Origin of the sequence: Geodermatophilus sp. Leaf369 (assembly GCF_001424455.1) — a bacterium.
GTDB lineage: Bacteria > Actinomycetota > Actinomycetes > Mycobacteriales > Geodermatophilaceae > Klenkia.
In genome coordinates, this window is record NZ_LMQA01000003.1 from 338,960 (window position 1) to 421,069 (window position 82,110).

Consider the following 82,110-nt stretch of genomic DNA (forward strand, 5'->3'; position numbering starts at 1 on the left):
TGCCCGCCGGGTTGCCCGGCGCGGGCGCGGACGGGTTGTGGTCGGGGTCGGACCGGTTGGACCCGGCCACCCCGCTGACCGACCCGGCACTCCACCACGGGGCCCGGTTGGGCCTGGGCCGCCCCGGTCCCCGGCCCGCGGCCGGCGGCTCCGCGGTGGAGCTGCACGTGGTGGGCGGTCCGGACGCCGGCCGCACCCTGCCCCTGGGCCGAGAACCCGTGACCGTGGGTCGCAGCCGGTCCTGCGGACTGGCCCTGGCCGACCCCGACGTCTCCCGCGCCCACGTCCGCGTCAGCGCCGGGACGACGGCTGTGCTGGTCGGCGACCTCGGCTCGGCGAACGGCACCGCGCTGGCCGCCGGCAGCACCACGGTCGACGGCGACACCCCGTGGCCACTGGGCGCCCGGCTGCGGATCGGCTCCAGCACGCTGTGCCTGAGTGCCGCGACCGGCTCTCCCGTCGACCTCCGGCCCGCGCCGGGTGGACGGTGGGCGGTGCACCCGGCCGGCCGGGTGCCACCCCCGCTCCCCGGTGAGGTGACCGTCGCCGAACCCGCCGAGCCGCCCGAGCGCTCCCGCCGGGCACTGGCCTGGGTGGCCATCGCGTTGCCCGCGGTCGGTGGGGTGGTGATGGCCTGGGCCCTCTCGGCGCCACACTTCCTCTTCTTCGCGCTCCTCAGCCCGGTCGTCGCGCTCGGCAGCTGGCTGTCCGACCGGGTGTCCGGTCGCCGGGGTCACCGGCGGGCGGTCGCCGAGCACGCCGTCGCCCTGGTCGAGGTCGAGCGTGCGCTCGCGGCGGCGGTGGAGCTCGAGGTCACGGCCCGGGAGGCGACCGTCCCCGACCCGGCCACCGCGACGACCGCCGCCCGCCGCCGGTGCGCGCCGTTGTGGAGCCGCTCGGCCACCGACCCGTGTCTGCTCGTCGTCCGGCTCGGGGTGGGGCCGGGGCCCACCCGGGTGCTCCGGCAGCCCGCCGGCTCTCCGGGCGTGCCGGTGACCGCCGAGGCCCTGCCGGTCACCGTCGACCTGCGGACCGGCGGACTCACCGTGCGCGGGCCCCGGGACCCGGTGCTGGGCGTGGCCCGGTCGGTGGTAGGTCAGGTGGTCGCCCTGCACCCGCCCCGCACCGTGACGCTGGCGCTGGTCACCTCCCCCGACCGGGCCCACGACTGGCGCTGGACCCGGTGGCTGCCGCACCTCGTGGGTCCCACGAGCGGGACCGTCGGCCACCGGCAGCTGCTCGTCGTGGACGCCCCGCTCGACGAGGCCCTCACCGCCCGGGTGCGCGCCGCCCGGGCCGCCGGGGTCAGCTGCCTGGTCCTCGCGGCAGGTCCCACACCCCTGGACGGTGACGGCACCGCCCTGCTGCAGGTGACCGGGGAGACCGGCAGCGGTGGCCGCCTGACCCGTCCTGCCGCCCCCGACCAGCCCCTGCTGCTGGACGCGACCTCGGCGGACGTCGCGGCGGCCCTGGCCCGCGACCTGGCGCCGCTGGACTGCCCACCGGAGTCAGGAGGCCTCCCCGCCGACGTCCGGTGGCGCGACCTCACCGACGCCGGCGCACCGTGGTCGGGCGACCGGACCTCCCTGACCGCCACCCTGGGCACCGGGGTGGACGGACCGGTGACCGTGGACCTGTGCGCCCAGGGCCCGCACGCCCTGGTGGCCGGCACCACCGGGTCGGGGAAGTCCGAGCTGCTGCGCACCCTGGTGCTGGGTCTGGCCACCGCCCACCCGCCGGACCGGTGCAGCTTCCTGCTCGTGGACTACAAGGGCGGGGCCGCCTTCGCCGAGGCCGCCCTGCTGCCGCACACCGTGGGCGTGCTCACCGACCTCGACGGCCCGTCCACCGCCCGCGCCCTGCGCTCACTGGGGGCCGAGCTCACCCGGCGCGAACGGGTGCTCGCCGAGCACGGGGTCCGCGACCTGGCCCAGCTGCCCCCCGGCGTCGCGCTGGCCCGTCTCGTCATCGTCGTCGACGAGTTCGCCACCCTCACCGAGGACCTGCCCGGCTTCGTCACGGGCCTGGTCGGCATCGCCCAACGCGGCCGCTCGCTCGGACTGCACCTGGTGCTGGCCACCCAGCGGCCGGCCGGGGTGGTCAGCCCGGAGATCCGGGCCAACTGCACGCTGCGGCTGTGCCTGCGCACCACCGACGAGGCCGGCTCCCGGGACGTGCTCGGCGTGCCGGACGCCGCACTGCTCCCGGTCGACCGACCGGGGCGCGCCCTGCTGCGGACGGGCTCGGAGGACGTCGTGCCCGTGCAGGTGGCCCGGGTGGCGACCCCCGCGGCGGACCTCGGAGACCGCGTGCGGGTCACCCCGTGGTCGTGGCCCCCCGGTCCCCGGCCCGACCCGACCGCGCGCGACGAGGGCGGGGAGACCGACCTCGCCCGGTGCGTCGCCGAGCTCGTCGCCCGGGCCGAGGCGGCCGGGGTCACGCGCCCGGACCGGCCCTGGCTGCCACCGCTGCCCGACCGGGTGGCGGCCGCCGACCTCACCGCCGCCGGGCCCCGCCACGTGGCCTGGGGGCTCGTCGACCGGCCCGACCTGCAGCGCCAGGAGCCGTTGACCGTGGACCTGGCGGGCGGCGGCTGGCTGGTCGTCGGGGGCCCGGGCAGCGGCCGCACCACCGCGCTGCGCACCCTGCTGGGCGAGGCCGTGACCTCCCTGGGGCCGGACCAGCTGCACGTGCACGTGGTCGACCACGGCGGCGGGGCCCTGACGGCTCTGGCCGGGTCCGTGCCGCACACCGGGACGGCACTGGGTCGAGAGCACGGGCACCGGCTGCTCCGCCTGGTCACCCGCCTGCAGGAGGAGGTCGACCGCCGGCGTACGACGGCCGGCGAGCCCCCCGCGGTCCTGCTGCTGGTGGACGGCCTGGACTCCGTCGTGGCGGCGCTGGAGGAGGTCGAGCCAGGCAGCGGGGGCACCCTGCTCCTGCGGCTGGTCCGGGACGGCGCGGCCGTCGGGCTGACCTGCGTGCTGACCACCGACCGGGTCGTGCCCGGCAGCAGGTGGGCCGGTGCGGTCGGGGCCCGGCTGGTGCTGCCCCTGGGCGACCGGTCCGACTACGCGGCGGTGGGTGTCCCGGTCCGTCTGGTCCCCGGGCACCGGCCCCCGGGGCGGGCGCTGCTGGGCGAGGACGCCACCGAGGTGCAGCTGGCCGCGCCCCGCCCGCTGCCCACCTCCTGGCCGCCGCCGGTCACCGACCGGGGCCGGGCACCCGTCCGGGTCGTGGAGCTGCCCGCCGACCCCGTGCTGACCCTGCAGCGGGGACGACGTCCGGCCACGGCGGTGGCGCTGGGCCCCGGAGGCGACGAGGGCGACCCAGTGGTCCTCGACCTCGCGGCCACGGGCGGACTCCTGGTCGCCGGGCCACCGGGCAGCGGCCGGACGACGACGCTGCTCGCGCTCGCCACCCGGCTGGCCGGCGCGGGGAGCGACGTCGCGTGGTGTTCCCCGCGTGGCGGCCGGACCCCCGGGGGCTGCACCGGGCTCCGGCCCGACGACGTGGACTGCCTGCGGGACTGGGCGGACGGACTCGGTGGACGCCCGGGGGTGGTCGTGGTCGACGACCTGCCGGTGCTCCCGGACGCCACCGCCGACCTGCTGGGGACGCTCGGCCGACCCGGCGGGTCGGTGCTGCCCGTGGTGTCCGGGGGCACCGCGGACCTGGCCACGGCCTTCCGGGGGCCCGCCGTGGCCCTGCGCCGCTCGCGGACGGTCCTGCTGCTGCGCCCGGCCCGCGGGGACGCCGAGCTGCTGGGCCTGCGCCTGCCCCGGGCGCCCCTGCCACCGCGGCCCGGCTCGGGGTGGGCCGTGCTGGGAGGGGGGCCCGTGCGGGTGCAGGTCGCCCGGCAGACCACGCCCTCCGAGCCCCCCGAGCCCCCGGGACCCGAGGGCCGGCACCGTGCCCCGTGACGGGTCAGAGCAGGTCGAGCACCGGCCCGATCTCCTGGGTGGCGTACCAGGCGAGCTCGTGGCCCTCGGCCTGGTCGACCACGAACTGCGCGTCCTCGCTGCCCAGGTCGGCCTCCAGCACCACGCCCACGGCCCGCCGGACGTCGTCCTCGGCCTCGGCCACGTCGATGTGCGCGCTGGCGATCTCGGCGAGGGTGAGCTCGACCTCGGCCCGAGCGGCACCCCGGTCGGTGTCGGGGTCGTCCAGGGGCGTAACCGCTGCGTCGGGCACGTCGGCGGCCAGCACCACGCGGCGCCGGTGCGACCCCGGGTCGACGTCGACCAGGCGGAGGCTGGCCCGTGCCGCGCCGAGCAGGGCGGCGTACTCCAGCTCCTCGTCGTCGGCGTCCAGGTCGTAGAAGCCGCGCAGCTCGGGAGTGACCGCGAAGACGGTGTGCGGCCCGGCCAGCCGGCCCTCGTCGAGCAGCTGGCGCAGGAGGTTCGTGGTCGCCGGCAGGTAGACGCGCATGGGCCCAGTCTCCCGCACCCGGGAGACGCGACCTCAGCGGACCGCCTCGACGAGGGCGGCGACCTCCTGCTCGATCAGGTCGGCGAGCACGTCGACGTCGCTCACGCCGTCCCGGTCGGCGTTGAGCCCGACGTAGACGGTGCCGTCGTAGCTGGTCAGCCCGATCGACAGACCCTGTCCGCGCGCCAGCGGGACGACCGGGAAGACCTCCAGCATCCGGGCGCCGGCGGCGTAGAGCGGCACCTGAGGACCGGGCACGTTCGTGATGAGCAGGTTGAACAGCCGCCGGGACAGCCCGCTGGCCGCCCGGGCGCCCAGGGCGTGCAGCGTCGGGGGCGCGAAGCCCGACAGCGCGACCAGCGCAGAGGCGCCCACCGACTGGCCCTGCTGGGAGGCACCGCGCATGGCGTAGCCGATCCGGGCCAGCCGGACACGGGGGTTGGGCTCCCCCACCGGGAGGTCCAGGAGGAAGGAGGACACGCGGGTGCCGGCCTCGAACTCCCCGTCCCCGGACTCCGGGCGCACCGACACAGGCACCAGCGCCCGGATGGAGGTGGAGCCGATGACCGGCTCTCCCCGGGACAGCAGCCACTCGCGCAGCGCGCCGGTGATCGTGGCCAGGAGCACGTCGTTGACCGTGCCGCCGAGGGCCTTGCGGACGGTCTTGAGGTCGTCGAGATCGGCCCGGGCGACGGCAACGCGCCGCTGGCGACCCACCGCGCCGTTGAGCGGGCTGGTGGGGGCCGGGCGCACCGTGGTGCGGGCCAGGGCCGACAGCACCGAGCCGGCCGTGCCGAGCAGCCGACCGGCCGTGGTCCGCACGTCACCGGTGGCCGTCCGGAGGGTGTCCAGGACCGCGGTGGGGCGCTGCACGTACTCCTCGACGGCCTCCCACACCAGCTCCACCGACCCCGGGGGGCGCCGCGGGCGCCAGTCGTCGACCGGGGCCGGCCGGTCGGCGAGCACCGGGACGTCGTCCAGGATCACCTGCCCGATGTCGATGGCGCCCAGGCCGTCGACCAGGGCGGGGTGGGTCTTGGTGACCACCGCGATCCGGTCGTCGGCCAGCCCCTCGACCAGGTACATCTCCCACAGCGGCCGGCTGTGGTCCAGCGGTCGGGCGGTGAGCCGGGCGACGAGGTCCAGGAGCTGCTCCTCCGAGCCCGGGCGGGGCAGTGCGGAGCGGCGCACGTGGTAGGTCACGTCGAAGTCCGGGTCGTCCACCCAGGCCGGGTTGGCCAGGTGCCCGGGCACCTCGACGACCCGCTGCCGGAACCGGGGCACCAGCGGCAGGCGGGAACGCACCAGGTCCACGAGGTCCTCGTGGTCGAGCCCACCGCGGGGGGACTCGAGCACCAGGACGCCCGCGACGTGCATGGGCGTGTCGGGTTCCTCGAGGTACAGGAACGACGCGTCAAGCGAGGTGAGGCGATCGACCACGGTGCTCCTCCCGGTGAGGTGGCCCACGCTACGGCCGCGGGCGCGAGGGGGACACCCGACCGGGGACCACCGGGTTCAGCGACGTCGCCGCAGTCCCCGACGGGTCGGCGCGGGCACCTCGGCCAGCTCGGCGGCCAGGGTGCGCAGGGCAACCCGCAGCGGGGAGCGCTCGGCGACCTCGGCGAGGGTGCGGCCGGCGGCGAGGGCCGCGTCGGCCGCCCGCCTGTCGGCGGGCAGGAAGGCCCCCACGCGGATGCCGGCGAACCGGCTGAGCGCGGTGGCGATCTCCTGCTCGGGGTCTCCGGGCACCGGCCCCCGGCGGACCTGGTTGACGACGACCACCGGGGTGACGTCGGGCAGCACCTCGCGCAGCTGCCCCAGGGCGCGGACGGTGCGCTGCAGCGCGACCGGGTCGGCACCGCTCACGCACAGCACGGTGTCGGCCCGCTCCAGGACCGCCACCGTCGCGCCGTTGCGGCGCGGGGCGGCCGTGTCGAAGGACAGCTCCTCGTCCTCCTCCACGCAGAACGCGCAGTCGACGACGGTCAGCGCCGACAGCCGCCGGGCCTGCTCGAGGAGCGTCTCCACCGACTGCGGCCGGACCTCGGGCCAGCGGTCGGCCCGGGACAACCCCGTCAGCACCCGCAGCTGCGGCGCCACCGCCCACGCCGTCCGGGCCAGCCCGGGGACGTCGAGGGTGCCGGCCGAGGCCAGCCGGGCCGCCGCGGCGATGCCGGGGGACTCGTCGAGCAGCCCGAGCACCTGCGCGACCACCCCGCCGTAGACGTCGGCGTCCACCAGCAGGGTGGACACCCCGAGCCGGGCGGTCTCGTCGGCCACGCTCACCGCGACCGTCGTCCGGCCCGGCGCCCCGGTCGGCCCCCACACCGCGACGACCCGCCCGCGCCCGGTGGGCCGGTCCGCCGGGTCCTCCGGCAGGCCCAGGACGGGCAGCGCGGCGCGCGGGTCACCGACGTCGTGGCCGGTGGCAGGCACCCCGCTGACCGCCTCGCGCAGGGCGCGGGCGATCTGGGCGGCGTCGGCGTCGGCAGGGAGCACCCGGGAGACGCCGAGCTGGCGGAGCCGGTCGGCCCCGGTGCGGTCACCGGGTTCGACCAGCCCGACCACCGCGACCCCGGCGGCGAGCAGCCGGGCCACCGCGTCGCCGTCGAGGCGACGGAGTTCGGCCGACAGCAGCGCGGCCTGCCCGGTCCCGGTGGCGGCGGCCGCGAGCAGGTCACCGATGTCGACGCACCGCCGGACGACCGTGACCCCGTGGTCGGCCCGGTCGAGCTCACCGACCAGCTCGGACTCCCAGGCCGCGCCGGTGACCGCGGTGAAGACCTGCAGCGCCATCAGCCGGTCGGCCCGGCCGTGGCCGGTGCCGTGGTCGGGGCCGTCGACCCCGGGGTCGCGGTCACCGGGCCCTCGGCGGACTCGCGGACCACGACGACCAGCGCCCGGCCGCCGATGGCGGACAGCACGTCCTGGGCGTCGTCGGCCCGGACCGCGACGACCACCTGGACCGTCGTGGTCGCGGTGGACAGCACGCCCTCCCCCCGACCGGACACCGCCTGCACGGGCGCGCCGCCGACCACGAGGTCGACGTCGCCGCTGACGACGCCCGCCCCGGCAGCGGGGTCGGCGACGGCGTAGACGTCGACCAGCTGCCCGCGGGCCAGGCTGGGCGGCACGTAGCCGGCCTGGACGGGGAGGGCGAGCTGCACGAGGTCCGAGCCGGGTTCCAGGGCGGCCCGCGGGAGCAGCTCCCCCGCCGAGACCGCCCGGCCGAGCACCTGACCGGAGGGGCGCGTCGTGGTCGAGAGGTAGGCCGCGGCAGCGTCGTCGAGCCGGACGGAGGTGGCCACCAGGTCCTCCTCGGTCAGGACGGTCCCCGCCGCCAGGTCACCCGAGGCGGCCCAGACCGGCACCGTGGCGTCGGCGGCGGTGACCACCCGGGCACCGACCACGACAGAACCCAGCACGAGCAGCACGCCCAGGACCAGCCGCAGGTCCAGCCAGCGGGGTGGCCGCACCCGGCGTGGGACGGGGCCGTCCGGTGGCGCGGCCGCGGACACGCCGTCCCTGCTCGTGCCTGTCCCCGTGGCCATGCCGCTCCCCGTCGTCCCACGCGCCCCACTGGGCCCGGTCGGACGCAGATGATGACGTAGGAGACCGGACGAGCGCTCTGCTTGTCCACAGCTGCGGGTGTGGACTGCCCCGACGGGGTCACCGCCCGGGGTGCCAGACTGGGGCCACCTCACGAGGGAGACGACCGACACCGTGGCCACCCAGCGCTTCCTGACCCTCGACGACGTCGCGGAGATCCTCAACGTGTCGTGGTCGCAGGCCTACGCGTTGGTCCGCCGCAAGGACCTCATCGCCATCCAGATCGGCGGCCGGGGCCAGTGGCGGGTGGAGAACGAGGAGCTCGAGCGGTTCATCGCCCAGAAGTACGCCGAGGCCCGCGGGAGCACTCCTCCCCCGGTGTCGGCGGACGACGAGGACGCCCGCACCTCGTGACGGACGGGGCGCTCAGCCCCGGGACGACACCGCCGGTGACACGACGGCCAGAGCGGTGAGCACGACCGTCCGCACCTGACGGACGGCGGCCCGACGTCGCGGCTCGTCGGCGGGGTGCTCGGCGAGCTCGAAGTAGTCCGCGCCGACCCGGTCGACGGTCCCGGTGAGCACGCTGCCGTCGACCAGCACGCACTGCAGCGGCGCCCGGTCCCGGGCCAGTGCGCGCACCGCCCGGCGCAGGTCCCAGGCCCGGGCCACGGGACCGTCGTCCGCCGGGGCGGCGGTCGCCGCTCCCAGCCCGACCAGGGCGCAGACGCCGGCGGTCGCCACCAGGTGCTCGCGGCTGCGCTCGTCGACCAGCAGCACCCAGTCCGGTCCGAGGTCGGCCACCCGACCCGACACCTCCCCGGCGCCGGTACAGGTCAGTCCGACCTCGTGCCCGCGGGCGCCACCGAACCGGTCGAGCCACCGGAGCCGCCCCACCGCGGCCCGGGCGCGTGAGGCGTCCTCGGCCCGCTCCGCGGCGGACTCCTCGGCGTCGAACTGCGCCTGCAGGTCCGCGAACAGCTGCTCCCACCGCACACCGGCGAGGGTAGCTGTCCACAGGTTCATGCATTTGGTTGCGTTTGCTGTCGTTGAGCGTGTTCAGTGTCGACGACCGAGGAGGACGACGTGACGGTGCGACGCTGGGCGACGACGACGCTGGCCATGGCCGGCACGGGGGTGCTGCTCGCCCTGCTGGCCCCCGACCGAGCGCTGGTGGACGCCGTGCTGGCCGGTCCCCAGCAGCTGGTCGACACCCGGGGGTCCGACGTCCTCGTCGTCGTCCTCGCCTGGGTGCTCGCCGCGGCGTGCTGGGCCTGGGGTCTGCTCGGCCTGGTCCTCACCGGTCTCACCGCGGTGCCCGGGGTCGCCGGCCGGGTGGCCGCCGTCGCGCTGCTGGTGCTGCTCCCCGCCGGTGCCCGGCGGGCGGCGGCCGTCGCCGTCGGCCTCTCGCTGGCGACCGGTGCCGTGCTCCTACCGGCGGGGGTCGCATCGGCGACCCCGGTCGCGACGGCCATCGCCGACGCCGTCCCCGACTGGTCGACGGCCGATCCACCCGCCCCGGTGCCCGACTGGCCCACCGCCCCGTCGGCGGAGGACCACGTGGTGCTGCGGGGCGACTGCCTCTGGGACGTGGCGGAGGCCTGGCTGACCGCCCGGTCCGGAGGCACCCCACCGACGACCGGCTCCGTGGCTGCGGCGGTGGCGGCGTGGCACCAGGCCAACGCCGACGTGATCGGCCCCGATCCCGACGTGCTGCTCCCGGGTCAGGTGCTCACCGCACCGCCCGCCCCCTGACCCGTTGCCCACCCGAGAGGACCGACGATGACCGTCGCACCCACGACCGCACCCGACCCCGCGCTGTCCGACCCCGGGGTGACCGATCCCGGGCTGACCGGCCGGGACGTGTTCGGCCGCCCGCGCCCGCACGGGGTGCACCTGCGCCTGGTGCGCACGCCCGGCCCGGCGATCGACCCGCACCCGGTCACGTCGCTGGTGCAGCTCGGCGTCCGCCCACCCCGCCCGGTGTGGACCCCGGGCCCCCGCCCCCGGGTGGACGTGGTCGACGAGGACGGCGACTTCGGCCCCAGTCCCACGCGTCGCCTGGACCTGCCCGACCCCACGACCGCCGGACGGCGACTGGTGACCCTGACCCTGGAGGCCTTCACCGGCCGGCGGCCGTTCACCCAGCTCCGGTCCTCGTTCACCCTGCCGGTGTTCACCGCCGTCAGCCGGGGTCGGCGCCCCCGCTGGTGCGCCGAGGGGACCGGGCCGCTGCTGGTCACTTCGGTGCGCGTGTCCGAGCCGGTGGACGGGGTCGCCGAGGTCAGTGCGGTGGCCCGCCGCAACGGACGCGCCCACGCCGTGGCCGCCCGGCTCGAGGGCATCGACGGCGCCTGGCGGTGCACCGCCCTGCAGGTCGGCTGACGAAGGACCCCCTCGCCCCCCGGCCCACGCTCCGCGCGGCCCGGGCCCCTGCGAGGGGGCCGTTCCCTCAGGTGGCGGCCACTCCGTGGCACTGCTTGTACTTCTTGCCCGACCCGCAGGGGCACGGGGCGTTGCGGGCCGGGGTCTTCGTGCCAGTGACCGTCGCGGACTTCGCGGCCTTGGCCCGCCCGGACTCGGTGGTGGAGCTGTCCAGGCTCGGTGCGGAGTAGCTCAGCCGCTGGTCGGCCCGGGGCTCCTCGAGGCCCTTGACCGACAGCGCCGGGCCGGTGCCGGTCTCCACCGGTGCGGGCTCGGCGGCAGGAGCCGGGGCCTGGGCCTTCGGGGTGCGCCGGGCCGTCGGCGTCGGGGCCGCACCGTCGGTCACCGCAGCCGCTGCGGGGGTCGCAGCCGGCGCGGCGGCGGCCGCAGCCGCCTGACGGGCGAGGACCCGCTCGTTGCCGGCCTGGGCCCGGGCGAGCGCCTCGGCCTCGGCGGTGTCCTGCTTGGCCTTGGCCTCCGCCTCCTGCTGCTCCTTGGTCTTCACCTCGAGGTTGAACAGGAAGCCGACGGACTCCTCCTTGATCCCGTCGAGCATCGCGTTGAACATGTCGTAGCCCTCGCGCTGGTACTCCACGACCGGGTCGCGGTTGGCCATCGCCCGCAGGTGGATGCCCGCACGCAGGTAGTCCATCTCGTAGAGGTGCTCGCGCCACTTGCGGTCCAGCACGCTGAGCAGCACGCGGCGCTCGAGCTCGCGGGTCACCTCGGCTCCCAGCGTCGCCTCGCGCTCCTCGTACTGGGCCTGCACGTCGGCGAGCAGCTCGCGCTTGAGCACGTCCGCGGTGAGCGCGGACTGGTCACCGTCGGCGTGCTCGTCGAGCAGGTCCTGCTGGTCCAGGCCCACCGGGTACAGCGCCTTGAGGCCGGTCCACAGCTGGTCGAGGTCCCAGTCCTCGGCGTACCCGGCCTCGGTGGCGCCGTCGACGTAGGCGCTCACGACGTCGTCGAGCATGGACTCGATCTGCTCGTGCAGGTCCTCGCCGTCGAGCACCTTGCGCCGCTCGTCGTAGATGACGGTGCGCTGGCGGTTGAGGACCTCGTCGTACTTGAGGACGTCCTTGCGGGTCTCGTAGTTCTGCTGCTCCACCTGGGTCTGGGCCGACCGGATCGCCCGGCTGACCATCTTGGACTCGATCGGCTGGTCCTCGGGCACCCGCAGGGTGTTCATCATCGACTCGAGCATCGGGCCGTTGAACCGGCGCATCAGGTCGTCGCCCAGGGACAGGTAGAACCGCGACTCCCCCGGGTCGCCCTGGCGACCCGAGCGGCCGCGCAGCTGGTTGTCGATGCGCCGGCTCTCGTGCCGCTCGGTGCCCAGCACGTACAGACCACCGGCGTCGACGACGTCCTCGTGCTCCTTGGCGACCTGGGCCTTGGCCTCGGCGAGCGCGTCGTCCCAGGCGGCCTCGTACTCCTCCGGGGTGTCCGTGGGGTGCAGGCCGCGGGCGCGGAGGGCGTCGTCGGCGATCACCTCGGCGTTGCCGCCGAGCTGGATGTCGGTGCCACGGCCGGCCATGTTGGTGGCGACGGTGACCGAGGCCAGCCGCCCCGCCTGGGCCACGATCGAGGCCTCCCGGGCGTGGTTCTTGGCGTTGAGCACCTCGTGCGGGATGCCCCGCTTGAGGAGCACCTTGGAGACCATCTCGGACTTCTCCACGCTCGCGGTGCCCACCAGCACGGGCTGGCCGGCCTCCACGCGCTCGGCGATGTCGTCGACCACGGCGTCGAACTTGGCCTTCTCGGTCTTGTAGATGACGTCGGAGCGGTCCTCGCGGACCATCGGGCGGTTCGTCGGGATGGGCACGACGCCGACGCCGTAGGTCTGGTTGAGCTCGGCGGCCTCGGTCTGGGCCGTACCGGTCATCCCGGAGAGCTTCTCGTAGAGCCGGAAGTAGTTCTGCAGCGTGATCGTGGCGAGGGTCTGGTTCTCGTCCTTGATCGCCACCTTCTCCTTGGCCTCGATGGCCTGGTGCATGCCCTCGTTGTAGCGCCGCCCGGCGAGCACACGGCCGGTGAACTCGTCGACGATGAGCACCTCGCCGTTGGTGACGATGTACTCGTGGTCCTTGTGGAAGAGCTCCTTGGCCTTCAACGCGTTGTTGAGGTAGCCGATGAGCGGGGTGTTGACGGCCTCGTAGAGGTTGTCGATGCCGAGCTGGTCCTCGACGAACTCGACGCCCTCCTCGGTGACGGCGACGGTCCGCTTGGACTCCTCGACCTCGTAGTGCCGGTCCTTCTTCATCAGCGGGACCATGCGGGCGAACTCGCCGTACCACTTGGCGGACTGCTCGGCCGGGCCGCTGATGATCAGCGGCGTGCGGGCCTCGTCGATGAGGATCGAGTCGACCTCGTCGACGATCGCGAAGTGGTGGCCGCGCTGGACCAGGTCGCCCTTGGTCCAGGCCATGTTGTCGCGCAGGTAGTCGAAGCCGAACTCGTTGTTCGTGCCGTGGGTGATGTCGTGGGCGTACTGCTCACGCCGCTGGGCCGGCTTCTCCCCGGAGAGGATCGTGCCGACCGAGAGGCCGAGGAAGCGGTGCACCCGGCCCATCCACTCCGCGTCGCGCCGGGCCAGGTAGTCGTTGGTGGTGACCACGTGCACGCCGTCGCCGGTCAGGGCGTTCAGGTAGGCCGGCAGGACACCGGTCAGTGTCTTGCCCTCACCGGTGCGCATCTCGGCGATGTTGCCCAGGTGCAGGGCGGCACCGCCCATGAGCTGGACGCGGTAGTGCCGCTGGCCCAACGTGCGCCCGGCGCCCTCGCGGACCACGGCGAACGCCTCGGGGAGCATCGAGTCCAGCGACTCGCCGTCGGCGTAGCGCTCCTTGAACTCGTCGGTCTTGCCCCGCAGCTCGGCGTCGGTGAGGTCGACGACGTCGTCCTCGAGGGACTCGACCGCGTCGGCGATCTTGGACAACCGCCGGACGAGCTTGCCTTCACCAGCGCGCAGGATCTTCGAGAACACCACGGAGCCCAATGTAGTGCGGCCCTGCCACCGTCCCGGCTCAGCGCAGGACGAGCCGCTTCTCCTTCGGGTCCAGCACGACCTCGCGACTGCCCTGCCGCATCCCCTCGAGCACCGTGTCCACCACGGCCTGCTGGTCGAACCCGGCGGGCAGCTTCGGCGGCGAGCCGGCCAGCGCGCGGTCGACCAGGCCGGTGTCCACGTGCGGGGGCTTGACGTCCAGGACGGTCAGCGAGCGGGCTCGCACCTCCCGCCGCAGCACCGACGCCCACGCCGACAGCGCGGCCTTGGAGGCGGAGTACTCGGCCATCTGCAGGGTCGGCGCGTCGGCCACGATCGCGGAGAGCAGGACGACCGCGCCGCCGTCGGTCAACCGGGGCAGCGCGGCCCGGACCAGGCTCATCGGGGCCAGCGTGTTCACCGCGAACAGCTCCTCGGTGACGGCGTCGTCGGCGTCGGCCGCCGGCCCGAACGCCACCACCCCGGTCGCGACCACGACCGCGTCCAGCCCGCCCAGGGCGTCGGCGGCAGCGGCCACGGTGGCCCGCACGGCGTCGACGTCGACGGCGTCCACGGTCCAGGAGGGCACCCCGCCGAGGTCGGTGGCCAGTGCCTGCACGCGGTCGGGGTCGCGGCCGGTCACCGCCAGCCGGGCGCCGGCGCCGGCCAGACCCCGGGCCAGGGCACCGCCCAGCACGCCCGTCGCCCCGGCCACCAACACGCGCGCTCCCTGGAGTTCCACGGGTCGGTCCTGCCCCCGCCGCACGTGCGCCAACCGCGCTTCCGCAGGCGTACGGCACACCGTGGGCCTCGCCGTACCCTGCGCCGGTGGCCCGCGACGAGCTCTCCGACGACCTGCGCACCTTCTTCACCGAACGGCACCTGGCGACCCTGACGACGCTGCGGGCCAACGGCACACCGCACGTGGTCCCGGTCGGGGTGACGTTCGACCTCGAGACCCGCACCGCCCGGGTGATCACCTCGGGCAGCTCGGTGAAGGCCCGGCACGTGCGGGACGGCGCCGGGACGGCACGGGTGGCGGTCTGCCAGGTGGACGGGCGGCGCTGGACCACGCTGGAGGGCGTGGCCACCCTGCGGGACGACGCGGCGTCGGTGGCCGACGCGGTGACGCGGTACACCGCGCGCTACCGCCAGCCGCGGGAGAACCCGGCCCGGGTCGTCCTGGAGATCGCCGTCGACCGGGTCCTGGGCAACCAGTAGGACCCCTCGGGACGCGCACGCCCGCCACGAGCCCCCGGACGGGGCCGGGGACTCGTGGCGGGCGCGCGGGTGTCGCTCCCTAGACGCCGGCGGTCTCCCGCGCGACGTCGGCCGCGATGGCATCGGCGTCGCCACCGGCGGAGTCACCGGTGAGCCGGATGAGGCCGTAGTCGTAGGCGTGCCGGCGGTAGACGACCGTCGGGATGCCGGTCTCCGCGCAGGCGAAGAGGAAGAAGTCGTGCCCGACGAGCTCCATCTCGTGCAGGGCCTGGTCCACCGTCATCGGGGTCGCGGGGTGCTGCTTCTCCCGGACCACGCGGCCGGGGAGGTGTTCCTCGGGCTCGAGCGGGTCGGCCCCGACGGGGGCCGGCTCACGGTCGACCGCGGGGGTGGCGTCGGCGAACGCCGCGCCGTCCAGGCGGACGCTGGCCGGGGTGCGGCGGCCGTGGTGCACCCGTCGCCGGTCGGCAGCACGGCGCAGCCGGTTCTCCAGCTTGGTGACCGCGGCGTCCAGGGCGGACTGGAAGTCCGCCGCACAGGCCTCGGCCCGGACGACCGGGCCCTTGCCCCGCAGGGTGATCTCCACGCGCTGGCAGTTGGCGGACTGGCGTGGGTTCTTCTCGTGGAGCAGTTCCACGTCGAAGCGCTCGATCTTGGCGTCGAAGCGCTCCAGCTGGCCGACCTTGTCCTCGACGTGCTGTCGGAAGTGCTCGGGCACCTCGACGTTGCGACCTCGGACGACGATCTCCATGTGACCTCCCGAACTCGGGTGTGATCGATCCGACGCTAGCCCCGCGCGGGGCAGCACCACAACGTGAACGACGGCGTCTCACCCCCACCGCCCGTGACGCACCGTGATCACTCCTGGCCCAGCGGTCACCGGGGGTCGAGCACCGGCCGGGGTCGCCGCGACCACGGCAGCCAGCACGGTGCCGGTCGCCGGCGCGACGGGCAGCGCGGCCGCCGCCTCGCACAGCGTCGCCCCGCTGGTCACCACGTCGTCGACGAGGACGACCAGCGCGTCCGGTGGCACCCCCGGGCCCCGCCGGGGCACGAAGGTGCCGGCCAGGTTGGCCCGGCGGTCGGCCGCGGTGAGCCCGGCGGAGTCCGCCACGCGCCCTCGTCGGGCGAGCAGCCGGGCACGTCGTGCGTCCAGCCCGGAGCCCCGGAGCTCGCGCACGGCGGCGACGGTCAGCTCCCCCACGTGGTCCCGGCCGCGCTCGCGCAGCGCGGCCCGGCTGCTGGGCACCGGCACGAGCAGGAGCGGCCCGGGGCCGTCCCGTGCCGCCTGGCAGACCCCGACCACGGCGAGGGCCAGGGCCGCGCCGAGCGGGCCGGCGAGCTCGGCCCGGCCGTGCTCCTTGAACGCCAGCACCACCGGCTTGACCGGTCCGGCGTAGGGCCCGGCGGCGACCGTGGGTGGGAACCCCTCGGTATGCCGCCGCGGCCGGGCCAGGTGCGGGTGGGTCAACCACCGGGCGCAGCGCGGGCAGACCACCTCCCCCGGGCCCCCGCACCCGGCACACACCCGCGGCAGCACGAGGTCGGCGAGCGGTGCGAGGAGGTCCTCGACCACGCTGCGCAGCACCCGGCGTCCATCCACGGCCCCACCCTGGTGGGCCGTCGTCCACCGCGGACGCCCCGCCGACGAGCTGTGGACGGACCCCACCGGTGTGGAGGACGGCGTCCGCGCCGTCCTCAGAGCGGGTAGAGGGGCGCCTCCCCGGGGAGCGGGCCGGCCCCCCGGACCAGCGTCGACCAGGTCCCGCCCACCAGCTGCCAGAGCGTCCCGCCGGCCGAGACCAGCGGGGCCCGACTGGGCGCGGCGGCCACCGCGGTGGGCTGGCTCGGCAGCCCAGACAGCGTGACCGTCGACAGCCCCCAGCCGTCGACGCTGACGGAGTAGGGCACGGTGCTGTCCTCGGCGGCGTCCCCGGCGAGCACGACCAGGCTGCCGGCGTTGCGCCAGGCCACGTCGACCACCTGGGAGAGCGCGGGGGCCACCGAGCGCAGGTCCCGCAGGGCGACCTGGTCGTCGCTGCGCACCACGGTGCCCACCAGGAGCTCGCCGCCGTCGGCGCCGCTGACCACGACCGCGGCCCGGACCCCGTCGGGGCTGAGTCGGAACTGCGTGGTCGGCCCCTGGCCGGCGAGGGTGGTGGCGGCGACGGTCTGCGGGGCGCCGGAGGCAGGGACCCGGATGACCTCGACGCCGTCCCGCACGGTCCAGACCTCGGGCCGGGTGGCCGCCGAGGTCGGCGGGGTGAGGGTGGTGGCGCTGAGCAGCGGCGCCAGGTCCCCGCCGTACGGCCCGTACAGCAGGGTGGCCTGTCCCCCGTTCCCGGAGACCGCCGCCAGCTGACCGAGGGCGTCGCTGCGCCCGTCGGCGGTGATCGCGGCCGAGGTGAGGCCGTACACCCCGGTGCCGGCCGGTCCCGGGGCCGCGGAGCCGTCGGTGGCCACCCGGAGAGCACCGGACGAGAGGTAGTGGCCGACCGAGGAGACCGGCACCGAGTCCGGGTCCAGGCCGGCCCAGTCGTCGACGGACTGCTCGTCGGGCACCCCCGGGACGTCCACCGGCTCGCCGTCGATGCGGATCCGCACCGCGCGCACCAGCGGGTCCAGGGACCACACGAGCTGGGCGGACAGGGCGCTGGCGTCGTCGTCCCCACCGGGCTCGGTGCGGGTGAGGTCGACGGTGGCGACCTGTCGCTCGACCACGACGTTGCTGCGCAGCTCGTAGCCCAGCAGCGGGTTGGCCACCCCGGCCGCGATGGCGGTGGAGGGGCCGGCGATGAGCCGGTCCACCAGCGACGTCGGCTGGTTGCCCCCGCCGACGAAGAACCGGGGGTCGGGCACGACCCGGGTGCCGGTCGGGTCGAGGAAGTAGGCGGAGACCTGGTCGTAGGTGCGCGAGAAGTCCGGTTCCAGGAGCACCAGCCCGTCGACCGGGTCGGCGATCCGCCACTCGCCGTCCTCCTGCACCAGGGTCGAGGTGCGCGTGAAGACCTGCTCGGCGCCGACGGTGAAGACGCCCTGTCCGTCGACGGTGCCGACCAGCTGGGCGGTGATCTCCACCGTGCTCCCGTCGGTGGCGACCGGGGCGTAGTCGCTGCTGATCACCGTGACGCTGCCGGTGTCCGACCACGTGTCGGCCGCCTCGGTGGTCAGGTACTGGCGGGCCACCGGGTGGTTGCGGGTGGTGCTGGCCATCGCCTCGACGAAGCCGCGGACGACCTCCTCGGGGCTGGCGCCGGCCTCGGGGGGCAGCGCCTCGATCCCGACGTCGGACGGCGGGTCGGCGACCTGGGTGATCTGCACTGTCGGGGAGCTGGTCGGCACCGTGGTGCAGCCGGTCAGCAGTGCGAGCAGCACGGCGACGCAGCCGGCCCGGGCCCTCACCGGGCCACCCCCGGACGACGGACGACGGCCGGGCGCAGCGGGAGGGGCGAACCGGTGAGCTCTGTGTCCGGGGACAGCGGGAGGGTCAACCGGAACTGGGCACCCTGGTCGGGCTGGCCCCAGACCTGCAGCCAGCCACCGTGCAGCCGGGCGTCCTCCAGGCTGATGGAGAGACCCAGCCCCGAGCCGCCGACGGTGCGCACCCGCGCCGGGTCGGCCCGCCAGAACCGGTCGAACACGTGCTGGGCGTCCTCGGAGGACAGCCCCACGCCGTGGTCGCGCACGGTGATGGCCGCGGCGGTGCGGTTCGCGGCCAGCGTCAGCTCCACCGGCCGTCCGGCCCCGTGCTCGATGGCGTTGCCGACCAGGTTGCGCAGCACCCGCTGCACCCGGCGGGCGTCGACGTCGGCGATCACGGCGCGGTCGGGAGTGCGGACGTCGAGCCGGCAGCCGTGCCGCTCCGCGAGGGTCTCCATCCCGGAGACGACCCGGTGCAGCAGCGGGGCGAGGTCGGTGGGTTCGGGCTCGAGCACCGCGACCCCGGCGTCGTAGCGGCCCATCTCCAGCAGGTCTGACAGCAGGAGCTCGAACCGGTTGACCTCGGCGTAGAGCAGCTCGGCGGAGCGGGCGACGGCCGGGTCGAAGTCGGTGCGCGACTCGTAGAGCACCTCGGCGGCCATCTGCACGGTGGTCAGCGGGGTGCGCAGCTCGTGCGAGACATCGGAGGTGAACCGCTGCTGCAGCCGGGACAGGCCCTCGAGCTGGGTGATCTGCTTCTGCAGGCTGTCGGCCATGGCGTTGAAGCTGCTGGCCAGCCGGGCCAGGTCGTCCTCCCCGCTCACCGCCAGCCGTTCCTCCAGCTGCCCCTCGGCGAGCTTCTGCGCCCCCCGCGCGGCACGGCGCACCGGGTCGACGACCAGTCGGGTGACCAGCACCCCGATGCCGACGACGAAGAGGGTCAGCGCGATCCCGCTGATCACCACCGTGCTGCGGATGAGGGAGAGGGACTCCTGCTCCTGGTCCAGCGGGAACGCGTAGTAGAGGTCGACCTGCTCCCCGCCCTGGCCGTCGATGGGCACCGGGGCGCCGACCAGCAGCGTCGGTGCCGGTTGCTGACCGGCGTCGGGCATCTCGGCGTACTGGTAGTTCTGCGACCCGGCGTCCACGGCGCTGACCAGGGCCGGCGGCAGCGCGGGGTAGAGGAACTGCCGGCTGGCCGCGGGGCGGGCGGTGTCGCCGGTCCGGTAGACCATGACGACGTCGAAGTTGCCGGCCTCGCCGTTGCGGCTCTGCAGCTCCCGCACGGTGCGGTCCAGGGTGGACCGGACGCTCGCGCCGTCGCCGGTGACGATCCCGGAGACCTGCGACTGGGCGTAGGACACCCCGGCCTGCATCTGGTCGATGGCGGCGTTCCGCTTGACCTGCAGCAGCTGGTCGCTGATCTGCCGGAACAGCACGAAGCTCACGATGACGACGACGATGCCGGCGACCAGCATGGTGATCGCCCCGATCCGGAACTGCAGCTGCGACCGCCAGGCGCGCCACAGGGCCCGGGCCCACCGCTGGGCCGTGGCCCTCGGGTTCACCGGCAGGTCACGGCGGACCGGCCTTGTAGCCGACGCCGCGCACGGTGAGCACCACCTCGGGCCGCTCGGGGTCGCGCTCGACCTTGGCGCGCAACCGCTGGACGTGCACGTTCACCAGGCGGGTGTCCGCGGCGTGCCGGTAGCCCCACACCTGCTCGAGCAGCAGCTCACGGGTGAAGACCTGGCGGGGCTTGCGGGCCAGCGCCACGAGCAGGTCGAACTCCAGCGGGGTGAGTGCGATGGCCTCCCCCCCGCGGGTGACCTGGTGGGCCGGGACGTCGATCGCGACGTCGCCGATGACCAGGTTCTCGGCCTGCCCGGTCTCCCCGCGGCGCAGCTGGGAGCGCACCCGGGCGACGAGCTCGACGGGCTTGAACGGCTTGGTGACGTAGTCGTCGGCACCGGCCTCGAGGCCCTGGACGACGTCGATGGTGTCGCCCTTGGCGGTCAGCATGATGATCGGGACGCTGGACTGGGTGCGGATGTCGGCGCAGATCTGCAGCCCGTTGCGCCCGGGGAGCATCAGGTCCAGCAGCACCAGGTCGGGCCGGACCTGCTGGAACGTGGCGACCGCCCGCGCGCCGTCGGCGACGAACGCCGGTTCGTAGCCCTCCCGGCGCAACACGATGCCGAGCATCTCGGCCAGCGCGGCGTCGTCGTCGACGACCAGCACTCGCCCACGGGAGGGACCGGGGGGTGACGCAGCGGGTGACACGCCCCCCATTGTGCGTGAGCACCCCCGGACGCACCGCACCCTCCCGGATGAGATCCGGGAGGGTGCGGAAGGCGACGTGCTGGAACGGCTCCCTCGCAGGGTCCCGCGGCGTGCGGAGCGCGTCGCGGGGGCGAGGGGGTCCTTTCAGTAGCGGTAGTGGTCGCTCTTGTACGGGCCCTCGACCGGGACGCCGAGGTAGTCGGCCTGCACCTTGGACAGCTCGGTGAGCTTGACGCCGAGGGCGTCGAGGTGGAGGCGGGCGACCTTCTCGTCGAGGTGCTTGGGGAGCACGGTGACGCCGGGGGTCTTGCCCTCGTAGGCCGCGCGGTTGCCCCACAGCTCGATCTGGGCGAGCACCTGGTTGGTGAAGGAGTTGCTCATCACGAAGCTGGGGTGCCCGGTGGCGTTGCCCAGGTTCAGCAGCCGACCCTCGGACAGCACGATGATCGTGTGGCCGTCCTCGAACTTCCACTCGTCGACCTGCGGCTTGATGTTCGTCTTCACCACGCCGGGGGTCTTGGACAGACCGGCCATGTCGATCTCGTTGTCGAAGTGCCCGATGTTGCCGATGATCGCCTGGTGCTTGGTGGCGGCCAGCTGCTCGGCGGAGATGATGTCCTTGTTGCCGGTCGTCGTGATGATGATGTCGGCGGTGCCGATCACGTCGTCCAGCGTGGTGACCTGGTAGCCCTCCATGGCGGCCTGCAGGGCACAGATGGGGTCGATCTCGGTGACGATGACCCGGGCGCCCTGGCCGCGGAGGGCCTCGGCGCTGCCCTTGCCGACGTCGCCGAAGCCGCAGACGACGGCGACCTTGCCGCCGATCATGACGTCGGTGGCGCGGTTGATGCCGTCGATGAGGGAGTGCCGGCAGCCGTAGAGGTTGTCGAACTTGCTCTTGGTGACCGAGTCGTTGACGTTGATCGCCGGGAAGAGCAGGCGGCCGTCGCGGGCGAGCTCGTAGAGCCGCAGGACGCCGGTGGTGGTCTCCTCGGTGACGCCCTTGACGGCCTCGCCGATGCGGGTCCAGTACTGCTGGTCCTGGGCGAGCGTGTCGCGCAGGACCTGCAGGACGACGGAGAACTCGTCGCTGTCGGACTCGGTGGTGTCGGGCACGGCGCCGTCGGCGGCGAACCGGGTGCCGAGGTGGACGAGCATCGTGGCGTCGCCGCCGTCGTCGAGGATCATGTTCGGGCCGATGACGGTGCCGGACTCGTCACGGAACTCGAACAGGCGCTGCGTGCACCACCAGTACTCCTCCAGCGACTCGCCCTTCCAGGCGAAGACGGGGGTGCCCGACGGCGCGTCGGCGGTGCCCTCGGGGCCCACGGCGATGGCCGCGGCGGCGTGGTCCTGGGTGGAGAAGATGTTGCAGGAGACCCAGCGGACGTCGGCGCCCAGCGCGGTCAGGGTCTCGATGAGGACGGCGGTCTGCACGGTCATGTGCAGCGAGCCGGCGATGCGGGCGCCGGCGAGGGGCTTCTCCTCGCCGAACTCCTCGCGCAGGGCCATGAGGCCCGGCATCTCGTGCTCGGCGAGGGAGATCTCCTTGCGGCCGAAGCCGGCGAGGGAGAGGTCGGCGACCTTGAAGTCGTCGGTGGTCAGTACGCGTGCGCCAGTAGAGGCGGTCATGTCGCTCCAGAGTGTCCCGGCCGCGCCAGAGGGGCTGCGGCTGCGTCGGTTCTGTTCGTGAGCGAGCATGCCGAGGCTTCGGCGGGGCTCGTGCCGTCGCCCAGGCTACCGGTTGTGCGGCGCCGTTGTCAGACCGCGCGCAGTCCCGTGGTGGCCCGGTACAGCACGGCGGGGCCCTGGGCGCTGACCGGGATCCCGGCGGGGAGGAAGGCCGACTGGCCCTTCTGCAGCACGAGCTCCCCGTCGTCGGTGCCTAGAACCGCGGTCCCCTCGGTGCACAGCAGCACCTGGGGGCCCGGGGTCCGCAGGCTGCCCGCGTCGACACCGAGCTCGGCGCGGGTGAGGTCGAAGTCCTCCACCGGCACCGGGTAGCGCAGCCCACCGGGGCCGAGGACGGGGCGGATCACCGGCACCCGGCCGTCGGTGAAGTCCAGCACCTCGATGAGCGCTGCCAGGTCCACGTGCTTGCCGGTCAGGCCACCGCGCAGCACGTTGTCCGAGCTCGCCATGACCTCGACGCCCGCGCCGGAGAGGTAGGCGTGCAGGTTGCCGGCGGGCAGGAAGACGGCCTCGCCGGGAGCCAGGGTCAGGTGGTTGCACAGCAGCGAGATGACGACGCCGGGGTCGCCGGGGTAGCTCTTCGCGAGGTCGGCGGCCCACCGGTAGGTGTTGATGAACTCCGGGTCGTGGGCGGCGACGAACGTCGCCGCCCTCTCTGCCACCGCCGTGACCAGGGACTGCCTGCGCTTGGCGGACAGGGCCAGCAGCTGCGGGATCGCCACCTGCAGGCCGCCGCGGGCCAGGGCGGCGATGGTGGGCTTCAGCTCGGGGAGCTGCAGCTTGGCCAGGCAGTGCAGGGACTCCTCGACCGGCCGGAACCCGCACAGCGCCTCGACCGGGGTGATGGCGAGGAGGATCTCCGGCTTGTGGAACGGGTCCTTGAACGTCCTCGTGGGGTCGTCCTTGGCGACGCCTGCGGCCTCCTCGGCGGCGAAACCGATCTCGGCCTGCGCGGTCGTCGGGTGCGCCTGCAGCGACAGCGGGGCGTCAGCGGCAAGCACCTTCATCAAGAACGGCAGACGGTCACCGAAGTGGTGCCGGACGGCGCTGCTCAGCAACCGGTCGGGCTCCTGCGCGATGGCCACGTCCAGCGTCCGGCCGTCGGCGAGCACGCTGGGGGCGTCCGGGTGCGCACCCATCCACAGCTCGGCGTGCGGCTGTGAGGCCGGGGTGGCCTCCCCCAGCAGCTCGGGGATCACGGTGTGACTGCCCCACGGGTAGTGCCGGATGGTGTTCGTCAGCTGCCACATCGTCCGGGACGCTACCGGGGCACGGGTCACCCTCCTGCTGTCGGCACCCTCGTGTCGGCGCTTGAGTGGGGATCATCACGGCGCCGGATGTCCGGTTCCAGGTAGATGACGCGGGCGATCGGCACCGCGGCCCGGATGCGCGCCTCGGCCTCGTCGATGGCCCGGGCCACCGCGGCGGCCGTGTCGTCGTGCTCGACGGCGATCTTCGCGCCCACGAGCAGCTCCTCGGGCCCCAGGTGCTGGGTCTTCATGTGGATGACCGAGAGCACCCGCTCCCCGCCCTCGAGGGCGTCCCGGATCTGCCGCTCCATCTCCGGGGTCGCGGCCTCACCCACGAGCAGGCTCTTCGTCTCGACCGCCAGGATCGCGGCCACCGCGATCAAGAGCAGGCCGATGGCGACGGTCCCCAGCCCGTCGTAGAGCCCGTTGCCGGTCGCCACCGTCAGCCCGACCCCCAGCAGGGCGAAGACGAGGCCGGTCAGTGCGGCGGAGTCCTCGAGCAGGACCACCGGCAGCTCGGGGGCCCGGGCGTGCCGGATGAACCCCCACCAGCTCTCCCCCGGCGTGCGCACCGCGTTGCTCTCGCGCACCGCCGTGCGCAGCGAGAACGACTCCAGCACGATCGCCACGCCCAGCACGCCGAAGGCCCAGACCGGGCTCGTCAGCTCCTCGGGCTCGAGCAGCTTGTGCACGCCCTCGTAGACGGCGAAGACCCCGCCGACGCTGAAGAGCACGACGGCGACCAGGAAGCCGTAGACGTAGCGGTCCCGGCCGAAGCCGAACGGGTGCTGGGGCGTGGCCTGCCGCTTCGAGGTGCGGCCGCCGATGAGCAGCAGCACCTGGTTGCCGGAGTCGGCGACGGAGTGGATCGCCTCGGCCAGCATCGAGGAGGCCCCGGTGACCAGAAAGGCTACGAACTTCGCGATCGCGATGCCGATGTTGGCTGCCAGCGCCGCGAGGATCGCCGTCGTCCCACCGCCGTGCGCCTCACCGCCGGCTGCGGGGGCCGGGGCGGTCGTGGGGGTCTCGCTCACGAGCGTGCGCTCCGTTCGGCGTCCAGGGCCAGCGCGAGGTAGACGGCGCTGAAGTCGGCGAGGGCGATCTGCCGGGCCACCCGGGCCAGGCGCGACTCCTCGGGGCCGTCACCGGCGGCGGCCAGCGCGCTGACGGGCACGTTGCGGTCGGCGGCGGTGCGCAACACCTGCGCCATGGCCTCCTCGGCGGAGTGGTCCTCGCCTGCGCTGCGGCCGTCACGGTCACCGCCCGCGGCGTCCCGGACGGTGAGCAGCCGCAGGCGGCGCCCCTCGTCGTCGGTGCGGTCGCGGAAGAAGTCGTCGCCCCCGGTGGGGGCGAGCGGCCCGCCGAGCACCGCGCACGCCGCCACCCGTTGGTCGGGCAGCCGGAACGCCGGGGCCGGGAGTCCGGTCAGGGTCGCCAGCTGGTCGGCCACCCGGACGGCGGCGGCACCGGCGAGCGGACCCTCCGCGGCGATCACGGGGAGCGCGTCGAGCAGCTCGAGCGCCAGGGTCTTGGCCGGGTTGAGGAAGGTCTCCCGGGCAGGTCCGCAGTCGCCGGCCACCTCGTCCAGGGCGAGGGCGACGGCATCGGGGTCGGCGGCCCCCGCGGGGAGCAGGCCGAGGTCGGTGACCAGCTGGAGCATCGGGGTGAGCAACGACCACAGCGTGGCCTGACGGACCCGGGAGGCCGGCAGCGCGACGTGCGGCGCCCGGCCGGCGGCGCACGCGGCGTGCAGCGGCGCACCCTCGGCGCCGATGCCGACCAGTGCCACGCCCCGGCGGGTCGCCTCGTAGGCCGGGAGGACGGCGTACCGGCCCGCCCCGGTCCGGGTGGCCACCACCGCGATGTCGGAGGGGCCGAGCCAGACGGGGAGGTCGGGCCCCGGGACGACGTCCACGGTCACCGGGCTCGAGGCGCCGAGCAGGGCCCGGAGCACCGCGGCGGCGACGGCGCCCTCACGGCGGGCGACGACCACCAGTCCCCGGGGGCGGCCGGCGTCGGTGACCCGGGCCAGCCCGGCCTCCTCGGTCAGCCGCGCGGTCTCGCGGACCTGGGCCCCGGCGCCGGCGACGGCGGGGAGCAGGCCCTGCGGGTCACGGGCCCGCAGCAGGTCGGGGGCGTCGAAGAGCTCCTCGGCCAGCTCGGGAGCGGTCATGCCGTCACGACGTGCGGTGCCGTGCCTCGTCGAGCAGCAGCACCGGGATGCCGTCGCGGACGGGGAAGGCGCGGTCGCAGGTCGTGCACAGCAGCTCGGCCGCCCCGACGTCGAGCGTCAGGGGGCTGTGGTGGGTGTCCGGGCAGGCCAGGATCGCCAGCAGCGCCGGGTCGATGCCGAGGGTGTCTGCGGTACCGGTCATGCGCGCACCATCTCCAGGACGTGGTCGCGGACCTGGGTCATCCGCGCCTGGTCGGGGGCCTCGACGTTGAGTCGGAGCAGGGGTTCGGTGTTGCTGGCGCGCAGGTTGAACCACGCGCCGTCGGGCAGCTGCACGGTGAGGCCGTCGAGCTCGTCGAACCGGACGTCCTCGTCGGCACCGTAGGCCTCCCGCACCGCCGCCACCCTCCCGGCCGCGTCGGCGACGGTGGAGTTGATCTCACCCGACGCCGCGTAGCGGCTGTACTCGGCGGTGAGCTCGGACAACGTGCGGGTCTGCTCGCCCAGCGCGGCCAGCACGTGCAGGGCGGCCAGCATGCCGGTGTCGGCCCGCCAGAAGTCGCGGAAGTAGTAGTGGGCGGAGTGCTCGCCGCCGAAGACGGCGTCGGTGCGGGCCATCTCGGCCTTGATGAAGCTGTGCCCGACCCGGGTGCGCACCGGCTCCCCGCCGTGCTCCCGGACGATCTCGGGCACCGCGGCCGAGGTGATCAGGTTGTGGATGATCGTCGTCCCCACGCCGCGCGCGAGTTCCCGGACGGCGACCAGTGCCGTCACCGCGGACGGGCTGACCGGCTCGCCGCGCTCGTCGACCACGAACACCCGGTCGGCGTCACCGTCGAAGGCCAGCCCGATGTCGCCCCCGTGCTCGACCACGGCGGCCTGCAGGTCGACGAGGTTGGCCGGGTCGAGCGGGTTGGCCTCGTGGTTGGGGAAGGAGCCGTCGAGCTCGAAGTACATCGGCACGATCTCGAGCGGGAGCCCGGACAGCACGACCGGGACGGTGTGCCCGCCCATGCCGTTGCCGGCGTCCACGACGACCTTCAGCGGGCGGATCCCGGACAGGTCGACCAGGCCGTTGAGGTAGGCGGAGTACTCGGCGAGCACGTCGCGCGAGGTCACCGACCCGAGACCCGTCGGCTCACGGTCGAACGGGTCCCCGCCCTCGAGCAGGGCCTCGGACCAGGAACGGATCTCGGCGAGTCCGGAGTCCTGCCCGATGGGGGCGGCACCCGCCCGGCACATCTTGATGCCGTTGTACTGCGCCGGGTTGTGGCTGGCGGTGAACATCGCACCGGGCACGTCCAGGCTGCCGGCCGCGAAGTACAGCATGTCCGTGGAGCCGAGACCGGCCTCCACCACGTCCAGACCCCGGCTCAGCACGCCCTCAGCGAAGGCCCGCGACAGCGGCACCGACGAGTCCCGCATGTCGTGCGCCGTCACCACGGACGACGCGCCGGTCTCGAGGAACACGAACTCTGCGAAGGCAGACCCGATGGCCCTGGCCACGGACTCGTCCCACTGGTCGGGCACGACCCCGCGTACGTCGTAGGCCTTGATGATGGTCGACAGGTCCGGCACCGCAGTCCGCCTCAGATCGGGAGTGCCGGCCCGGCAGGACCGACGTCCAGACCCTAACGACGGGGTCCGAGACTCCCGCGACGACGCGTCAGGGGAGGTTCGGCAGCACCCGCAGGTGACCACGCCGACGCGGGGTGGACTCGCCCTCGGGAGCGTCCACCTGCTCGAACTCCGGCTCCGGCCGGGCCGCCTCGCGGACGGCGTCGGCGAGGGCCAGCAGGTCGTCCCCGGTCGGACCGGCGTCGTCGGTGTCGACCTCGTGCCGCACCACCTCCCAGCCGCGGGGCACCGTCAGGCGCTCGGCGTGGAACTCGCACAGGTCGTAGCTGTGCGGCTCGGAGTAGGTCGCCAACGGGCCGACGACGGCCGTGGACTCCGCGTAGACGTAGGTCAGGGTGGATGCCGCCGGCTGGGCGCACCCGCTGCGCGAGCAGCGTCGCGACTGCCTCACCACCGGTTCCTCACGTCTCGCACACTAACCGCGCCCACCGACATCCGTCACGAGGCACACCGTGCCGTCCTCCCAGCGGTGGGCACGGGCGGCCGTGTCCGTCGTAGGCTCGCCGCGCCATGGACCGTCCCCCCGCACGCGCCCGCCGCGACCGGCACGGCCGTGGCCTGCGCGGTCGCCTCGTCCCGCCCGGTGTGCCGCTGTCCCGCAGCCGCGCCGAGCAGTTCGACGACCTGGTCCTCGACGCCGTCGAGGCCCTGGAGCGACGCTGGGAGAAGGAGCTCGCCGGGGTCGAGTTCGCCGTCGAGGACGTGCCGTGGGTCGACCACAGCAGCCCCGACGAGGTGGTGCTGGACGCCGACGTGCTCGACGACGGCAGCGTGCCGCTGGCCCGGGTCCTGCCCGGCCACCGCGAGGGCGGCACCGAGCACCCCCCGCGGATCATCGTCTACCGGCGCCCCCTGGAGATCCGGGCCCACGACCGGGACGACCTGGCCGACCTCGTGCGGGACGTCGTGGTCGACCAGGTGGCCGTCCTGCTGGGCCGCGACCCGGAGGAGATCGACCCCACCGGTTGACCCCCGGGCCGCCCGGCGGGCCGTGTCATGCTGCCTGCCGTGGACCGGGTCGACGAGGGAACGGGCGCGACCGGGCACCGGGGGCGGTGGACCGGGCTCGTCGTGGGCGGGGCGGTCCTAGCCGTGCTGGCCGTGGCCGGCGCCTTCACCGCGTCCCCGGCTGCCGGCGCCTGGGTGCTCGCCGCCCTGGCAGCGGCCCTCCTCCTCGGCGGCGGCGCTGCTGCCTGGGCGGGGCGTGGACCGGCCGCTGAGCCCGCGCCGGCGGCCACCGCACCGACCAGCCCGCCGGCCGCGTCCGCTGCGCCGGTGCGGGAGGTCGACGACCTGCAGGCGTTCTTCGAGGCCCCACCGGGCACGACCGACGCCGTCGAACCGGCCGACGGACCCGGGGAGGCTCCCGCCCCGGCGACGACCCCCGCCCCGGCGACGCCCCCGGCACCGGCCCCCTCGGCCCCGGCCGCGGACCACCGGCCCTCGCAGGCCGTGCCGGCGGCTGCTGACGAGGCCCACCGGACGACCGTGCGCCGCATCGCCGTGGGTGCGACAGCGGCAGTCCTGGTCGTTGTGGTCGGGGCCGCCGTCGCCGCCGCGCTCACCCGGGACGAGACCCCGCGGGGCGGGGACGGCGCCGGGCGGGTCGACCGGGACGGATCGGCGAGCCCCACCGCCACGCCCACGACGACGGCCCCGTCGACCCCGACCTCGGCCCCGGCCCCGGCCCCGATCACCGCCGCCGCGGCCGGGGACCTGGCCGGCGTCGTGGTGTCCCCCGGCCGCGACGGACTGGAGGCCGACCTGGTCTTCGAGGGCATCGTCCTGGAGCCGCGCGCGGTGGGTTCCACCGTGACCCGACCGGGCCTGGCCCTCAGCACCGACGGCCGGTCGGGTGTCGCCCACCTCGAGCTGCCCACCTGGAACTGCCTCTCGGCGACGGCCCCGGCCGACCCGGCTGCGGCCGGGTGCACGCCCGGACCTACCGAGTACGCGGACCTGGGCACACCGACCCTGCGGGTCGACGCGGCCGGCGGGGACTTCGAGCTGACCGGGGACTTCCCCACGTACACCCGCCCGAACGGCTCACCGCCGGCGTACACGGGCCGCACCTACGCCGTCACGGTCACCGGCGGACCTGCGGGCGAGGCTCGCGGCGAGGAGGCACGGGCGACCGGCGAGCTGGGCCTCGGCGGAGCCACCACCGGGACCCGGACCGACACCGACGTCAACCTCGTCCGCGTCCCCGACTGACCGACCAGGACGCCGCGGTCAACGACACCGACGGCTGGCCGGGGCCGCTGTCCAGCCCTCCGGTCTCGGTCCACCCCCACCAGGGGCGACGTGGTCCGTCACCGACCAGGGTGAGCAGCCCGGCCACCGCGCGGCCGCCACGGACGACGACGGCGTGTTCCAGACCGCCCAGTCCCGCGTGCACCCGCGCCGCGGCACGGACCGGCCCGAGCCCCACCCCCGGTGGACGCCGGTCCAGGAACGCCGGGAGCCACCGCTCGAGGTCGACCGGGTCCTGGGAGCGGTGCACGGCGCCCAGGTCGTCCAGTCGGTCCACCAGCGTGCGGGCGCGCTCGGTCCGGAAGTGGGCGCCGGTGCCGAGCCGGCGGGCCAGGGCGGACAACGCCGGGTCGCCGAGCGGCAGGCCGGTCAGCCGCAGGGACCACCGGCCCGGCAGGGACTCGAGCAGGCCGACGACCCCGTCGGCCAGCTCCTCGGCGGCTCCGTGGTCGACGACCGGGAGCCGGCGGGGCGGCGCCCCCGCCGGGTCGGGCAGGTCGCCGTCCCCGAGCAGGCGGACGGTCGTGACGGGCCCGCGCCGCCGGGACGACAGCAGGGCCGCCCCGCGGGGACGGCCCTGCTGGTGGGACTCGACGAGGACGCCGTGCAGACGGGCCGACGACGCCTGGGCGGCGGTGGTCAGCCACGGACCACGAGCGGTGACGGGTCCTCGGACGGTGAGCGGTGCGGTGGCGCGGATCTCACGCACCAGGCCGGCACGTCCGGCGGTGACCCGGGTCGTCATCGACCCAGTCGATCACAGGACCGGGTGGAACGGCCCGCCCCCGGGCTCCCGGCCCGGGCAGAGCTCGGGCGGGGGGAGGGCAGGTCCTCGATCAGACGGCGCGACGACGCAGCCGACGACGCTCACGCTCGGACAGCCCGCCCCAGATCCCGAAGCGCTCGTCCTTGCCCAGCGCGTACTCCAGGCACTCCATCTTGACCTCGCACCCGGTGCAGATCTTCTTGGCCTCCCGGGTGGAGCCGCCCTTCTCCGGGAAGAACGCCTCCGGGTCGGTCTCGGCGCACAGGGCGCGCTCCTGCCAGCTCTTGTCGTCCTCGAGACCGGCGTTCCAGTCGGCGCCCCCCAGCGCCGAGACACTCGGACCGTAGGCGGAGTTGCCCGCCGGAGCCTGCTGCTTGTAATCGCTCAACCACGACACCTCTGCCATGACGATGCGTCCCCTCTCGCCTTCGTCACGGTGCGTGACCTCCGGGCTGTTCCCGGGGGTCGTGCACCTGGTGACACCCGGGGAATTACACGCGTGTCGTTGTGCTCGGGTCAAGTCGGCCAGGTGTAACACCGAGTACCACGAGTCACAGCTGTCACGGCGGGTCTCGACAGGGTCACAGAACCCGCCGACACGCCGCGCCGATGCACGACATCTGCCCACGGACCCCCCTCGTTTCATGCAGATCAATCCGAGGGACTCCCGCCGTCCCGAACGGGACTTGCCATCGGGCACCATGGTGTGCATGGAGATCGTGGTCGTCGCCGGCGGAGTCGGCGGTGCCCGCTTCCTGGCCGGGCTCGTCACAGCAGCCCCAGGAGTCACGATCACGGCCGTGGTGAACACCGGGGACGACGTCACCCTGCACGGGCTGCGGATCTGCCCGGACCTGGACACGGTCATGTACACGCTGGGTGACGGCATCGACCCCGAGCGCGGCTGGGGACGGCGTGGTGAGACCTGGACCGTCAAGGACGAACTGGCCGCGTACGGCGCCGAACCGACCTGGTTCGGTCTGGGCGACCGGGACCTGGCGACCCATCTCGTCCGAACCAGGATGCTCGATGCGGGCTACCCGCTCTCGCAGGTGACCACCGCGTTGGCCGAACGCTGGCAGCCCGGGGTGACCCTGCTGCCGATGAGCGACGAACGGGTGGAGACGCACGTCGTGGTGGCCGACCCGGAGACCGGCCGGCAGCAGGCGATCCACTTCCAGGAGTGGTGGATCAAGCACCGGGCGTCCCTGGACCCCACGGCCTTCGTCCAGGTCGGTGTCGAGGACGCCCGGCCGGCCCCCGGCGTGGTCGAGGCGTTCGCCACCGCCGACGCGGTGCTCCTGGCGCCCTCGAACCCCGTCGTGTCGGTCGGCACGGTCCTCGGGGTGCCGGGGATGCGGGAGGCCCTGCTCGCCACCCCCGGGCGGGTCGTCGGGCTGTCCCCGATCGTGGGCGGCTCCGTCGTCCGCGGGATGGCCGACCGGTGCCTGCCCGCCCTGGGCATCGAGGTGAGCGCCGAGGGCGTGGGCCGGCACTACGGGGCACGCTCGGACGGCGGGCTGCTCGACGCGTGGCTGGTGCACGAGAGCGACAGCGCCGACGTGCCCGGGGTCGACGTCCGCGGCGTGCCGTTGCTGATGACCGATCCCGACGCGACGCAGGCGATGGCCCGGGCCGCGCTGGACGCCGCGGGTGTCTGAGCCGGTCGGCCTGCAGGTCCTGCCCGTCGGCGGGCTGCCCGAGTTCGCCCCGGGGGACGACCTCGCCGGTGCGATCGCCGGCGCGGCGCCGTGGCTGGCCGACGGGGACGTCGTCGTGGTCACCTCGAAGGTCGTCTCGAAGACCGAGGGCGCCCTGGTGCACGTCGGTGCCGACGAGGACCGTGAGGTCGCGCGGCAGCGTGCGATCGACGACGAGACCGTGCGGGTGGTGGCCCGCCGGGGCCCGCTGAAGATCGTGGAGACCCGGCACGGCTGGGTGGTCGCCGCAGCCGGCATCGACGCCTCCAACGTGGCCGCCGGCCAGCTCGTCCTGCTCCCCCGCGACGCCGACGCCTCGGCCCGGTCACTGCGCTCCGCGCTCCTCGACCTGCTGGGCGTCACCGTGGCCGTCGTCGTCAGCGACACCTTCGGCCGCACCTGGCGCGAGGGCCTGACCGACGTGGCCGTCGGGTCGGCCGGCATCCCGGCCCTCCTGGACCACCGGGGGGACGTCGACGCACACGGCAACCGGCTGGAGACCACCCAGGTGGCCCTCGTCGACGAGCTCGCCGGTGCCGCCGACCTGGTCAAGGGCAAGCTCGCCGGCGTGCCGGTGGCGGTGGTCCGCGGGGTGCCCTTCGCCGCACCGCCGGAGGACGTCGGCACCCGGCCGCTCGTCCGCCTCGGGCCCGGCGACCTCTTCGCGTACGGCACCCGGGACCTGGTCGGCGCCCGCCGGCCGGTCGCGGACCAGGCCCCCCGCCCGGGCGGGGTCGAGGCCGTCGCAGCGGCGTTCCGGGTCGCCACGGCAGCGCTGCCCGAGTTCCCCGTGGTCTTCTCCTACGGCGGTGCGGACGACGGCGTCGTCGACGTGCACCTGACCGACGCGGTGTCCACCACGACGGCGGTCAACCTGGGCGCGCTGGTCGGGGCGGCCCTGGTGCAGCTGCACGCCGAGGGGTGGGCCACCCGCTGGGAGCCGGTGGGGACGCCCGGCGGGTCGTCGCTGGTCGGTCGGGTGCGGCTGGGGTCGCCGGCCTGAGTCAGCTGCGGAAACCCTGCTCCATCGCGGCGCCCAGGGCCTCCCGCCAGCCCCGTCGCGACGGCAGACCGGCTGCCTCCCAGGCAGACCCGTCGAGGACCGACCAGGCCGGACGCGGCGCAGGCCGGAGGAACTCGGCCGACGTGGTCGCGAGGACCCGCGAGGGATCAGCTCCCAGCTCCTGGAAGACGGCCTGCGCGAGACCGTGCCAGCTGACCTGGCCGGTGTTCGTCCAGTGCAGGACGGGCGGTGCCTCGCCGGCGACACCGAGCGCGATGAGCCCCTCGGCGAGGTCTGCGGACCAGGTGGGGCAACCCACCTGGTCCGCGACCACGGAGACCGTGTCCCGCTCGGTCTCCAGTCGGGACATCGTCGCGACGAAGTTGCCTCCATGGCGTCCGTACACCCACGCGGTCCGGACGACCGACGCGTCGCCCCCCACCGCGGCGACGGCCTTCTCGCCCGCTGCCTTGGTCCGTCCGTACGCCGAACGCGGCGCTACAGGCGCGTCCACCGGATACGGCTCGGTGGCCTCGCCGTCGAAGACGTAGTCCGTGGAGACGTGCAGCAACCGTCCCCGACCGGCGATCTCCTCGGCGATCCAGCCGGGTGCGTACCCGTTGACGAGGAGCGCGGTCGCCTCGTCGGTCTCCGCCGCGTCCACGGCGGTGTACGCAGCCGCGTTGACCACCACCGCCCGGTCGTGCCGGACGTCGTCGAGCCAGGACCGCACGCCGCCTCGGACGGACCCTTCGACGGTGAGGTCCATCTCGGCCCGACCGACGGCCGTGACCGACTCACCGCGCATCTGCAGTGTCGCCACCAGGTCGCGACCGAGCTGTCCACGGGCGCCGACGACGAGCCAGGCGTTGCTCACGAGCGGGCGGTGGCGGCTGCGTTCTTCAGCGGCTCCCACCAGGCCCGGTTGTCCCGGTACCACTGCACCGTCAGCGCCAGACCGTCCTCGAAGGACATCCGCGGGGCGTAGCCCAGGGCGCCGGTCTTCGAGTAGTCGACCGAGTAGCGGAGGTCGTGCCCGCCGCCGCGGGGGTCGACGATCTCCTGGACGGAGGACCAGTCGCGGCCAGTCGCCTCCAGCAGCTTCTCGGTGAGCTCGCGGTTCGACAGCTCCCGCCCGCCGCCGATGTTGTAGTACTCGCCCGGCGCGCCCTTCTCGACGACGAGCTGGATGCCCCGGCAGTGGTCGTCGACGAAGAGCCAGTCGCGGACGTTCGCACCCTCGCCGTAGAGCGGCACCGTGTGACCGTCGAGCAGGTTGGTCACGAAGAGCGGGATCACCTTCTCCGGGAAGTGGTAGGGCCCGTAGTTGTTGCTGCACCGGGTGATCGAGATGTTCAGCCCGTAGGTCTTGGCGTAGGCCCGGGCGATCAGGTCGCTGCCGGCCTTGGCCGCCGAGTAGGGCGAGTTGGGCTCGAGGACGTGGTCCTCGACCCAGGAGCCCTCGTCGATGGAGCCGTAGACCTCGTCGGTGGACACGTGCACGACCCGGCCGATGCCGTGCCGGAGCGAGGCCTCGAACACCTGCTGGGCGCCGAGCACGTTGGTCAGGACGAACTCCGCCGCACCGGTGATCGAGCGGTCCACGTGGGACTCGGCAGCGAAGTTCACCAGGACGTCGTGCCCGGGGAGAGCGGCGTCGAGGTCGGCCGGGACGCAGATGTCGCCCTGCACGAAGCGGTAGCGCGGGTTGTCGGCGACCGGGGCGAGGTTCGCGAGGTTGCCGGCGTAGGTGAGCTTGTCGAAGACCGTCACCTCGGCGTCCTCGTAGCCCGGGTAACCGCCGGAGAGCATGGTCCGGACGTAGTGGGAGCCGATGAAACCGGCTCCGCCGGTGACGAGGACGCGCATGGGGAGAAGGTAGTGGGCAGGGCGGACGGTGACTCTCAGAGCAACGAACGTCACTCTGAGGGTTGAGGGCGCACCGGCTCGACCGTGTCAGCAGCTGCCGGCCGACCGTAGGGTCGGACCATGCGCGGGATCATCCTGGCCGGTGGCACCGGCAGCCGTCTGTTCCCGATCACCCAGGCGGTCAGCAAGCAGCTGATGCCCGTCTACGACAAACCGATGGTCTACTACCCCCTCTCCACCTTGATGATGGCCGGGATCCGGGACGTGCTCGTCATCACCACCCCGAGCGACAGCGCCGCCTTCGAGCACCTGCTCGGCGACGGGTCGCGACTGGGCATGACGATCGAGTACGCCGTCCAGCCCGCCCCTGAAGGACTCGCCCAGGCATTCGTGATCGGGTCGGACTTCATCGGCGACCAGTCCGTCGCCCTCGTTCTCGGCGACAACATCTTCTACGGCGCTGGGCTGGGCACCGCACTGTCCCGGCTCCCCGAGCCTGATGGCGGTCACGTCTTCGCCTACCACGTCGCGAACCCGAGCGAGTACGGCGTCGTGGAGTTCGACGCGGCCGGTCGGGTGCTCTCGATCGAGGAGAAGCCCGCCCACCCCAGGAGTTCCTACGCCGTCCCGGGCCTCTACTTCTACGACAACGAGGTGGTCGAGATCGCCAGGTCGATCGCTCCCAGCGCTCGGGGAGAACTCGAGATCACCGCGGTCAACGAGCACTACCTCCGGCAGGGGCGACTCACCGTCACCGCACTCGACCGGGGAACGGCCTGGTTGGACACCGGGACGTTCGCCTCGCTCCGCCAGGCGACGGAGTTCGTCTCCGTCGTCGAGGAGCGCCAGGGTCTGAAGATCGGTTGCATCGAGGAGGTGGCCTGGCGCAACGGCTGGCTGGACGACGACGGGCTCCGATCGGCCGCAGGACCCCTGGGCAAGAGCGGTTACGGCGACTACCTCCTCGGGCTGCTCGCCCCGTGAACATCCGTGAGCTGAAGGTGCCCGACAGCTACGTGCTGGACCTGACCCCGCACGGCGACAGCCGGGGTCGGTTCACCGAGTGGTACCGAGCCGACGTGCTCGCCGAGGCCACCGGTTTCGGGCTGACCCTCGCCCAGGCCAACCACTCCGTGTCCGCCCGTGGCGTGCTGCGCGGCGTGCACTTCGCGCTGGTCCCGCCCGGTCAGGCGAAGTACGTCTACTGCCCCAGCGGGAAGATCCTCGACGTCATCGTGGACATCCGGGTGGACTCCCCCACCTTCGGCACCGTGGACGCCGTCGAGCTCGACAGCGAGAACCCGAAGGCCGTCTACCTCTCCGAGGGCCTGGGGCACGCGTTCGTGTCGCTGGCGGACAACACCTCGGTGACCTACCTGGTCTCCAGCGGCTACTCCCCCGGCCGGGAGTTCGGCATCGACCCCATGGACCCCGACCTGGCCCTGCCCTGGCCCACCGACGTCGAGTTCGAGCTGTCGGCCAAGGACACCGCCGCACCCACGTTGGCCGAGGCCCGCGAGCAGGGTCTGCTGCCCACGATGGAGCAGTGCACCGCGCGCTACGAGGAACTGCGCGCTCAGAACCGCCGGTAGTCCGTCGGGGCCATCCGCGGGCCGCGCTTGGGGGGCATCGTCCCGCCGACCCCGAGCAGCCTCACGACCCGCTGGCGATGGCCCCGCCAGGGCTCCAGCAGCTCGAGCATGCCGGCGTCGTCGGTCTTCCGGCCCGCCAGCGACCAGCCCACCAGGTTCTTCAGGTGGTAGTCGCCGGTGCTCACCTGGTCGGGGCAGCCGATGGCCCGCTGGGCCACCTCGGCCGCCGTCCACACACCGATGCCGGGGACCGACCGCAGCCGGCGCCGCAGGTCCTCGCAGTCGGTGTGGTCGTCGCACTCCAACCGGGACGCGACGCCCGCCACCGCCAGGAGGGCGCGACGCCGGGCGCCGTCCAGACCGCAGCGGTGCCACTCCCAGTCGGTGACCGCCCGCACCCGCTCGGCCGGGGGCACGACCCGCATCCCCGCCGGGGCCGGCCCGGGGGCGGGCTCCCCCGCGAGCTGCAGGAGCTGCTTCCAGGTGCGGTGCGCCTCGATGCCGGTGACCTTCTGCTCCAGCACCCCGGGCAGCAGGGCGTCCCAGACCCGCCCCGTGCTGCCGATCCGCAGCCACGGTGAGCTCCGGTGCAGCCGGTCGACCAGCGGGTGCAGGTGAGCGGCGAACCCCTCGGGCCGGTCGTCGGCCCCCAGCCAGCGGGGGACGACGTCGACCGCCCACTCCGCACCCGGGCCCCACGCCTGGGCGCTGACCAGACCGGCGTGCACCGTGATGCGCACGGTGGCCGGTCCCACCGGGGTCGACGTCGTCCGCCAGGCGGCCCCGTCGGCCGTGTACTGCAGCGTGGGGTCGCCGTGACCGCGCCGGTGCGGGGACAGCGCGCGACGGACGTCCAGGGGCCAGTCCGGCCGCCAGGTCGCCTCGCGCGGTGTCTGGACCGTCGTGGTCAGGTCAGCTCCCTCGGGTCAGCGCGGCGCCATCCGCAGGGCGCCGTCCATCCGGATGACCTCGCCGTTGAGGTAGCCGTGCCGCACGACGTCCAGCGCCAGCTCGGCGTAGTCCGACGGACGGGCCAGCCGCTTGGGGAAGGGTATGCCCGCGGACAGGCTGGCCCGCGCCTCCTCCGACAGCCCGGCGACCATCGGGGTGTCCACCAGCCCGGGGGCGATGGTGCACACCCGGATGCCGACGCCGGACAGGTCGCGGGCAGCCGGCAGGGTCATGCCGACGACACCGCCCTTGGACGCGGCGTAGGCGATCTGGCCGATCTGGCCGTCGTAGGCCGCGATCGAGGCGGTGTTGACGATCACGCCGCGCTCGCCGTCCTCGTCGGGCTCGGTGGTCGCCATCGCCGCCGCGGCCAGCCGGAGCACGTTGAACGTGCCGACCAGGTTGACCATCACGGTCTTGCTGAACACGTCCAACGGGTGCGCGGTGCCGTCGCGGCCGACGGTGCGCTGCGCCCAGGCGATGCCGGCGCAGTTGACCGCGATCCGCAGCGGACGGTCCTTGCCGGTGGCGTCGGCGATCGCAGCCTGGACCGACGCCTCGTCGGTCACGTCGGTGCGGACGAACGTGGTGTGCCCGCCGAGCTCCGCGGCCAGGGCCTGCCCGCGGTCCTCCTGCAGGTCCATGATCGTCACGGCCACGCCCTCGGCCGTCAGGGCCCGGGTCGTGGCCTCCCCGAGGCCGGAGGCCCCGCCGGTCACGACTGCTGCCACGTCGAGGTTCTTCATGACCGGCAGGTTAGCGAGCGTTCACGTCAGCTGTAGCGACCGGGGAAGCGCTCCTCGGCCGCGGCGAGCAGCTGCTTGACCCGTTCGGCGTCCCCGACCGGGCAGACCATGGTGACGTCCGCGGTGTGCACGACGACGCTGTCCCGGACCCCGACGAGGGCGACGAGGTGGTCCGGGTCGTCGGACAGGACGACGTTCCCGCTGCTGTCCAGGGCCACCACGAGACCGCGGGTCGCGTTGCCGGCGTCGTCGGTGTCCAGGGTGCCGGCCAACGCCGGCCAGGAGCCGACGTCGAGCCAGTCGACGTCCAGGTCGACGACCAGCACCCGGCCGAGCTCGGCCGCCGCCGGCTCCAGGACCGCGTAGTCCACGCTGATCTTCGGCAGGGTCGGGAAGACCTCGGCCAGGGTCGCCGCCCGGTCGGTGGACGCCACGATCCGCCGCAGCCCCTCGGCGGACTCGGGCAGGTGCTCGGCGAGGGCGTCCAGCACCGTCTGGGCGCGCCAGACGAACATGCCGGAGTTCCACACGTACTCCCCCGACGCGAGGTACTGCTCCGCCGTCTCCCGGTCCGGCTTCTCCCGGAAGGACGCGGCTTCGGCGGCACCCGCGACCTCGGTCGGCGCACCCTTCTGCACGTAGCCGAAGCCGGTGGCCGGGGACGTCGGGGTGATGCCCAGCGTGACCAGCGCCCGGGGCCGGACCGCGAGGCAGTCGTAGGCCGTGCGGAGGGCATCGGCGAACCGCTCGACCGGTCGGATGACGTGGTCGGCGGAGACCACCGCCAGCTCGGCGTCGGGATCGACATCGGCGACCAGGGCCGCCGCGAGCCCGACCGCGTTCGCGGTGTCCCGGGCCACCGGCTCCAGGATCAGCCGGTCCGCGCCGAGCTCGGGCAGCGCCGCCCGGACCATGTCGCCGTAGCGGGCGGCGGTGCACACCCAGATCTGCTCGGTGGGCAGCACGGCCTGCAGCCGGGTGAAGGCCTCGGCGAGCAGGCTGTGCGCGCCGCCGTCGTCCTCGGCGACGACGTCCAGGAGCTGCTTGGGGCGGGCGGCCCGGGACAACGGCCAGAGCCGGGTCCCGGACCCGCCGGCCATGATGACTGCGTGCCTCACGGGGTGCCTCTCCTCAGGGGGTGGGGGGTGGTGGGTCGAGGTGCTGCTGGGGCTGCGCGCCGGCGCCCACCCGGCTGCTCACGTAGGACACGAGCATCCGGGCCCCGAGACCGCCCCGCAGGAGCCAGCGCAACGGAGCGTGTCGACGCCGGGGGTACTGCCCTGACAGGTACCGCAACGCACTGGTGTGGTGCACGCGCTGCATGCGGTGAGGTTCGCGCCGGGTGGCATGGCCCCCCTCGTGGACGACCACCGCGGACGGGGCGTAGACGTGCAGTCCGCCGGCACGGCCCAGCCGCTCGGCCAGGTCGACGTCCTCGAAGTACATGAAGTAACCGGGGTCGAACCCGCCCACCGCGTGGAACGCCTCGAGGTCCACCAGGAAACAGGACCCCGACAACCATCCCGCCTGGCGCTCACGGGGGGCCTCCCGTTCCCGGCGGTACCGGGCCGTCCAGGGGTTGGCCGGCCACACCCAGCCGAAGACCGCGTGCCCGATCCCCGTCCCGAGAGCCGGCAGATCACGGGCCGACGGGTACAGCGCCCCGTCCGGGGTCCGGATCGCAGGTCCGACCGTGGCCGCACGCGGCCAGCGAGCAGCGACTGCCAAGAGCTCGTCGACAGCCCCCGGCTCGAAGACGATGTCGGGATTCGCGACCAGCGCCCACCCACGGCGCACGTCGGCGAGCCCGGCGTTGGCAGCGGCCCCGTACCCGACGTTGCCTCCCACCTGGAGGAGACGGACGTCGCGGCGCGATGCAGCCGCTGCCTCGGGCGCTCCGTCGTGCGAGCCGTTGTCGGCCAGCACGACGTCCACCGGTGACGCGGTGGCGGCGCCGAGGCTGTCGAGGAAGGCGTCCAAGGAGTCACCCGGGGAGTAGGTCACCGCCACGACCCGCAGGCTGCCGGTCATCGCTTCCCCCTCGCCCGACGCCACCAGGGGCCACGCCCTGCGACAGCGCGGTAAGCGGACAGGTGGCTGTCCGCGGCGCGCGCCCAGGTGAACTCCGCCGCACGCGACTCCGCCGCCTCCGCCAGGCGCTCCCGCTCGGCCCGGTCACCGAGGAGCCGGGTGAGTCCACCGGCGATCGAGTCCTGGTCGACGTCGCAGTAGGCGACGGCGTCACCCCCCACCTCGGGGAGGGCGAGCCTCCGGGTGGTCAGCACAGCAGCACCGCACGCCATGGCCTCGAGGACCGGGAGGCCGAACCCCTCCCCCAGGCTGGGGTAGGCCACGACCTCGGCTCCTCCGAGGAGACCGGGCAGATCGGACAGGGGGAGGTAACCCGGGCGGACCACCGTCAGCCGGTCGGGGACCGCGGCCACCGCGTCGTCCACGCCGGTGTCCCACCCCGCGCCCCCGGCGAGGACCAGAGCCGGTGGATCCGGATCGTCAGCCACCGCCCGGGCCCAGGACCCCACCAGCGCCGGGACGTTCTTGCGCGGCTCGATGGTGCCGAGGAAGGCCACCCATCGCCGCCCGACGAGACCCAGACGTGCTGCCACGCGTGCCACGACCTCGGCCGACGGTGCGTGGAAGACGGTGGTGTCCACGCCGTGCAGAGCGACCGCCGTCTTATTTGCGTCCACCCCTGCCAACCGCACCACCTCTGCCCGGGTCGCCTCGGAGGGCACCACGATCCTGGCCGCCAGCCGGCCGGCCACCCGGGTGGCCACGCGGAAGAAGCGGGCCTTGACCGGCGAGTGGAGGCCGGGATCGGAGAAGAAGGTGGCGTCGTGGAGCGTCACGACGACGGGCACCGTCGCGACCAGGGGCATCGTGTAATGGGGGCTGTGCACGACGTCGGCGCGCACACGACGGGCGAGCAGCGGCATCCCCAGCTGTTCCCACACCAGTCGCACAGCCGGTCGGGAGGCCCAGCCCGGTGCGCACACCACCCGCGCCTGGGGGACCGCGGCCGCGAAGCTCTCCCGGTCGTGCTGCTGGGTCACCAGGACGAGGTCGACGTCGAGCGTCCCGAGCTCGGGCAGCAGGGCGTCGAGGTAGCGACCCACGCCGCCTCGGTCCACCGGCACCGCGGTCGCGTCGACGAGGACCCGCACGGTCACGGAGGGCTCACCACCCGGACCACCCTAGGGCCCGGGCGTGCCCGGACCGGGACCGGCACCGGCTCGCCCCGGCTAGGTTCGAGGCATGCCCGATGCTCCCGACCTGCGGGTCGCCATGACCGTGGAACAGTGCTGGCAGCCTGCTCCGGGAGGGTCCGGGACCTACATCCGGGAGCTCCTGCGCGCCTACGCCGCCTCGGGTGACGTCGACGTCCGAGGCGTCGCTGCTTGGCACCGCCAGGGCCCGTCGGACGGTCCCCTCGGTGTTCCCGTGACCCGGATTCCGCTGCCCCGTCAGGCGCTGTACCGGGGCTGGCAGCTGCTCCGACGACCCGAGGTGGGCCGTCGTCGAGACGTCGTCCATGCCACCACCTGGGCCGTCCCGGGTCACCGGGCACCGCTGGTGGTCACCGTGCACGACCTGGCCTTCCGACATGATCCCGACCACTTCACACCCCACGGCGTGGCGTTCTTCGAACGAGGCCTCGCGATCACCCGGGACGAGGCCACGGCCGTCGTGGTCCCCTCCGAGGCGACCGCCCTCGACTGCGAGGCGGCCGGCATCGAGAGGGCCCGTCTGCACGTCGTCCTGCACGGTGTGCGAGCCGTGGCCCCGAGCCCGGCTGCCGTCGAGGCCTTCCGCGCGCGCCACGGACTGGAACGGCCCTACGTCATGTGGGCGGGCACCCGCGAGCCCCGCAAGAACCTCCCACGACTGGTGGCGGCCTTCGGTGCGGCCGTGCGGCAGGGGGCGGACGTCGACCTCGTGCTGGTCGGTCCGGACGGTTGGGGGAAGGAGCGCGACCGGCTCAACGGCACCGCCGAGGACCGGGTGCACGTCCTGGGACGGGTCACGGCCGAGGACCTGGCGGCGGCTTACGCCGGCGCCCGGGTCTTCTGCTACCCCTCGCTGAGAGAGGGCTTCGGCATGCCCGTCTCGGAGGCCATGGCCCACGGGACGGCTGTCGTCACCTCACGGGGGACCGCGATGGAGGAGGTGGCCGCGGGCGCGGCCGTCCTGGTGGACGCCGAGGACGAGGACGACATCGCCCGCGGCCTGCTGGACGCCCTGGACCCGGGCAGTCACGCAGTTCTCACGGCGCGGTCACGTGTTCGTGCTGCGCAGCTGGACTGGACACGGGCTGCCCGAGAGACCCTCGCCGTGCTGGACGGGGCAGCCGGCCGCCGCTGACGGACGACCGGCCCCCAGCATCACGTCGCGCGCACGAGCTCCATGTCGTGGGCGACCATCCGCGACACCACCTCGGCGAAGTCGACGGTCGGCGACCAACCCAGCTCGAGCCTCGCCCGGGAGGCATCACCGAGCTGCTCAGGAGCGTCCGACGGTCGGGCGAAACGGGGGTCCAGGGTGACCAGGGGCTCCCAGTCCTCGATCCCGGCAGCCTCGAAGGCCGCCGCGACGAAGTCGCGCACGCTGTGCGCCACGCCGGTGGCGACGACGTAGTCGCCCGGGCTCTCGTGCCGTGCAGCACGCACCATGGCGTCGACGTAGTCCGGTGCCCATCCCCAGTCCCGCCGCGCATCCAGGTTCCCCATGGACAGCTCGGTCTGCCGCCCCACCGCGATGCGGGCCACGCCGGCAGTGATCTTCCGGGTCACGAACGCCTCGGGCCGCCGCGGCGACTCGTGGTTGTAGAGGATGCAGCTGGTGGCGTGCAGTCCGCGGAGGCGGTAGACCCCGACCAGGTGGTGGGCGTAGGCCTTGGCGGCACCGTACGGAGTCACCGGGCGGATCGGGGTGCCCTCGGTCTGCGGCAGCTCGTCGGCCCAGCCGAAGACCTCCGCGCTGGACGCCTGCACGAAGCGGACCGAGTGGCCCGAGCGCTCCTGCAGGTCCAGCGCGCCCTTGAGGAGGTGCCCGACGGCGACGCCGGTGACCTGAGCCGTGAGCGAGGGCTCGGCCCAGGACAGGGCGACCGAACTCAGCCCACCGAGGTTGTAGACCTCTGTGGGCTCGACGTTCGCAATCAGCTGCTCGAGGTCCTGGCCACGGGTGAGGTCCCCCACGTGAGCGTGGACGCCGTCCGGGAGGGCAGAGGCAGCTGCCTCACCCTCCCGGACGAGCGCGTGCACCTCGGCGCCCTCGGCGAGCAGCTGCTCGACGAGGTAGCTCCCGTCCTGGCCGGTGGCCCCCGTGAGCAGGACCCGCGTGCGGGTCACCGGCCGGCGAGCTTCTTCTGCTCGGCGACGTCGGAGTCCACCATCATGGTGACGAGCTCCTCGAAGCCGACCTTGGGCGTCCAGCCGAGCTGTTCGCGGGCCTTGGCCGGGTCCCCGATCAGCAGGTCGACCTCGGCCGGGCGGAAGAAGCGCGGGTCCTGGAAGACCTTGTCCTCCCACTCCTCGATCCCGACCCGCTTGAAGGCGACGTCCAGGAGCTCGCGGATGGAGTGGGTCTCCCCGGTCGCAACGACGTAGTCGTCGGCCTCGTCCTGCTGCAGCATCCGCCACATCGCATCGACGTAGTCGCCGGCGAAGCCCCAGTCGCGCTTGGCGTCCAGGTTGCCCAGGGCGATCGTGTCCTGCAGACCCAGGGAGATGCGCGCGACGGCCTGGGTGACCTTCCGGGTGACGAACTCGGGGCCGCGCCGGGGGGACTCGTGGTTGAAGAGGATGCCCGAGGAGGCGTGCATCCCGTAGGACTCCCGGTAGTTGATCGTCATGTAGTGCCCGTAGACCTTGGCGACGCCGTAGGGCGAACGCGGCCACAGCAGCGTGCTCTCCCGCTGCGGGACGTCCTGGACCTTCCCGAACATCTCCGAGCTCGAGGCCTGGTAGAAGCGCACCTTGGACATGTCGTTGCCCGAGTGCAGCCGAGTGGCCTCCAGGACGTTCAGGACGCCGAGGCCGGTGACGTCGGAGGTCAGCTTCGCGTTCTCCCACGAGTAGGCCACGAAGGAGATGGCCCCCAGGTTGTAGACCTCGTCGGGCTGGGCCTCACCGAACGCACGCAACAGGCTCGCGAGGTCGGTGATGTCGCCGGTGAGGAGCTTGACGTCCGGCACCGTCCGGCGGACCAGGTCGACCTTGGGGTTGTTCTGGCCCCGGATCAGGCCGTAGACCTCGTAGCCCTTCGAGAGCAGGAGCTCCGAGAGGTACAGGCCGTCCTGGCCGGTGATGCCGGTGATGAGTGCGCGCTTCATGTGTCCTTCGTCCGTCGGCGTCCAGATCGCGGGCTAGCGTAACCGGGTCATCACGCACGACCCCGACATCTCGACGGCTGCTCCCGGAGGTCCCGTGCGCATCGGCTTGGACGCAACCCCGCTCCTCGGGCAACGAAGTGGGGTGGGGCGTTACGTCGACGGTCTGGTCGACGGGCTCGCTGGGATGCCGGACGGCCCCGAGACGCTGTTGACCCTGTTCAGCCTGCGCGGCCAGGTCCCACTCCCTCCGACGGAGCAGATCCACCCCGCACCTCGACGACTCCCAGCCCGCCTGCTCCGCCAGGCCTGGGCCCGTTCGTCGTGGCCACCGGCAGAGATGCTCACCGGCCGAGTGGACGTCTTCCACGGGACGAACTTCATGGTGCCGCCGACGCAGCGGGCGGCTGGCGTGTTGACCGTCCACGACCTCGCCTACCTGAGGTTCCCCGACACGGTGACCGGAGATGCCGTGCACTACCGGTCGCTGGTCCCGCGGGCCCTCGACCGCGGTGTGCACGTCATCGCCGTGACCCAGGCCATGGCTGACGAGATCACGGACACCTACCGCCTCTCGCCGGAACGCGTCTCGGTGGCGCACCACGGTGTCGATCCCTCGTGGGGGTCCGCTCGTGCACCGGACGTCCACCTGCGAGACCGGCTCGGCCTCCCGGACCGCTACCTGGTCTTCGCGGGGAACTTGGAGCCACGGAAGAACCTGGGAGTGCTCGTGAGGGCCCACCACGCAGCCCGCTGCCAGTCCTCGTCCGTCCCGCCGCTCGTGCTCATCGGCCCTGCCGGGTGGGGGGATCGATGGCAGGGAGACCCGCCCGATGCCCGGGACGTCCTGTTGCCGGGGTACCTCGCCGAGGCCGACCTGCAGGCCGTGGTGGCTGGTGCCACCGCCCTGTGCATGCCGTCGACCTACGAGGGATTCGGACTCCCCGTCGTCGAAGCCATGGCCACCGGTGTGCCGGTCATCGCGAGCGACATCCCCGCGCACCGTGAGGTCGGAGGCGACCAGTTCCTGCGCATCGACGCCCATGACACGGACGCCTGGGCGCATGCGCTCCTCCACCCCGAGCTGTCGCCCGGTACTGCCACCTCTCGGAGGGAGAGAGCGAGCACCTTCACGTGGTCGGCGTCAGCCGCCGACCACGTGAACGCCTACGTGACCGCGGTCCGAGCCCACCGGTCCTGACGCCAGCGCGGGCCTGGTTGCTAGTAGCGGCGCACAGCCCGCTGCACGTACTCCGGGCTGGAAGCGATGAGGGCGACCACGTCGATGTCCCCCCGGCCGGACAACGACTCGGAGAAGATCGCCCGGCCGACGGGGTCCACGCCCCGTCCCAAGAGGGCCACGTAGTACTGGTTCAGGCGCATCTCGCGTGCCTCAGCCGAGGTGGAGACTGCCAACACCACCGCGGTGCGACCCAGGTCTGTCACCCGCTGGTTCCAGTAGCCACGCTCGTCGGCGTTGGCACTCCGGCCCAAGAGGGAGCCGTACAGGCCGTCCACCCAAGCGAGGCCACCCCCCTGCGACATGACCGATTCGGGCACCGACCACACAGCAGCAGTGAAGTCGTTGGGGTTGCCGCCGTTGCGCAGGAACGCCAGCCAGTACTCGGCTCCACCCGGGTCCGGTGCCCGTCGGAGCCCGAGTGCGTAGGTGGTGCGGATCATCTGCCGGAACCGGTCGTCGGAGGCCGCGAAGCCGCGAGCGACGGTCAGGGGGTCGACGCCAGCATCGAGCTGAGCCGTCCAGTAGTTCACCCCGCCGGTGTCACCCGCACGCCCGAGCACGTCGGCGTAGAGAGCCGTGGCGACGGAACGGTTCTGGGACGACGGAAAGGAGAACCAGTCGGACTTGAGGCCGAGAGCCGACCGGATCTGGTTGCCGGTGTAGGTCCTCTGCCCGTTGGCCCACGTGACCGTGACCTGCAGGGCTCGGCCACCGTCTGCACCCAGTCCGTTCGCCTGCGTGACCTGCAACCCGCTGACGCCGGCCAGACTCAGACGGGCCGACACGTCGGCGCGCGACATGGTCACCGTCCAGTTGTGGTTCGGGTTGCCGCTGGTCGCATCGCCGAGGTCTTCCACGGCGGGGAAGACACCTCCGGCCGTCCATCCCCCGGTCGAGGAACTGAACTCGGTTCGGACGATCGCCCCGTTACCGGACCGTCGCACCTGGCCGGTCGTGGCGTTGATGGCGGAGTCCGTGCGGCTGTCCTCCAACCAGGCCACCGCGCCCCCACTCGGCTGCGTGTAGGCCCCGCCGTAGACCTGGCAGCTGGTCGTGTCACAGGTCTTGGCGTACGAGGTCCACTGGGAAGAGAGTGCATAACTCCGTGCTGCCACCGCCTGCACCTTGAGGGCCTCCATGCCCCGGCCCGCGCCGGCAGATCCCCAACCCGCGGGCATCTCCCTGGGGACCACGCCGCGAAGGTAGTCGTCCACCGGCACGTTGTTCACGGTGGTCTGGAAGCCGCCGCCGTCGACGACGGTCATGGAACCGCGGTAGGCGCGAACTTGGCTGCCCTCGCACGAACGGATCTCCCCGGTGACCGTGGCGCCGCTACCCACAGTGCTGGCAGCGGCCCAAGCTCGCCACGGTCCGGCGCAAGTGTCCCCGACGGTCACCTCGAAGGTGTTGGTGGCCACGCCACGGAGGCGCACCACACCCGCGTTCACCGGAACGCCGTTGACGGCCAGGCCCGGCCCAGTCAGGACGGTCTCCCGGTTCCTCGTACCCAGGAGTTCCACGCTGACGACGGGGTTCCCCGCGTCAGCTGCCTGCCTCGTCCCTCCGTAGTACAGATCGAGGATGGTCTGGTACCCGGCGCCGCGATCAACGGCGTAGCCGTAGGCACCCCACTGGCTCATCCCCCGTCCGTGCCCGTACCCGTGCCCGGTGATCGTGATGTCGCCCGGAGCCGCGGCCGCGGGCTGCACGCCGGTGGCGATCACCGACACGGCGACCAGCCCGAAGGCGAGGACCCGCAGCAGGGCGGCGAGCCGGAGGCGCAGTACTACAGACATCGTTGGGGGCACCCCTGAGTGTCGAGAGCGGCAGACCCCGCCTCGCGACGAGGGTCGAAGCCGATCCGACGCACACAGCGTCAGGAACGGCCCACCTGCTCCGTCGACATCGCCCCTGTGCGCCTTGACCGGGGGCGGCCGAAGTCACCCGGTGGGGGTGGGCTGATCCCGCTGGCTCACGTGCTCGAAGAGGGAGCTGTAGGCGTCGATCGTGCGCTCGGCACCGTAGACAGCTCGCGTGGCCGCCGCCCCGGACACCCGGTCGGGCGGCGTCTCCTGCAGTTCCTGGAGAGCACGCGCGACGGCTCCGGGGTCGCGGGGCGCGACGACCCGCCCGAAACCGGTGGCCTGGACGGGGATGCGCACTCCCGGGATGTCGCTGGCCAACGCCGGCACGCCGGTCATCATCGCCTCCACCTGGACGATGCCGAAAGCCTCGAAGGAGTTGACCGACGGGAGCGCGAAGACGTCCAACGAGGCGTACAGGTCAGCGAGTTCGGCATCGGGCAGGAAGCCGAGCAGTCGCACGCGATCGTCCTCCCCCACCGCCTTGCGGACGCGGTCCACGACACTCCCCCCGGCGACCTTCGTGTGGTCGCCGGCGATGAGCAGTCGCGCAGCCGGATCGGCCAGCTGCCTGAAGCCCTCGACGAGGTACTCCAGGCCCTTCTCCTCGACGATGCGGCCGACGAAACCCACGTGCATGCCCGGCCCGTCCCGGTACGTGGGTGCCCCTCCGGAACGATCCAGACAGGCGGGGGCGATGGGCTCGGTCTTGCCAGCCATCTCAGGTCCCAGCCGGGAGTGGTCCGCGTAGTCCTGACTCGAGGGGACGACGGTCACGCTCCGGCGCATGGCCAGAGCGGACGACCTGTCCATGATCGTCTGCTGGAGCCGGTCCACCGCCGTCGCGGTCATGGACACGTCGCACTGGTAGGTCAGGACCATGGGGGTGTCGCGAACGAGGAGCGCCACCGCGCCTGCCTCCAGGAGGGGCATGTGCAGGTTCAGGACCTTGGACCGCCGTGCCGCGCGCGCGACGGCGACCGGGAAGGACGGACTGACGACTCCCTTGCCCACCCGAGCCAGGACCGGGGTCCGGTGGACCTCGACACCGTTGACCACCTCCCTGGACGGCAAGCTCGGGTCGTGCCTGGTCGTGATCACGACGACGCGCTGTCCCCGAGCCACCAGGCCCTCGGCCACGACCCGGGCGGCCTCGGTCAACCCACTCACGTACGGGGCGTAGTAGGTCAGACCCATCACGAGGTCGATGTCTCTCACAGACTCACGGGACACGTTCGACACCTGTCATCTCGATCCAGTTCAGGGCATCCGAGCCCGCAGGCACGGTGGCAGTCACGGACACGACGAGGGTCTGCTCCCTGGGCGCCAGGGCGAACTCGACTGCTTCCGGCACGGCAGTCAGGGCCGGGAGGTCTTGCCCGGGGTTGTCTGGCGCCGTGAGCCCCACTGAGAGAGCCGCCGCGGACTCGGCACGCACGGTGAGTGCAACCCCGTCTGTCGAGTCAGGAGAACGCACCAGGAGGACCTGGGCGTCTCCGAGCGTGGTGAACCCCCCATCCGGACGAACCCCCGTGTTCCACGTGTCCAGGCCGAAGGGCGCGGCCATCACCGCGTCTCCTCGGCTCAGGTCCAAGAGCCGGAAGCGGTCGTTCGCGTACACGACGACACCGGGGTCGGCGTCGACCTGTACGCCGCCCCCGACCAGCCAGTAACGGTCGACCCTGCCGTCCCAGAAGGACTGCGTGCGGAAGTAGTCCGACCTGACCGAGGGGTACTCCACATCCGGAAGGGGTTCGAGGGACAGGGCCAGCCACTGCTGCTCGAAGAAGCTGGGCACGACGACGGACACGTCCTCACCAGCCGAGCCACCGACGTCCTGCACCCAACCCACCGCATCCGAGAAGTCGGTGTCCACGTGCCGCGCCTGCATCTCGGCGGGTGTCAGCAGTGCAGCCGCAGACGACCTCGTGTTGACACCCGCCCACACCGCGACGGGCACGGCAGCCAGGGCGATCAGCGCAGCTGCCCCGATCCTTCGCGGCAGCCGACTCCCACCCCCTGTGTCGGTCTCGACGACCGGCGTCCGCTGTCCCACGGAATCGCGAGCGACGCGCGGCTCCGAGGGGGTGGGGCGACCAGACCCGTTCAGCCGGGCCCACAGACGAGTACCGGCCGCCCCCCAGCCGGCGACGGCCGCGAACAGCAGGACCGGCACCGCGATCTCCAATGCCCGACGCTGGGTGTAGCCCACCCCGGTCACCGACAGGTAGGCGATGAACGGCACAGCCGCCGCGACGAACCCGATCCAGAGACCCCGATGAGGGCCGAGCACCACAGCGAGGAGGACGCCGAGCACGACGAGGCCAGCCAGAACCGGAGCAACGGAACTCGGCTCCAAGGCGTCTCCCAGCGGGCCGACCCCCACCAGCCGGCTCACGATGACCCCGATGGGGGCGTCGAGGAGCGCCCCGGGCAGCGACTCGGTGGCACCACCTCTGACCCCGGTGAGGGTCTGGTAGGCCCGGAGCCACGCGAGCGGCGCCAGCACGATGGCCCAGGCCACCACCCCGAAGGCCCTGACCGTGGCCTCTCGCAGCCCTCGACGGCGGAGGAGCGTGACAGCCACCAGGGCCGGGGCGATGAACGGTGTGTACTCGGAGTACGTCCCCAGCAGGGTCGACAGCATCAGTCCTGCCAGGACCAGGGGCACCCCCCGCCGTTCGACGGCGTTGGCGACACAGGCGAGGACCAACGGGACCAACGAGATCCCCAGCAAAGACGCAGCGTTCTGGTTGTAGAGCTGCTGGACGACGAGGGCCGAACTCGCCAGGACGATCCCGGCCGCGAGGCCGACGCCCCGCCGGAGACCCAGGACGGAGGCGGCCGCGATGCATCCCCCGGGGACGAGGAACACCCACAGGGTCATCCACGGGGTGAACGTGACGATCGGCGAAGTGCCGGTGACGACGTTCAAGGAAGCCTGGACCAGTTCCTGCCCCACCCGCATGGGGAAGGTGAGTGCCGAGACCGCAGGTCCATCGGCCGGGACTCCGTCTCCCACCTCGGGACCTGCGCCGATGACCGGCACGTCCAGGATGGAGTTGTCCTCCAACCAGCTGCTCACGGACACGTACCAGACCCCGTCGTTGCTCTGGTTCGGGCTCACCACCCGCGAGTCCTGCACCGCAGCCGTGGGGATCAGAGCGACCGCCGTGACCGGGATGGCGACAACGACTCCGGCCACCAACCAGGCAACAGCTCTCCGGTCGGCGAGACCTCGAACAGCCCCGCGTCTCACGGCCACCCCACCGAGGACCACGAGGAGCGCAGCCACCGCGACCAGACCCGTGCGGACGGAGAAGAAGATCCCCGTGGTGTGCAGCACCACGACCAGGAGCGAGGCACCCAGCAGGGGGGCCGCAGGCAGGAGCTTCCGGCGCACGTCCGGAGTGAGGACGCCGAGCAGGACGACGCCGACGATGGTCAGCAGGCCCCACGCGAGGCCCACCAGGACGACCGTCTGGGACATCAGGTCCTCTCTCTGGGGCTCAGATGGGGCTCGATCTGGCCTCGCTCGGTCGACAGGTGTACGCCGAGATCGTCTTCTGGGAGGTCCCGTCGGGCCTGGGTCGGACGGAGATCACACGGCCCCGACGACTGCTCCCGACGAGCCCCTGGATGGTAGATGCCGCGTCCGCTCGGTCTGCCCAACGCGCCGGTCAGACACTCCCGTGCCGCTGGACACGTCTCGCACCCGTCTGCCGCTGAGCACCTGCACACGGGTCGGGAGGACGCCGACACGACGTGTCGGCACAGACCCGCAGCAGGACGTGGTGGACCCGCGGTTCTGCAGATCTCGCGGACGGGGCAGCCGGGACGCCCGTGGTGCTCGGTCGAGGCCGTGATGCAGCGCCGACCCGGGGAAGTGGGCACTCGCGGCCGACCGGACGTCTTAGGATCGCCGAGTGTCTGCCGACGGTCCCTTCATCTCCTATGCACAGAACGCCGAGGACGTCGTCCTCTGGCGCGCGTTGGGGCAGGTGCCCGCGGGGCGGTACGTCGAGGTGGGCGCGAACCACCCCACGACCTCGTCGATCACCAGAGCGTTCTACGACAGGGGCTGGCGCGGCATAGAGATCGAGCCCGTCACCGCCTTCGTCGAGGCCTACCGGTCCGAGCGTCCCGGCGACACGGTCGTCCAGGCGGCGATCACGGCAGACGACGTGGACAGCGTCGTGGTCCACGTCGTCGCAGGAACCGGGCTGTCCACACTGGATGACTCGATCATCGAGAGACACCGAGCCGACGGCTGGGAGGCCAACGACGAGATCGTGCCGGCGCGCACGCTCGACGACGTCCTCGACGAACACCTGACCGTCCAGGATCCGATCCACTTCATGGTCGTGGACGTGGAGGGATCCGAGGCCACCGTGCTCGAGTCCGTCGACCTCGACCGCTGGCGCCCCTGGGTGCTGGTCGTCGAGGCCACCGCCCCGAACTCGACGACCCAGACCCACGCCGAGTGGGAGAGCATCGTCGTCGGAGCCGGCTACGAGTTCTGCCTGTTCGACGGCCTGTCGCGGTTCTACGTCGCAGCCGAACACGCCGCCGAGATGCGACCACACCTGGTCTCTCCCGCCAACCCGCTGGACGTCTTCGTCACGCACGACGCCGTGGTGGTCGAGGCCCGACTCCGGGACCAGGAAGCCCGCATCACACGACTCGAGCGCGAACGACGGGAAGCTCTCGAGGACCTCATCCGGTGGCGAGGCACCGTCCTCAGCCGCTGGGCGGCCGCCGCCTCCGGGGGCACCTCGACCAGCGGCGCACCCACGCACGAAGTCGTCCGGCTGCGCGAGGAGCTCGAAGCGATCAGAGAGACCGTCTCCTGGCGGGTCACGGCACCCCTCCGCACGGTGCAGAAGCGTCGTCTGGAAGGCCGCCGGTGAGCCCGGCGGCCGGGGTCCGATCAGCCCCCAGGAAGGACGCGGTGCACGCGCTCCAGCAACGCCTGCGGGCCGCGGCCCGAGCTCTCGGGTCGGCGACGGAGACCCAGACCGGGGACGACACCGCATCTGCCACCGCGCGCGTGTTCGGTTCCCTCGTGGACCAGGTGCACGCCAGTCGCGACGACGCCGACCTGTGGCTGCTCCTGACCGCCCTCACCGGCGCCTACCCGCTGCCCGACTTGTTCCTGGCCGCACGTCGGGAGAGAGAACTGCAGCGCGCGCCCGACTTCGCTGCCTGGCTCCTCGAGGCCGGGTACCTGGCCGCGAGGGAGTGGGGCTCTCCCGAAGCTGAGATGGACGTGGTCAGCAGCGTGGTCGTCGACGTCGACTTCTCTGCCGGCAACGACCTGCACACCGGCATCCAACGGGTGGTTCGCGAGACGATCCCCCGCTGGGCGGGTGAGCACGAGCTCGTACTGGCCGGCTGGACCGCCACCGGCGGCGCACTGCGGACCCTCCAGCCCAGGGAGGAGGGACGCGTCCTCAGGTGGCACCAAGAGCACGACGTCGCGCAGGACACGCCTCGTCGAGGCATGCCGGACCCACCGGCCTCCAGGCTCCTCGTCCCGTGGCACACCACGGTGGTCTTGCTGGAGAACCCCAGGCCCGAGAGCTGCGGAGCGATCGTCGGCCTTGCGCGCTTCTCCGGCAGTGAGATCGTGCTCATCGGCTACGACTGCATACCCGCGATCAGCCCTGAGCTCATCCACCACGGCCTCCCCGACCGCTTCATGCGCTACCTCGAGGTCGTGAAGCACGCCACCCGGGTGGCGTGCATCAGCCGGTCGGTGGCGGCCGAGTTCCGCGGCTTCATCGCCATGCTCGGCGCGCAGGGCCTCCGCGGTCCTGAGGTCCTGGAATGCGTCCTGCCCGTGGCAGCACCGGTCGGTGGGGGCCGCGCGACGACAGACGTGCCCGTCGTCGTCTGCATCGGGAGCTTCGAGCCACGCAAGAACCAGTTGGCCGTCCTGCACGCAGCGGAGCACCTGTGGCGCCAAGGGCTGGAGTTCGAGCTCCAGTTCATCGGGGGCGGCGGTTGGGCCACGGAGTTCGACACGACGATGCACCGTCTGCAGGCCGATGGCCGCCGCATCCGCCGTCTCACCGCGGTCAGCGACCGTGACCTGTGGAGCGCCCTGAGGTCGGCCCGGTTCTCGGTGTTCGTCTCGTTGCACGAGGGTTTCGGCTTGCCCGTCGCCGAGTCCCTCGCCGTCGGAACGCCGTGCTTGACCACCGACTACGGCAGCACGCGGGAGATCGCAGAGGGCGGTGGCGCACTCGTCGTGGACCCGCTCGACGACCTGGCCATCGCAGCGCAGATGCACCGTCTGCTCACCGACGACGTCCTGGTCGCGGGACTCCGGGCAGATGCGCTGGGCCGCACACCACGCGACTGGTCGGACTACGCCCGTGATCTGTGGGCCATCTCGACGGTCACCGTGAGCGACGGGGGTGCTCCATGAAGATCACCTCCGCTCTGAAGAGCCAGACCGCGCTCTCCCTGCGGACCCGACTCACCGTGAGCCGGCCCTCGGTCCGCCGGTCCCTCGCCTCGCGGATGACCACGGTGCTGACCGCTCTCGGGGTCGAATCCGTCGCTCCCGACATCGACGGTCTGGTGGCGCAGTTCGAGATCGCGTTGCGGACGGCCGACCCCTCGACGGTGTGGCTGGCTCTCGCTGTCCTCGACGCGAGGCTCCCCCGCGCGGACGACGTTCGCCGTACGGTGCGCACGATCCGTCTCGACGGTGTGTCCGCCGCGTTCGGCTCGCCCGTCGGCAGAGCTGTGGATGACTGGCTGGGGAGCGCACGCGACACCGTGGACGTCGAGGTCATGGTGGGGGACGTGTTGGTCGACCTGGAGCACACCGCCCGGGCCGACGTGGCGACCGGCATCCAACGGGTCGCTCGTGAGACCTCGAAGCGGTGGGTGCGTGACCACGACGTCCGCCTGGTCGCCTGGAGTCCCGACCACAGCCACCTGCGCCTCTTGGGGCCGGACGAGCAGGAGCGGGCCCTCACCGGGTCGCCTGCGAGGAGCAGCAACGGGCACGAGAGAGGGACCGTGATCGTCCCGTGGCGGTCGACCTACCTGCTGCCCGAGCTGTCGCCCGAGAGGGAGCGCAACGAGCGCATCGCTGCCATCGCACAGTTCGCCCGTGGCCGCAGCGGTGTCATCGGCTTCGACTGCGTCCCGATCACCACCGCTGAGACCACGGCACTGGGTGTGAGCGAGGCATTCGCATCCAACCTCGCTGCAGTACGACACATGGACAACGTGTCGGCGATCTCCCAGGCAGCCGCGCTGGAGTACCGGGGGTGGCGCAGCATGCTCTCCTCCATCGGCCAGCGCGGGCCCGAGATAACTCCTGACCTGCTGCCGGCCGAGGCGCCCGCCACGACGGACGTGGACCTCGCAGCAGTGCGTGCGAGTCTCACGGTTCCAGGACTGCCCATGGTCCTGTGCGTCGGCACCCACGAGCCTCGCAAGAACCACGTGGCCCTGCTGCACGCCGCCGAACTCCTCTGGAGGGACGGCGTCCAGTTCAGTCTCGTGCTCGTAGGAGGTCGATCGTGGAACGACGATGCGTTCCAGAGCGCCGTGGCGACAGCTCGAGGCCGTAACCGCCCGCTCGACGTGGTGACGACGATGTCGGACGACGTGCTGTGGGCGGCCTACCGGGTGGCCAGATGCGTGGTGTTCCCCTCGCTGAACGAGGGGTTCGGACTCCCCATCGCGGAGTCCCTGGCCTGCGGAACGCCCATCGTGACCTCGCGGTACGGCTCCATGGCCGAGATCGGCGCGGCCGGTGGAGCGGTGCTCGTCGACCCACGCGACGATGCCGACATCGCACGCGGACTCCGCGCCGTCATCGAGGACGACGCACTTCACAGCTCCCTGGTGGCCCAGGCTCTCGCCCGCCCGTCCAGGACGTGGGACGACTATGCAGCGGCCGCGTGGTCGACCTTGGCCGTCCGGGGCAGCGGGCCCACCGGCGCCTGAGCGGGTCAGTCCGGGGTGACCAGGTGATCCTCACCTGTCACCTACCCTCGTGAACGCTGCCAGATCGAGCGGCGCACAGACCTGAGTACGGAGACCGATGAGCACGCTCGAATCACAGACCCGAAGCGCTCGCCTCGCCGATGCGGACTGGCAGTCCAGCGCGCCGGGCGGGGGGCTCTTCTCCGGTACCGGGCGGTCCCTGCGCGAGATCGCCGGACAACGCGAACTGCTGGGCCTCCTGGTGCGGCGGGAGCTCAAGGCCCGCTACAAGGACAGCACGCTGGGGTTCCTGTGGAGTCTGCTGCGACCGCTCTCGATCCTCCTCGTCTACTACGTGGCCATCGGGAAGTTCCTGGGCGCCGAGCGTTCGATCCCCGAGTTCGCCATCTACATCTTCACCGGCTTGATGATCTGGCAGCTCTTCGCCGAGATCGTGAGTTCGAGCACCGGTTCCATCGTCAGCAACGCGGGGCTGGTGCGGAAGATCTACCTCCCCCGAGAGGTCTTCCCGCTGGCGACCGTCGGGTCGGCCCTCTTCAACTTCCTGACCCAACTGGTCATCCTGATCCCGGCGATCTTGTTGGCCGGGAGCATCCCGTCCGGAACCCGACTGCTGTACGTCCCCCTCTCCTTGGCCGTCATCGTGGTCTTCGCGACCGCGATCGGCATGGCCCTCGCTGCAGTGAACGTCTACCTCCGCGACGTCCAGTACCTGGTCGAGATCTCGCTGACGATCCTGTTCTGGGCATCGCCGGTGGTGTACTCCTGGGCTCTCGTCAGGGACGCGCTCGGTGCCACCGCCGAGAACCTGTACCTCGACAACCCCATCACGCTGGCGGTCCTGGGCATGCAGCGCGCCTTGTGGGTGGCCGGGACCGACCAGCCGGTCCCCGACGGTCTGGCCGGCCGATTGGGCGTCGCGCTCCTCGTGGGCCTGGTGCTCCTCTGGCTCGCCCAACGCCTCTTTGCCCGCCTCGAGGGCAACTTCGCCCAGGAGTTGTGACATGTCCACTGCGTCCCCCACCGTCATCGAAGTAGAGGGACTGTCCAAGCGCTTCGTGATCCGCAAGGACAAGTCCATCAAGGAGCGGCTGGTGAACGCGACTCTGTCGCGCCAGCACCGAGAGGACTTCTGGGCTCTTCGCGACGTGGACCTGAGCATCGAGTCGGGCACGACCGTCGGGCTCATCGGACCCAACGGTTCGGGGAAGAGCACGCTGCTGAAGGCGATCGGCGGGATCATCCAGCCGACCTCGGGATCGGTGCGTCGGCGAGGACGCCTCGCTGCGCTCCTAGAACTCGGCGCGGGTTTCCACCCGGACCTCACCGGCCGAGACAACGTGTACCTCAACGCCGCCATCCTGGGCCTGTCTCGGAGTCAGACGGACAAGTGCTTCGACGACATCGTCGAGTTCTCCGGGATCGAGAAGTTCATCGACACCCAGGTGAAGTTCTACTCGTCGGGCATGTACGTGCGTCTGGCCTTCGCTGTTGCCGTGCACGTCGACCCTGATGTGCTCCTCGTCGACGAGGTGCTCGCGGTCGGCGACGAACCGTTCCAGCGCAAGTGCATGGACCGCATCAAGCAGTTCCAGCGCGAAGGTCGCACGATCGTGCTGGTCACCCACGCCTTGGACCAGGTCGTCGACATCTGTACGCGAGCCGTCGTACTCGAGAACGGCCACGTGATGCTCGACGGGGCGCCGCGCGACGCGACACGCCTGCTCCGCGCGGACTTCGACGTGCAGTCGACCAACGAGATGGAAGCGAGTGGCCAAGGCGCGTTGTCCCGGGTTCTGGCCGTCAAGACCTTGGGGCCCGACCTGGTGCCGGTGACGACAGCCGTGCCCGGGGCAGACCTGGTCCTGCGTGTCACCGTGGAGTCCGACAACGAACTACGTGACTGGGTCCTCGGGGTCGGGATCGACACGCCGACCGGGCAAGCCGTCTTCGGGACCAACACGCAGCTGCTCGGAGAACGCATGCCGCCGTTGAGGGGGCGACGTGACTTCGACGTCCGGTTGACCGACCTGCGGCTGGGAGAGGGTCAGTACTCGATTCACGGCGCCCTCGCAACGTGGGACGGGCCGACGTTCGCGAAGCTGTCCCAGGCCGCCCAGATCGAAGTGCCCGGGACTGGCACCAGCATCGGCTTCGTGGGCGTGAACAGCATCGCGACCGCGGCTGTCCCCGGCACCTGAGCGACGATCGTCTGCATCCGGAGGCGGGTCCGGGGTCGTCACGCACAGAGCCTGCCCCGGTCGGCCTCCACCCCTGGAGGCCGACCGGGGTTGATGAGGGCTGTCAGCCGGGGAACCGGCTCATTCCCCGCAGGAAGTACTCCATGCTGCTCATGACGTCCTGCCGCAGCTGCTCGTCGCCGGAGCCCATGAGCACGGGCAGCCAGAACTCCTGCTCGCCACGGGCCGCCGGACGACCGAGGTAGTACTGGTACGTCTGGTCCACCCGCCGCATGCCGGCTTCTGCTGAGCCCCAGACCGCTGCGATGACCGGGGCAGGTCCGCTGGTGCGCCGGACGTTGGCCCAGTAGTTGATCTCCCACGTGTCAGCACCACGGTTGAGAGCTGCTTGGTAGATGTTGTTGACGAACGCGCTGTCGCTGCTGCCACCCCGCAGGTAGAACTCCTGGCTCGCCATGAGCGTCGGACGCAGCGTGTCGATGCGCACGGCTCCGCTCGCGAGGTACTGGAGCCAGGTGTTCATCCCCCCGGGATCGGGGGCTCGGTTGAACACCTGCTGGTAGGCCTGAGTGATGGTCAGCATCCGGAACTCGGTCGAGTTCGAGAAGGCCGAGGCGACACCTCGGGTCGACCAGCCGCCCCCGGTCAGCTTGGAGGTCCAGTCGCCGAGCCCGTTGGGGTCCGGGGTCCTGACCATCATGTCCTGGTAGAGGGCGCGGACGAAGGACTCGTTGCCCGCACGGCCCGCCACCGCTGCACGGATCTCGCCGAGCCTGGCGTAGCCGTACTGGCCCGGGCAGGCAGTGCTCCCGACATCCCGGTGCCCGAAGATGGTGGGCAGCGTCACCCTCGCCCCGGCTGCGTAACGAGAGGTGCCGCCACCACCTGAGGTGAGAACCGTCGTGCCGTTGGGGTTGACCCCGTACAAGGAGAACTTCCACGCGATGATCGCCGAGACTGCATTGACCATCGCCTGCGGCGGCTGGGCCGTGTCGTAGTTGCCCAACATCGAGACCCCGAACGTCGAGGTGTTGAACCCACCTGCGTGTGCGCCGACGACCGTGGAACTCAGGCCGCCGTAGCGCCCCTCGTAGATGCGCCCGAACTTGTCGACGATGACGTTGTAGCCGATGTCGCCCCAACCGCGAGACACGCTGTGGAAGGCCTGGATCGAGCGCATCATCCGCGCCACGTCGTCAGGCCCGTAGTTGTTGCCGTCCGCTGTGTGGTGCAGCGTGGCCGCCTTGATCGTCGGGGCGTACTCCGGATCCCAGTTCATGATCCGCTCGTCAGCTCCCCACTGGGCGCGGGTGATCACTGCGGGCATGGCCATGGCCGCGTTCGCCTGGTCCAGAGGCGCAGTGGATGCGAGGTCGTCCGCCGCACTGGTGCCCGGGTCGATGAGGGTGACGCGAACGTCCTCGGGCACAGCGCCGTCTCGGCCCTGGACGACGGCCTCCACGCCCGTGGCGTCGCCGGTCCAGTACGGGGCGGTGCCTGCCCTGACCTCGGTGGACGGCGTCGTCACCGACTCCTGCTGCTCAATGTCGTCGGGCTCCAGCGCCGTCCACTCCCCCCAGGCACCATCCAGGTGCTGGACGCGGATCTGGACGACGACGTCCTCGACAGACGGTGTCTCGAGCCACGTGACGCCGACACTGGCGAACGTGTCGCGCTCATCGTCCGACACGGTCAGAGCCGGGACGCCGGTCAGTTCCGCGCCGGAGGACACCACGTCCTCATCGGTGGTCGAGTCCGGCGCCTCGGGCTGGACCGGCTCGTCCGTGGGCGTGGCGGAGGGCGATGCCCCCTCGGGCTCCTCACCGGGAACCGCCGACGGGGGTGCTGCCTCTGGCGTCGGCGGGGCCGGACTCTCACTCGGCGGCTGCGATTCCGCCGTGCTGGGTGCCCCGCTCGCGGTGGCTTCTGCCTCGCTGACGCCCTCGGGTGCGACGACACCGTCGGTGGACACGACGGCATCAGCCGTCGGCTCCACCACGGATCCCAAGGCGATCTCGTCGATGGAGGACTCGACCGGATGCGGCGAGGGGCTGGGGGCTGCGTACACCGGGAGGACCAACACGGTCCCGGTGAAGGCGATGGAGGCCGTGAGGCCCCCGAGTATCCGACGCACTTTGTGCTTCCTCCGTTGACTGACGAACTGCCCACGAGCACTCGGGCCTGTCTGACCTGTCATCGGCCCACCGCCACCGGTCCTTGAGCCCCCGAACGGGCACTTTCCTGACCGGGGACGGGGTCTCGGCGAGATGTGCGCACTTTCGTCACACAACGCTGACGTGTTGACCCGGTCTTGGCACCAGCCGACCCCGCGACGCGCCGATGGACCCGTTGCAGATCTGGGACGGGCGCGCCGCGGCCGGCAGGCACAGGCGCGGTACGTATCGTGCGCAGGGCCTCCACCGGGGCCGTGACCGCGCGACCAGGGCGCCAGCTCGAGGGAGGACCGACCGATGGACCGAGCAGACGAGCCCGTGAGCGTCAGCCGATCACTCCCCCCTCGCCTCGACCCCCGAGCCGGCAGACCCCGTCGCGGGTCGACCGGGGGGCGGTCCACGCTGCCGACCGAACGTGCGGGGAGGACGAGGATCACCCGGCTGGCTGTCGGTGCTCGCGTCGTCGCGGGCCTGCTCTCCGTGGTCCTCCTCGCCACGGGCGGATGGGGCTGGTACCTCGGCCAGGTCGTCGAGGCCAGCGTGAACCGGACCGACGCGATACCTACGAGCGGCAACGACGGGGTCTCTGCCGTCGAGGACGCCAACTCGGCGATGAACTTGCTGCTCGTGGGCAACGACAGTCGCGCCAGTGCCACGGAGGAAGAGCTCGCGGAGCTCAACACCGAGGCCAATGACGGGATCAACACCGACACCATGATCTTGGTGCACGTGCCCGCCAACGGGTCCGCAGCTTCCTTCGTCTCGTTCCCTCGCGACTCCTACGTCGAGATCCCGGGGCACGGCTCCGACAAGCTGAACGCGGCCTACGCGTACGGGATGTCCGACGCGCCGGACGGAGCGACGGACGCCGAGAGGCAGGCAATGGGCGCACAGCTGCTCATCCAGACACTCAGCCAGTTGACGGGTCTGTCCATCGACCACTACGCCGAGGTCGACCTGCTCGGCTTCTTCAACCTGTCCAGCGTCATCGGTGGCGTCGAGGTGAACCTCTGCAGCGCGGTCCAGGACTCCTTCTCAGGGGTCGACCTGCCCGCCGGCGTGCAGACGATCAGCGGCGAGCAGGCCCTGTCGTTCGTGCGCCAACGCCATGGACTACCCCGCGGCGACTTCGACCGCATCATCCGGCAACAGACGTTCATCGCCGGGATGATCCGCAAGATGCTCTCGGAGAACGTGCTCTACGACCTGGGCAAGCAACGTGAGCTCGTGGAGGCAGCGGCCCAGTCCCTGACCATCGACCAGACGCTGGACCTGCTCGACCTGGCCAGCCAGATGCAAGCGGTCACGGCTGGCAGCATCGACTTCCAGACCGTCCCCTACGTTGGGGACAGCACCGACGACGCCGGCCGGTACATCCTCCAGCTGCAGGACGAGGACTCCCTGCACGCCTTCTTCGCCAGCCTCTCTGCCGAGCCCGAGACCCCGGCGTCGGCCGAGCCGACCGCGGCCCCGGCCACGGTGGAGCCGTCCGAGGTGTCGGTGTCGGTCTTCAACGGATCGGGCATCGCCGGCGAGGCAGCAACCGCGGCGAGCCAGCTGGAGGCGGCCGGGTTCACCGTCGCGGCCACCGGCAACGCGGACTCGACCGAGTACACCGCCACGGAGATCCGGTACGCGGCCGGCGACGAGGCCCTGGCCACGACGCTGGCCGCCTCCATCCCCGGTGCCACCACCGCCCAGGTCGACGACGTCGAGTCCGGCGTCGTCCAGCTCGTACTGGGATCGGACTTCAACGGGGTGGGCGCGGCCCTGTCCACCCCCGAGACGACGGCGGCCGCTCCCGTCGAGGGCGAGGACCCCCGCACTGCCGCCGACACGGCCTGCATCAACTGAGTCCGGGGCTCGCGGCGCGCCGACCGGCGACAGCTCGGCGCTCTGCGTGCCACCGCGTCGAGGCCGAGAACCCCGCCTGACACGGTCTCGTCTGCGTGGGCGGCCCCAGCGCCGGCTGGCTTGATGGGTGGGGGCGGACAGTGATCACCCGCCCCCCCGACGGCCACGGATCCACCGATGCGGCACGCCGTCCCATGGTCGCGTTCCCCCCGGACAGGACCGCGCCGAACCGGTTGCACACCGATCTGCCCCAGCCCACGCCCGGTCGGCGGCGGTGCACCGCGGAGGGTCTGTCGTCCCGAAGAGGGACTCTGGGGGCGATCAGCTCGTGAAGACCCCCAGGCCCACCAGTACTGCCCACAACAGGCCCAGGAAGAGGAGCACCCGGTCCCTCAGGACGATCTCCTCCGGGGCGCCCGCCGAGCCCTTGTCGACGTCGACGGCATAGCGGAGCACGGCCAGGACGAAGGGGGCGATCGAGATCGTCGCCCAAGGAGGTCCCTCCTGGGTGCTGGCCATCTCGAAGGCCCAGAGGCTGTAGGCGGTGACCGTGACTCCGGCCGAGAGGCTCCAGACGAAACGGAGGTAGCTGGCGGAGTACTCCTGGAGCGTGCGCCGCGTTGCCGCCGCGTCGCCGACCAAGATGAACTCGGAGTACCGCTTTCCCGCGACCATGAACAGCGATCCGAACGCGGCGACGAGCAGGAACCACTGGGACAGGAAGAGCCCAGCCGCGACTCCTCCCGCGATGCCCCGGAGCAAGAACCCGGAGGCGACGACAGCGAGGTCGATGACCGGTTGGTTCTTGAGGAACACGCAGTAGGCCAGCTGGATGACGATGTAACTGCCCAGGACACCCGCCAGAGCCGGTCGCGTCAGGAGCACCGCGCAGGTGAGGGCGACAGCGAAGAGGACGACAGCCATGGCGACGGCCGCGGTGCGCGGGACCAGTCCAGCCGCGATGGGACGGAACCGCTTCCTCGGGTGCCGGCGGTCCTCTTCCACGTCGATCGAGTCGTTGACGAGGTAGACGCCAGATGCCGAGATGCAGAAGAGCAGGAAGGCCACGATGGTCGGTCGGAGGACATCCGGGTCGAAGACGGCGCCTGCAGCGAGAGGCGCAGCCAGCACGAGGACGTTCTTGACCCACTGCCTCGGCCTCAGGGCGCGGACGAAGCCCCAGGCACGCGAGCCCCGGGGACCGGGGGTCCTCGCAGGGGGGGGAACACGTGCCGGGCTCGGCTTGGACGCCGGTCCATCAGCCCCCGGTCCGGATGCCGCGGAGCTGTCGATCACGAGAACGCCTTCCGGGGTGCACGTGGCCCAGCGGCGTTGAAGCCGGCTGCCACGAGTCCTCCGATGGCCGACCCAGCGAGGACGTCCGACGGGTAGTGGACCCCCAGCAAGACCCGCGACACGCCCATGGCCACGAGGGCACCGGCCATGAGCGGCCGCCCGAAGACAGGCGCGAAGGCGACGGCAGCCGCGGCTGTCGAGCAGCAGTGCGCACTGGGGAAGGAGAGTCGGCCCGCCGTCCTCACCAACGGGGGGACGTCGTCGAGTGCTGGCCGGGGCCTACGGACCAGCCGCTTGACGACCACCCCGGTGGCGTGCGCTGCGACGATCGCCGCCAAGGAGCGCGGCCAGTCGCCCCGGTTCCTCGCCACCGCCCATCCCGCGCCACCGAGCGCGAGCCACCCCAACCCGTGCTCTCCGAAGTGGGACAGGCCACGCGCCACAGGGACAGCTGGCGTGCCACCGAGCCGTGCTCTCGTGCTCCGGAGGAGGAGGAGGTCCACACGCATGACGGCAGTACCGGGGACAGTGCTCATCGATCGTCGACTCTAACCAGGCCCGGACGCTGGGGGCGGCCACTCGCCGCGTCCGTCGGACTTCCTGTCACGCTCGTCAGATGCGGCTCACTGATCCCATCGCCTCCGCCACTCCCGCGGACCTCATCGCGACCGTGCTCCGCCGGGACGCTGCCGCCCCGCTCGTCACGCACTACGACGACGCGACCGGAGAGCGGGTGGAGTTGTCCGGCACCACGCTCGCGAACTGGGTCTCCAAGACGGCGAACCTGCTGCAGGACGAGTTCGACGTCGGCCCGGGGAGCACCGTCGCCCTGGCCCTCCCGGTGCACTGGCAGACCGCCGCCGCACTGCTCGCGGTCTGGTCGTGCGGCGCCGCCGTCGTCGACACCGCCGCCGAGGACGAGGACCGGCTGACCGACGTCGACGTCGTGCTGGCCGAACAGTCGAGGCTCGCCGCCATCGAGGGCCAGGGCGTCGAGGAGCTCCTCGGGCTCTCCCTGCACCCGCTCGGGATGGGCATGACCGGCTACGTCGGCGACGCCCGGGACTTCACCCTGGAGGTACGGGTGCATGGCGACCACTTCGCCCCCTACCAGCCCCCCACCCCGGACTCCCCCGGGCTGCTGCTCGCTGGACTACAGCTCACCCTCGGCGGGCTCGTCGACACCGCGACCGAGCTGGCCGGCCGGTTGGGCATGGTGGCCGGGGACCGGGTGCTGGTCGACGAGCAGGCCGCCACCGAGGCCGGTCCAGTGGCGTGGTTGCTCGCCCCGCTCGCCGCTGGTGCCTCAATCGTGCTGAGCCGGCATCCGCTCCCCGGGGGGCTGCAGCACCGGGCCGAGACGGAGGGGGTCACCGCTACCCTCGGGCTCAGGCTCGACGGGATCCGCGAGCTGGGCCGCCCCGCTCAGAGCTGAGCCCCGCCCAGCGATTTCGATGGACGGTGGTCGCTGCATGGACAAGGTCGTCGCCAGCACAGCCGAGGCGGTCGCCGACATCGGCGCCGGTTCCTCGTTGGCCGTGGGCGGTTTCGGGCTCTGCGGGGTGCCGATCAAGCTGATCGACGCGCTCCTGGAGCAGGGCGCGGACGGGTTGACCACGATCAGCAACAACTGCGGGGTGGACGACGCCGCGCTCGGGGTGCTGCTCTACGCCGGACGGATCGCCAAGACGATCTCCTCCTTCGTGGGCGGCAACAAGGAGCTGGCCCGGCTGTACCTGTCCGGCCAGCTCGACGTCGAGCTGACCCCGCAGGGCACGCTCGCCGAGCGGCTGCGCGCCGGCGGCTGCGGGATCCCCGCCTTCTTCACCCCCACCGGCGTCGGCACGATGGTCGCCGACGGCGGGATCCCGGTGCGCTACGACGCCGACGGGAACGTCACGCTGGTCAGCGAGCCCAAGGAGACCCGGGACTTCGGTGGGCAGGACTTCGTGCTGGAGACCGCGCTGACCGCCGACTTCGCGCTGGTCCGAGCTGCGGTCGGTGACCGACACGGCAACCTGGTGTTCCACGAGTCCGCGCGCAACTTCAACCCGCTGTGCGGGATGGCCGGCACCATCACCATCGCCGAGGTCGAGCGGCTGGTCGAGCCCGGCGAGATCCTCCCGGAGTCGATCCACCTGCCCGGGGTCTTCGTGCAACGCGTCGTCGAGGTCGGCGCCGAGGGCAAGGACATCGAGAAGCGCACCACCCGCCCCCGCCCCGCCGCACCCCAGGAGGCCTGACCCATGGCTCTGACCCGCGACCAGCTCGCTGCCCGCGTCGCCCTGGACCTGCAGGACGGCCAGTACGTCAACCTGGGCATCGGCATGCCCACCCTGGTGCCCAACTTCATCCCCGACGGCGTGCACGTGGTGCTCCAGTCGGAGAACGGCGTCCTCGGTGTCGGCCCCTACCCCTTCGAGGGCGACGAAGACCCCGACCTGATCAACGCCGGCAAGGAGACGATCACCCTGCAGGCCGGCGCGAGCTTCTTCGACTCGGCGCTGTCGTTCGGGATGATCCGCGGGAAGCACATCGACGTCGCCGTCCTGGGCGCCATGCAGGTCAACCCCCGCGGCGACCTGGCCAACTGGCTGATCCCCGGGAAGATGGTGAACGGCATGGGCGGGGCCATGGACCTCGTCCACGGCGCTCGCGAGGTGATCATCATGATGGAGCACGTCGCCCGCGACGGGTCGCCGAAGCTGGTCGAGGAGTGCTCCCTTCCGCTCACCGGCAAGGGCTGCGTCGACAGGATCATCACCGACCTGGCCGTCATCGACGTGACCGAGGCCGGGTTCGTGCTGCGCGAGACGGCGCCGGGCGTCAGCGTCGAGCAGGTGGCGGCGGCCACCGGTGCGCCTCTAACGGTGTCGGAGGGGGTTCGCGAGATGGGCATCCCTCCCTCCGCCTGACCCGCCGCGCTGTCCGGCTCACGCTGGTGTCGGCCCCGCTCACGCTCGGAGTCCCGGGCTACCGTGGTCGCGTGCTGCGTAGAACCGCCCATCCTGCCCACGGGACGTGGGCGAGCTGACGGCGTCCACGTCTCGCCGGTCCGCTCTCTCCCTGTCATGGGTCGCCCTGTGCATCGTGGGCTCAGGCGCGCTGACCTACGGATACCTGGCGATCGTCGCGCGCAACCTGTCCGGCGGGGAGTACGGCGGGTTCGGGGCGTTCTGGTCGATGTCCCTCATCGTCGGCTTCGGCGCCTTCCTGCCTGTCGAACTCGAGTTGGCGCGCCGTCTCAGCGCCCGCCGCTCGGCGGGACTACCCGCACTGACCACCACGACCATCTGCCTGCTGGTCGTCGGGTGCCTGGTCGCTCTCGGGGCGGCCGCACCCCTGTTGGTGCCCGCGTTCGCAGGAGACAGGGGCACTCTGGCACCGCTGGGTCTCTTGGTCCTCGTCAGCGCTGGGCAGTTCTTGCTCCGCGGACTCCTCCTGGGCACGGGGAGGTTGCAGACCCACGGGACCCTGCTGCTCATCGACTCGGTGCTGCGCGTTGCCCTTGCGGTCGGCGTGAGCCTGGTGTTCCCCTCGGCCGGTCAGACTGCCTTCGCGTGGACCCTCGTCGTGGCAGCGGCCCTGACCCACCTGCCCCTGCTGGCCTGGACCCGTCTACGGCCTCAGGCGCGGTCCGGCGTGAAGGACAGCTCGGACGTCTCGGCGGGGCCGGGCCGGTCTGAGGTCGATGAGCGCCCCTTCCCGTCGGCGGTGGCCCACCTGCTGGTCGGTTCACTCGCTGCTCAGGTGCTGCTGAACTCGAGCCCGGTCCTCATCGCCTCCGTCGCAGACGCTGCTGAGGCGCCCCTCGCAGCCGCTTACGTGGCGACCTTCACCCTGGTCCGGCTCCCGCTCTTCGTCGCCGTCCCTCTGCAGAGTGCCTTGGTGCCGGTCATCATCGGCGCGCGAGAGCGCGGGGGGCCGTCAGCCGTCCGTCGACTGGTGATCCGGACCCTGGCGGCGACGGCAGCGGCCGGCGCTGCGGCACTGGCGCTGGGGGCTTCCGTCGGCCCGTGGGTGGTGTCCGTGCTCTTCGGTGCTCAGTACGCGCTGTCGCGCCCAGAGACGGGGCTGCTGGCCCTGGGTGCCGGGCTACACCTGGGGCTGCTGGTCCTCAGCCAGGTACTGGTCTCGGCGGGACGACAGCGCCGGGTCGCCGTCGTGTGGACCGCAGGCCTGTCGATTGGCTCAGTGGTGTTCTGGGCTCTTCCAGACCTCGTGCTCCGGGCCTCCTTGGCCTTCACCGTGGGCTCAGGTGCAGCTCTGATCGTCAGCGCTGCCTTCTTGGTGTCGACTTCTCAGCCCCTAAGCCCCGACCGTGCACCAGACGGCCCTCCACGTGAGAAGGGCCTGACCCGTCCGCGTGGCGACTGAGTGCAGCTGTGGGTCCCGCCGCCGGACTCAGCGCAGGATGTTGCGCGCGATGACCATCCGCTGGATCTGGTTGGTGCCCTCGTAGATCTGGGTGATCTTGGCGTCGCGCATCATGCGCTCGACCGGGAAGTCCTGCGTGTAGCCGGCCCCGCCGAACAGCTGGACGGCGTCGGTGGTCACCTGCATGGCGACGTCGGAGGCGAAGGCCTTGGACGACGCCGACACCATGGTGAGGTCCGGTCCGCCGGTCTCCCCGCGGGCGGCGGCGACGTAGACCAGGTGCCGGGCGGCCTCGATCTTCATGGCCATGTCGGCGAGCATGAACTGCACGCCCTGGAAGTCCGAGGTGCTCTTCCCGAACTGCTTGCGGTCCTTCGTGTAGGCGATCGCCGCGTCCAGCGCCCCCTGCGCGACGCCGACGGCCTGCGCGCCGATGGTCGGGCGGGTGAAGTCCAGGGTCTTCAGCGCGGTCTTGAAGCCGGTGCCGGGCTCACCGATGATCCGGTCGGCCGGGATCGTGCAGTCGGTGAAGATCAACTCGCAGGTGGGTGAGCCCTTGATCCCCATCTTCCGTTCCTTGGCGCCCACCGCGAAGCCCGGATCGTCCTTGTGCACGACGAACGCGGAGATGCCGTTGGCGCCCTTCTCCGGGTCGGTCACCGCCATCACGGTGAACCACTCGCTCACGCTTGCGTTGGTGATCCACGCCTTGCCGCCGTTGAGCACCCAGGAGTCGCCCTCCAGGCGGGCGCGGGTCTTCATCGCCGCAGCGTCCGAGCCGGCCTCCCGCTCGGACAGCCCGTAGCTGATCATCGCCGCCCCGGAGGCGATGGAGGGCAGCACCTTCTGCTTGAGCTCCTCCGACGCCGAGAGGATCACCGGCACCGACCCCAGCTTGTTCACCGCGGGGATCAGCGAGGCGCTGACGTCGACCCGGGCGACCTCCTCGATGACGATGCAGGTGGCGATCGCGTCGGCGCCCTCGCCGCCGTACTGCTCCTCGATGTGCGTGGCGTGGAAGCCCGCGGCGGTGAGGGCCTTCTGCGCCTCGACCGGGTACCGGGAGTCGGCATCGACCTCGGCCGCCCAGGGCGCGATCTCGCGCTCGGAGATCTCCCGGACCGCGGCCCGGATCGCGTCGTGGTCTTCAGTCAGTGCGTACAGCCCGCCGGCGTTGCTACCCACGCCCCCAGGTTAGCCGCGGTTCACACGCGGCGAGAGGCCAACCGCTGCTGCAGCGTCTCGTCACGCGCCACGACCGAGTCGGCCAGCTCGGCCTGGAACCGCTCGACCCGCGCACGCAGCTCGGCATCACCCGAGGCCAGGATGCGGACGGCGAGGAGCCCCGCGTTGCGGCCGCCCCCGATGCTGACGGTGGCGACCGGGACCCCGGCGGGCATCTGCACGATCGAGAGCAGGCTGTCCAGCCCGTCGAGCAGGTCCAGCGGCCGTGGGACGCCGATGACCGGCAGCGGGGTCGCCGCAGCGATCATGCCGGGCAGGTGCGCCGCTCCCCCGGCCCCGGCGACCACGACCCGGATGCCCCGGCCGGCGGCGGCCCCGGCCCACTCGAGCATCCGGTGCGGGGTCCGGTGGGCGGAGAGCACGTGCGCCTCCCAGGGCACGTCGAACTCGTCGAGTGCCTGCGCAGCCGGCTCCATGGTGGGCCAGTCGGAGTCACTGCCCATCACGATGCCGACGATCGGGTCGCTCATGCTCGGGCTCCTGGGGTCGGTCAGTCGTGGTCGGGGAAGGCGAACGCAGGGTCGACGACGCCGTCGGCCAGGTAGCGGGCGGCCGAGACGGCGCGGGCCCGGACCTCCTCGAGGTCCTCCCCCAACGCCGTCACGTGCCCGAGCTTGCGACCGCGGCGTTGGCCCTTGCCGTACCAGTGCAGCTTGACGTCGGGCCAGTGCGCCATGAAGTGGTGGATCCGCTCGTCCAGTGCGGGCCCGGTCCAGTCCTCGTCCGCGGCGTCCCCGCCGAGCACGTTGGCCATGACGACGACGGGCGCGGTCATCGCCGTCGACCCCAACGGGTAGTCCAGGACGGCGCGCAGGTGCTGCTCGAACTGGCTGGTCCGGGCCCCCTCGATGCTCCAGTGCCCGGAGTTGTGCGGTCGCATGGCCAGCTCGTTGACCAGCACGCCGTGCGGGGTCTGGAACAGCTCGACGGCGAGCATGCCGACGACCCCGAGCCGGTCCGCGATGCGGACCGCCATCTCCTGGGCGGCGGTGGCCAGCTCGTCGTCCAGGCCGGGGGCAGGCACGAGGGCCTCGTTGCAGACGCCGTCCCGCTGCACGGTCTCGACGACCGGGTAGACCGCCACCTGACCGAACGGCGAACGGGCCACCTGGGCAGCCAGCTCGCGGACCATGTCGACCCGCTCCTCGGCCAGCAGGGTGCCGTGCCGCTCCAGGAGGGTCGCCGCCTCGCCGCGGTCACCGACGACGAAGACGCCCTTGCCGTCGTAGCCACCGCGCGGGGTCTTGAGCACGACCGGCCACCCGTGGTCCCCCGCGAAGGCGGCGACGTCGTCGGCGGTGTCGACCTGGGCCCACGCCGGCTGGGGCTCCCCGGCCTCGGCGAGCGCCCGGCGCAGGACCAGCTTGTCCTGGGCGTGCACCAGCGCATCCGGGCCGGGGGCGACCCGGTGCCCGGCGGCCTGGAGCGCGTGCAGCAGGTCGGTGGGGACGTGCTCGTGGTCGAAGGTGACCACGGTGGCGCCCTCGGCGAACGACTCCAGGTCGGCGAGGGACCGGTGGTCGCCGATGCGGACGTCCCCGGCCACGAGCGCCGCCGACTCGGCCGGGTCGGTCGCCAGCACCCGCAGCGTCTGGCCCAGCGCGATGGCCGCCTGGTGGGTCATCCGGGAGAGCTGCCCACCACCCACCATCGCGACGACGGGCGTGCCGGTCTCAGGGTGCAGGGGATCGGCCATGGTGGGGTCAGGTTATCGACCGTCGGACGAGCGTCGACCGGGTCGGTCTCCGTACAGTTCACGGTCGTGCCGCTGCTCAAGTCCCTGCGCCGTCGGACGGGCGTCAGCTGGCGCCTCCTGATCAAGGAGCTCGGCGCCTTCGGGATCGTCGGCGGGGTCTGCTTCGTCATCGACATCGGGCTCTTCCAGCTCTTCTACGCCCACCTGGGCTGGGGAGCGGTGACGGCCAAGCTGGTCTCCACGCTGATCTCGATGACGGTGGCCTACTTCGCCCACCGCTACTGGTCCTTCTCCCACCGGGCGCGCACCGGGGTGCGGCGGGAGTACCTGCTGTTCGCCGTCATCAACGGATTCACCCTTCTGCTGGGCCTGGCGATCGTCGCCTTGGTCCGCTACCCGCTGGGGCAGGACGGCGCGCTCGTGCTCCAGATCGCGAACATCGGCTCGATCGCCCTGGGCACCGTGATCCGCTACCTCTGCTACCGCCGGTGGGTCTTCCCGGCCGCTGAGCCCACGACACCGGACCGCAGCACCGAGACCGTGTGACACCGTGGCCGGTGTGAGTCAGCCGACCGTCTTCTTCGAGGACCTCACCGTGGGCCGGGTGTTCGACCTGGGCGCCATCACCGTGGACCGCGCCGAGATGATCGACTTCGCCCGCCGGTACGACCCGCAGTGGTACCACGTGGACCCGGAACGGGCAGCCGCCTCGTCGTGGGGCGACGTCATCGCCAGCGGCTTCTTCACCGCCAGCCTGTGCATGAAGCTCTACGCGGAGAACCTGTTGGACCGCGCCGCCGCGGACACGTCCCCGGGGATGGACGAGTTGCGCTGGCTGGCCGCGGTCTACGGCGGCGACACCCTGAGCCTCGAACTCACCGTCGAAGACGCCCAGCCCTCGTCCCGCTCTCCGGAGCTGGGCACGGTGAGCCTGCGCTGGGTGCTCAGCCGGGACGACGTGCCTGTCCTGAGGATGCGGGGCCGGGGCTGGTTCCGGCGCCGCGAGCAGCTCCCCGACTGAGGCTCACCCCGCCAGGCGTGACCCGTCGCGGCCGGCGAGGACCTCGATCCGGCTGGGGATGCGGGTGCGCAGCTCCTCCACGTGGCTGACCACCCCGACGACCCGGCCGCCTCGACGCAGGTCGTCGAGCACCGTCATCACCGCGTCGAGGGCCCGGGGGTCGAGGCTGCCGAACCCCTCGTCGACGAAGAGCGTGTCGATCTGCACCCCGCCGCTCTCGGCGGTCACCACGTCCGCCAGGCCCAGGGCGAGGGCCAGGGAGGCCATGAAGCTCTCCCCGCCGGACAGCGTCTTGGTGGGCCGACGGATCCCGGTGTACTCGTCGAGCACGTCGAGGCCCAGCCCACCCCGAGCTCCGTGGCGGCCGACGGCGTCGCTGTGCAGGAACGTGTAGCGGCCACCGGACATCTCCTGCAGCCGACTGCTGGCGACCTCGGCGACCTGCTCCAGCCGCGCCGCGAGCACGAAGGACTGCAGGCGCATCTTCCGGGTGTTGGCGCCGCGGCCGGTCACCAGGTCGGCGAGAGAACCCACGTGGTCGGCGTGGGCGCGACGCTCGTCCAACCGGATCCGCGCGGTCGTCAGTGCCCCGACCAGCGACTCCAGGTCCACGAGACGGCGGGACGTGGCGACCGTGGCGGCGACGGCGGCTTCCCGGGTGGCGGTGGCGGAGCGGAGGGCCTCGCCGGTCGCTGCCTCGTCGGGAGCAGCACCCAGGTCCACGAGGTCGGGCGCCGCGAGGGCTGACCGGGCAGCCTCCAGGGCCCGGTCGTGGTCGCGCAGCAGACCGTCCAGACGTCTCAGCTCCCCGCGCTCCAGCAGTGCGGCGGCGGCCTCGGCCACGTCGGCGAAGCCGGCCTCCGCGGCACGGGACGAGGCACGTCCCTCGGCGGCAGCGAGGTCGCCGCGGGCCCGGAGGTCCCTCGCCACCGCGTCGACCACCGCGTCGCAGCGGTCGGCCTGCCGTCCCAGCCGCCGCACCCGGCTGGCCAGGTCGTGGTCGTCGCCGGTCGCTCGGGTGAGCACCTCAGTCAGCTCGGCGAGTGCTGCCCGGGTCGCGTCCCGCTCAGCAGTCCGGGACGCCAGAGCTGCCCGGTCCAGCACCACCCGGCGGTCCTCGTCCTCGGCCCGCTCACGGAACGCCTCGAGCCCGCGCTGTGCCCGCCCGAGACCGGCTGCCGCCGCATCCACCTCGGCCAGGGCCACGCGGGCCTCCTCCCGGGCTGCGGCTGCCGTGTCGGTTCCCACGCCGTCGGAGATCGCGACCGCCGCGGCCACCTCCGTGGTCCACCGGCCCTGGGTCTCCAGCGCCCCGTGCAGGTCGTGCTCGGAGCGCTCCACCGCGGCGCGGGCGTCGTCCTCCTCGGCCGCGGTGACCACGGCGCCGACGTGCTCGGCGGGTCGGGGGTGCTCGAGGGACCCGCAGACCGGGCAGTCGTCACCGGCCGCGAGAGTGGCGGCGAGCTCGGCGGCCATGCCCTCGAGGCGGGCCGCACGCAGGTCCGCGGCCCGCTCCCGGGCGCCGACGAGGCCCTCGCGGGCGGCGAGCACGGCGGCCTCCGCGGACGCGAGCTCTCGACCGGCCCGGTCGGCCGCGACGCTCGCGGCGGCGACGTCGGTGAGCCGGGCCAGGGCGGCCGCCAGCCCCGGCCGCCGGGACTGCGCATCGGTCGCCCGGGCGAGTGCGGCCTCGGCTGCAGCCTGCTCCGCCGGCCGAGCCGCGCAGCGTTCCTCGGCCTGGAGGACCCGGGAGGCGAGCACGTCCACCTCGCGGTCCAACGCGTCGGCGGAGCGGCGCAGACCCGCAGCGCGGGCGACCTCCGGCTCGAGGGCGCGGGCTGCAGCTGCCTCGTCCCGCAGCGCACGAGCCGTCAGGGTGTCGGCAGGGGCGCCGTCCGCCACGGCGGTCCACGCGGCCTGGGCGACGTCGAGGTCGGCCGCAGCACGCTCAGCGGCCCGACCGGCGTGCTCGACGTCCTCCAGGACGTCCCGGAGGGGCTCGGCCCGACGGGCGGCCTCCACAGTCTCCCGGGCCGACTCGAGATCGGCGGCCCCGGCCGTCAACCCGTCCAGGTCCCGGCGGGCCCGGTCACGGCGGGTGTGCCGCTCGGCCAGCGACCGGGCCGCCGCGGCCTCCGTCTCACGCAGGTCCAGCTGTGCGCGGGCGGCATCGGCTGCGGCAGCCGACTCGACCGAGTCCTCCCGCGCGTCGGCGAGCACCTCGGCGACCCAGCGGTCGACCCCGGCCCCGGCGGCTCCCACCAGGTCGGGGGCCAGGTCCTCGGGCACGTCGACATCGGCGACCTGGGCGACCCGGGCCAGCACGGTGCCCACGGCCGTACGAGCGGCTCGGGTGAGCTCGTCGGCCTGACGCCGTTCCTCGGCCAACCAGTCCTCTGCCCGGGCGAACCGACCGACGTCGAAGAGCGTGCGCAGCAGGCGGCCCCGGTCGTCGGGCTCGGCCCGCAGGAAGCGGGCGAAGTCGCCCTGGGGCAGGAGGACGACCTGGCAGAACTGCTCGGCCGACAGCCCGAGGCGGGTGCGCAGGTGCTCCGATCCCTCGTCGATCCTGGTGCTGACCGGCTCCCACCCGCCGTCGGTGAGCCGCTGGACCGTCAGGGTCGCCTGCTCGGTGGTCGACCCCGTGCCCCGCTTCTTCGGCCGTTGCTGCTCGGGCCGGCGGGTGATGCGCAGCCGCTCCCCACCGAGCGTGACCTCGCACCGGACCTCGGTGCGTACGTCGACCCCGGCGTGGTCGCTCCGCAACCGCTTCTCGTGACCACGGACCCCCGGCACGGTGCCGTAGAGCGCGAAGACGATCGCGTCGAGCAGCGAGGTCTTGCCCGCGCCGGTCGGACCCCACAGCAGGAAGAGACCGTCGGCGCCCTTCTCGTCGAGGTCGACCGACACCTCGCCGGCGAAGGGACCGAAGGCCCGTACCGACAGCTGGTGGACCCTCATCGCGCGACCTCCTCCCGATCGGCCACCGCGAGCGCTCGGCCGAGCAGCTCGCGCTCGGCCGCCGAGGCCCCGACGCCCCGGACGTGGGTGACGAACTCCCCGGCGACCGCCAGGTCGTCCCGGCCACGCAGCCGGTCGGTGTAGCTGCGCCCGTCGTCCCTGGTGCCGGCCCCGGACCACTCCAGGTGCACGCAGTGCGGGAACCGCGTCTGCAGCTGACGCATCGGGTCGGCGGGTCGGACCGCGTCGGTGAGCCGGGCGGAGACGAAGTGGTCGGTGACCGCCTCGTGGGCCGGGTCGGCGAGGAGGTCGGCCAGGTCGCCGTCCAGCACGGTCAGCTCCCGGGGGGTAGGCAGCACGACGGCCCGCACCTCGGCCAGACCGGTTGCGTCCAGGTCGACCAGCCAGACCTGCTTGCGCTGGCCGGCCTCGCCGAAGGAGTAGGCCATCGGCGAACCGCTGTAGCGCAGCCGCGGGCTGAGGGTCTGTGGCCGGTGCAGGTGACCCAGTGCCACGTAGTCGACGCCCTCGAAGACGGCGGGGCTCACGAGGTCGACCCCGCCGACCGCGATGTCCCGCTCGCTCTCGCTGGGGAGGCCGCCGCCCACGAACGCGTGGGCCAGCACGACCGAACGGGCACCGGGGCGGAAGTACAGGTCTGCCCGCACCTTGTCCATGGCGGCCGACAGCACGGCCTGGTGCGAGCGGGCGACGTCGGCACCGAGCTCGTGCCGGGCGACCTCGGGCTCCAGGAAGGGCAACCCGTAGACGGCGACCTCACCGTGCTCGTCGGCCAGCAGGACCGGTTCGTCGAGCGAGCCGGTGGACGCGCGCACGTGGACCCCCGAGGCGGTCAGCAGCCCGGAGGCGAAACCCAGCCGACGGGCGGAGTCGTGGTTGCCGGGGGTCAGCACCACCTTCGCGCCCGCGGCCTGCAGTCGGGACAGCACCCGGTCGAGGACGCCCGTGGCGTCTGCGGAGGGGACGGCCCGGTCGTACACGTCGCCGGCGACGAGCACCACGTCGACGGACTCCTCGCGCACCACCCGGGCCAGCCCGGACAGCACGGCCTCCTGCTCGGCCAGGAGCTCGGTGCCGTGCAGGGACCGGCCCACGTGCCAGTCCGAGGTGTGCATCAACCGCATGGTCGCGACGCTAGGTGGACCCTCCGACAAAACCGCTCCGGGCTCGCCGTGACGGACCGGTCCGGGGCCCCTGGGGCAGACGGGGTTCAGCGCTGGGGCGGGACCGGCCCGGTGTCACCGCGGTAGTACTGGCCGATGTAGCCCGCGCTCTCCTGCGCCCGACGGTCGGCGTCCTCCTCGACCACGTGGTTCAGGAGCTGCTGCACGCCCTCGGAGTCCGGGATGGCGGAGAACACCGTGGACCCGCCGTCCCCGGCCGTCTCGATGGTCAGCGTCCCGGAGTTGATGATCCGGTCCCACAGGGTCTGGCTGTAGGTCACGTCGGTGATCCGGGACAGGCCGATGTCCCGGCCGGTGCGGGAGAGGATCCCCACCCGGTGCAGCAGCCGGTGCGTGGTGATCACGTAGTGCGTCGTCCGCCACCTCAGCAGCGGCACCACCACGAAGACGACGGCCAGCAGCAGCGCGACCACCACGATCACCAGGCGGTAGACCCCCTGGTTGGACCCCGACGGGATCAGGGCCGCACCGAAGGACCCCAGGCCGACGAGGGCCAGGAAGAAGACGACCGGCCAGAAGACGGTCAGCCAGTGCGGGTGCAGGTGCCGCACGACCTCTTCGTCGTCGCCGAGCAGCTTGTCGGGGTAGGCCACGCCGCCAGGATGACCGACCCCGACCCCGCCGTCATCACCCGGCGGCGCGGGGCCGCACGTGTCGCACGTCGCCGCTGGCCAGCTCCAGCCGCCCCTGGTCGGTCCGGACGACGAGCCGGCCGTCCCAGTCGACGGCCTCGGCGATGCCGTCCACGGTCCGACCGTCGGGCAGGGTGACGGTCACCTCCAGACCGACCGTGGAACACCAGGCCAGGTAGTCCCGGGCCAGGCCGGAGGACACCGGGTCGCCGGCGTGCTCCACCCAGGTGCGGTACCGGCGTTCGAACGCACGCAGGTAGGCCAGCAGCACGGGTGCCCGGTCGACGGGTCGACCGGCGAGGAGCTGCAGCGACGTCCCGGTGTCGGGCAGCTCGTCCTCGCGGGTGGAGACGTTGAGCCCGACGCCGACGACGACGGCCGTCCCGGACGCCTCGGCGAGGATGCCGGCGAGCTTGCGGCCGTCGGGTGCGAGCAGGTCGTTCGGCCACTTCAAGGAGGTGCGCCCGACCTCGGTCAGCGACTCGGCCAGGGCCACCCCGGTCAACAGGGACAGCCAGCCGCGACGGGCGGCGGGGACGTCGGGACGCAGCAGCACCGACACCGTCACCCCCGCCCGGGGCGGCGACGTCCAGACCCGGTCCAGTCGGCCCCTCCCGGCGGCCTGGTGCTCGGCGACCAGCACGACGCCCTCGGCCTCGTCGGCCGCGGCCCGGGCGGTGAGCTCGGCGTTCGTCGAGCCCACCTGCGACACCACCTCGACCGTGCGCCACATCGAGCCGTCGCGCGCCAGCACCGCGGAGAGCGCGGTCGCGTCGAGGGCGGGACGGTCCAGGTCGGACCAGCGTCCTGCGGGTGTGTCGGCCACGTCACCTACGCTACGGCGCTGTGACCACGGCTGAACTCGGCAATGCCGGCGAGGACGTCCCGGCGGACATCGACATGCACACGACCGCGGGCCGGCTGGCGGACTTCGAACGACGCCTGGACGAGGCCGCGCACGCGGGCTCGGACCGTGCGGTGGAGAAGCAGCACGCCGCCGGGAAGATGACCGCCCGCGAACGCATCGAGGCGCTGCTGGACCCGGGGTCGTTCACCGAGCTCGACGAGTTCGCGCGGCACCGGTCCACGAACTTCGGGATGGACGCCAAGCGCCCGTTCGGGGATGGCGTCGTCACCGGGTACGGCACCGTCGACGGCCGTCCGGTCTGCGTCTTCTCCCAGGACGTCACGGTGTTCGGCGGCAGCCTCGGTGAGGTCTACGGCGAGAAGATCGTCAAGGTGCTCGACCTCGCCGTCCGCAACGGCTGCCCGATCATCGGGATCAACGAGGGCGGTGGCGCCCGGATCCAGGAGGGCGTGGTCTCCCTGGGTCTGTACGGCGAGATCTTCCGGCGCAACGTGCACGCCTCGGGCGTCATCCCGCAGATCTCGCTGGTCATGGGTGCCGCGGCCGGGGGGCACGTCTACTCCCCCGCCCTCACCGACTTCATCGTCATGGTCGACGAGACCAGCCAGATGTTCATCACCGGCCCCGACGTCGTGAAGACCGTGACCGGCGAGGACGTGACGCTGGAGGAGCTCGGCGGCGCCCGCACGCACAACACCAAGTCCGGCGTCGCGCACTACCTGGCCAGCGACGAGGAGGACGCCCTCGACTACGTCAAGGCGCTGCTGTCCTACCTGCCCAGCAACAACCTGGACCCGCTGCCGACCCTCGAGGTCGCCCCGGTCGAGGTCTCCCTGCCGGAGTCGGTCAGCGACCTGGACGCCGAGCTGGACACCTTCATCCCGGACTCCGCGAACAGCCCCTACGACATGCACACCGTCATCGAGCACGTGCTCGACGACGGCGAGTTCCTCGAGGTGCAGCCGCTGTTCGCCCCGAACATCCTGATCGGCTTCGGTCGGGTCGAGGGGCGTCCGGTGGGCATCGTGGCCAACCAGCCCACCCAGTTCGCCGGCACCCTGGACATCGACGCCAGCGAGAAGGCCGCCCGCTTCGTCCGCACCTGCGACGCCTTCAACATCCCGGTGCTGACCCTGGTCGACGTGCCCGGCTTCCTGCCCGGCACCTCCCAGGAGTGGGACGGCATCATCCGCCGCGGCGCCAAGCTCATCTACGCCTACGCCGAGGCCACCGTCCCGCTGGTCACCGTCATCACCCGCAAGGCCTACGGCGGCGCCTACGACGTCATGGGCTCCAAGCACCTGGGTGCCGACGTCAACCTGGCCTGGCCGACCGCGCAGATCGCCGTCGTCGGAGCCCAGGGCGCGGTCGGGATCCTCTACCGCAAGGAGCTCGCGGCCTCCGACGACCCGGACGCCCGCCGCGCCGAGCTGATCACCGAGTACGAGGACACCCTCGCCAACCCCTACATCGCCGCCGACCGCGGGTTCATCGACGCGGTCATCCCGCCCTCGCACACCCGGGTCCACGTCACCCGGGCGCTGCGTCTGCTGGCGAACAAGCGCCAGACGCTGCCGCCGAAGAAGCACGGGAACATCCCGCTGTGACCGAGCCGGCCCGTCCGCTGCTGCGCGTCGTCCGGGGCGAGCCCTCCGCCGAGGAGCTCGCCGCCCTGACCGTGGTGGTCGCGGCGCTGTCCCAGCGCCGCAGCCGTCGCCGGCCGACGCCGGTGGGGGCGTGGGCGTCCCGCGGGGACGTCGTACGGACACCCCTGCAGCCGGGCCCCGGTGGCTGGCGCGCCGCGGGGCGGTTCGCATGAGCCGCCGGCTGGTCCTGGCCTCGGCGTCCCCCGCCCGACTGCAGCTGTTGCGGCAGGCCGGCCTGTCGCCCGACGTCGTGGTCAGCGGCTACGACGAGTCGGCCGTCCGCTCGCCCCGGGTGGGCGAGCTGGTCGCCCTGCTGGCGACGGCGAAGGCGCAGACAGTCGCGACGGACCTCGACGACGCTCTGGTCATCGGCGCCGACTCGTTGCTCGAGTTCCGGGGGGAACCCCTGGGCAAGCCGGTCGACGCCGCGGACGTCCGCGCGCGGTGGCGGCGGATGGCCGGACGCAGCGGCACGCTGCACACCGGGCAGGCGCTGCTGGACGTGCAGCGCGGCTCGATCGCCCGGCGCGACGTGGCCGTCGTGTCGACCACGGTGCACTTCGCCTCCCCCACCGAGGCGGAGATCGAGGCCTACGTGGGTTCCGGCGAGCCTCTCCAGGTGGCCGGCGCCTTCACCCTCGACGGACTCGGGGCCCCCTTCGTCAGGCGCATCGAGGGCGACCCGTCGGCCGTCGTCGGCCTGTCGCTCCATACCCTCCGGCTACAGCTCAATCGCGGGGGCGTCGCGATCACCGACCTCTGGTGACGTGGTCTTCAGACGCCCCTGAGATCCAGTACGACCGCACCCGCGACCGGGCGGAGCCGCTCGGCGATGCGTTCGAAGTGCTTGGCCCATGTCGGCACTTTCTGCACACCGCTGGGGAAGACGTACATGTTCCGGCGGCCGTGCAAGCGCCATCCCCCTTGGTCCGCCAGTCGGAGGAAGGCGCGCACGGGGAACACCCGCTCTCCCTCGGTTAGCACGTGGTAGGCCAAGACGTAGGGATGAACACGGTTGGGTTCCATGGCCCGCCACTGCCCCCCGGGACGGACTGCCTGGCGGACCTGAGCAACGACGTCACCGACGTCCTCGACGTGGTGCAACATGTCGACGCTGATGACCAGACCCGCCGAAGCGCCTCCGACGATCGACCCCAGGTCCTCGGCAGTGCCGACCTCGAAGCGTGTGTTTCTCAACCCGGCGCTCTCAGCCTGTTGGCGGGCGAACTCGACGTAGTTCTGCAGCGGCTCTACGCCGACGAACGACCGATCGGGGTGTCGCTCGGCGAGCTGCCGGAGCAGAACGCCCGTCCCCGCACCGATCTCGACAACGGTTCCCTCTGAGTGGGCCACCACGTTGTCGAAGAACTCGAGTCGCCGTCGTGCCATGTGACCCGAGGCCCGCATCTCGTCATACCCATGAGGGTCTGCGTCGAAGGACGCGTTCAGCGACTGCTCTCGATGGGGGCCAGACCTGCCGTCGTCGGAGTCCATCTCACCAACGTAGGGGCAAGACAGTTCCGGTTCCTGCAGGTGCGGCCGAGACGCTCGGCGCGCCCCTGATCGAGGATCCTCGCGACGGGCTGGCTACAGTCCGACGGGTTCTCATCGAGGAGGCTGCGCTGTGCAGAAGGTCCTGATCGCCAACCGGGGCGAGATCGCCGTCCGGGTCGCCCGCGCGTGCAAGGACGCCGGCCTGACCAGCGTCGCCGTCTACGCCGAGCCCGACCGGGACGGCCTGCACGTGCGGGTCGCCGACGAGGCGTTCGCGCTGGGCGGGAACACCCCGGGCGAGTCCTACCTGGTGATCGACAAGATCATCGAGGTCGCGAAGCAGTCCGGGGCCGACGCCGTGCACCCCGGCTACGGCTTCCTCTCCGAGAACGCCGACTTCGCCCAGGCCGTCCTCGACGCCGGGCTCACCTGGATCGGGCCCTCCCCCGCGGCGATCATCGCCCTCGGCGACAAGGTGCAGGCCCGGCACATCGCCACATCCGTCGGCGCGCCCCTGGTGCCGGGCACGACCGACCCGGTCGACGGCGGCGACGAGGTCGTGGCCTTCGCTGAGGAGCACGGCCTGCCGGTGGCGATCAAGGCCGCCTTCGGCGGTGGCGGCCGTGGGCTCAAGGTCGCCCGCACCATGGAGGAGATCCCCGAGCTCTTCGACTCCGCCGTCCGCGAGGCCGTGTCGGCCTTCGGCCGCGGTGAGTGCTTCGTGGAGAAGTTCCTGGACCACCCCCGCCACGTCGAGGCGCAGGTACTGGCCGACACCCACGGCAACGTCGTCGTCGTCGGCACCCGGGACTGCTCGCTCCAGCGCCGCAACCAGAAGCTGGTCGAGGAGGCGCCCGCGCCCTTCCTGACCGACGAGCAGCGCGAGCGCATCCACTCCAGCGCCAAGGACATCGTCCGCGGGGCCGACTACGTGGGTGCCGGCACGGTCGAGTACCTGGTGGGTGTGGACGGCGACATCTCGTTCCTCGAGGTGAACACCCGCCTGCAGGTCGAACACCCCGTGAGCGAGGAGACCAGCGGCATCGACCTGGTCCGCCAGCAGTTCCGGATCGCCGACGGCCTGCCGTTGGAGATCACCGAGGACCCGGTCCCGCGTGGGCACAGCATCGAGTTCCGGATCAACGCCGAGGACGCCGGCCGGGGTTTCCTCCCCGCCCCCGGCCCGGTCACCGGGCTCACCGTGCCGCAGGGCCCCGGCGTGCGGTGGGACTCCGGCGTCGTGCTCGGCGGCGAGGTCGCCGGCGCGTTCGACTCCATGCTCGCCAAGCTCATCGTCACCGGCGCCACCCGGTCCGAGGCCCTCGACCGGGCCCGCCGGGCGCTGGACGAGCTCCAGGTCGACGGCATGGCCACGGTCATCCCGTTCCACCGGGCCGTCGTCCGGGACGAGGCCTTCACCTCCGAGCCCTTCAGCGTGCACACCCGCTGGATCGAGACCGAGTGGGACAACCAGGTCGAGCCGTTCGGTGCCGCCGCCGAGGGCGACGAGCCCGAGGAGCGGCAGACCGTCGTCGTCGAGGTCGGCGGCCGGCGGCTCGAGGTCTCGCTGCCCGCCGGGCTGGCTGCCGGGGGTGGCGCACCCGCCGGCACTGCTGCCAAGCCCCGCAAGCGCGGGGGCGGCGCGGGCGGCTCCGGTGCGTCCGGGGACAGCCTCACCTCGCCGATGCAGGGCACGATCGTGAAGGTCGCGGTCGAGGACGGTGCGACCGTGGCGGCCGGGGACCTGGTCATGGTCCTCGAGGCGATGAAGATGGAGCAGCCGATCACTGCGCACAAGGCCGGGACGGTGTCCGGGCTGTCGGCCGAGGTGGGGGCCACGGTCACCAGTGGCGCGGTTCTCTGCACCATCACCGACGACGTGACCGGCTGATCATCGAAACCCGGCTGCACCTGCCGGTTACGCCGCAGCAGGCGACGACCAGAGCTCACGGCCCGCAGAACTGATGACTGCCAGCGATCCGTCGTCGAGCAGCTGGGCCACCGCACCCGGGTTGTTCCACGTCCCGGCATGCCATGTCACCGCACCCGAGGGCCCGTAGGACAC

73 protein-coding genes (1 of these 73 running past the window's edge) are annotated in these 82,110 nt (G+C 72.6%); 29 read left to right on the top strand and 44 right to left on the bottom strand.

Going from position 1 to position 82,110, the window contains the following annotated elements:
• Nucleotides 1-3,923, top strand: the 3' portion of a protein-coding gene (locus ASG36_RS15990) for an FtsK/SpoIIIE domain-containing protein (RefSeq protein ID WP_157498851.1). Its footprint begins 160 nt before the window's first position; only the last 3,923 of its 4,083 coding nucleotides appear in the window; its start codon lies beyond the left edge, outside the window; its stop codon occupies nt 3,921-3,923.
• Nucleotides 3,924-3,927: 4 nt separating this feature from the next.
• Here the strand turns inward: ASG36_RS15990 and ASG36_RS15995 are convergent, their stop codons facing one another.
• From ASG36_RS15995 to ASG36_RS16010, 4 genes are all read right to left on the bottom strand, one after another.
• Entirely contained in the window at nt 3,928-4,431 is a 504-nt protein-coding gene (locus tag ASG36_RS15995) for a hypothetical protein (RefSeq protein ID WP_055766005.1), read from the bottom strand.
• Nucleotides 4,432-4,464: 33 nt separating this feature from the next.
• A complete protein-coding gene (locus tag ASG36_RS16000) occupies nt 4,465-5,871 on the bottom strand; it encodes a wax ester/triacylglycerol synthase family O-acyltransferase (protein ID WP_055766009.1) in 1,407 nt (468 codons plus the stop codon).
• 75 nt (nt 5,872-5,946) lie between these two features.
• Nucleotides 5,947-7,227 (bottom strand): chromosome partitioning protein, encoded by a 1,281-nt coding sequence (locus ASG36_RS16005; RefSeq protein WP_055766012.1) that lies wholly within the window; start codon nt 7,225-7,227, stop codon nt 5,947-5,949.
• Nucleotides 7,227-7,982, bottom strand: coding sequence for an SAF domain-containing protein (locus ASG36_RS16010; protein ID WP_055766015.1), 756 nt, complete (start codon nt 7,980-7,982; stop codon nt 7,227-7,229). The genes ASG36_RS16005 and ASG36_RS16010 overlap by 1 nt, the downstream gene beginning before the upstream one ends.
• Before the next feature lie 172 nt (nt 7,983-8,154).
• On the opposite strand from ASG36_RS16010, the gene ASG36_RS16015 reads away from it, so the two are divergent.
• Nucleotides 8,155-8,394, top strand: a complete 240-nt coding sequence (locus ASG36_RS16015; RefSeq protein ID WP_055766344.1) for a helix-turn-helix domain-containing protein — start codon at nt 8,155-8,157, stop codon at nt 8,392-8,394.
• A 12-nt stretch (nt 8,395-8,406) separates the two neighbouring features.
• Here the strand turns inward: ASG36_RS16015 and ASG36_RS16020 are convergent, their stop codons facing one another.
• The gene (locus ASG36_RS16020; protein ID WP_055766019.1) at nt 8,407-8,976 is read right to left on the bottom strand and encodes a hypothetical protein; all 570 of its coding nucleotides are present in this window, start codon (nt 8,974-8,976) and stop codon (nt 8,407-8,409) included.
• Nucleotides 8,977-9,066: 90 nt separating this feature from the next.
• Between ASG36_RS16020 and ASG36_RS16025 the strand changes: the two genes are divergently transcribed.
• Both ASG36_RS16025 and ASG36_RS16030 read left to right on the top strand, forming a co-directional pair.
• A complete protein-coding gene (locus tag ASG36_RS16025) occupies nt 9,067-9,735 on the top strand; it encodes a hypothetical protein (protein ID WP_055766347.1) in 669 nt (222 codons plus the stop codon).
• 27 nt (nt 9,736-9,762) lie between these two features.
• Nucleotides 9,763-10,365 carry an Rv3235 family protein gene (locus tag ASG36_RS16030; RefSeq protein ID WP_082523196.1) on the top strand — a complete coding sequence of 201 codons (603 nt, stop codon included), beginning with the start codon at nt 9,763-9,765 and terminating at the stop codon, nt 10,363-10,365.
• A gap of 67 nt (nt 10,366-10,432) precedes the next feature.
• Here ASG36_RS16030 and secA read toward each other — a convergent pair whose 3' ends face one another.
• Both secA and ASG36_RS16040 read right to left on the bottom strand, forming a co-directional pair.
• Nucleotides 10,433-13,393: a preprotein translocase subunit SecA gene (secA, locus tag ASG36_RS16035; RefSeq protein WP_055766022.1), complete on the bottom strand. Its 2,961-nt coding sequence runs from the start codon at nt 13,391-13,393 to the stop codon at nt 10,433-10,435.
• Nucleotides 13,394-13,430: 37 nt separating this feature from the next.
• Nucleotides 13,431-14,105, bottom strand: coding sequence for an SDR family oxidoreductase (locus tag ASG36_RS16040; RefSeq protein WP_235495115.1), 675 nt, complete (start codon nt 14,103-14,105; stop codon nt 13,431-13,433).
• Nucleotides 14,106-14,218: 113 nt separating this feature from the next.
• On the opposite strand from ASG36_RS16040, the gene ASG36_RS16045 reads away from it, so the two are divergent.
• Complete coding sequence (locus ASG36_RS16045) at nt 14,219-14,611, top strand: pyridoxamine 5'-phosphate oxidase family protein (protein WP_055766026.1); 393 nt, start codon at nt 14,219-14,221, stop codon at nt 14,609-14,611.
• Between the two features lie 79 nt (nt 14,612-14,690).
• Here the strand turns inward: ASG36_RS16045 and hpf are convergent, their stop codons facing one another.
• From hpf to ASG36_RS16105, 12 genes are all read right to left on the bottom strand, one after another.
• Complete coding sequence (hpf, locus tag ASG36_RS16050) at nt 14,691-15,362, bottom strand: ribosome hibernation-promoting factor, HPF/YfiA family (RefSeq protein ID WP_082523197.1); 672 nt, start codon at nt 15,360-15,362, stop codon at nt 14,691-14,693.
• A gap of 78 nt (nt 15,363-15,440) precedes the next feature.
• Nucleotides 15,441-16,214, bottom strand: coding sequence for a ComF family protein (locus ASG36_RS16055; RefSeq protein ID WP_157498852.1), 774 nt, complete (start codon nt 16,212-16,214; stop codon nt 15,441-15,443).
• Between the two features lie 95 nt (nt 16,215-16,309).
• On the bottom strand, nt 16,310-18,013 hold the full coding sequence (locus ASG36_RS16060) for an LpqB family beta-propeller domain-containing protein (protein ID WP_055766032.1): 1,704 nt from the start codon (nt 18,011-18,013) through the stop codon (nt 16,310-16,312).
• Nucleotides 18,010-19,599 (bottom strand): MtrAB system histidine kinase MtrB, encoded by a 1,590-nt coding sequence (mtrB, locus tag ASG36_RS16065; RefSeq protein WP_235495117.1) that lies wholly within the window; start codon nt 19,597-19,599, stop codon nt 18,010-18,012. The genes ASG36_RS16060 and mtrB overlap by 4 nt, the downstream gene beginning before the upstream one ends.
• 7 nt (nt 19,600-19,606) lie before the next feature.
• Complete coding sequence (mtrA, locus tag ASG36_RS16070; protein ID WP_055766035.1) at nt 19,607-20,323, bottom strand: MtrAB system response regulator MtrA; 717 nt, start codon at nt 20,321-20,323, stop codon at nt 19,607-19,609.
• 135 nt (nt 20,324-20,458) lie between these two features.
• Nucleotides 20,459-21,946, bottom strand: a complete 1,488-nt coding sequence (gene ahcY / locus ASG36_RS16075) for an adenosylhomocysteinase (protein WP_055766037.1) — start codon at nt 21,944-21,946, stop codon at nt 20,459-20,461.
• Nucleotides 21,947-22,074: 128 nt separating this feature from the next.
• On the bottom strand, nt 22,075-23,256 hold the full coding sequence (gene manA / locus ASG36_RS16080) for a mannose-6-phosphate isomerase, class I (RefSeq protein ID WP_055766040.1): 1,182 nt from the start codon (nt 23,254-23,256) through the stop codon (nt 22,075-22,077).
• A gap of 26 nt (nt 23,257-23,282) precedes the next feature.
• Nucleotides 23,283-24,290: a cation diffusion facilitator family transporter gene (locus tag ASG36_RS16085; protein ID WP_055766043.1), complete on the bottom strand. Its 1,008-nt coding sequence runs from the start codon at nt 24,288-24,290 to the stop codon at nt 23,283-23,285.
• Nucleotides 24,287-25,429 (bottom strand): SIS domain-containing protein, encoded by a 1,143-nt coding sequence (locus ASG36_RS16090; RefSeq protein WP_055766046.1) that lies wholly within the window; start codon nt 25,427-25,429, stop codon nt 24,287-24,289. The genes ASG36_RS16085 and ASG36_RS16090 overlap by 4 nt, the downstream gene beginning before the upstream one ends.
• Nucleotides 25,430-25,433: 4 nt before the next feature.
• A complete protein-coding gene (locus ASG36_RS16095) occupies nt 25,434-25,604 on the bottom strand; it encodes a Trm112 family protein (protein WP_369794096.1) in 171 nt (56 codons plus the stop codon).
• Between the two features lie 23 nt (nt 25,605-25,627).
• On the bottom strand, nt 25,628-27,007 hold the full coding sequence (locus ASG36_RS16100; RefSeq protein WP_055766051.1) for a phosphomannomutase/phosphoglucomutase: 1,380 nt from the start codon (nt 27,005-27,007) through the stop codon (nt 25,628-25,630).
• 88 nt (nt 27,008-27,095) lie between these two features.
• On the bottom strand, nt 27,096-27,458 hold the full coding sequence (locus ASG36_RS16105) for a DUF3499 domain-containing protein (protein ID WP_055766353.1): 363 nt from the start codon (nt 27,456-27,458) through the stop codon (nt 27,096-27,098).
• Nucleotides 27,459-27,577: 119 nt separating this feature from the next.
• Between ASG36_RS16105 and ASG36_RS16110 the strand changes: the two genes are divergently transcribed.
• Nucleotides 27,578-28,036 carry a metallopeptidase family protein gene (locus tag ASG36_RS16110; RefSeq protein WP_055766053.1) on the top strand — a complete coding sequence of 153 codons (459 nt, stop codon included), beginning with the start codon at nt 27,578-27,580 and terminating at the stop codon, nt 28,034-28,036.
• A 39-nt stretch (nt 28,037-28,075) separates the two neighbouring features.
• On the top strand, nt 28,076-29,281 hold the full coding sequence (locus ASG36_RS16115) for a hypothetical protein (protein WP_157498853.1): 1,206 nt from the start codon (nt 28,076-28,078) through the stop codon (nt 29,279-29,281).
• Here ASG36_RS16115 and ASG36_RS16120 read toward each other — a convergent pair.
• Nucleotides 29,256-30,065 carry a hypothetical protein gene (locus tag ASG36_RS16120; protein ID WP_055766060.1) on the bottom strand — a complete coding sequence of 270 codons (810 nt, stop codon included), beginning with the start codon at nt 30,063-30,065 and terminating at the stop codon, nt 29,256-29,258. The two genes, ASG36_RS16115 and ASG36_RS16120, sit on opposite strands and share 26 nt — an antisense overlap.
• 91 nt (nt 30,066-30,156) lie before the next feature.
• Entirely contained in the window at nt 30,157-30,411 is a 255-nt protein-coding gene (locus tag ASG36_RS16125; RefSeq protein ID WP_200944530.1) for a WhiB family transcriptional regulator, read from the bottom strand.
• Between the two features lie 385 nt (nt 30,412-30,796).
• Between ASG36_RS16125 and cofD the strand changes: the two genes are divergently transcribed.
• Entirely contained in the window at nt 30,797-31,747 is a 951-nt protein-coding gene (cofD, locus tag ASG36_RS16130) for a 2-phospho-L-lactate transferase (RefSeq protein ID WP_055766066.1), read from the top strand.
• Nucleotides 31,740-32,789, top strand: a complete 1,050-nt coding sequence (locus tag ASG36_RS16135) for a coenzyme F420-0:L-glutamate ligase (RefSeq protein ID WP_055766070.1) — start codon at nt 31,740-31,742, stop codon at nt 32,787-32,789. The genes cofD and ASG36_RS16135 overlap by 8 nt, the downstream gene beginning before the upstream one ends.
• A gap of 1 nt (nt 32,790) precedes the next feature.
• Here ASG36_RS16135 and rfbD read toward each other — a convergent pair whose 3' ends face one another.
• Both rfbD and rfbB read right to left on the bottom strand, forming a co-directional pair.
• On the bottom strand, nt 32,791-33,666 hold the full coding sequence (gene rfbD / locus ASG36_RS16140; RefSeq protein ID WP_055766072.1) for a dTDP-4-dehydrorhamnose reductase: 876 nt from the start codon (nt 33,664-33,666) through the stop codon (nt 32,791-32,793).
• Complete coding sequence (gene rfbB / locus ASG36_RS16145; RefSeq protein WP_055766075.1) at nt 33,663-34,658, bottom strand: dTDP-glucose 4,6-dehydratase; 996 nt, start codon at nt 34,656-34,658, stop codon at nt 33,663-33,665. The genes rfbD and rfbB overlap by 4 nt, the downstream gene beginning before the upstream one ends.
• Before the next feature lie 120 nt (nt 34,659-34,778).
• On the opposite strand from rfbB, the gene rfbA reads away from it, so the two are divergent.
• Together rfbA and ASG36_RS16155 are read left to right on the top strand one after the other, a co-directional pair.
• Nucleotides 34,779-35,642: a glucose-1-phosphate thymidylyltransferase RfbA gene (gene rfbA / locus ASG36_RS16150; protein ID WP_055766078.1), complete on the top strand. Its 864-nt coding sequence runs from the start codon at nt 34,779-34,781 to the stop codon at nt 35,640-35,642.
• Nucleotides 35,639-36,250 carry a dTDP-4-dehydrorhamnose 3,5-epimerase family protein gene (locus tag ASG36_RS16155; protein ID WP_055766081.1) on the top strand — a complete coding sequence of 204 codons (612 nt, stop codon included), beginning with the start codon at nt 35,639-35,641 and terminating at the stop codon, nt 36,248-36,250. The genes rfbA and ASG36_RS16155 overlap by 4 nt, the downstream gene beginning before the upstream one ends.
• Here the strand turns inward: ASG36_RS16155 and ASG36_RS16160 are convergent.
• The 5 genes from ASG36_RS16160 to ASG36_RS16180 form a co-directional block, all read right to left on the bottom strand.
• On the bottom strand, nt 36,235-36,990 hold the full coding sequence (locus ASG36_RS16160; protein WP_235495119.1) for a DNA-3-methyladenine glycosylase: 756 nt from the start codon (nt 36,988-36,990) through the stop codon (nt 36,235-36,237). The genes ASG36_RS16155 and ASG36_RS16160 overlap by 16 nt on opposite strands.
• Before the next feature lie 186 nt (nt 36,991-37,176).
• The gene (locus tag ASG36_RS16165; RefSeq protein ID WP_055766086.1) at nt 37,177-37,947 is read right to left on the bottom strand and encodes an SDR family NAD(P)-dependent oxidoreductase; all 771 of its coding nucleotides are present in this window, start codon (nt 37,945-37,947) and stop codon (nt 37,177-37,179) included.
• 26 nt (nt 37,948-37,973) lie between these two features.
• Nucleotides 37,974-39,065 carry a mannose-1-phosphate guanylyltransferase gene (locus ASG36_RS16170; RefSeq protein WP_055766089.1) on the bottom strand — a complete coding sequence of 364 codons (1,092 nt, stop codon included), beginning with the start codon at nt 39,063-39,065 and terminating at the stop codon, nt 37,974-37,976.
• Between the two features lie 13 nt (nt 39,066-39,078).
• Nucleotides 39,079-39,978: a glycosyltransferase family 2 protein gene (locus tag ASG36_RS16175; protein ID WP_055766356.1), complete on the bottom strand. Its 900-nt coding sequence runs from the start codon at nt 39,976-39,978 to the stop codon at nt 39,079-39,081.
• Nucleotides 39,975-41,135, bottom strand: coding sequence for a glycosyltransferase family 1 protein (locus tag ASG36_RS16180; RefSeq protein WP_055766092.1), 1,161 nt, complete (start codon nt 41,133-41,135; stop codon nt 39,975-39,977). Before ASG36_RS16180 ends, ASG36_RS16175 begins: the two co-directional genes overlap by 4 nt.
• Before the next feature lie 115 nt (nt 41,136-41,250).
• Between ASG36_RS16180 and ASG36_RS16185 the strand changes: the two genes are divergently transcribed.
• Entirely contained in the window at nt 41,251-42,327 is a 1,077-nt protein-coding gene (locus tag ASG36_RS16185) for a glycosyltransferase family 1 protein (RefSeq protein ID WP_235495135.1), read from the top strand.
• Between the two features lie 20 nt (nt 42,328-42,347).
• Here the strand turns inward: ASG36_RS16185 and ASG36_RS16190 are convergent, their stop codons facing one another.
• Together ASG36_RS16190 and gmd are read right to left on the bottom strand one after the other, a co-directional pair.
• Nucleotides 42,348-43,316, bottom strand: a complete 969-nt coding sequence (locus ASG36_RS16190) for a GDP-mannose 4,6-dehydratase (protein WP_055766098.1) — start codon at nt 43,314-43,316, stop codon at nt 42,348-42,350.
• Nucleotides 43,313-44,299 carry a GDP-mannose 4,6-dehydratase gene (gene gmd / locus ASG36_RS16195; RefSeq protein ID WP_055766101.1) on the bottom strand — a complete coding sequence of 329 codons (987 nt, stop codon included), beginning with the start codon at nt 44,297-44,299 and terminating at the stop codon, nt 43,313-43,315. The genes ASG36_RS16190 and gmd overlap by 4 nt, the downstream gene beginning before the upstream one ends.
• A gap of 142 nt (nt 44,300-44,441) precedes the next feature.
• Here gmd and ASG36_RS16200 point away from each other — a divergent pair, with 142 nt between their 5' ends.
• Entirely contained in the window at nt 44,442-45,497 is a 1,056-nt protein-coding gene (locus tag ASG36_RS16200) for a glycosyltransferase family 1 protein (protein WP_255354647.1), read from the top strand.
• A 20-nt stretch (nt 45,498-45,517) separates the two neighbouring features.
• On the opposite strand, the gene ASG36_RS16205 is transcribed toward ASG36_RS16200, so the two are convergent.
• From ASG36_RS16205 to ASG36_RS16215, 3 genes are all read right to left on the bottom strand, one after another.
• Entirely contained in the window at nt 45,518-47,335 is a 1,818-nt protein-coding gene (locus ASG36_RS16205) for a SpoIID/LytB domain-containing protein (protein ID WP_055766107.1), read from the bottom strand.
• Between the two features lie 144 nt (nt 47,336-47,479).
• On the bottom strand, nt 47,480-48,619 hold the full coding sequence (locus tag ASG36_RS16210) for a glycosyltransferase family 4 protein (RefSeq protein ID WP_200944518.1): 1,140 nt from the start codon (nt 48,617-48,619) through the stop codon (nt 47,480-47,482).
• A gap of 4 nt (nt 48,620-48,623) precedes the next feature.
• Complete coding sequence (locus ASG36_RS16215; RefSeq protein ID WP_055766112.1) at nt 48,624-50,891, bottom strand: hypothetical protein; 2,268 nt, start codon at nt 50,889-50,891, stop codon at nt 48,624-48,626.
• Nucleotides 50,892-51,402: 511 nt separating this feature from the next.
• Here ASG36_RS16215 and ASG36_RS16220 point away from each other — a divergent pair.
• From ASG36_RS16220 to ASG36_RS16240, 5 genes are all read left to right on the top strand, one after another.
• Nucleotides 51,403-52,311: an FkbM family methyltransferase gene (locus ASG36_RS16220; protein ID WP_162245200.1), complete on the top strand. Its 909-nt coding sequence runs from the start codon at nt 51,403-51,405 to the stop codon at nt 52,309-52,311.
• A gap of 155 nt (nt 52,312-52,466) precedes the next feature.
• On the top strand, nt 52,467-53,834 hold the full coding sequence (locus ASG36_RS16225) for a glycosyltransferase (protein ID WP_157498855.1): 1,368 nt from the start codon (nt 52,467-52,469) through the stop codon (nt 53,832-53,834).
• Nucleotides 53,835-53,929: 95 nt separating this feature from the next.
• On the top strand, nt 53,930-55,375 hold the full coding sequence (locus ASG36_RS16230) for a glycosyltransferase family 1 protein (protein ID WP_162245201.1): 1,446 nt from the start codon (nt 53,930-53,932) through the stop codon (nt 55,373-55,375).
• Nucleotides 55,376-55,472: 97 nt separating this feature from the next.
• A complete protein-coding gene (locus ASG36_RS16235) occupies nt 55,473-56,378 on the top strand; it encodes an ABC transporter permease (RefSeq protein ID WP_055766123.1) in 906 nt (301 codons plus the stop codon).
• 1 nt (nt 56,379) lies between these two features.
• On the top strand, nt 56,380-57,576 hold the full coding sequence (locus ASG36_RS16240) for an ABC transporter ATP-binding protein (protein WP_055766126.1): 1,197 nt from the start codon (nt 56,380-56,382) through the stop codon (nt 57,574-57,576).
• A gap of 103 nt (nt 57,577-57,679) precedes the next feature.
• Here ASG36_RS16240 and ASG36_RS16245 read toward each other — a convergent pair whose 3' ends face one another.
• Complete coding sequence (locus ASG36_RS16245; protein WP_235495122.1) at nt 57,680-59,644, bottom strand: DUF4214 domain-containing protein; 1,965 nt, start codon at nt 59,642-59,644, stop codon at nt 57,680-57,682.
• A 646-nt stretch (nt 59,645-60,290) separates the two neighbouring features.
• Here ASG36_RS16245 and ASG36_RS16250 point away from each other — a divergent pair.
• On the top strand, nt 60,291-61,604 hold the full coding sequence (locus ASG36_RS16250) for an LCP family protein (protein ID WP_235495123.1): 1,314 nt from the start codon (nt 60,291-60,293) through the stop codon (nt 61,602-61,604).
• A 321-nt stretch (nt 61,605-61,925) separates the two neighbouring features.
• Here ASG36_RS16250 and ASG36_RS16255 read toward each other — a convergent pair whose 3' ends face one another.
• Nucleotides 61,926-62,900 (bottom strand): decaprenyl-phosphate phosphoribosyltransferase, encoded by a 975-nt coding sequence (locus ASG36_RS16255; RefSeq protein ID WP_200944519.1) that lies wholly within the window; start codon nt 62,898-62,900, stop codon nt 61,926-61,928.
• Entirely contained in the window at nt 62,897-63,436 is a 540-nt protein-coding gene (locus tag ASG36_RS16260) for a phosphatase PAP2 family protein (protein WP_082523199.1), read from the bottom strand. The genes ASG36_RS16255 and ASG36_RS16260 overlap by 4 nt, the downstream gene beginning before the upstream one ends.
• An 80-nt stretch (nt 63,437-63,516) precedes the next feature.
• Here ASG36_RS16260 and ASG36_RS16265 point away from each other — a divergent pair, with 80 nt between their 5' ends.
• The 4 genes from ASG36_RS16265 to ASG36_RS16280 all read left to right on the top strand — a co-directional run bounded on the left by ASG36_RS16265 (nt 63,517) and on the right by ASG36_RS16280 (nt 67,277).
• Nucleotides 63,517-64,335 (top strand): TIGR03089 family protein, encoded by an 819-nt coding sequence (locus ASG36_RS16265; protein ID WP_055766135.1) that lies wholly within the window; start codon nt 63,517-63,519, stop codon nt 64,333-64,335.
• A 37-nt stretch (nt 64,336-64,372) separates the two neighbouring features.
• Nucleotides 64,373-65,143: a CoA transferase subunit A gene (locus ASG36_RS16270; RefSeq protein ID WP_055766138.1), complete on the top strand. Its 771-nt coding sequence runs from the start codon at nt 64,373-64,375 to the stop codon at nt 65,141-65,143.
• Nucleotides 65,144-65,146: 3 nt separating this feature from the next.
• Nucleotides 65,147-65,815 carry a CoA transferase subunit B gene (locus ASG36_RS16275; protein WP_055766141.1) on the top strand — a complete coding sequence of 223 codons (669 nt, stop codon included), beginning with the start codon at nt 65,147-65,149 and terminating at the stop codon, nt 65,813-65,815.
• 106 nt (nt 65,816-65,921) lie between these two features.
• Entirely contained in the window at nt 65,922-67,277 is a 1,356-nt protein-coding gene (locus ASG36_RS16280; protein WP_055766144.1) for a lipopolysaccharide biosynthesis protein, read from the top strand.
• Between the two features lie 27 nt (nt 67,278-67,304).
• Here the strand turns inward: ASG36_RS16280 and ASG36_RS16285 are convergent, their stop codons facing one another.
• Genes ASG36_RS16285 through ASG36_RS16295 form a run of 3 tightly spaced genes read right to left on the bottom strand, consistent with a single transcriptional unit; the run spans nt 67,305 to nt 70,218 of the window.
• Nucleotides 67,305-68,462, bottom strand: coding sequence for an acyl-CoA dehydrogenase family protein (locus ASG36_RS16285; protein WP_055766147.1), 1,158 nt, complete (start codon nt 68,460-68,462; stop codon nt 67,305-67,307).
• Nucleotides 68,463-68,482: 20 nt separating this feature from the next.
• Nucleotides 68,483-68,992, bottom strand: a complete 510-nt coding sequence (gene purE / locus ASG36_RS16290) for a 5-(carboxyamino)imidazole ribonucleotide mutase (protein ID WP_055766149.1) — start codon at nt 68,990-68,992, stop codon at nt 68,483-68,485.
• Nucleotides 68,993-69,012: 20 nt separating this feature from the next.
• On the bottom strand, nt 69,013-70,218 hold the full coding sequence (locus ASG36_RS16295) for a 5-(carboxyamino)imidazole ribonucleotide synthase (protein WP_055766152.1): 1,206 nt from the start codon (nt 70,216-70,218) through the stop codon (nt 69,013-69,015).
• A gap of 66 nt (nt 70,219-70,284) precedes the next feature.
• Between ASG36_RS16295 and ASG36_RS16300 the strand changes: the two genes are divergently transcribed.
• Together ASG36_RS16300 and ASG36_RS16305 are read left to right on the top strand one after the other, a co-directional pair.
• Nucleotides 70,285-70,764 carry a GtrA family protein gene (locus ASG36_RS16300; RefSeq protein WP_055766156.1) on the top strand — a complete coding sequence of 160 codons (480 nt, stop codon included), beginning with the start codon at nt 70,285-70,287 and terminating at the stop codon, nt 70,762-70,764.
• 13 nt (nt 70,765-70,777) lie between these two features.
• Nucleotides 70,778-71,239 carry a MaoC/PaaZ C-terminal domain-containing protein gene (locus ASG36_RS16305; protein WP_055766366.1) on the top strand — a complete coding sequence of 154 codons (462 nt, stop codon included), beginning with the start codon at nt 70,778-70,780 and terminating at the stop codon, nt 71,237-71,239.
• Nucleotides 71,240-71,242: 3 nt separating this feature from the next.
• On the opposite strand, the gene ASG36_RS16310 is transcribed toward ASG36_RS16305, so the two are convergent.
• The 4 genes from ASG36_RS16310 to ASG36_RS16325 form a co-directional block, all read right to left on the bottom strand.
• On the bottom strand, nt 71,243-74,200 hold the full coding sequence (locus ASG36_RS16310) for an AAA family ATPase (protein WP_055766159.1): 2,958 nt from the start codon (nt 74,198-74,200) through the stop codon (nt 71,243-71,245).
• Nucleotides 74,197-75,345, bottom strand: coding sequence for an exonuclease SbcCD subunit D (locus ASG36_RS16315; RefSeq protein WP_055766160.1), 1,149 nt, complete (start codon nt 75,343-75,345; stop codon nt 74,197-74,199). The genes ASG36_RS16310 and ASG36_RS16315 overlap by 4 nt, the downstream gene beginning before the upstream one ends.
• Nucleotides 75,346-75,431: 86 nt before the next feature.
• Entirely contained in the window at nt 75,432-75,998 is a 567-nt protein-coding gene (locus ASG36_RS16320) for a PH domain-containing protein (RefSeq protein ID WP_055766163.1), read from the bottom strand.
• A gap of 34 nt (nt 75,999-76,032) precedes the next feature.
• A complete protein-coding gene (locus tag ASG36_RS16325; protein WP_055766166.1) occupies nt 76,033-76,863 on the bottom strand; it encodes a biotin--[acetyl-CoA-carboxylase] ligase in 831 nt (276 codons plus the stop codon).
• A 74-nt stretch (nt 76,864-76,937) separates the two neighbouring features.
• Between ASG36_RS16325 and ASG36_RS16330 the strand changes: the two genes are divergently transcribed.
• From ASG36_RS16330 to ASG36_RS16340, 3 genes are read left to right on the top strand one after another with little or no spacing between them, the layout of a single operon-like run.
• Nucleotides 76,938-78,512: an acyl-CoA carboxylase subunit beta gene (locus ASG36_RS16330; RefSeq protein ID WP_055766369.1), complete on the top strand. Its 1,575-nt coding sequence runs from the start codon at nt 76,938-76,940 to the stop codon at nt 78,510-78,512.
• Nucleotides 78,509-78,724: an acyl-CoA carboxylase subunit epsilon gene (locus ASG36_RS16335; protein WP_055766169.1), complete on the top strand. Its 216-nt coding sequence runs from the start codon at nt 78,509-78,511 to the stop codon at nt 78,722-78,724. Before ASG36_RS16330 ends, ASG36_RS16335 begins: the two co-directional genes overlap by 4 nt.
• Entirely contained in the window at nt 78,721-79,317 is a 597-nt protein-coding gene (locus ASG36_RS16340; RefSeq protein WP_055766172.1) for a nucleoside triphosphate pyrophosphatase, read from the top strand. Before ASG36_RS16335 ends, ASG36_RS16340 begins: the two co-directional genes overlap by 4 nt.
• 8 nt (nt 79,318-79,325) lie before the next feature.
• Here the strand turns inward: ASG36_RS16340 and ASG36_RS16345 are convergent, their stop codons facing one another.
• Nucleotides 79,326-80,045 (bottom strand): trans-aconitate 2-methyltransferase, encoded by a 720-nt coding sequence (locus ASG36_RS16345; RefSeq protein WP_055766175.1) that lies wholly within the window; start codon nt 80,043-80,045, stop codon nt 79,326-79,328.
• 130 nt (nt 80,046-80,175) lie between these two features.
• Between ASG36_RS16345 and ASG36_RS16350 the strand changes: the two genes are divergently transcribed.
• Entirely contained in the window at nt 80,176-81,936 is a 1,761-nt protein-coding gene (locus tag ASG36_RS16350) for a biotin carboxylase N-terminal domain-containing protein (RefSeq protein WP_055766178.1), read from the top strand.
• Nucleotides 81,937-82,110: the final 174 nt, after the last annotated feature.

Coding starts and splice junctions, on each gene's coding strand:
- ASG36_RS15995 (WP_055766005.1), bottom strand. CDS start 4,431: ATGCGCGTCTACCTGCCGGCGACCACGAACCTCCTGCGCCAGCTGCTC.
- ASG36_RS16005 (WP_055766012.1), bottom strand. CDS start 7,227: ATGGCGCTGCAGGTCTTCACCGCGGTCACCGGCGCGGCCTGGGAGTCC.
- ASG36_RS16010 (WP_055766015.1), bottom strand. CDS start 7,982: ATGGCCACGGGGACAGGCACGAGCAGGGACGGCGTGTCCGCGGCCGCG.
- ASG36_RS16030 (WP_082523196.1), top strand. CDS start 9,763: ATGACCGTCGCACCCACGACCGCACCCGACCCCGCGCTGTCCGACCCC.
- hpf (WP_082523197.1), bottom strand. CDS start 15,362: ATGGAGATCGTCGTCCGAGGTCGCAACGTCGAGGTGCCCGAGCACTTC.
- mtrA (WP_055766035.1), bottom strand. CDS start 20,323: ATGGGGGGCGTGTCACCCGCTGCGTCACCCCCCGGTCCCTCCCGTGGG.
- ahcY (WP_055766037.1), bottom strand. CDS start 21,946: ATGACCGCCTCTACTGGCGCACGCGTACTGACCACCGACGACTTCAAG.
- manA (WP_055766040.1), bottom strand. CDS start 23,256: ATGTGGCAGCTGACGAACACCATCCGGCACTACCCGTGGGGCAGTCAC.
- ASG36_RS16090 (WP_055766046.1), bottom strand. CDS start 25,429: ATGACCGCTCCCGAGCTGGCCGAGGAGCTCTTCGACGCCCCCGACCTG.
- ASG36_RS16110 (WP_055766053.1), top strand. CDS start 27,578: ATGGACCGTCCCCCCGCACGCGCCCGCCGCGACCGGCACGGCCGTGGC.
- ASG36_RS16120 (WP_055766060.1), bottom strand. CDS start 30,065: ATGACGACCCGGGTCACCGCCGGACGTGCCGGCCTGGTGCGTGAGATC.
- cofD (WP_055766066.1), top strand. CDS start 30,797: ATGGAGATCGTGGTCGTCGCCGGCGGAGTCGGCGGTGCCCGCTTCCTG.
- rfbB (WP_055766075.1), bottom strand. CDS start 34,658: ATGCGCGTCCTCGTCACCGGCGGAGCCGGTTTCATCGGCTCCCACTAC.
- rfbA (WP_055766078.1), top strand. CDS start 34,779: ATGCGCGGGATCATCCTGGCCGGTGGCACCGGCAGCCGTCTGTTCCCG.
- ASG36_RS16165 (WP_055766086.1), bottom strand. CDS start 37,947: ATGAAGAACCTCGACGTGGCAGCAGTCGTGACCGGCGGGGCCTCCGGC.
- ASG36_RS16175 (WP_055766356.1), bottom strand. CDS start 39,978: ATGACCGGCAGCCTGCGGGTCGTGGCGGTGACCTACTCCCCGGGTGAC.
- ASG36_RS16185 (WP_235495135.1), top strand. CDS start 41,251: ATGACCGTGGAACAGTGCTGGCAGCCTGCTCCGGGAGGGTCCGGGACC.
- gmd (WP_055766101.1), bottom strand. CDS start 44,299: ATGAAGCGCGCACTCATCACCGGCATCACCGGCCAGGACGGCCTGTAC.
- ASG36_RS16205 (WP_055766107.1), bottom strand. CDS start 47,335: ATGTCTGTAGTACTGCGCCTCCGGCTCGCCGCCCTGCTGCGGGTCCTC.
- ASG36_RS16215 (WP_055766112.1), bottom strand. CDS start 50,891: ATGTCCCAGACGGTCGTCCTGGTGGGCCTCGCGTGGGGCCTGCTGACC.
- ASG36_RS16230 (WP_162245201.1), top strand. CDS start 53,930: ATGACCACGGTGCTGACCGCTCTCGGGGTCGAATCCGTCGCTCCCGAC.
- ASG36_RS16235 (WP_055766123.1), top strand. CDS start 55,473: ATGAGCACGCTCGAATCACAGACCCGAAGCGCTCGCCTCGCCGATGCG.
- ASG36_RS16240 (WP_055766126.1), top strand. CDS start 56,380: ATGTCCACTGCGTCCCCCACCGTCATCGAAGTAGAGGGACTGTCCAAG.
- ASG36_RS16260 (WP_082523199.1), bottom strand. CDS start 63,436: ATGAGCACTGTCCCCGGTACTGCCGTCATGCGTGTGGACCTCCTCCTC.
- ASG36_RS16265 (WP_055766135.1), top strand. CDS start 63,517: ATGCGGCTCACTGATCCCATCGCCTCCGCCACTCCCGCGGACCTCATC.
- ASG36_RS16270 (WP_055766138.1), top strand. CDS start 64,373: ATGGACAAGGTCGTCGCCAGCACAGCCGAGGCGGTCGCCGACATCGGC.
- ASG36_RS16275 (WP_055766141.1), top strand. CDS start 65,147: ATGGCTCTGACCCGCGACCAGCTCGCTGCCCGCGTCGCCCTGGACCTG.
- purE (WP_055766149.1), bottom strand. CDS start 68,992: ATGAGCGACCCGATCGTCGGCATCGTGATGGGCAGTGACTCCGACTGG.
- ASG36_RS16295 (WP_055766152.1), bottom strand. CDS start 70,218: ATGGCCGATCCCCTGCACCCTGAGACCGGCACGCCCGTCGTCGCGATG.
- ASG36_RS16310 (WP_055766159.1), bottom strand. CDS start 74,200: ATGAGGGTCCACCAGCTGTCGGTACGGGCCTTCGGTCCCTTCGCCGGC.
- ASG36_RS16315 (WP_055766160.1), bottom strand. CDS start 75,345: ATGCGGTTGATGCACACCTCGGACTGGCACGTGGGCCGGTCCCTGCAC.
- ASG36_RS16330 (WP_055766369.1), top strand. CDS start 76,938: ATGCACACGACCGCGGGCCGGCTGGCGGACTTCGAACGACGCCTGGAC.
- ASG36_RS16340 (WP_055766172.1), top strand. CDS start 78,721: ATGAGCCGCCGGCTGGTCCTGGCCTCGGCGTCCCCCGCCCGACTGCAG.
- ASG36_RS16345 (WP_055766175.1), bottom strand. CDS start 80,045: ATGGACTCCGACGACGGCAGGTCTGGCCCCCATCGAGAGCAGTCGCTG.